Origin of the sequence: Methanothermobacter sp. (assembly GCA_030055615.1) — an archaeon.
Classification (GTDB): domain Archaea; phylum Methanobacteriota; class Methanobacteria; order Methanobacteriales; family DSM-23052; genus Methanothermobacter_A.
Window position 1 is genome coordinate 1 of record JASFYN010000003.1, and the last position, 115,343, is coordinate 115,343.

127 protein-coding genes and 1 tRNA gene (1 of these 128 running past the window's edge) are annotated in these 115,343 nt (G+C 39.2%); 50 read left to right on the forward strand and 78 right to left on the reverse strand.

The features are described from left to right. Positions 1-5: 5 nt before the first annotated feature. Entirely contained in the window at positions 6-167 is a 162-nt protein-coding gene (locus tag QFX38_05590) for an isocitrate/isopropylmalate family dehydrogenase (protein ID MDI9624339.1), read from the forward strand. 107 nt (positions 168-274) lie between these two features. Here the strand turns inward: QFX38_05590 and argB are convergent, their stop codons facing one another. The 9 genes from argB to QFX38_05635 form a co-directional block, all read right to left on the reverse strand. After that, positions 275-1,156 (reverse strand): acetylglutamate kinase, encoded by an 882-nt coding sequence (gene argB, locus QFX38_05595; protein MDI9624340.1) that lies wholly within the window; start codon positions 1,154-1,156, stop codon positions 275-277. Between the two features lie 15 nt (positions 1,157-1,171). Beyond that, positions 1,172-2,365: a bifunctional ornithine acetyltransferase/N-acetylglutamate synthase gene (gene argJ, locus QFX38_05600; GenBank protein ID MDI9624341.1), complete on the reverse strand. Its 1,194-nt coding sequence runs from the start codon at positions 2,363-2,365 to the stop codon at positions 1,172-1,174. Positions 2,366-2,405: 40 nt separating this feature from the next. After that, on the reverse strand, positions 2,406-2,636 hold the full coding sequence (locus QFX38_05605; protein MDI9624342.1) for a hypothetical protein: 231 nt from the start codon (positions 2,634-2,636) through the stop codon (positions 2,406-2,408). A gap of 79 nt (positions 2,637-2,715) precedes the next feature. Then, entirely contained in the window at positions 2,716-3,921 is a 1,206-nt protein-coding gene (locus QFX38_05610) for a hypothetical protein (protein MDI9624343.1), read from the reverse strand. Between the two features lies 1 nt (position 3,922). Beyond that, positions 3,923-4,948, reverse strand: coding sequence for a Zc3h12a-like ribonuclease (locus QFX38_05615; protein ID MDI9624344.1), 1,026 nt, complete (start codon positions 4,946-4,948; stop codon positions 3,923-3,925). A 15-nt stretch (positions 4,949-4,963) separates the two neighbouring features. Next, positions 4,964-5,707: a metallophosphoesterase gene (locus tag QFX38_05620; protein ID MDI9624345.1), complete on the reverse strand. Its 744-nt coding sequence runs from the start codon at positions 5,705-5,707 to the stop codon at positions 4,964-4,966. A gap of 1 nt (position 5,708) precedes the next feature. Then, the gene (locus tag QFX38_05625) at positions 5,709-6,056 is read right to left on the reverse strand and encodes a nascent polypeptide-associated complex protein (protein MDI9624346.1); all 348 of its coding nucleotides are present in this window, start codon (positions 6,054-6,056) and stop codon (positions 5,709-5,711) included. After that, positions 6,053-7,999 carry a tRNA guanosine(15) transglycosylase TgtA gene (gene tgtA / locus QFX38_05630; GenBank protein ID MDI9624347.1) on the reverse strand — a complete coding sequence of 649 codons (1,947 nt, stop codon included), beginning with the start codon at positions 7,997-7,999 and terminating at the stop codon, positions 6,053-6,055. Before tgtA ends, QFX38_05625 begins: the two co-directional genes overlap by 4 nt. Then, positions 7,987-9,156, reverse strand: coding sequence for an MnmC family methyltransferase (locus QFX38_05635; protein MDI9624348.1), 1,170 nt, complete (start codon positions 9,154-9,156; stop codon positions 7,987-7,989). Before QFX38_05635 ends, tgtA begins: the two co-directional genes overlap by 13 nt. Before the next feature lie 186 nt (positions 9,157-9,342). On the opposite strand from QFX38_05635, the gene heR reads away from it, so the two are divergent. Together heR and QFX38_05645 are read left to right on the forward strand one after the other, a co-directional pair. After that, on the forward strand, positions 9,343-10,167 hold the full coding sequence (gene heR / locus QFX38_05640; protein MDI9624349.1) for a heliorhodopsin HeR: 825 nt from the start codon (positions 9,343-9,345) through the stop codon (positions 10,165-10,167). Between the two features lie 230 nt (positions 10,168-10,397). Further along, entirely contained in the window at positions 10,398-11,534 is a 1,137-nt protein-coding gene (locus tag QFX38_05645) for a glycosyltransferase (protein ID MDI9624350.1), read from the forward strand. 55 nt (positions 11,535-11,589) lie between these two features. On the opposite strand, the gene QFX38_05650 is transcribed toward QFX38_05645, so the two are convergent. From QFX38_05650 to QFX38_05665, 4 genes are all read right to left on the reverse strand, one after another. After that, entirely contained in the window at positions 11,590-12,579 is a 990-nt protein-coding gene (locus QFX38_05650; GenBank protein MDI9624351.1) for a glycosyltransferase family 4 protein, read from the reverse strand. 347 nt (positions 12,580-12,926) lie between these two features. After that, on the reverse strand, positions 12,927-13,874 hold the full coding sequence (locus tag QFX38_05655; protein ID MDI9624352.1) for a glycosyltransferase family 2 protein: 948 nt from the start codon (positions 13,872-13,874) through the stop codon (positions 12,927-12,929). Further along, a complete protein-coding gene (gene glf / locus QFX38_05660; protein ID MDI9624353.1) occupies positions 13,871-15,013 on the reverse strand; it encodes a UDP-galactopyranose mutase in 1,143 nt (380 codons plus the stop codon). Before glf ends, QFX38_05655 begins: the two co-directional genes overlap by 4 nt. Positions 15,014-15,021: 8 nt before the next feature. Further along, entirely contained in the window at positions 15,022-16,194 is a 1,173-nt protein-coding gene (locus tag QFX38_05665) for a flippase (protein ID MDI9624354.1), read from the reverse strand. On the opposite strand from QFX38_05665, the gene QFX38_05670 reads away from it, so the two are divergent. Further along, positions 16,109-16,297, forward strand: coding sequence for a hypothetical protein (locus QFX38_05670; GenBank protein ID MDI9624355.1), 189 nt, complete (start codon positions 16,109-16,111; stop codon positions 16,295-16,297). The genes QFX38_05665 and QFX38_05670 overlap by 86 nt on opposite strands. A gap of 885 nt (positions 16,298-17,182) precedes the next feature. Here the strand turns inward: QFX38_05670 and QFX38_05675 are convergent. The 8 genes from QFX38_05675 to QFX38_05710 are packed head-to-tail and all read right to left on the reverse strand — an operon-like array spanning position 17,183 to position 22,831. Further along, positions 17,183-17,992: a winged helix-turn-helix transcriptional regulator gene (locus tag QFX38_05675; protein MDI9624356.1), complete on the reverse strand. Its 810-nt coding sequence runs from the start codon at positions 17,990-17,992 to the stop codon at positions 17,183-17,185. Positions 17,993-17,997: 5 nt separating this feature from the next. Then, the gene (gene recJ, locus QFX38_05680; protein MDI9624357.1) at positions 17,998-19,383 is read right to left on the reverse strand and encodes a single-stranded-DNA-specific exonuclease RecJ; all 1,386 of its coding nucleotides are present in this window, start codon (positions 19,381-19,383) and stop codon (positions 17,998-18,000) included. Position 19,384: 1 nt separating this feature from the next. After that, positions 19,385-19,669, reverse strand: a complete 285-nt coding sequence (locus QFX38_05685) for a signal recognition particle subunit SRP19/SEC65 family protein (GenBank protein ID MDI9624358.1) — start codon at positions 19,667-19,669, stop codon at positions 19,385-19,387. A gap of 6 nt (positions 19,670-19,675) precedes the next feature. After that, entirely contained in the window at positions 19,676-20,449 is a 774-nt protein-coding gene (locus tag QFX38_05690) for a uroporphyrinogen-III synthase (protein ID MDI9624359.1), read from the reverse strand. Next, positions 20,449-21,165, reverse strand: coding sequence for a uroporphyrinogen-III C-methyltransferase (gene cobA / locus QFX38_05695; protein MDI9624360.1), 717 nt, complete (start codon positions 21,163-21,165; stop codon positions 20,449-20,451). Before cobA ends, QFX38_05690 begins: the two co-directional genes overlap by 1 nt. Before the next feature lie 3 nt (positions 21,166-21,168). Beyond that, positions 21,169-21,828: a phosphoribosylformylglycinamidine synthase subunit PurQ gene (purQ, locus tag QFX38_05700; protein ID MDI9624361.1), complete on the reverse strand. Its 660-nt coding sequence runs from the start codon at positions 21,826-21,828 to the stop codon at positions 21,169-21,171. A gap of 2 nt (positions 21,829-21,830) precedes the next feature. Next, positions 21,831-22,082, reverse strand: a complete 252-nt coding sequence (gene purS, locus QFX38_05705) for a phosphoribosylformylglycinamidine synthase subunit PurS (GenBank protein MDI9624362.1) — start codon at positions 22,080-22,082, stop codon at positions 21,831-21,833. Next, complete coding sequence (locus tag QFX38_05710) at positions 22,079-22,831, reverse strand: phosphoribosylaminoimidazolesuccinocarboxamide synthase (GenBank protein MDI9624363.1); 753 nt, start codon at positions 22,829-22,831, stop codon at positions 22,079-22,081. The genes purS and QFX38_05710 overlap by 4 nt, the downstream gene beginning before the upstream one ends. Before the next feature lie 144 nt (positions 22,832-22,975). On the opposite strand from QFX38_05710, the gene glmS reads away from it, so the two are divergent. Continuing rightward, positions 22,976-24,799, forward strand: coding sequence for a glutamine--fructose-6-phosphate transaminase (isomerizing) (gene glmS, locus QFX38_05715; protein ID MDI9624364.1), 1,824 nt, complete (start codon positions 22,976-22,978; stop codon positions 24,797-24,799). Positions 24,800-24,996: 197 nt separating this feature from the next. On the opposite strand, the gene QFX38_05720 is transcribed toward glmS, so the two are convergent. From QFX38_05720 to QFX38_05785, 14 genes are all read right to left on the reverse strand, one after another. Then, positions 24,997-25,428, reverse strand: coding sequence for an ACT domain-containing protein (locus QFX38_05720; GenBank protein ID MDI9624365.1), 432 nt, complete (start codon positions 25,426-25,428; stop codon positions 24,997-24,999). A 10-nt stretch (positions 25,429-25,438) separates the two neighbouring features. Beyond that, positions 25,439-26,734, reverse strand: a complete 1,296-nt coding sequence (locus QFX38_05725; GenBank protein MDI9624366.1) for a phenylacetate--CoA ligase — start codon at positions 26,732-26,734, stop codon at positions 25,439-25,441. A 113-nt stretch (positions 26,735-26,847) separates the two neighbouring features. Next, complete coding sequence (locus QFX38_05730) at positions 26,848-27,453, reverse strand: superoxide dismutase (protein ID MDI9624367.1); 606 nt, start codon at positions 27,451-27,453, stop codon at positions 26,848-26,850. Between the two features lie 14 nt (positions 27,454-27,467). Further along, complete coding sequence (locus QFX38_05735; GenBank protein MDI9624368.1) at positions 27,468-28,115, reverse strand: peroxiredoxin; 648 nt, start codon at positions 28,113-28,115, stop codon at positions 27,468-27,470. Between the two features lie 5 nt (positions 28,116-28,120). Beyond that, the gene (locus QFX38_05740; GenBank protein MDI9624369.1) at positions 28,121-28,639 is read right to left on the reverse strand and encodes a ferritin; all 519 of its coding nucleotides are present in this window, start codon (positions 28,637-28,639) and stop codon (positions 28,121-28,123) included. A 7-nt stretch (positions 28,640-28,646) separates the two neighbouring features. Then, positions 28,647-29,807 carry an FprA family A-type flavoprotein gene (locus QFX38_05745; protein MDI9624370.1) on the reverse strand — a complete coding sequence of 387 codons (1,161 nt, stop codon included), beginning with the start codon at positions 29,805-29,807 and terminating at the stop codon, positions 28,647-28,649. Position 29,808: 1 nt separating this feature from the next. Next, complete coding sequence (locus QFX38_05750) at positions 29,809-29,970, reverse strand: rubredoxin (protein MDI9624371.1); 162 nt, start codon at positions 29,968-29,970, stop codon at positions 29,809-29,811. A gap of 26 nt (positions 29,971-29,996) precedes the next feature. Continuing rightward, positions 29,997-30,158: a rubredoxin gene (locus QFX38_05755; GenBank protein MDI9624372.1), complete on the reverse strand. Its 162-nt coding sequence runs from the start codon at positions 30,156-30,158 to the stop codon at positions 29,997-29,999. 322 nt (positions 30,159-30,480) lie between these two features. After that, entirely contained in the window at positions 30,481-30,609 is a 129-nt protein-coding gene (locus tag QFX38_05760; protein ID MDI9624373.1) for a hypothetical protein, read from the reverse strand. A gap of 743 nt (positions 30,610-31,352) precedes the next feature. Beyond that, positions 31,353-31,841 (reverse strand): hypothetical protein, encoded by a 489-nt coding sequence (locus tag QFX38_05765; GenBank protein MDI9624374.1) that lies wholly within the window; start codon positions 31,839-31,841, stop codon positions 31,353-31,355. A gap of 121 nt (positions 31,842-31,962) precedes the next feature. Continuing rightward, a complete protein-coding gene (locus QFX38_05770; GenBank protein MDI9624375.1) occupies positions 31,963-32,340 on the reverse strand; it encodes a desulfoferrodoxin in 378 nt (125 codons plus the stop codon). An 11-nt stretch (positions 32,341-32,351) separates the two neighbouring features. Next, complete coding sequence (locus QFX38_05775; GenBank protein ID MDI9624376.1) at positions 32,352-32,924, reverse strand: rubrerythrin family protein; 573 nt, start codon at positions 32,922-32,924, stop codon at positions 32,352-32,354. A gap of 5 nt (positions 32,925-32,929) precedes the next feature. Then, complete coding sequence (locus tag QFX38_05780) at positions 32,930-34,765, reverse strand: cation-translocating P-type ATPase (GenBank protein ID MDI9624377.1); 1,836 nt, start codon at positions 34,763-34,765, stop codon at positions 32,930-32,932. Positions 34,766-34,787: 22 nt separating this feature from the next. After that, on the reverse strand, positions 34,788-36,830 hold the full coding sequence (locus QFX38_05785) for a thioredoxin domain-containing protein (protein ID MDI9624378.1): 2,043 nt from the start codon (positions 36,828-36,830) through the stop codon (positions 34,788-34,790). Between the two features lie 133 nt (positions 36,831-36,963). Between QFX38_05785 and QFX38_05790 the strand changes: the two genes are divergently transcribed. From QFX38_05790 to QFX38_05800, 3 genes are all read left to right on the forward strand, one after another. Beyond that, entirely contained in the window at positions 36,964-37,887 is a 924-nt protein-coding gene (locus QFX38_05790) for a DUF2121 domain-containing protein (GenBank protein MDI9624379.1), read from the forward strand. Positions 37,888-37,925: 38 nt separating this feature from the next. After that, complete coding sequence (locus QFX38_05795; GenBank protein ID MDI9624380.1) at positions 37,926-38,723, forward strand: MBL fold metallo-hydrolase; 798 nt, start codon at positions 37,926-37,928, stop codon at positions 38,721-38,723. After that, positions 38,714-38,787: transfer RNA gene (locus QFX38_05800), tRNA-Thr, on the forward strand. Before QFX38_05795 ends, QFX38_05800 begins: the two co-directional genes overlap by 10 nt. Positions 38,788-38,795: 8 nt before the next feature. On the opposite strand, the gene QFX38_05805 is transcribed toward QFX38_05800, so the two are convergent. Continuing rightward, positions 38,796-38,927, reverse strand: a complete 132-nt coding sequence (locus QFX38_05805) for a hypothetical protein (protein MDI9624381.1) — start codon at positions 38,925-38,927, stop codon at positions 38,796-38,798. A 747-nt stretch (positions 38,928-39,674) separates the two neighbouring features. Here QFX38_05805 and QFX38_05810 point away from each other — a divergent pair. The 3 genes from QFX38_05810 to rfbX are packed head-to-tail and all read left to right on the forward strand — an operon-like array spanning position 39,675 to position 42,557. Beyond that, complete coding sequence (locus tag QFX38_05810; GenBank protein ID MDI9624382.1) at positions 39,675-40,367, forward strand: phosphocholine cytidylyltransferase family protein; 693 nt, start codon at positions 39,675-39,677, stop codon at positions 40,365-40,367. Continuing rightward, positions 40,364-41,326, forward strand: a complete 963-nt coding sequence (locus QFX38_05815) for an NAD(P)-binding domain-containing protein (protein ID MDI9624383.1) — start codon at positions 40,364-40,366, stop codon at positions 41,324-41,326. Before QFX38_05810 ends, QFX38_05815 begins: the two co-directional genes overlap by 4 nt. Then, entirely contained in the window at positions 41,313-42,557 is a 1,245-nt protein-coding gene (gene rfbX, locus QFX38_05820) for an oligosaccharide flippase family protein (protein ID MDI9624384.1), read from the forward strand. Before QFX38_05815 ends, rfbX begins: the two co-directional genes overlap by 14 nt. Before the next feature lie 2 nt (positions 42,558-42,559). Here the strand turns inward: rfbX and QFX38_05825 are convergent, their stop codons facing one another. The 3 genes from QFX38_05825 to QFX38_05835 all read right to left on the reverse strand — a co-directional run bounded on the left by QFX38_05825 (position 42,560) and on the right by QFX38_05835 (position 46,091). Then, on the reverse strand, positions 42,560-43,732 hold the full coding sequence (locus QFX38_05825) for a CDP-glycerol glycerophosphotransferase family protein (GenBank protein MDI9624385.1): 1,173 nt from the start codon (positions 43,730-43,732) through the stop codon (positions 42,560-42,562). A gap of 583 nt (positions 43,733-44,315) precedes the next feature. Next, positions 44,316-45,413: a chorismate synthase gene (aroC, locus tag QFX38_05830; GenBank protein MDI9624386.1), complete on the reverse strand. Its 1,098-nt coding sequence runs from the start codon at positions 45,411-45,413 to the stop codon at positions 44,316-44,318. 12 nt (positions 45,414-45,425) lie between these two features. After that, positions 45,426-46,091 (reverse strand): TIGR00266 family protein, encoded by a 666-nt coding sequence (locus QFX38_05835; GenBank protein ID MDI9624387.1) that lies wholly within the window; start codon positions 46,089-46,091, stop codon positions 45,426-45,428. Between the two features lie 55 nt (positions 46,092-46,146). Here QFX38_05835 and QFX38_05840 point away from each other — a divergent pair, with 55 nt between their 5' ends. From QFX38_05840 to QFX38_05865, 6 genes are read left to right on the forward strand one after another with little or no spacing between them, the layout of a single operon-like run. Next, a complete protein-coding gene (locus tag QFX38_05840; GenBank protein ID MDI9624388.1) occupies positions 46,147-46,803 on the forward strand; it encodes an endonuclease III domain-containing protein in 657 nt (218 codons plus the stop codon). A gap of 12 nt (positions 46,804-46,815) precedes the next feature. After that, the gene (locus QFX38_05845; GenBank protein ID MDI9624389.1) at positions 46,816-47,040 is read left to right on the forward strand and encodes a hypothetical protein; all 225 of its coding nucleotides are present in this window, start codon (positions 46,816-46,818) and stop codon (positions 47,038-47,040) included. Further along, positions 47,037-47,636: a 4Fe-4S ferredoxin gene (locus QFX38_05850; GenBank protein MDI9624390.1), complete on the forward strand. Its 600-nt coding sequence runs from the start codon at positions 47,037-47,039 to the stop codon at positions 47,634-47,636. The genes QFX38_05845 and QFX38_05850 overlap by 4 nt, the downstream gene beginning before the upstream one ends. Positions 47,637-47,648: 12 nt before the next feature. Then, entirely contained in the window at positions 47,649-48,620 is a 972-nt protein-coding gene (gene hemB, locus QFX38_05855; protein MDI9624391.1) for a porphobilinogen synthase, read from the forward strand. After that, positions 48,620-49,540, forward strand: coding sequence for a triphosphoribosyl-dephospho-CoA synthase (locus QFX38_05860; GenBank protein MDI9624392.1), 921 nt, complete (start codon positions 48,620-48,622; stop codon positions 49,538-49,540). The genes hemB and QFX38_05860 overlap by 1 nt, the downstream gene beginning before the upstream one ends. A gap of 12 nt (positions 49,541-49,552) precedes the next feature. Further along, positions 49,553-51,106 (forward strand): phenylalanine--tRNA ligase subunit alpha, encoded by a 1,554-nt coding sequence (locus QFX38_05865; protein ID MDI9624393.1) that lies wholly within the window; start codon positions 49,553-49,555, stop codon positions 51,104-51,106. On the opposite strand, the gene QFX38_05870 is transcribed toward QFX38_05865, so the two are convergent. Both QFX38_05870 and QFX38_05875 read right to left on the reverse strand, forming a co-directional pair. Beyond that, positions 51,085-51,552: a hypothetical protein gene (locus tag QFX38_05870; GenBank protein ID MDI9624394.1), complete on the reverse strand. Its 468-nt coding sequence runs from the start codon at positions 51,550-51,552 to the stop codon at positions 51,085-51,087. The genes QFX38_05865 and QFX38_05870 overlap by 22 nt on opposite strands. A gap of 17 nt (positions 51,553-51,569) precedes the next feature. Further along, positions 51,570-51,959 (reverse strand): CBS domain-containing protein, encoded by a 390-nt coding sequence (locus QFX38_05875; protein MDI9624395.1) that lies wholly within the window; start codon positions 51,957-51,959, stop codon positions 51,570-51,572. Between the two features lie 275 nt (positions 51,960-52,234). Between QFX38_05875 and nikR the strand changes: the two genes are divergently transcribed. Genes nikR through QFX38_05920 form a run of 9 tightly spaced genes read left to right on the forward strand, consistent with a single transcriptional unit; the run spans position 52,235 to position 59,555 of the window. Beyond that, a complete protein-coding gene (gene nikR, locus QFX38_05880; protein MDI9624396.1) occupies positions 52,235-52,657 on the forward strand; it encodes a nickel-responsive transcriptional regulator NikR in 423 nt (140 codons plus the stop codon). Next, positions 52,654-53,427, forward strand: coding sequence for a methyltransferase domain-containing protein (locus tag QFX38_05885; GenBank protein ID MDI9624397.1), 774 nt, complete (start codon positions 52,654-52,656; stop codon positions 53,425-53,427). The genes nikR and QFX38_05885 overlap by 4 nt, the downstream gene beginning before the upstream one ends. Beyond that, entirely contained in the window at positions 53,424-53,894 is a 471-nt protein-coding gene (hycI, locus tag QFX38_05890) for a hydrogenase maturation peptidase HycI (GenBank protein ID MDI9624398.1), read from the forward strand. Before QFX38_05885 ends, hycI begins: the two co-directional genes overlap by 4 nt. A 5-nt stretch (positions 53,895-53,899) precedes the next feature. Then, positions 53,900-54,994, forward strand: a complete 1,095-nt coding sequence (locus QFX38_05895; GenBank protein ID MDI9624399.1) for an ATP-grasp domain-containing protein — start codon at positions 53,900-53,902, stop codon at positions 54,992-54,994. Beyond that, a complete protein-coding gene (locus tag QFX38_05900) occupies positions 54,991-56,064 on the forward strand; it encodes a glycosyltransferase family 4 protein (GenBank protein ID MDI9624400.1) in 1,074 nt (357 codons plus the stop codon). The genes QFX38_05895 and QFX38_05900 overlap by 4 nt, the downstream gene beginning before the upstream one ends. A gap of 11 nt (positions 56,065-56,075) precedes the next feature. Continuing rightward, positions 56,076-57,515: a Mur ligase family protein gene (locus QFX38_05905; protein ID MDI9624401.1), complete on the forward strand. Its 1,440-nt coding sequence runs from the start codon at positions 56,076-56,078 to the stop codon at positions 57,513-57,515. Further along, on the forward strand, positions 57,509-57,931 hold the full coding sequence (locus QFX38_05910; GenBank protein ID MDI9624402.1) for a hypothetical protein: 423 nt from the start codon (positions 57,509-57,511) through the stop codon (positions 57,929-57,931). The genes QFX38_05905 and QFX38_05910 overlap by 7 nt, the downstream gene beginning before the upstream one ends. Then, complete coding sequence (locus QFX38_05915) at positions 57,928-59,184, forward strand: hypothetical protein (protein ID MDI9624403.1); 1,257 nt, start codon at positions 57,928-57,930, stop codon at positions 59,182-59,184. Before QFX38_05910 ends, QFX38_05915 begins: the two co-directional genes overlap by 4 nt. Before the next feature lie 14 nt (positions 59,185-59,198). Next, on the forward strand, positions 59,199-59,555 hold the full coding sequence (locus QFX38_05920) for a DUF356 domain-containing protein (GenBank protein MDI9624404.1): 357 nt from the start codon (positions 59,199-59,201) through the stop codon (positions 59,553-59,555). Here the strand turns inward: QFX38_05920 and QFX38_05925 are convergent. Further along, a complete protein-coding gene (locus tag QFX38_05925; protein MDI9624405.1) occupies positions 59,552-60,007 on the reverse strand; it encodes a multiprotein bridging factor aMBF1 in 456 nt (151 codons plus the stop codon). The genes QFX38_05920 and QFX38_05925 overlap by 4 nt on opposite strands. Positions 60,008-60,344: 337 nt before the next feature. Here QFX38_05925 and QFX38_05930 point away from each other — a divergent pair, with 337 nt between their 5' ends. Continuing rightward, a complete protein-coding gene (locus QFX38_05930; GenBank protein MDI9624406.1) occupies positions 60,345-61,577 on the forward strand; it encodes a proteasome-activating nucleotidase in 1,233 nt (410 codons plus the stop codon). Positions 61,578-61,646: 69 nt separating this feature from the next. Here the strand turns inward: QFX38_05930 and QFX38_05935 are convergent, their stop codons facing one another. After that, positions 61,647-62,369, reverse strand: coding sequence for a UPF0280 family protein (locus tag QFX38_05935; GenBank protein MDI9624407.1), 723 nt, complete (start codon positions 62,367-62,369; stop codon positions 61,647-61,649). A 47-nt stretch (positions 62,370-62,416) separates the two neighbouring features. Here QFX38_05935 and QFX38_05940 point away from each other — a divergent pair, with 47 nt between their 5' ends. From QFX38_05940 to cgi121, 5 genes are read left to right on the forward strand one after another with little or no spacing between them, the layout of a single operon-like run. Further along, positions 62,417-63,010 carry a PH domain-containing protein gene (locus QFX38_05940; protein ID MDI9624408.1) on the forward strand — a complete coding sequence of 198 codons (594 nt, stop codon included), beginning with the start codon at positions 62,417-62,419 and terminating at the stop codon, positions 63,008-63,010. A 31-nt stretch (positions 63,011-63,041) separates the two neighbouring features. Further along, positions 63,042-64,178 (forward strand): geranylgeranyl reductase family protein, encoded by a 1,137-nt coding sequence (locus tag QFX38_05945; protein MDI9624409.1) that lies wholly within the window; start codon positions 63,042-63,044, stop codon positions 64,176-64,178. Continuing rightward, complete coding sequence (locus QFX38_05950) at positions 64,169-65,203, forward strand: TIGR01177 family methyltransferase (protein MDI9624410.1); 1,035 nt, start codon at positions 64,169-64,171, stop codon at positions 65,201-65,203. Before QFX38_05945 ends, QFX38_05950 begins: the two co-directional genes overlap by 10 nt. Beyond that, positions 65,194-66,678, forward strand: a complete 1,485-nt coding sequence (locus QFX38_05955) for a 2-isopropylmalate synthase (protein MDI9624411.1) — start codon at positions 65,194-65,196, stop codon at positions 66,676-66,678. Before QFX38_05950 ends, QFX38_05955 begins: the two co-directional genes overlap by 10 nt. Next, positions 66,675-67,142 (forward strand): KEOPS complex subunit Cgi121, encoded by a 468-nt coding sequence (gene cgi121, locus QFX38_05960; protein MDI9624412.1) that lies wholly within the window; start codon positions 66,675-66,677, stop codon positions 67,140-67,142. The genes QFX38_05955 and cgi121 overlap by 4 nt, the downstream gene beginning before the upstream one ends. On the opposite strand, the gene QFX38_05965 is transcribed toward cgi121, so the two are convergent. After that, positions 67,126-68,091 (reverse strand): DegT/DnrJ/EryC1/StrS family aminotransferase, encoded by a 966-nt coding sequence (locus QFX38_05965; protein MDI9624413.1) that lies wholly within the window; start codon positions 68,089-68,091, stop codon positions 67,126-67,128. The two genes, cgi121 and QFX38_05965, sit on opposite strands and share 17 nt — an antisense overlap. Continuing rightward, a complete protein-coding gene (locus tag QFX38_05970; GenBank protein ID MDI9624414.1) occupies positions 68,075-69,277 on the reverse strand; it encodes an Nre family DNA repair protein in 1,203 nt (400 codons plus the stop codon). Before QFX38_05970 ends, QFX38_05965 begins: the two co-directional genes overlap by 17 nt. 42 nt (positions 69,278-69,319) lie before the next feature. On the opposite strand from QFX38_05970, the gene QFX38_05975 reads away from it, so the two are divergent. Further along, complete coding sequence (locus QFX38_05975; GenBank protein MDI9624415.1) at positions 69,320-69,757, forward strand: GAF domain-containing protein; 438 nt, start codon at positions 69,320-69,322, stop codon at positions 69,755-69,757. 10 nt (positions 69,758-69,767) lie between these two features. Here QFX38_05975 and QFX38_05980 read toward each other — a convergent pair whose 3' ends face one another. The 4 genes from QFX38_05980 to QFX38_05995 form a co-directional block, all read right to left on the reverse strand. Beyond that, complete coding sequence (locus QFX38_05980; GenBank protein ID MDI9624416.1) at positions 69,768-70,136, reverse strand: DUF5402 family protein; 369 nt, start codon at positions 70,134-70,136, stop codon at positions 69,768-69,770. Next, positions 70,136-71,131, reverse strand: coding sequence for a peptidase U32 family protein (locus tag QFX38_05985; GenBank protein MDI9624417.1), 996 nt, complete (start codon positions 71,129-71,131; stop codon positions 70,136-70,138). Before QFX38_05985 ends, QFX38_05980 begins: the two co-directional genes overlap by 1 nt. A gap of 63 nt (positions 71,132-71,194) precedes the next feature. Next, entirely contained in the window at positions 71,195-72,121 is a 927-nt protein-coding gene (gene guaA / locus QFX38_05990) for a glutamine-hydrolyzing GMP synthase (GenBank protein MDI9624418.1), read from the reverse strand. Next, positions 72,121-72,681, reverse strand: coding sequence for a GMP synthase subunit A (locus tag QFX38_05995; GenBank protein MDI9624419.1), 561 nt, complete (start codon positions 72,679-72,681; stop codon positions 72,121-72,123). Before QFX38_05995 ends, guaA begins: the two co-directional genes overlap by 1 nt. A 204-nt stretch (positions 72,682-72,885) precedes the next feature. Here QFX38_05995 and trm14 point away from each other — a divergent pair, with 204 nt between their 5' ends. Genes trm14 through QFX38_06010 form a run of 3 tightly spaced genes read left to right on the forward strand, consistent with a single transcriptional unit; the run spans position 72,886 to position 75,927 of the window. Then, complete coding sequence (trm14, locus tag QFX38_06000; protein ID MDI9624420.1) at positions 72,886-73,971, forward strand: tRNA (guanine(6)-N2)-methyltransferase; 1,086 nt, start codon at positions 72,886-72,888, stop codon at positions 73,969-73,971. Then, positions 73,962-75,209 carry a methanogen output domain 1-containing protein gene (locus QFX38_06005; protein MDI9624421.1) on the forward strand — a complete coding sequence of 416 codons (1,248 nt, stop codon included), beginning with the start codon at positions 73,962-73,964 and terminating at the stop codon, positions 75,207-75,209. Before trm14 ends, QFX38_06005 begins: the two co-directional genes overlap by 10 nt. Before the next feature lies 1 nt (position 75,210). Next, complete coding sequence (locus QFX38_06010) at positions 75,211-75,927, forward strand: ATPase domain-containing protein (GenBank protein ID MDI9624422.1); 717 nt, start codon at positions 75,211-75,213, stop codon at positions 75,925-75,927. A 2-nt stretch (positions 75,928-75,929) separates the two neighbouring features. Here the strand turns inward: QFX38_06010 and QFX38_06015 are convergent, their stop codons facing one another. Continuing rightward, positions 75,930-76,958: a M42 family metallopeptidase gene (locus tag QFX38_06015; protein ID MDI9624423.1), complete on the reverse strand. Its 1,029-nt coding sequence runs from the start codon at positions 76,956-76,958 to the stop codon at positions 75,930-75,932. Between the two features lie 6 nt (positions 76,959-76,964). Continuing rightward, complete coding sequence (locus tag QFX38_06020; GenBank protein ID MDI9624424.1) at positions 76,965-77,162, reverse strand: hypothetical protein; 198 nt, start codon at positions 77,160-77,162, stop codon at positions 76,965-76,967. Positions 77,163-77,260: 98 nt separating this feature from the next. Between QFX38_06020 and QFX38_06025 the strand changes: the two genes are divergently transcribed. The 3 genes from QFX38_06025 to QFX38_06035 are packed head-to-tail and all read left to right on the forward strand — an operon-like array spanning position 77,261 to position 78,964. Next, positions 77,261-78,010, forward strand: coding sequence for a 4-phosphopantoate--beta-alanine ligase (locus QFX38_06025; GenBank protein ID MDI9624425.1), 750 nt, complete (start codon positions 77,261-77,263; stop codon positions 78,008-78,010). Between the two features lie 12 nt (positions 78,011-78,022). After that, a complete protein-coding gene (locus tag QFX38_06030) occupies positions 78,023-78,556 on the forward strand; it encodes an AAA family ATPase (protein MDI9624426.1) in 534 nt (177 codons plus the stop codon). Positions 78,557-78,571: 15 nt separating this feature from the next. After that, positions 78,572-78,964 (forward strand): RNA-binding domain-containing protein, encoded by a 393-nt coding sequence (locus tag QFX38_06035; protein ID MDI9624427.1) that lies wholly within the window; start codon positions 78,572-78,574, stop codon positions 78,962-78,964. Here QFX38_06035 and QFX38_06040 read toward each other — a convergent pair. The 7 genes from QFX38_06040 to QFX38_06070 are packed head-to-tail and all read right to left on the reverse strand — an operon-like array spanning position 78,961 to position 85,331. Further along, the gene (locus tag QFX38_06040; GenBank protein MDI9624428.1) at positions 78,961-79,641 is read right to left on the reverse strand and encodes a TIGR00289 family protein; all 681 of its coding nucleotides are present in this window, start codon (positions 79,639-79,641) and stop codon (positions 78,961-78,963) included. The genes QFX38_06035 and QFX38_06040 overlap by 4 nt on opposite strands. A 3-nt stretch (positions 79,642-79,644) precedes the next feature. Continuing rightward, on the reverse strand, positions 79,645-80,436 hold the full coding sequence (locus QFX38_06045) for a hypothetical protein (GenBank protein MDI9624429.1): 792 nt from the start codon (positions 80,434-80,436) through the stop codon (positions 79,645-79,647). 50 nt (positions 80,437-80,486) lie between these two features. Continuing rightward, positions 80,487-80,834 (reverse strand): peptidase, encoded by a 348-nt coding sequence (locus QFX38_06050; GenBank protein ID MDI9624430.1) that lies wholly within the window; start codon positions 80,832-80,834, stop codon positions 80,487-80,489. A gap of 55 nt (positions 80,835-80,889) precedes the next feature. Continuing rightward, positions 80,890-81,282 carry a hypothetical protein gene (locus QFX38_06055; protein MDI9624431.1) on the reverse strand — a complete coding sequence of 131 codons (393 nt, stop codon included), beginning with the start codon at positions 81,280-81,282 and terminating at the stop codon, positions 80,890-80,892. Positions 81,283-81,291: 9 nt separating this feature from the next. Then, entirely contained in the window at positions 81,292-82,350 is a 1,059-nt protein-coding gene (locus QFX38_06060) for a hypothetical protein (GenBank protein MDI9624432.1), read from the reverse strand. 2 nt (positions 82,351-82,352) lie between these two features. Then, positions 82,353-84,443, reverse strand: a complete 2,091-nt coding sequence (locus QFX38_06065; protein MDI9624433.1) for a hypothetical protein — start codon at positions 84,441-84,443, stop codon at positions 82,353-82,355. 6 nt (positions 84,444-84,449) lie between these two features. Continuing rightward, positions 84,450-85,331: a hypothetical protein gene (locus QFX38_06070; GenBank protein MDI9624434.1), complete on the reverse strand. Its 882-nt coding sequence runs from the start codon at positions 85,329-85,331 to the stop codon at positions 84,450-84,452. A gap of 72 nt (positions 85,332-85,403) precedes the next feature. On the opposite strand from QFX38_06070, the gene QFX38_06075 reads away from it, so the two are divergent. Next, the gene (locus QFX38_06075; GenBank protein MDI9624435.1) at positions 85,404-85,790 is read left to right on the forward strand and encodes a hypothetical protein; all 387 of its coding nucleotides are present in this window, start codon (positions 85,404-85,406) and stop codon (positions 85,788-85,790) included. On the opposite strand, the gene QFX38_06080 is transcribed toward QFX38_06075, so the two are convergent. From QFX38_06080 to ehaA, 15 genes are all read right to left on the reverse strand, one after another. Continuing rightward, positions 85,787-86,611, reverse strand: a complete 825-nt coding sequence (locus QFX38_06080; protein MDI9624436.1) for a DUF2101 family protein — start codon at positions 86,609-86,611, stop codon at positions 85,787-85,789. The two genes, QFX38_06075 and QFX38_06080, sit on opposite strands and share 4 nt — an antisense overlap. 70 nt (positions 86,612-86,681) lie before the next feature. Continuing rightward, complete coding sequence (locus tag QFX38_06085) at positions 86,682-87,110, reverse strand: class III signal peptide-containing protein (protein MDI9624437.1); 429 nt, start codon at positions 87,108-87,110, stop codon at positions 86,682-86,684. 38 nt (positions 87,111-87,148) lie between these two features. Further along, positions 87,149-88,294 carry an A24 family peptidase C-terminal domain-containing protein gene (locus QFX38_06090; GenBank protein ID MDI9624438.1) on the reverse strand — a complete coding sequence of 382 codons (1,146 nt, stop codon included), beginning with the start codon at positions 88,292-88,294 and terminating at the stop codon, positions 87,149-87,151. Between the two features lie 4 nt (positions 88,295-88,298). After that, complete coding sequence (gene pyrG, locus QFX38_06095) at positions 88,299-89,900, reverse strand: CTP synthase (glutamine hydrolyzing) (protein MDI9624439.1); 1,602 nt, start codon at positions 89,898-89,900, stop codon at positions 88,299-88,301. Continuing rightward, entirely contained in the window at positions 89,897-91,081 is a 1,185-nt protein-coding gene (locus tag QFX38_06100; GenBank protein ID MDI9624440.1) for a cofactor-independent phosphoglycerate mutase, read from the reverse strand. The genes pyrG and QFX38_06100 overlap by 4 nt, the downstream gene beginning before the upstream one ends. A gap of 5 nt (positions 91,082-91,086) precedes the next feature. Beyond that, positions 91,087-92,112: a homoserine dehydrogenase gene (locus QFX38_06105; GenBank protein ID MDI9624441.1), complete on the reverse strand. Its 1,026-nt coding sequence runs from the start codon at positions 92,110-92,112 to the stop codon at positions 91,087-91,089. A 20-nt stretch (positions 92,113-92,132) separates the two neighbouring features. Continuing rightward, positions 92,133-92,606, reverse strand: a complete 474-nt coding sequence (locus QFX38_06110; protein ID MDI9624442.1) for an allosteric regulator of homoserine dehydrogenase — start codon at positions 92,604-92,606, stop codon at positions 92,133-92,135. A 26-nt stretch (positions 92,607-92,632) separates the two neighbouring features. After that, a complete protein-coding gene (gene gatC, locus QFX38_06115; protein ID MDI9624443.1) occupies positions 92,633-92,848 on the reverse strand; it encodes an Asp-tRNA(Asn) amidotransferase subunit GatC in 216 nt (71 codons plus the stop codon). Continuing rightward, on the reverse strand, positions 92,845-94,257 hold the full coding sequence (locus QFX38_06120) for an asparagine synthetase B (protein MDI9624444.1): 1,413 nt from the start codon (positions 94,255-94,257) through the stop codon (positions 92,845-92,847). Before QFX38_06120 ends, gatC begins: the two co-directional genes overlap by 4 nt. Before the next feature lie 27 nt (positions 94,258-94,284). Further along, a complete protein-coding gene (locus QFX38_06125) occupies positions 94,285-94,677 on the reverse strand; it encodes a pyridoxamine 5'-phosphate oxidase family protein (protein MDI9624445.1) in 393 nt (130 codons plus the stop codon). Between the two features lie 27 nt (positions 94,678-94,704). After that, positions 94,705-96,426, reverse strand: coding sequence for a cation-translocating P-type ATPase (locus tag QFX38_06130; protein ID MDI9624446.1), 1,722 nt, complete (start codon positions 96,424-96,426; stop codon positions 94,705-94,707). 100 nt (positions 96,427-96,526) lie between these two features. Continuing rightward, a complete protein-coding gene (locus QFX38_06135) occupies positions 96,527-97,435 on the reverse strand; it encodes a carbohydrate kinase family protein (GenBank protein ID MDI9624447.1) in 909 nt (302 codons plus the stop codon). A 23-nt stretch (positions 97,436-97,458) separates the two neighbouring features. Further along, complete coding sequence (locus tag QFX38_06140) at positions 97,459-98,349, reverse strand: formylmethanofuran--tetrahydromethanopterin N-formyltransferase (protein MDI9624448.1); 891 nt, start codon at positions 98,347-98,349, stop codon at positions 97,459-97,461. Next, the gene (locus tag QFX38_06145) at positions 98,349-99,374 is read right to left on the reverse strand and encodes an energy-converting hydrogenase A, subunit R (GenBank protein MDI9624449.1); all 1,026 of its coding nucleotides are present in this window, start codon (positions 99,372-99,374) and stop codon (positions 98,349-98,351) included. Before QFX38_06145 ends, QFX38_06140 begins: the two co-directional genes overlap by 1 nt. Before the next feature lie 27 nt (positions 99,375-99,401). Continuing rightward, positions 99,402-99,689 carry an energy-converting NiFe hydrogenase A subunit EhaA gene (gene ehaA, locus QFX38_06150; protein MDI9624450.1) on the reverse strand — a complete coding sequence of 96 codons (288 nt, stop codon included), beginning with the start codon at positions 99,687-99,689 and terminating at the stop codon, positions 99,402-99,404. Between the two features lie 244 nt (positions 99,690-99,933). On the opposite strand from ehaA, the gene QFX38_06155 reads away from it, so the two are divergent. The 10 genes from QFX38_06155 (at position 99,934) to QFX38_06200 (ending at position 112,322) form a co-directional block, all read left to right on the forward strand. Next, a complete protein-coding gene (locus QFX38_06155) occupies positions 99,934-101,286 on the forward strand; it encodes a DUF1616 domain-containing protein (protein ID MDI9624451.1) in 1,353 nt (450 codons plus the stop codon). A 15-nt stretch (positions 101,287-101,301) separates the two neighbouring features. Beyond that, entirely contained in the window at positions 101,302-102,240 is a 939-nt protein-coding gene (locus QFX38_06160; GenBank protein ID MDI9624452.1) for an SDR family oxidoreductase, read from the forward strand. Between the two features lie 424 nt (positions 102,241-102,664). After that, positions 102,665-103,351 carry a glycosyltransferase family 2 protein gene (locus tag QFX38_06165; GenBank protein MDI9624453.1) on the forward strand — a complete coding sequence of 229 codons (687 nt, stop codon included), beginning with the start codon at positions 102,665-102,667 and terminating at the stop codon, positions 103,349-103,351. Positions 103,352-103,382: 31 nt separating this feature from the next. After that, positions 103,383-104,369, forward strand: coding sequence for a UPF0104 family protein (locus QFX38_06170; GenBank protein ID MDI9624454.1), 987 nt, complete (start codon positions 103,383-103,385; stop codon positions 104,367-104,369). A gap of 491 nt (positions 104,370-104,860) precedes the next feature. Continuing rightward, the gene (locus QFX38_06175; GenBank protein ID MDI9624455.1) at positions 104,861-106,513 is read left to right on the forward strand and encodes a pseudomurein-binding repeat-containing protein; all 1,653 of its coding nucleotides are present in this window, start codon (positions 104,861-104,863) and stop codon (positions 106,511-106,513) included. Positions 106,514-107,325: 812 nt separating this feature from the next. After that, positions 107,326-108,024, forward strand: coding sequence for a (Fe-S)-binding protein (locus QFX38_06180; protein ID MDI9624456.1), 699 nt, complete (start codon positions 107,326-107,328; stop codon positions 108,022-108,024). Next, positions 108,006-109,211: an LUD domain-containing protein gene (locus QFX38_06185; GenBank protein ID MDI9624457.1), complete on the forward strand. Its 1,206-nt coding sequence runs from the start codon at positions 108,006-108,008 to the stop codon at positions 109,209-109,211. Before QFX38_06180 ends, QFX38_06185 begins: the two co-directional genes overlap by 19 nt. 309 nt (positions 109,212-109,520) lie before the next feature. Next, entirely contained in the window at positions 109,521-110,234 is a 714-nt protein-coding gene (locus tag QFX38_06190; GenBank protein MDI9624458.1) for a (5-formylfuran-3-yl)methyl phosphate synthase, read from the forward strand. A gap of 9 nt (positions 110,235-110,243) precedes the next feature. Beyond that, positions 110,244-111,722 carry an IMP dehydrogenase gene (gene guaB, locus QFX38_06195; GenBank protein ID MDI9624459.1) on the forward strand — a complete coding sequence of 493 codons (1,479 nt, stop codon included), beginning with the start codon at positions 110,244-110,246 and terminating at the stop codon, positions 111,720-111,722. 30 nt (positions 111,723-111,752) lie between these two features. Next, positions 111,753-112,322 carry a molybdenum cofactor guanylyltransferase gene (locus tag QFX38_06200; GenBank protein MDI9624460.1) on the forward strand — a complete coding sequence of 190 codons (570 nt, stop codon included), beginning with the start codon at positions 111,753-111,755 and terminating at the stop codon, positions 112,320-112,322. Here the strand turns inward: QFX38_06200 and QFX38_06205 are convergent. The 5 genes from QFX38_06205 to QFX38_06225 form a co-directional block, all read right to left on the reverse strand. Beyond that, a complete protein-coding gene (locus QFX38_06205) occupies positions 112,312-112,515 on the reverse strand; it encodes a pseudomurein-binding repeat-containing protein (GenBank protein ID MDI9624461.1) in 204 nt (67 codons plus the stop codon). The two genes, QFX38_06200 and QFX38_06205, sit on opposite strands and share 11 nt — an antisense overlap. Positions 112,516-112,618: 103 nt before the next feature. Further along, positions 112,619-113,365, reverse strand: coding sequence for a hypothetical protein (locus QFX38_06210; protein MDI9624462.1), 747 nt, complete (start codon positions 113,363-113,365; stop codon positions 112,619-112,621). After that, entirely contained in the window at positions 113,355-113,924 is a 570-nt protein-coding gene (gene cbiT / locus QFX38_06215; GenBank protein MDI9624463.1) for a precorrin-6Y C5,15-methyltransferase (decarboxylating) subunit CbiT, read from the reverse strand. Before cbiT ends, QFX38_06210 begins: the two co-directional genes overlap by 11 nt. Beyond that, on the reverse strand, positions 113,911-114,471 hold the full coding sequence (locus QFX38_06220) for a UbiX family flavin prenyltransferase (protein MDI9624464.1): 561 nt from the start codon (positions 114,469-114,471) through the stop codon (positions 113,911-113,913). The genes cbiT and QFX38_06220 overlap by 14 nt, the downstream gene beginning before the upstream one ends. 13 nt (positions 114,472-114,484) lie before the next feature. Beyond that, a protein-coding gene (locus QFX38_06225; GenBank protein MDI9624465.1) for an HD domain-containing protein crosses the window boundary here: on the reverse strand, positions 114,485-115,343 show its 3' portion. It continues 347 nt past the right edge of the window; the window shows 859 of its 1,206 coding nt (coding positions 348-1,206); its start codon lies beyond the right edge, outside the window; the stop codon is at positions 114,485-114,487.

Genomic DNA, 115,343 nt, shown 5'->3' on the forward strand with positions numbered 1-115,343 from the left:
CACTAATGCTAAAACACCTAAACAAGAAAAAAGAAGCCACACTAATAGAAAAAGCCCTCACAAAAACACTAAAAAAAGGAATAAAAACACCAGACCTCAAAGGAAAACACACAACAACACAAGTAGCAGAAGCAATAAGAAATGAACTATTGAAAATGAATCTTTAAAAGCCCCCCAAAATAATATCAAGGACTAAAAGTTTTTATATTTTTGTATTAGGGCTAGAATATTGGAATGGAGATTATATACACAATAAATTACCTATTTAGGGGGTTTATTTTGTTATCATGGTCCCTATACCCTTTTTTGTGAAGATTTCTAATAATAAGGAATGTTCGATTCGTCCATCGATGATATGCGCTGATGAAACACCATCCTTTATTGCCTGGATACATGTGAGAGCTTTAGGGAGCATTCCACCTTTTATGACGCCCTCTTTGATAAGATCGTCCAGTTCACTTATACTAATCTTCTCTATTAAAGTTTCAGGGTTTTTGGGGTCTTCTAAAATTCCTGGGACATCTGTGAGTATTATAAGTTTCTCGGCGCCGATTTCAGCGGCTACTTCACCGGCAACGGTATCAGCATTCAAATTTAAAGTTTCAGCGTTCTTGTCGATTCCAATAGGCGAAATTATAGGTATGTAACCATTACTCGTTAATATCTCCAATATTTCAGGGTTTACAGATTCTATCTCACCGACTAGTCCAAGGTCTATTTCCTGTTCTTCTCCTGTTTCCTCATCCTTGATTATGTGGGGTGCTTTTTTCCTGGCAAGCAAAAGTTGGCTGTCCTTGCCGGATAATCCTATACCCTTACCTCCATGGAAGCATATCTTTGATACTATGCTCGTGTTTATTTTACCGACGAGAACCATTTTAACTATATCCATTGTTTCTTCATCTGTAACTCTTAAACCCTCGATGAATTTAGGCTTTTTACCCATCTTGTTCATAGCACGGGATATCTCAGGTCCTCCGCCATGAACTACAATTGGTTCCATCCCAACATATTTCAGGAGTACGGTGTCTCTTGCTGTTGAGTCCATGGCCTCTTCTTGTATCATGGCGTGTCCACCATATTTTATGAGGATTTTTTTACCATGAAATCTTTTAATGTATGGTAGAGCTTCCACAAGGATCTTTACAGTTTCCATCCATATCTCGACTCCTTATGTTGTATATTCTGCATTTATCTTCACATAATCATAGGTTAGGTCGCAACCATAAGCTTTTGCAGTCTCTTTGCCAATGCCCAAGTCTATGACTATCCTTATCTTATCTTCTTTCATGAGATCTCTTGCAATTTTAAGTTCTCTGCTCTCTTCGGATGCTATGATCTCACCTTCTTTTATAAGGTTAATCTTTCTATTTTCACCCTCCAAGATAATGGACATTTTTTCTTTTTCTATAACGGCTCCTGAGTATCCTATCGCTGCTATGATCCTCCCCCAGTTCGGATCCGCCCCAAATAGTGCTGTTTTAACGAGCGAAGACCCGGCAACAGCCCTAGCAACCCTTTTAGCATCCTTTAGAGACTTGGCATTTAAGATTTCCACTTCCATATACTTGGTGGCCCCTTCACCATCCCTTGCTATCATCTTTGCAAGTTCCCTGCATGTTAAATTTAAAGCTTCTTGGAAATTATCATCTATTTTTCCTGATTTTCCAGTTGCTACTAATATGACCATATCATTGGTGCTTTCATCCCCATCGACTATTACCATGTTAAAGGTTTCATCCACCGCTGTTCTGAGAGCCTCTTTTAACTGTAATGGTGATGCCTTCACGTCCGTGGTTATAAATGAGAGCATTGTAGCCATGTTAGGGGCTATCATACCAGATCCCTTGGCCACGCCCCCTATCCTAGCCTTGTTACCATCCTCAAGTTCGAATTCAACTGCAAACTCCTTTGGGAACGTGTCAGTAGTCATTATCGCCTCTGCGAATCTTCTAGACCCCCTAGGTGAATTTTCAAGGCCTCTTAGAACCTTTTGAGTGAGTGGTTCTATTATGTTCATGGGCATTTTTCTGCCTATGACACCTGTGGAAGCCACAGCAACCATGTCCTCAGGGATTGAAAGACCCTCTGCTACGATTTTGACCATTCTATGAGCATCTTCCATGCCTTTCGGGCCTGTAAAGCAATTTGCATTACCACTGTTGGCTATGATGGCTGATAGTTTACCATCTTCTAAGTGTTTCATGGTTAATTTTATGGGTTCGGCTTTTATCTTATTAGAAGTGAAGACGGCTGCGGCGGTGCTTTTACCAGCATATAATATGCCAAGACCATATTTTCCCTTCCTGGACCCCCAGGCGAGTATGTTATCTACTGCACATACTCCACCTTCTATCAATTTCACGAGCGATCCTCCCGCTATTCACGGATGATTAGCCACACTCTTATGGATTGTATTCGTGAGAACTTGTCATGTTATTTGTAATCGTCTCGTTGACCTGTGGGGCGTATTCGATCGGATTTGGGATCTCTAAGCTTGTATTCTTATAGGCAGGTTTTTGTGTAATGTTTCCGGGTGATATTGCTAATATTATCCCTAGACAAGAACCGCAACCAAATGCTATCAACGATATTAAAAGTGCAACCATTATTTTAGCTTCAGTTTCGGGCCTCATTGTAAAACTCCCCAGATTATAATTAGAGATAATCCTTTAAATAGTTTAAGATCATATTAGAGGATATGGTTGGGATTTCCTAAGTAGTGGCCCCATACAATACTGCGAGTATTATTGCAAGTAGTCCTAGTTGCCAGTATCCAAGGTTCCAGCCTAGGAATGTTGCCATGAAAACGAAGATGAATATTATGATGAGTCTTGCCTTTTTATTGAATAAGTAATCTATGACAGCCCTAGTAAATGGGTTGGGGATGAAATAGCCATAGAGTCCATCTGCAACATCGAATATTATGACAGTGGCTGGGTTCCACAATTTTATGTCATCTGCAAGTTGTGCTCTTTCAGCTGCTTCTCTTCTGGTTTTACCTATGCCAGCTCTTATCTTTGCACCATTTGCAAGTGCGTGCCATGCAGCATCTATTGTGGCCCTTAGTGCAATGTCTTTGCTTGGTAGGTTGGCGATTAGATCATCACCACCTTCTTTGTAACCTTCAATTTTCCCTTTACATTCCTTTTCAATGTAATTTTTGATGTCGTTCATTATCTCGACTAGGGCTCCTTTACCATGTTCTTCGATAAAACTTGTGGAATTGATAACATCAATGAAAAGGTAATTGTCATGGGGTGATGGTTCACCCTCCTGTGGGGTGAATGGTGTTGGGAATATGAGGGCGAATTCGCCGCCAAGTTTTGTGAAGCCCACTCCTGGGATTTCACCAACTTCTTCGTTTAATTTTATGGACCTTTCTATTGCAGCGGCTCCTGTCATCCCCACAGCAGCCCTGAGGTTAATCTTCTTTGCACTAGCCAATCCTATAAGTTTTATAGCGGCCCTTATAGCATCATTCTTTGAAGGGAGTCTCGCGATGACTTCTGTGGGACTTTTTTCAATAATCTCTCCCTTTTCTTTTCTTAAAAGTTCTATGAAATCTTTGATTATCCTAGCCTTGTTAAAAACTTCTATGTAAAGGTAACGATCACTACCTATTATGATGTTGCTGAAAAGGGCGTACTCGTCTACTTTTTCCAATGGTGGTTTTAATTCGATGAATCTTCTATTAGGGGGGATGTTCTCAGAACCGACCTCTCTTATAAGATTGTTAAAAATATTCTGGCTGTTTATATCCGCCTTTTTTATTTCTATGAGCATAGTCTTTGTATAATTTATCATGTCAACGTATTCCCGTTCCCTGGCATTGTTTGGGGAATACTTGGTGCCTATACCCAAAACCTTCTTTTTTAATAATAAACCTAACAGTACCTGGAGGATGTACTCTGTCAGCATTTTAACTGCTTCCTCCCTTCTCCAAGACCACTTCAAATTCTCCAGGTTTTTCCATTAGCATACTAGGCTTCACAGAAACTATAGGGAATCTCCAGGATCCTATGCGAGCAGCTACGGTACTTGCAATGTTCCTCGAATTCTTCTTTACAAAATTATAGTCATGGTCATTGATGATTATGTTAATATCATAAGGCGCTTCCTCCATAACCTCATCAGAATAGAATATATTAACCTCAAAACGGCCCTTTTTGATGAAAACATCATTTCTAACAGCGACGAGGGGGGCGTGATCCAATTTTAAACGTTCAAAGACTGTTACCGCGATGTTACCCGCATATTTAACAACTTCCCTGTAATCTTGGGGATTTACAAGTACGAATATTATGAAGTCTCCTGTTTTTTCAGCTTCCTCAACGAGTTCCATGAACTTGTCAAAAAGGGGTAATTTCTTGAACATACCTTCAAGTTTTGGTTCAAGACCCTCCTCTTCCACTTTTTCTATCCTATCAATGGCTTCTTTCGCAATTGCTATACCACTCAATTTCTTACCCCTTTTAACCTTATAATAGTCGAAGCCCTTCCTCTCGAATTCTGCTAATATCTCTGCACAGATCTTCTGAAGGATATTTTTAACCCTCTTAGGTTTTGATGGTCGGCCGATAACTATCTTATCCTCTTTAAAATTGTAAGGTATCCTCCTACTACTTATATCCTGAAACTCATCAGAATATTCTTTGAAGGCATCATTTGATAATATCTTAGCATCTTCCTCCTCTGCTAATTTCAAGATGAAATGATCCGCATTAGTGCCAGAGGGCACCTGCTTAAACTCGCCCTTTTCAAGATACTTCTTAAATTTTTCTTTATCATCAATTTCATGCTTTAATGATGCATCAGCGATTATGACAGGCTCATATCCAAGTTTACGGAGTTCTTCAGCGGCCTTTAATATGTTCTCTAACCTGGGCTTGTCGTCATCCCCCTTCCTAGAATGAGCTACATTAGATGCATCTATAATAACCCTCAATTGATCACCCTTCCATTATTTAGAACAGAGTTTATATGATCCCATCAAATAGCTTTTCCTTTGCACTTGGTTTAATCTTATCTCTATTATATCATCCTCGATATAATATGTGTTATATGAATTAATATCTTTACCTCGGAGCTTGAGTGATGCTACTGTACCAGCTGTTACAAAGAAAATGTCCTCAACTCTCCATACGTGTGGAACATGCTTATGGCCACAGATAACCAAATTGGCCCTACCTTTGACAATGGAGCATAAAACATCACCTGCATCGACTAGAACATTCCTTTCACGTCCAGTTTTTGGTACTGGTATGATATGATGATGTAATGCTATCACACTATACAAGTCGGCCTCAGCGGCTTTTTTAAGCTCTTTTTCCATCCATAATTGCTGAGACCTCCCTACTTTCCCCTCATCCAGGTCTGGTTCGCTACTATCCAATCCTATCACTCGTAATTCATCATTAATAGTTAAAGTGCCCCTTTTTTCTTTCAGAACCTCTTCGAATGTCTCATTACCTACATGTCTTGCATCATGGTTACCTGGGACAACCAGCAGGGGACTTTCTATATTACTAAGATAACTTGCCACTTGCAAAAATTCTAAATAGTAGCCATTATCTGTTAAATCACCTGTAGCAACGACAACATCAGGTTCCATGTCATTTATCTGCCTTATAGCCTCTAATAGTATATCCTCTTTAAAGTTTTCCGCGCCTACATGAAGATCTGATATGTGGGCGATGAGCACCATTTTAACTTAACCTCAAAATAGCCTCTGCAAGATCCCCATTGGTCTCCTTTAGCGCATCCTCCGCTTCTTTTCTAGTAGCGCCTGTTTGGCTCATAACAAGCTCAATATCCTCCTCAGGTATCTCAGGCCCCCTTGTTTTTTCCTTGGCTTTACCAGTTACTTGATAGGTTCTCTGGCCCATGAAATCCATGATAGTAACCTTAGGATTCCCTATGATAATATCTTTATCCTTTAACCTTATTATAACTTCTTTAACGCCTTTGAGGTCCTTCATCTCCATTCCCATCTGTTTCATTGCTCTTTGCATCTGCTTTAACTGTTTTGGGTTCATTCCCATGCCGGGTATCATCTTCCTCCTCTCCTTGTCTTTATAGCCTGGCCATAATCGAAGTCTAGGATCTCCTCACTACAGAGGAGCGACTTGCCAGTGGCTAGTAATTCATCATCCTCGTTAACTATTAAAACCTCATCATTTGCACGTATATTTTTATCACATTCTATAACAAACTTTGCAAATATATTTTTCCCCTCCCTAGCAAAGGGTTCTGATTCTTTATCCACAACAACTCTACACCTAGGATAATCTAGGTTTGAATGTAGGAGTAACGCACCCCTCCATGATGGGATTATAAAACCATCAGATGTCCTTATACTCGCGATGAGCTCATCGTCCACATAAACATAGCGTATTCTCCCAGTCTTTTTACTCTTTATTATCTGCAAATCCCCTTTGAAGAGTGCTTCGCCAGCCCCTTCCCCAAACTGATAATCCGCCACGGCAACTAAACGATCCCTATCAGAAACCCTAACAGGTGGAGGGTCAACCCTAAACTTGAATCCAAGGTTAAATCTTTCATTAATATCTTCACTGACTATTATACTCTCATATTCTTCCTCAAGTTTTTTTATAATTGAACGGATGGAATTCACTGATTCAACATCTAATATAGATGGAGATTCATTCTGGGAGAAAGGATAGAATTCGTCCAATTCCAATGGTATTATCCCGAAGGGTATGTCAACTACCATGAACTGCCACTCATCAACCGCAACCGGGACTGGAGAAAAAAACTCTCCAAGATACGCTGGGATATGCCTAGAATAAGGTTTACTAGAAATTGATAAAAGCGCCACTCCCCTCTTTTTGGGGAGTCGATTCAACCGCCTATGGTAACGGTAAACCTCAACCCTTCTAAGAGACTCCGGGCCAGTATAAAAAAAAGCAGACCTCTTAGACACCGGATCATATCTTTCAATTAATTCTTGATAATCAAGCAATTTCCTGTATGCGTCCAATAATCGTGGGTGGGCTCTGCATCTCTGATCGACAAGCTCCATCAGACTACCCTCACTTATAGCCTGCCTAACCCTTCTAATCTCGGCAAAGCTCACATAAAGATTATGGGCTGCTATAAGCTTTCTTCTCTCATTTTCATCCATGTTCCGCAATTCTTGTGGAGTATACTCAACACACACATTACAAGAACATGGCATCTCACTAAGATCTTCTAACCTGTATGTTCCAGATGGATCTAGTAGCCTGTCATCATTAGCATATAGGATATAGGCTGCTGAGTCGAATAGGTCGCAGCCCATAGAAACTGCAAGTGCAAATAGCATAGGATGCCCAGCACCCATAAGATGTCTGGGCCTAGAAGGTGGAAGACATTCTACAGATGCCATCACAACCTCAACAAGACTCTTATAATCATAGGATTCAAGTAGGGGTACAACAGCACCAATCGGGTGAACATCAAAATCCATCCTTGAAAGTTCCACTGCACATTTTCTCCTAAGATCCGTATATGTAGAACCTTGGACAACAGAATTCAACATCATATCCTCTCGAAGGGATAGTGCCTCTCTGGCCCTTTCTAAGGTTACTTTAAGATCTTCTTTGGCCTTGTTATATGGGGCATATGGGGGTGTTGGAATATCAAGTGATGTTCCAATATCGGCCCCTATTTCTTTTTGGAATTCTATGATTTCTTTGTTAGTGACGTCAATGTCACCATACTCTGCCAATTGAAAGGAACCAGAATCTGTTACAATAGGACCATCAAATCCTATGAGCTTATGAACACCTTTTTTAAGGGCTATATCTTTTAGTCTTTCATTTTTGTAGATTATGTAGGCGTTTGTTATCACTATTTCGGCGCCAAAGGATTTAACATCAAACACGATCTTACTGGGGTGTATTACCGGCATGAGAGCTGGTGTTTTAACCTTATAATCGCCTATAGTGAATATTCCCGTCCTTGCAAGGTTATCCTTAGCTTTTATTTCGAACAAAATATACACTCCCCATTATCCACTTTTTCTAGCCTGTTCCTCATTTCAAGTATTCTTTCCCTGGAAGATGAAAGTCTCAAGCTCTTACATCCGCATATACATTCTGGGTATTGTGGACAGATAATATAGAGAGCTTCTTTTGAAAAAGTATCAGGTATGCCCATCCTTTTAAGGTTTTTCAGTATCCTCATAGCATGCTTTTCTGGGAGTTCCCTTCCAAGGTATATAGGTGTTCTATATGATGATGGTAACCTAGTCGCATTTCTAACTAGCATTCTTTCATTTTCCCGCCTTTCTATTATCTTTTCACGATTATCTTCCAAGTTAGGGTCCCTGTAGGGTATCCCAACATCGGTTAAGGCTATCATCCTCTCATCATCCCATGAAAGACCCTCCCTCATGGGCTTTAAGGATGCTATGGTGCCGCCCCTTTTCCTGCCGAACCTTGGACCTTCACATATATGGAAACCAGCCTCTATCATGGCCGATCTCACAGGGGCAGCCGAGGTATAAGTTGTGAGGATACCATCATCCTTTATAACCCTTGCAAGTTCCAAAATAAACTCCAAACTGTAAAGTTCCGGACTTCTATATGGGCTAAACGCATCCAAGAATATCGCATCATAGTATCCTTGTGGGAGTGAAGGTAGTATTTTTCTCGCATCTTCGCAGAAAACTTTGATGGAGATGTTATCTGGGATCTTGGTTGATACCATTTGAAAACGGGCCCATCCATTCCTAATGAGCCATTCCTCATATGCCCTTTTTATGATTTCATGGGATGGTATGGGACTTGGAACAAGAACACCAGCACCTATAACCTCTGGTGATGCTTCTATCATGTGTATAATGATATTACCGACTTTTATATGGTCTATTAGGGCTGCCGAATTGTATCCAAGGCCTGAGCATATATCAAGGACCTTGATGTTCCTTTTATCTTCTAGTTGTGATGGTTTGACAAACTTTTCATAGGCTTCGGTTATGGCACCATGGATCGTGTGCATTGTTTCACTTTCTCCCGAAATCTTCTGAGAAGGGAGAGTATATGAACCATCGTATGTCCTAATTAGATATTTTCTAAGTTTTCTCGAGGCCTCGTCCCTCACATTTTTTCCAAGACATTCCCTATCTAAATATTCCTTTATTAGTATCATAATTTCTTCATTTATTGTTAGAGGCTTGTACATTATTCACACCAAAAAAACTGAGTTTATGCACTGATTCTAGAAACTGTAAAATTGTATCCAAATCCCCCTTTTTTGTTTCTAAAATAAAGTTTTAGATCTTATTTATCTATCATTTTAAATATTATTAGATATAATATTCTTATTGTGGTTTAAATGGATAATATTGAAAGGCTTAAGGCGATCGAAAAATCTCCTATAACTTTTGATGGGCTTAGAAGGTTGAACATAGCCGCTGGATCATTACATTTTATCCAAGGAGTCTTAATGGTTGTTTTGGGTTTTCTTTTAACATGGGAACGTGATATATACACATTCTATTTGAAGTTTAAAATAATTTCACTGAATCCACCATCATTTCAAGTTATACCTGAGCCACAAGTCGTATTCACTATAGGTTATCTTGGTGTTATATTAGCATCATTCCTCCTTATCTCGGCAGTTGCACATTTCATCATAGGATTCCTTAAAACAAAGGATTATGAAAATTACTTGAAGAAAGGTATGAATCCCTATCGTTGGTACGAGTATGCTCTTTCAAGTTCTATCATGATAGTGATACTCGCCACATTTGTTGGAATCTGGGAACTTTGGTCACTTGTAATGATCTTCGTTTTAAATGCCTCTATGATAATGTTCGGTTATCTAATGGAGAAACTGAATCAATATACCGAAAAGATTGACTGGTCACCATATATATGTGGGTGCATAGCAGGTTTCACACCATGGATTGTCATAGCAGCTTATTTCATCGCGGCCCTAGGATCAACAGAGACTAATCCACCAGCATTCGTTTACCTTGCACTACTCATATACTTTATAATGTTTAACACATTTTCTGTGAACATGCTGTTACAATACAAGGGCATTGGTAAATGGAAAGATTATTTATACGGGGAAAGGGTTTATATTATCCTCAGTCTCACAGCTAAAACAATACTCGCTTGGCTGGTCTTCATCGGAATCTTCGCACCCTTCTAAATTTATCAAAAAATTTGAACATGCATGCATTTTTGCATGGAAAGAATGTAAAGCTGTGCGATCTTTAAAATTCAGCGCAGAATAAAGCACTATAAGATTAAGAGTGACAATACCACCAATCAAAGAAATTTCAAATTTTGGTCACTCTATTGAATATGTTTTCTTCGAAATATTTAAAATACTATTTCCTATCAAAACTCAGTTTAAATGAAGTTATTGGTGATCGTAAAATGAATATTTTAATAATACCTCATTCAATATGGACCGGAGTTCCTGGAAGAACCGACTATTTTATAAAACATTTAAAAAAAAGGAATGAAGTTCATATTTTGTCATGGGACATGCCATATCCTCTTAAGCTTAAAAATATTATTAAAAAAATTAAAAAATCCCGTGAAAGGTTCACAGAGGAAATTGAAAAAAATCTTATCTTACATCATGTTTCAAGACCATATATTATCCCTCCATTTAACAAGGGCGCTGTTAATAAACAAATCTCTGAAATTGTGGATGAATATGAAATCGATATAATATTTTCAGAAGCTTTTTATTGGGATTTAGTGCCACCATTTGAAAAAATCCCAGTGATTTATGATGTTGTAGACGATCACCTCTCCTTTTTTAAAGATGGCCCTTTACTGAGGAAGTTTATTGGGAAGTTCAGTAGAGTAGAAAGATCTTTCATAAAACAATTAAATGAAGCTAAAAAGACAGTATTTGTTTCATCTGTTCTCAATGAAAAATATGGGATACATACTAAAAGTTCTTCTGTAATATCCAATGGGGTTGATCTTCAAAGTTTTAAAAATGACAAGGATAGAAAATATGTTGATAAATTTGGCCTATACCAATATGAGCATGTAATTGGGTATGTAGGATACTTTGGTGAATGGTCAAACTTATACTTCACAGCTCTTCATTTGAAAAAGTTCTTGGATGAATCCAATAGCGTTCTTGTGGTTGCAGGAATTGGTCCTGAAATTAAGAAAGTAAAAAGAAAGATAGATTCTGAAAGGATAATCTTCACGGGGATGATACCTCCCAAGGAGATACCATCAATCATGAAAACATTTGACGTGGGACTCTTAACCTTTAAAAAATCTTCATATACAGATTCTGCAAGTCCAATAAAATATTTTGAGTATGCTGCTGCGGGTATTAAAGTACTATCCTCTCCTTTGGAAGAAGTGAAAAGGATAAATTTCAATAACACGGTTTTTTGCAATAAGATGGATGAACTCCCTTATTCATTGGAAAAGGCCCTATCACTAGATTTTGACAAGAAAAAACTCAAAAGTTCTCTTGAAAATTATGATTGGAAAGTATTGAGCAAAAACTTGCTGAAGATTTTTAAAGTCTACAAATAAAGGACTATTTATAAAAAACTTCTCTTAATTTAGATCTAAATTGTGCAATATAGCTTTAGCCTTTAAAACTATTTCTATAAATTTTTTGAAGTGCATGTTTGAAGGCTTTCTTAAACTTTTTCACTTGTTTTTCCTTCGAAAAAATGCTACTTATGTGTTTTAATTCTAAAGAAATTTTTTCTTTTTCACGTAAAGGCATATTATAAATTTCACGTATTTTTTTGGCTATTGTTAAAGGTTCATTATCTTCAATTATTAAAAAATCGAGATTATATTCCCTTAAAATGGTAGATTGGCCTGTATATTCTGTTATAATAGGTATCATACCCACTGACATGGCTTCAAAAACCGAAACTGGACATGGATCAAAATCTGCTGGGTGGACATAAATTGAGCATTTACTGAAATATTCTTCAAGGTGCTGTGTGTAACCAATTTTGTGAAGCCATTCATAGTTTTCATTTATAACATCTGCACATGACCCAATAAGATAGAGCTGAAAACCTCTATTATCACGATTTAAAATTTTCAAGGCTTCAACCAGATTGTCAAATCTCTTATCCGAAACTCTACGGTCGCCTATAAACATTAAATTGCTTGTATCAAGTGGACAGCTTATATTAAAATTTACATTGACGCCAAATGGATTTACTACACTTATATTTTGAATGTTGAAATACTCCGATGCAAACCTTTTGTTCATTTCAGAAACTGCTATGATGTAATCAACAAATGATAAGAAAAATTTCATCAAAGCTTTTTTAAATGGATTAGTCCTTGAAATTAAATAAAAGAATTTATCTGCATTAAGCAGGATTATCTTTGTCCGTGGATTTTTAATTTTTTTAAGTACGGCCAATGGAAGTCCAGATCCTCCTTCAGAAAGAATCACATCAAACTTCTTGTTATCAAAAATAATTGACTTTAAAAATATCTTAATTATAGATCTACGATCATTCCCATAATATTGCCATTCATTAGTTACGCCACTTGCAAAGGCTCCATGAACCTTGTGAGGTCCTTGATGGATGAAAAGTATCTTCATTTCATCACCCCCCACTATTATATTGTGAAACAAATTGTTTTCCCCAACCCCGTCTAAAGGAAACCTTAGCTTCACCATTTTGAATGTCTCATTTTTTTATTATAAATTTTCTAATGTTTAATACAATATGTGTCTAATTCTATTATTTGGAACCAATTCAACGTGACTGAAGTATTATTAACTTATCTGTAGAACTTCGAAGTTGATTTCATGTATTCCAACAAAGCCAAGTGAATTTTGATATTATAATATTGAACACAGACTAAATTGCTCAAAACCCACCCTAAAACCGATAGATCATCCCATTAGTTGCTTCGAAATTTTTTTGGTATCTATTAGGAAGAACATTAAAATTCACCTGGAAAAACTGTCATCCCTCTTTTTAATTGGTACCCATCCTTAAATGCTCTTAAAATATATTTCAAGTTTTTAGGGTTCTTTATAGAAAAATAAGCACCATATTTTAAAAATGTAATAAATGGTCTTAAATATCTTACAAGGATATTTTCACCGTATTTTCTGTTTAAATAAACTATATTTCTAAGGTAGTAGTATGTTTTCCAATCAAATTTTAATTCTTTAGTTACTCCAATTTTTTTATTTATTATCGCATTTGATACCATGTAGATAGGCCCATATTCCAATAATCTTATGGCATATTCTGTGTCATCTGCTATGATAAAAAAATCTTTATCTGGAAATCCTACTTTATCAACGGCCTTTGTATTGATGAGAGGACCTTCAAAGGATATGGTGGTAATCTTAAAATATTCCATCTTTAAATCATCTTCTGTCACACTATCATATATATAACCTTTTAAGAAATTTTTAAAATCTAATTTCTTTGTTTCTTGGATAAATGGCAATCCATTATAATATCTTACTGGAACTAAAGCAGATACTTTTTTAATCTTTCCATACATGTGGAGCAATTTTTCTAAAGTATCAGTAAGAGGTTCCACGTCATCGTCCATCAGCCATAACCAATCATAGCCGTCATTGTATGCCCTTTTTACACCCTCATGGAAACCGCCAGCTCCGCCAGTATTCTTATGCATCCTCACATATACCACTTTTATTGGTTTCCCATCATAAAGATTCTTAATAGTTGAAGTTCCATTATTCAAACTCCGAATGTAACCTTTTTCAAATAGTAATTCACTGGTTCCATCAGTTGAGGCATTATCAATGATATAGATAGCATTAAGTGGCCTCGTCTGCCTCCTTAAAGCTTCTAAACATTCGATTAGTAGTTTTTTGCGGTTGTAGGTCACGACTACTGCAGCTATTCTCATTTTATCTCTTTTTTGAATGTTGTGAGGGCCTTTTTCACGATCTCATCCATGTTATAATAGCGGTATTCTGCAAGTCTTCCGAGGAGTATAAGGTTTCCGTAACTTTCTGCGAGTTTTTTATACTTTTTATAGGTTTTCTGGTTTTCTAATGTGGGGATGGGATAGCAAGGTTCGTTTTTTCCTTCTATATGCTCTTCGGGGTATTCTTTGAGTATGATCGTCTTTTTGGTGCTAGTTGGGTGTATATGTTTGAATTCTGTTATTCTCGTGAAGTCATAATCATTTGGATAGTTTACTGTCGCCACTTTTTGGTACCATTCTTGGTTCAGTACCTCAAATTCGAAGTTTAGTGAACGGTATGGTAATCTACCATAACGGTAATTGAATAGTTCGTCGATTTTGCCAGTGAATATCAATTTACCCTTATATTCTCTGTCCATAAAAAGTATCCTGTCATTTTTTATTTTTAGTATCTCATGGTGGCCTGTGTTTAGCATTATTTTTATGTTTTCGTGGTCTAGGATATTTTGTATCATCTTGGTGTATCCTTCCTTGGGCACGGCCTGGTAACGATCTTGGAAGTATCTATCGTCCTTGGAAAGTAATATGGGCACGCGTCCTGTAACATTTTCATCTATTTCCTCTGGCTTTAATCCCCATTGCTTTTTTGTATAATTAAGAAATACTTTCTCGTAAATGTAATCGGCTAGGAATTTTAAGTCTTGGTCATCCTCTTCTAAAAGTTTGAGTATTGGTATGCGTTCTCCGTAGTCGTATTTTTGTAGTAGTTTTTTTTCAAGAGGCTTGGCAAGGGCCTCTGGTAGTAATTTGTGGAGTGTGTTAAGGTTGAACGGTAATGGTACAAATTTTCCATCAATAAACCCTAGAACATAGTGTTGGTATTTTTTCCATTTGGTAAACTGTGAAAGATACTTGAAAACATCATGATAATTTGTGTGGAAAATGTGTGGACCATATTTATGGACAATTATACCTGTATTGTCTATTTCATCATAACAGTTGCCTCCGATATGGTTTCGGCGTTCAACAACTAGTACCTTTTCATCTAGGATGTTGGCTATTCTTTCTGCTATTACAGCGCCCGCGAGGCCGGCGCCCACGATAATATAATTGAACACGTTCTCACCTAAATTATTTTGAGTTTTTTGAGCGCATTATACATCAGTATACATACTATGAATTCTGTTATGACAACTGCTATGGCAGCTCCTGTTGCAGATAATATCAGCGTTAAAATGATGAGCGTTATAAGGTGTATTATACCAGCTGTTATAAGTATCCTCGTGAACTTTTCCTTGTAACCAAAGGATACGAGACCTTGGATACCAAGGACGTTACTTATCCCCACGAGAAAAATTATAAATACTAATATTTGAAGAAGGGGTATGCTTTTTTGATAGGAGGATCCTGCAAGTATCCTTACTATGAATGGCGAGGCAAACACCAATACAAGATAAAAAATGAAGGTTAATGCACTTATTAGGATGAGTATCTTCTTCAACTCTGTCTTTGCACGTTCACGATCCTCCTTCTGCATCCTAGAAAAATAAGGGTATAGTGCTTGGCCAATGGGAGATATAAGACCCTGCAGGGCCCTTGTTATGTCCTCTGCCACTGCATAATATCCAAGTGTTGCATTATCAACAAGTAAACCAAGTATGAAACGGTTTGATGTTGTATAAAGGCTTATAGCTAACGTAGATATGAAGAGGTGCCAGCCTTCAACAAGCCGCCCTCTCACATCTTCCATGGTGGGTAACAAAAACTTCACCTTAAACTCTTTCATTACTATATGTTGACTATAAACTCCCACAATTATAAAACCTACAGAATTTATAAAGGGCACGAGGAGATAATCCCCAGGGCCTCTTACAGTAATGAATATAAGTGCAGTGTAAATAATCGAACCTAGAATCCGCAAGATACTAATGTATCTCATCTTTTCAATGCCTTGAAAAAACCAAACCGGAAAAAGGAGATTACCTATGACTAAGCCAAAAGTGAAAATGTATAGCAGATAATCACCACGAAACCTCTCAAAAAAAGATATGACAACCAGCATCACAAGGAAAGATAAGAACATCAATATTGTTTTTGCAACCATCACCGAACTATAAATACGTGAAATACGCCCCCTATCGTCACGGTTTATCGATATTTCCCTCGTAGCTGACAAATTAAAACCATAATCGGTCAAAATTTGAAAATAGCCAATGAAAGCAAGTGCAAATGCAACACGTCCAAAATTGGCCGGGCCCAAAACCCTTGTAAGATATGGGAAAGTTACAAGCGGAAGCAAATATTGCACCAATTGTATACTAGTAAGCGATAAAATATTATCAAATAGGCGCCGATATTCCTCGGTTGAAAGGATCAATTTCAATTTTGAGATCATGAAATAAACCTCATAGGTTTATTGGATTGGTTTCACATTTATTAAATGCTCTATCTAATATTTTTCTAAATTTGGACCTTTTATCTTCATAAACTTACGAATGGGAATGAAGTTATATTAGTGCCGTGTCCATAAAAAATTTTAAGTGTAGTGGAAAATTACATTAGTAGATTGAAGTTCAAGTTTAGGGTGGAATGTTGGATCTTAGTAGAATTTTTTTATAATATGACCCGCATCCTTTCTGTGGTAGATGAGCCAAAGCCGTAAATGCAGATTTTTATATTATGCCAAAACTAAAAAGAGATCAAATTTTTTGCTAAAAGGATTTATATGTCTCCCAAGAGATTATAGTGTTTATTTGCGTGAAGGCACTTATCTGATACCTGTTTTGGATGGGATGCTACGCTTGTTAAAATCAAGTGCAAAAATAATGAACATATCTGCAGTCCTCTTCTATATTACTTAAAGTAAAAAATGAAGTGAAAGGAAAGTGTTGATTTAAAAGTGCGATTCTTTCGTGACCGTGAGTAAAATGGAGAAGAACCCCCCTTAAGAGAATTTCCACCAATGTTTTGTTATTTATCCATCGGTAAAACTTCACGAAAAAAGGCTTTACTTTCAGAGAATGAAAGATCAAAATCATGTCTCCCAGAAAATATTCACCATAAGAAATTATGAAATCTTCTATAAAGGCGCTGATTTTGTGATTGATGCTTTTAAGGAGTAAAGAAAATTTTACAAGCGCTGAATTGTCTATAATGGGCTTATCTTGGCTGGATGTGACAAAAAAGGCTAACGCTAGCATCCAAAAATTTAAAGATTGGTTCTTCAGAGAATTAATATAGATTAGAGCCTAAACTTATGATGTGAATCATCTTCGCAATTTGGGAGATCAAGTCAAGCTTCTCCCACTTTTCTTAATAACATTTTCTATCTTGTATTCTATGTTCTCTTCTTCGAGCTTTCTTGCTATGCTTTTACTCATCCTACCAACAGCTAATACTAGGACGTTGAGGCCTCTTTTTGCCGCGGCTAAGGTTGCCTCTGGTGTTGCGAATTCAAAATCGACTTTCAAATTTAATTTGTTGGCCACAGCCCTTGCCACTGTCCCCATTATACCAACCTTGTCATGACCTTGAGCGTATATTTCTTTTATTTTTTTGAGGTTTGTGGCTCTGGATCCTCCTTCGTTTATCCTTGGGAGTACTATTATGGTTACTTTACCCTTTTTGAGGTTTATCAGTCCGCTAAGTTCTGTGAGAGCCACGTCTTCACCCTTCTTGGCGTCGTGTAGGACTTTTCCGTGGGCTTGGCCGTCTGTTCTCTTTTTTGCGTATAATATTCCGTCTTCCATGAAGAGTTCGACTTCTTCGCCCTTTTTGAGGTTTTCTTTTGCTATGGCTGGCCATGTTGACTTGTAAGTGCTCATTGTTTCTAACACGCTATCGGCATACTTTCTTAGTGTTATGGCTTCTCTTTTTAGTTTTTCTATTCCCCTTTTTGTTAGTTTGTAGTGTGATCTTCCGTCTCCTGCTTGTATGTACCCTTGGTCTGTTAGTGTTTTTATGTTTTCTGAGACGGCCTGTACTGTTATGCCTAGTTTTTCTGCGATGTCTCTTTGTCTTATGTGTGGTTGGTTTTCCGCTATCTCGGCGAGTATTTGGAATTTTGTCAGTTCTCCTTTCTTTTTGAATTCTTTCATTGTGTTCACCCTATTTTGCCTTCGAGTGAATTGTCCAATAATTCCAAGAATTTTTCCTCAGTTCCGGGTGGTATGTAGGCTCCGCATGCCATTGCATGTCCTCCTCCGCTGCCGCCGACTTTCTCTGCTATTTTCCTTATTATGGATCCGAAGTGTATACCATCTAATGCAAGGAGCCTCGAACAGCGTAAAGAAACCTTTGTGCCATGTTCTCTGATTCCTAGGCCTATTATGGGTTTTCTCCAGTCACCGTAGCCTATTATCATCCCTGCTATGGTGCCTATCACATTATCCTTTATTTCTGTAGTCTTGAAATATTGTAGGTTCTTTTTTTGTTTTAGGAGGTCTTCTGTTTCTATTAGTTCCACTTTTTCTGCTAGGTATCTTCTATGGGCTCTTGAAACACTTTCCAATTCATCTAGGGCCGATCCTCTTTCTCCTTTTAGTATTCTAAGGGCTAGTTCGATGTCGTTGTTCCGGCTGCAAGCGTTTATGGCCGTTGAAAATTCTGCCAAGTCCCGCAGTGGAGTGTATTTCTCCTCACCTGTAAGGTCGTAAGCTTCTGCAGATACTAGTTGGGGAATGTATTTCACGTACCTTGGGGGTACCTCCCTTGAGAGCATTTTAACAAGTTCCGAGAAAAGCTTGCTTTTTTCTTCCATGGTTAAATCGCATAAGCAACGGTATCTTTCCCCTTCCTTGTATGGTATCCCAAGCTTTTTCAATAACAATATAGATTCTGTCCTGTTATTAGTAATTGGGAGGTTAACATCACTGAAGTATGAAAGGGCCACAAATATGGGCTTTGTTTGCCTTCCATAGATTGATAGATCTTCTATGACATCTATTTGCCCCAGCCTTCTGCTGTCTTTTAGTATTTGATTGTTTAAGCCTGTTAGTTTGCCTGTTAACGAATTTTGCAAGTCTCCTACAGCTGATAATACGCCCATCCAGCTAGTCTCATATTGGTTGAATTTTTTTGAGAGGAGGTATGCCATTCCACCTCCTGATATTTGGGTTGAACCATCTATCCCATGCTTTATGGGGTTCAGTTCTAGCAGTTCTCCTTTCGGGTTCTTTCTTGGGAGTGGTGGATGGTGATCCAAGATTATGATCTTTGAATTGGATGTGGTGATCTCTTCTATGCGTTGGCCTGATCCCATGTCAGTGAAGATGGTAAGTTCATTTTCTATTTTGATGTCCTCGACTTGGTTTAAGTTTATGAAGTCGATTTCATGTTCTTTTCCTAGTCTTTCAAGGAGTATTGAAATAATAGCTCCGGCTGTTATACCATCACAGTCACGGTGGCTGTAAACTTTAATATCCTCTGAAGATTCTATGATATCCTTAGCTTTCAAAAAGCCTTTATCTAATCCTGGGGGTGTTTTCATATTATGCTCCCTTCTTTCGAGAAGCTTTTATCATTTTACTTATCTTGAGGAGTAATTCTCTCTTCTTTAGGTTGTTATGTTCTATTATGACCCTTCCACTGCGCTCCCACCATGATGGCGGATATGCTTTGTCTGCTTCTACCTTTGCCTTGAATTTTAACCTTTCAGCTGCTTTTCTGATCTCATTTAAGGTTGGAGATTCTACTGCATGCTTTCTTGGGATTTTCCTCCCTTCTTTTTTTGTTTTTTTAGAGTCGAGGTAGGCGGGCCATATGATTGTTTGCATCTGTTATCAGTCCCCTGAAAGTTCTTGGAACAGTCTCGTGAGCATGTCTTTTATCGTGTAATTTTCGGGGGTTATCGCGGTTATACCATATTCTTTGAGTTTTTTGGCGGTTATGGGGCCAATAGCGGCCACTATTATTCCACTATTGGATAATTTTTCTATTATATCCTCTTTTTTGTCTTTAGCCGCTTTTATGAGGTTTTCCACGGTTAATGGACTTGTGAATGTTATGGCATCTATCTCCTCTTTTAATATTTTTTCTATGAGTTTTTGGATTCTGTCGCCTTTGGGTCTTGTGGATTTGTATGCTTCTGCTATATAAACATTGGCACCCATTTTTTGGAGGCTTTCTGGTAATATGTTTCTGGCTGCGAGCGTCCTTGGTATTGCAACATTCTTGTTTCGCATATCATAAACTGATAATGCTTCGACTAACCCCTCTGCGGTGTAATCTGATGGGATTACATCTGCCTCTAATCTTAGTTCTTTGAGTGCCTCACGGGTTTTGGGGCCTATAACTGCGATTTTCGAACCTGGTTTTAGTTCTATTTTCTTGCAGTGTTTTTTTAGGGATTTTATGGCTGCTGGTGATGTGAAGATTATCCAATCGAACTCTTTGAGGTTTTCGCATAATCTTATTAGGGTTTTTGTTTTGGGGGTTTGGATTTGGAGTGTTGGTGCGACGAATGGTGTGCCACCCGCTTCTTTTATTAGTTTTATGGCTTCTTCGCATCTTTCCTCTGGTCTTGTTATGGCTATTACTTTGCCCTTCAAGTCCATTATGGGTCCTCTTTTATTATTTTCTTGTATAGGTTTACTATGTGTCCTATGATGATTATTGCAGGTGGTTTTATATTCTTTGTGTGTATGTCTTCTAGTGTTGCGAATGTTATTTTTTCTTTTTCTGTTGTGCCATTTTCTATTGCGCAGACTGGTGTGTCAGCTGGACGATATCTCATGATCTCTTTTGTGTTCTTTTCGAGGTTGCCCACACCCATTAATATGATAATGGTGTCTGCTTTGTAATCCCAATGTACCTGTTTTTTTTCCTTTGTAGGGTCTTCATGGCCTGTTACGACAGTGAATGAAGTTGCAAGGCCTCTGTGGGTTATGGGCAAGCCGGCTGCCGTGGGCACTCCTATGGCGGAGGCTATACCTGGTATTGTCTTTGTTTTTATTCCATGGGATTTTAGTGCTAGGAGTTCTTCACCTCCGCGGCCGAATACGAATGGGTCGCCCCCCTTTAATCTGACCACTATATTGTTTTTTTTAGCTTCTTCGACTATTATCCTGTTTATCTCTTCTTGTGTCTTGGAGTGTTTGCCGGGTTTTTTACCGACGTATATGAGTTTAGCATCCTCTGGGGCATATTCTAGGATTTTATTGTTGATTAGACGATCATATATTATGACATTAGCCTTTTTTATGATTTTTAGCGCTTTTAGTGTGATGAGTTCTGGGTCTCCTGGTCCCGCGCCGATAAGATATACTACCATACTTTACACCTTAATGTATTCTATTATACCCTTGAAAAATTTTATACCATCCGCGGATCCTAAAATGGCCTCTGAAGCCCTTTCTGGGTGGGGCATTACTGCACATACGAGCCCTGACTCGTCACAGACTCCTGTTATACCCTCCAATGACCCGTTGGGATTTTCTGAATAAAATTGTAAAACTACCTGATCATTATCCCAAAGCTCCTCTAGGTTCTCAGTGTAGTATCTTCCTTCTGCATGGGCGATTGGCATCCTAATAATCTCATCCTTCCTATAAAGTGAAGTGAATGGTGTTCTGGTAGTTTTAACTTTTAGTTTTGTCCATTTGCAATTGAATTTTGGGTATTCATTAACTGTGAAAACCCCGGGTACTAGGCCGACTTCCGCAAGTATCTGAGCTCCATTACATATTCCCAGTACTGGTTTTTCTTCTTCTACAAGCTCTTTTACACCATCCATAACTGGTGTTATGGCTGCTATCGCCCCTGCCCTGAGATAATCCCCATATGAGAACCCCCCAGGTATTATAACCGCGTCTAAATGTCCTAAGTCTTCTTGATCCCACCATATGTATTCTGGTTTGGCCCCCACCAATTTTAGGACGTGGTAGACGTCTCTGTCACAATTTGATCCTGGGAATCTTATAATTCCAATCCTCATATTTAATCCTCAGGTTTTATATTAATTTGATAGTCGTGTATTACCGGATTGCAGAGGAGGCGCTGGCACATGTCCTCAACTTCTTCTTTAACCTTCCTCTCGTCATCTTCTTCCATCGTAAAAGTTATAATATCCATTGTATTGGTATTTTCAACCTCGTATCCTAGCAGTGCCAAGGCTCTTTGTATTGTGGCTGCTTCAGGGTTTAGCATGCCCCTTTTTAATTTTATCCTAACTTCAACATTGAATTTCATAATAGATCATCCTTTAGTTTCCATCTTTTTTTATCCTCCTCATCCAGGATTAGTGAGGCAACTTTCCTATAAGCTTCTATTATGTTGCCTTCACCTCTCCTAAAAAGGTCCTTGTCTAGAGTTTTTCTGGTTTTGATGTCCCATAATCGGCAAGTGTCTGGGCTTATCTCATCACCCACTAGTAATCTACCATTGTATCGTCCAAATTCTAATTTAAAATCTGGTAGTAGTAGGCCTTTATCCTTTAGGAACCCTTTTAAGGTGCTGTTAACCTTTAATGTTATATTCCTTATTTTGTCTAGTTCTTCCATGGTTGTGATGCCAAGGGCCGTGGCTATGTCATCATTGAGCATAGGATCCCCATATTCATCACTTTTGTAGTCTATTTGTATTATGGGCTCCTTGAATTCTTGTCCCTCCTTAAACGGGTACCTTCTTGTGAGACTTCCTGTTGCTATGTTCCTCGCTATAACTTCTATGGGTATCATCTCAAGTTTCCTAGCAAGGATGTATCCTGGTTTTACCAATCTTATATAATGTGTTCCTATATTAGCGGCTTCAAGAACCTCAAAGAACTTGGCAGATATTATAGAGTTGTAGTATCCTTTCATAGGGATCTTGTCACGTTTTTCACCATCACCTGCGGTTATATCATCCCGGAACCTGATCATGATCTCATCTGGATGCTCTGTATCATATATGTCCTTCGCCTTGCCAGTGTAGAGTAATTTTCCAACTTTCATGGTTATCACATCTTCCTAGGGGAGAACTTATATAAGTGTTGGGACCATTATTTTGATATATTATCGACAAAGTTTAAGTATACATCTGTTCATGATTATACACTATAATCCCAGAGTATAAAGATCATGAAGCTTCTCCAGGTGAAAATAATGTGTGGTATAGCTGCTTGCATGCTAAAAAATGGTAAAGCCGCCCCAATATTACTAGGATGTGTTAAAAGGTTGGAATATAGGGGTTATGATTCCGTTGGTATCGCAACACTCAATTCAAGCATAATAGTCGAAAAAGACGAGGGTAAAATAAAAGATTTTGAAAAATCTCTAGATCTTTCTAAATTAGCAGGTAGGATAGGCATTGGCCACGTTCGCTGGGCAACACACGGCCCTCCAACAAAGGAAAATGCACATCCACACCTAGATTGCGAAGGAAAGATAGCAGTAGTCCACAATGGGATAATTGCAAATTATGAGGAACTAAAAGATGAACTTAAAAGTGAGGGGCACAAGTTCGCATCAGAGACAGATACTGAAGTCATAGCACACTTAATAGAAAAATATAAAAATAATGGACACAACCTCGAAGAGGCTGTTAAAAGAGCTCTTAAACGTTTAAAGGGCTCTTATGCGATAGCTGTGATTTCATCAGACGAACCTGATAAGATTATAGGCGCCAGGAAGGAAAATCCATTAATAGTGGCGAAGGGTAATTCAGGATATTTTCTGGCCTCAGACACCCCAGCCATATTAGAACATGCAAGAAATGTCATATTCTTAGAGGATAATGAAATGGTCATAATAGATGATACAGGACACCAAATAAAAGACTTAGAAGGTAAAATTAAAAAGAAAGAGTTCGAATACATTGAATGGACCCCCGAAATGGCTGAAAAAGGCGGCTACGAGCACTACATGTTAAAGGAAATATACGAGCAACCACAAGTTCTAAGAGACACTCTCAGGGAATTCAAAACAGTCCAAAAAGTTGTGGATGAAATAGGGGAAATAAAAAGGATATGCTTCGTGGCATGTGGAACCTCATACCATGCAGCCCTCGTCGGCAAATACCTTTTTGAAAGCATCCTCCACATACCGACAGATGCCATAATAGCAAGCGAATTCCAATACACTGCCAACACGCTCGACGAGGAAACCCTTGCAATATTCATAACACAATCAGGTGAAACCGCAGACACACTCAACGCATTAAAAGCCGCTAACAAAAAGTCAAAAACATTAGCAATAGTAAATGTCCTCGGGAGCACAGCCACAAGGGAAGCAGACCACGTAATATACACTCGAGCGGGTCCGGAGATGGCTGTCGCGGCAACAAAAACCTATATATGCCAATTAGCTTGCATATACATGTTAGCAGCCATCATAGGCCAGAAACCCGAGCTCATAGAAGACTTGAAAAAACTCCCCAAAGAAATAGAGAAAATACTAGGAAAAGAGGAGTTCATAAAAGAGATCGCAGAAACCTACAAAGACAAGCCTGATTTCCTGTTCATTGGACGCGGATTCTCATATCCAACAGCACTTGAAGGAGCCCTAAAACTCAAAGAAATAACATATATTCACGCTGAAGGTTACGCTTCCGGAGAACTAAAACACGGCCCCATAGCATTAATAGAAGAAGGGGTGCCAGTAGTGGCCATAGCACCCCCACCACTCCCATTAAAAACAAAGAAAATAGAAGATAAGGATGAATTCCACAATTCACATAGTTTAACCTTAAGCAATGTTGAAGAGGTTAAATCAAGGGGTGCGGAAGTCATAGGTCTTGGAGCAGAAGATGATGAAGAATTTAAAAAGAATACAAGTGTCTACATATCATTTAATCCAAATATAAGAGAAGAAATATCACCAATCCTCTATATCATACCATTACAGCTCTTAGCCTATCATATCAGTGTAATGAAAGGCGAAGACCCTGATCACCCAAGAAACCTTGCAAAGTGCGTAACAGTAGACTAAAAATTTCAGAGAGTCCACTGAAAAAACTTTAGGGTTAACCAAGCTCCTTGGAGGAAGGCGACCCCCCCAGCGAGGTCTTTTCATTCCATAAAACTAAATAAGTTAATATTGGGGGGATCCAAAAAAACCAACCACCTTCATGTGTGTGGGTCTTCCACACACAATTTTTAATGGTTTCTTTGAAATCCTTCCTAGACTCAGAGTTCGTAAACTTCTTCAGGTGTTAATATTGTCGCCCCACCATCTTGCAATGCTTTTATTGTCCTGTCTATGTCGTCAGCTTTTAAAAATAGTATAGCTTTGTCTTCTTTTTCATGTACAAAAGCGTATATGTATTCTAGGTTTATCTGAGAATCTTTAAGTATTTTTAAGATGGATGCAAGGCCTCCTGGTCTGTCTTCTAATTCTACTGCTATTACTTCATTCGTTTTAACTGCGAAATCGTTTTTTTCAAGAATCTTCTTCGCTTTCTCCGGTTCCGGGACTATGAGCCTCAGTATACCGAATTCTGAAGTATCCGCTAAGTATAATGCTCTAATGTTTATATCCGCATCCTTTAATGTGTTGAGGGCTTTCCAAAGTCTTCCTTTCTTGTTTTCTAGGAATATTGAGATTTGTTTGACCTTCATATTATGAACCTCAAAATTTTCTTTTATCTATAACTCTAACCGCCTTTCCTTCACTCCTTGGCAAGGTTTTGGGTTCTACAAGGGTTACTTTAACCCTTAATCCTATCTCATCCCTTATATATTCTTCAATTTTCTTTTGTAGCTTCATCATTTCCCCTATATCATCTGAGAAAACCTCTGGTGAAGTTTCAACTTTAACTTCCATTTCATCCATAAGATGTGGCCGGGTTACGATTATCTGGTAATGAGGTTGGAGTCCGTCAATTTTAAGCAAAGCCTTTTCTATCTGTGAAGGGAATACTGAAACACCTCTTACCTTTAGCATGTCATCGGCACGCCCTGTTATCCTTGAAATCCTTGCTAAGGTTCTCCCACAACCGCATTCAGTATAGTTTATTGAAGTGATGTCCTTTGTGCGGAATCTGATAATTGGCATCCCAACTCTCGTAAGGGTCGTTATGACGAGTTCACCCCGTTTTCCAGGTGGTAATGGTTCTCCTTTACTATTTATAATTTCAGGAAAAAAATGATCTTCGAAAATGTGTAAACCGTTCTTTTCTGAGCATTCCATAGCGACTCCTGGGCCGATGATTTCTGTGAGCCCATAAATATTGAAAGCGGGTGCATTGAAACGTTTTTCAAGTTCTCTTCGCATCTCTTCGGTCCACATTTCGGCTCCGAATCCTATAGCTTTTAGTTGGAATTCCCGTGGATTGTAGCCTTCTTCTTCCGCAACCTCTGAAAGGTATAACCCATAAGATGGTGTGAATATTATGACTGTTGTCCCAAAGTCCTTCATTATCTCGATTTGTCTTCTTGTCTGGCCAGTTGAAATGGGGATTACTGTTGCACCTATTTTCTGCGCTCCATAGTGTACTCCGAATCCTCCTGTGAATAGACCGTAACCGTGCGTATTTTGTATGATATCATCTTCTGTAACCCCCATCATTGTAAGGCCCCTCGCCATCACTTCACTCCATATTTTTATGTCCTCTTTTGTGTAACCTGAAACCACGGGTTTTCCTGTGGTCCCTGAGGATGTGTGCACTTCTATTATCTCCCTTTTGGGGGTTGCGAACATCCCAAAAGGATAAGCTTTCCTGAGATCATCTTTTGTCGTATAGGGTAATTTTTTTATATCATCAAGAGTTTCAATATCCTCAGGGTAAATATTATTCTCATCGAATTTCTTCTGGTAGTATGGTACCTTCTCATATACCCTCTTTAGGGTATCCTGCAATCTTTTAAGTTGTAATTCCTCTAGATCATCCCTTGTAATGCATTCCATTTCTTCATCCCAGATCATCTAAACCAGCCCTCTTTTTTTAACTAAAAAAATATTGAAAGTTTTTTGATAAAAAAATAGTTTTTGCCTAGGGTAGGATTATTCGCGAAAAAAATAAGAAAAAAAGGAGAATTTTAGAGTGATTCTATCCTATTGTTTACTTCATCCCAGTTTATGATGTTCCAGAATGCTTCAACATAGTCTGGGCGCAAGTTCTTATAATCAAGGTAGTAGGCGTGTTCCCACACATCTAAAACAAGGAGAACCTTACATTGTGGTATTAGGTTAACATTGTGCTTCTCAACTTGGACTATGAGTAGACGATCCGTGAGTGGACAATATGTTAGCATGGCCCACCCAGAACCCTCAGTGCTTAGAGCAGTCTGTGAAAATTCCTCCTTGAACCTTTCGAATGTTCCGAAGTCATTTTCTATATGATCTTTGATTTTGCCGTGGGGTTCTCCCCCGTTCTCGTCTGCAGGGCCCATGTTCTCCCAGAAGAACCTGTGTAATAAGAAGCCTCCAACATGGAATGATAATTCCTTTGCAATGGCTTTATAGTCTATGCTTGCATTTGATTCGCGGGCTTCATCCAATTTTTTAATTAGGTTGTTGGCACCGTCCACATAGGCTTGATGGTGCTTCTGGTGGTGTATTCGCAGTTGTTCCTCTGAAATATAGGGTTCAAGTTCATCATACCCATAGGGCAATTCTGGTAATTCATAAAATTTCTTTTCCATGATATCATCCTATTTTATAATTTTTTGTAGCAGAGCCACCAGTCAAAGCAGTTTTCTTTGCCTTTTCTCTTCTTGGCGGTTTCAATGTCTGTTGGTGGCGGTATAATAACCCCCTCGCCAATTATCTCATTTTCAGGCCAATTGGCTGGCAGTGCAACGCCCTCTTCGTCGATTGTCTTGAAACCTTTTATCATACGGAGTATTTCATCCATGTTACGTCCAAGCTCCTGTGGATAATAGAGTATGGCTCTTATTATACTCTGTGGGTCTATGATGAAAACTGCCCTTACTGTGTTGGTTGGTCTTGCAGGGTGTATTAACCCGAGTGTATCAGCTACTTTCCCTGTGTCTGCAATTATGGGAAATTCTATTTCTACTTCCATGTTCTCTTTTATCCATTCGGTCCATTTTAGGTGTGAGAATACTTGGTCTACGCTTAATCCTATTAGTTCACAGTTTAGTTCCTTGAATTGGGGGTATCTTTTTTGGAATGCTATGAATTCTGTTGTGCAGACTGGTGTGAAATCTGCTGGGTGGCTGAATAGTATGAACCATTTTCCCTTGTATTCTGTTGGGAGTTTCATCATCCCATGTGTTGTCTGGACTTCCATTTCTGGGAACTTGTCCCCTATAAGGGGCATTCCCTCCTTTTTATCTTCCATTATTTTTATCCCTCCTTTTCATCTGTTGGTGGGTTGAATACTCTCCCAGCGAGCTCGTTATCTACCATTAGGATGCCCGCCGGTGATTCAGATGCAAGTTTAACCTTCCTGAGGAGTTCCTTTGCTGACTCCTCCTCTTCAACCTGTTCCGCCACGAACCATTGGAGGAAATTATAAGTGGCATGATCCTTCTCCTCCAGGGCCAAATCCACAAGATCATTTATTAGACCTGTGACTTTCCTTTCATGCTCTAGTACATGTTTACTAACATCTAATGGGGATTCCCACTCTTCGGGTGGTTTTTCGATCGTTTCAAGGGTTACTCGCCCATCTCTTTGGACTATGTAATCGAAGAATTTCATGGCATGGGTTAGTTCCTCTTGTGCCTGGACTCGCATCCAATTAGCAAATCCTGGCAGGTCAGAGGCCTCATAATATGCGGCCATTGAAAGATACAAATAGGCTGAATATAATTCCGCATTCAATTGTTGGTTCAAGGCTTCTTCCATCCTTTTACTTAACATTTTTTCATCATCTCCTCAATTTTTTCTTTAATCTCATTGCAAGTTTGTCTAACCTTTCAAAATCTTCTTTGCGAGGTTTGCCCTTTATGAGCACGGGCTCTAAAAATTCGACATTTATGGTCTCAAGTAGTTTTTTGGTTTCTTTTTCGATGAGGGTGCCCCAACCATATGATCCTATTAATGCAATGTATTTTATTGGTGGTTTGAGCATGTTAACAAGGTATAGTGTGGAGGCTACACGTGGATGCGGCCTAGTTAATACTGTGGGGGATGCTATGATCATGGCCATTGAATCGACGAGTTCCATTAAGAGCTCCCCCGTATTAGTATTTGCAAGGTTTAATACTCTGGTTTCAACATTCAAGTCCATGAGTGTTCTTGTGATGTGTTTGACCATGAGTTCCGTGCTTCCATGCATTGAAATATAGGCTATGACCACCTTTTTTGATCTCTGTGATAACCATTTTTCATAAAGGCCTAGTATGATTTCTGGTTTTTTTATGAGGGGGCCGTGTGATGGTGCTATCATTTTTATTTCAAGGTTTTTGAGCTTTTCGAGGTTTCCTTGTACCATTTGGGAAAATGGCATCATTATATGGGCATAGTATCTTTTGGCCTCCTCGTGGATGTCCTCTAACTTCGATATTGTCTTAGTTGTTGCAAAGTGTGATGCAAAAAAGTCGCAAGAAAATAGTATAGCTTCTGGTAGGAGATATGTTACCATGGTGTCTGGCCAGTGAACCCAGGGGGTTACTATGAAATTTAGTTGGTGGTGGCCGGCCGATAATATTTGTCCATCTTCTATACTCTGGATTTTATCAGCTGGGATTCCTAATAGATTTTCTAGGAGTTCTTTGCATGCTCTTGTCCCTAGGATCTTAGCATTGGGATATTCCCTTAGCAGGGTGGGTATTGCACCCGAGTGATCTTGTTCTGCATGTTGTGATATTATATAATCTATTTGAACATTTAAGGATTCAAGATCCTCTAATAGTTCCCCCGCCATTGAGGGTTCTGTGGAATCTATTAGGATGTTCTTCTCGTCTTTTATCAAAAAAGAATTGTATGTTGTACCCTTTGGAGTTTCTAATATGCTGTCGAAGGTTCTTCTATCCCAGTCGAAGTTTTGGAGAGCGTAAACGTCCTCTGCTATTTTTTTAATTACCATTCTAATCAATCTTCTTGAATTGGTCCTTTCCCACTCCACAGATGGGACAAGTCCAATCATCTGGCAAGTCCTCGAAGGGTGTTCCAGGTTTTATACCATGGTTTGGGTCACCCTCCTCTGGATCATAAATATATCCGCACATCTGGCACTGGTATTTATCCATTTTAACCCCCAACCCATACACCCCCTTTAATCTAATGGTTTAAACATCCTCTTAGGAGCCCCACAGGAAGGGCACCTCCACAAGTCGGGTAGATCTTCAAAAGGCGTTCCTGGGGGCGTGTCCCTACGCGGTTCGCCCTTCTCTGGGTCATAGATGTATCCACAAACCTTGCACTTATACTTCTTCAAAGATGACACCATACAAAATTTTAAACACTCAATAGTATTTAAAATTATCGAACAAATTATAATACATCTTGTATGCCACCATAGGCGTCGTACAAAAATATAAGCCATCTATTGCTAATATAAAATCCACTGCTTGTTTAAATGCGTGTTCTGGAATTTTATAGGTGCATGTTAAACTATTGCTGGCATGCCCCTTCCAACTAGTCATATTTGAAAGCTCATATTTAATAACTTGATCCTATCATCCATTATATTTTAGCAGTTAGATGTGGGATAAAAAGGAGCATTCTCCCCCCTATAATGGCCCATATTAGAGTGAATATCAACCATAATTTATTGAGATCCTCTCTATGTCATGGATAACATATTCTCTGGCTAATTGTCTGTTCAACATCCTTTCCTCATCCTTGGGACTTTTTTGTAAAATTAACCCTCCATTATGTAATATCATTTCTTCAGAGATTTGTTTTCTCTTCTTATAGCTTTGATGATGGCCTCATGGGTCCGAAACTCTGGAGGGCACATCTCGCCTATACTATTCTATCAGGAAAGTTAGGGTCTCTGATGATGCTTCCCCATACTCGTTTTCGCATATAATAATTTCACTCGCTCTTCCTACTTAGATAAAAAAAAGTATGGAAAAGCCGCAATGAATGTTAAAATATCCAAATCTTCCATGATATTCTAAACTTTAAAGTTTATAATTTTGGTAGACCGGCATAGCATCGTAATAACATTTACATATAAAACATAAAGTTGGGGGGTGTCTGGTGACAAATTTGGGACGCTCGTTGTTAATCGTCTATACAGCCATGTTTGACTCTGAAGATTATTTTATTGGCCATATCAACATTCTATTTCGTGAGCAAACCAATGTAGCAAAAGGATTCCCATAAGCCTTCCAGCACCCCACTTATATATTCTTCAGTTCATATATGGGCATTGATATCTCAAAATTTTTAACTGAAATTTGTACTCTGATTTTCAAATAATAGCTTGAAAACTTTTATAATGGAATCTGCCCCCAATATCCGTTGAGATTCCAATCAGAGATACTCCCCCCAAAGGAATCCGCCACAACCGCAAATAGAAATATTAGTCATTTTGCCTTCACTATATTGTGACTATCCATATTAGACAATATTCTGCATCACTAATGTTCTTTTTAACGAAAAGCACGATATTGCCAGTATTTTAGATGTTGAACTTTTGGGGATTTTTATTTACTAATTCGTCTCGTTGCCTTTCATAATCCTTAGCCTCGTACATGAACTTATTCGCAAGTTCTAGACTGTCATTGGCCGATTCTATCTCATCTATTCTGAGGAGTTGTATTGCATTTTTAAGTTCTGAGGTGGCGTTCAATTTTGCATCTATTTCCGCTAATACAAGTTTCAAATATTCTACGAATACCTCATCCCCTGCCTCTTCTGCATATGCCATGGCCTCGGATGTTAAAAGTCGGGCCGCATTATATTCAGATGATGCTGATTCACATTTTTCAAGAGCACTCTCCAGCCTATGACTGTTCACATCCTCTGCAGCCCCATTGTAATATTCATCACCCTTTTTAAGGTGTTGGTTGATATCCCCTGATAACCTGTTTATTTCATTTATATTAGAAATGCACCCACTGCAAGAAACGATTATAATTATAATGACTAATACAAGTCTTCTTTTCATGTTTCTTACTCCTTCGGGGAGAGAACACACCATGTATGTGGTGTCTCCCAGAATTCCCTGGAGAGACCCCCCAACATTAACATGCTTTAATCTGTAGACCATAGGGGGCTCGACGCTCTTTTTAATCATGCCATAGTCCATGTATGTTACAATATGATCTTACCATGATTTTCTTGGTTGGTTTTTCTCTGAATGTTGCCTCTGGCTTGTCACCTGCTTTGAGGGTTTTCCTTAACACTTTATCATCTATTATGAGTTCTATCCATTGGATGTGGTGGCCTTCCTCCATTGGATGTGCTGTTTCACCAACTTTCACTTTTAGGCCTTCTTCTGTCTCCTCTACTATGGGGATGTGTTTCTCCGGGCCTACGTCTGTGTGCCTTGCTAAGAGTAGCTCCATTGGCTGGTCGCAGCATACTAAGCGCCCTTCACCGGGGTTGAGAATTTCGACTATGTTACCACATATGTTGCATCTGAATATTTGGTTTATACTCGTCAATTTTCCCCTCCTTAATATTTTTCACATTTTACTTGGAAGTATCTGCTCGGATGGTCGCATGATGGACATTTTTCAGGCGGCTTTTTGCCTTTATGTGTGTAACCGCATTTTCTACAAGTCCATATGACTTCTTCATCTTTCTGGTAAACCCTATTGGACTCTACAAGTTCTAGGAGCTTTTTGTACCTTTCTTCGTGGTGTTTTTCAGCGACTGCTATGGCTCTTAGGCGTTTAGCTATATCATGGTACCCTTCTTCTTCCGCGATATCTGCAAATTCAGGGTACATTTCACTATACTCATAATTTTCCCCTTTTATAGCCGCTTTAAGATTCTCAGCAGTGTCTGATAATGTGAGTGGGGCTTCTGCCTCCACCGTTATAGGATCATCGGCTCCTTTTAGTTCTTGTATCATCCGGAATAACCATTTTGCATGTTCTCTTTCATTATCCGCTGTTAAATTAAATATCTCAGAAATTTGTTCAAATCCTTCCTTTTTAGCTATTTTAGCATAGAATGTGTATCTATTCCTTGCTTGGCTTTCACCAATAAAAGCCTTAATTAAATTCTTAAGGGTTTTGCTCATGCTTTTCACCTCCTCTTTTTAATGGTTTTGGAATTTAATATTGGAATTACAACGCTGAGAACCATCAGAGCAGCCCCCAAGGGTGGGTTTATTTGCTTGTATAGTATTCCTGTGGCGAGGGGTATAGCTACTATGTTGTAGATTGCAGCCCATGCAAGGTTTTCCTTTATCTTATTATGAGCTGCTATAGCAATTTCTAATATACTTGGAATATCCAATGGGGTCCCCCATGGGATTATGATATCAGCGCCTTCGATGTCCAATTTATGACCTGTTCCTATGGTTATCCCAAGATCTGCTTGCTTTAGGGCTGGTATGTCATCTGGTTGGCTTATCATCCCAACCCTCAGCCCATCTTCTTGCATTTTCTTGATTTTTTTGGCCTTTTCTTCTTTTGTGAGTTCTGCGTGGTATTCATCTAATCCTAGTTCCATGGCGATGGGTTCGGCGACTTTCTTATGGTCTCCTGTTAACATTATACATTTTATTCCCTTGTCTTTGAGGGTCTTTATTGTCTTTTTCGCCCCTTTTTTTATTTTGTCTGAGAGTCCGATGCACCCTTTAAGTTCATCGTTGATGATTATAAATGCGAGTGTTTTTCCTTGATCTATCATTTCTAGGATTTTTGGGTTTTCTATTTGGAATCCTAGATCTTTAATGTGTTTGTAACTTGTGATTTGGATCTTCGTATCTCCTACGTATCCTTTGATTCCTTTTCCTGGGATTGTTTTAGATTTTTTCACTGGTATGGGCTCCTTGGCTACTTCTCTTATACCCTTTGCTATGGGGTGTTGGCTTTTGGATTCTATGGCAGCGGCATAGTTGATTATGTCACCTTCATCTATTTCATCATCTAAGGATATGATATCTGTTACTTTGAATTGGCCCGTTGTGAGGGTTCCTGTCTTGTTGAATACCATGGTGTCTAGTTGGCGTGCGGTTTCATATGATTTTTTGTTTTTTATGATTATACCATTCTTTGCAGATATTATCGTGGCTGCTAAAATTGCAGTGGGTGCTGCTAATCTGATGGCATGTGGTGATGCTGCTAAAAGTACTGTTATCGCATGTTCTAGTGCTGGTGTCATGCTTTCCCAGTAGAAGAATGTGAGTATTGCTAATGCGATCACTATTATTATGAGGGTGGATGCAATTTTGTCTGCTGATTCTTGTATTGTGGTTTTATCTTTTCTTCTTAAAAATTCTATTATTTGGGGGATGAATGATCCTTTGCTGGTTGCTATTGCTTCTATTAGGATAGGTTTTTTGATGTTTATTGCTGCTGCTGTCACTGTTTCTCCTGGAGTCTTCTCTATATTGTTTTTAATGATTGGGTGTATCACGGTTGAACCTTTTATTATTATACCATCTGTTGGTATCACTTCCCCGTTTTTTACTAGTATGAGGTTTCCCGGCCTTATATTATCTGTGGGGGCGTTCTTGACCTTTCCGTTCTCTATAATATGTACATTCTCCGGTATGCTGCGCATAGGCTCTTCTAATGGTTCCTTAATTTTTTCTGTTAATTTTTTTCCGAGCCAACGCCCAAATAATATTATCATGATGATTATTGCCAATTCTATGGGGATAATCCCTGCTGAAGGTGTTGATATGACGTAGAGGTAGGCCGTCGTAATTGCGATAATCGCTAAAATCGTGGATCCTAGTTTTTTCTCTTTCAATTCTCTAAAAGCGTCTCTAAAGAATGGATAGCCTCCATAGAAAAAAATCATAGAGGATAGTAATATTGTGCCCCAGTATCCTAGGCTGGATCCTACTATGGCGATTATGGCTATTGTTAGCAGGGTGCAGATTATGAGCCTTTTTTTGAAAGTTTCCATGGGGGATAGCACCCCGATCCCATTATTTGGTTAGGATATCTATTATAGCTTCTGGGTCTTTTATGGGTGGATGGCAGGTTTTATCCTTGCATAAGTAATAGGTGCACTCATTGAGTAGTTTCTTATTTCTTAATGTTTCCGGTGCGAATGACCAGTCACTGTCTTCCAGTTTAAGAGTCACTGTAAAGTATGGTATAAATGTACTTTTTAGTTTATGGGGTATGCATGATCTTGTCCGAGCTGCTATAACTAAACTACTGCCACCTGTTTGGTGCCAGTGAGCCCCCACCAAAAGTAAGGTATAAGCTAGAGGTATTCGTTTAATCTTGGCTACGAATGACTTTATGATGTGTTCTGCAATTTTGATCATAGCTTCATCTTCTAGTATGCTACCCATTCTTAACAAGTTTAGTGCATGAACAGAATTACCTGATGGTGTTGCACTATCAGAACCCTCTTTTTTCCTTATTAAAAGACTATCAGAATAATCAGCCGTGAAAAAGAATCCCCCATTCTCATCATCTCTGAAATGTTCGTTTAATTCCTCTGATAATCCTAGGGCGAGTTTTATGTATTTTTCATTGAAGGTTGCGTCATATAATTCTAGTATCCCCCAGATGAAGAAAGCGTAATCATCAAGATTGCCCCAAATTGCACTTTCACCATCCCTGTAACGATGCATCAACCTCCCATTCTTATAAAGTTTGTCCATGATAAATTCCAGCGCATCCTCGGCTACATTCAAATACCTCTTGTCTCCCAGTACCTTATAGCCCCTTGCAAAGGCTGCTATCATAAGCCCATTCCAGTCTGTAAGTATCTTATCATCCTTATTGGGTGGTGTCCTCCTCGACCTATAATTGAAGAGTTTTCTTCTACCATCCTCCACTTCCTCTAGGAATTCAGTGGGGTCTATTCCTTTCTCTTCTGCGAATTTTTCTGGCATGGTCTTCATATAAAGGACGTTTTTGCCTGAGGGTTTTCCGGTCTCATCTAGTAGGTTGCCCTCTTCTTTGACATTGAAGAATTCACAGAGCAAATCAGAATCTAAAATTTCTCTTAATTCTTTCATTGTCCAGAGATAAAACTTGCCTTCTTCTCCTTCACTTTCCGCATCCTCTGCCGAATAGAACCCACCCTTGGGGGATCTCATCTCCCTTATAACGTATTCAAATATTTCTTTTACTGTTTTCTTGTAGAGTTCCTTTCCCAATACTTGATAGGCTTCAAGGTATGCTATGGCCATTAAAGCTTGGTCATAAAGCATTTTCTCGAAATGGGGTATCCTCCATGTAGGGTCAACAGTGTAACGATGAAAACCATACCCTACATGGTCGTAGATACCCCCAAAGCGCATTTTATCAAGGGTTAATTCAACCATACCCAAGGCTTTTTTATCTTTTAGAAGACCATACCTTAACAAGAAGTAAAGATGATTTGGTAGTGGGAATTTCTGTGAAGACCCGAACCCCCCATTTTCATGGTCAAAGGCCTTCTTCAATTCCTCGAATCCTGCATCTATTATCTTCTCCTGGATTTCATGTGGTTTTGTGGGTGCGTTCATCCTCTTGATGGCCATAGTGATCTCGGTGGCTGCATTATCTATGTCTTCTGGCTTTTTTTCCCAAAGTTCCCCAGTTTTTAATATGATCTCTTTTAATCCGGCCACGCCATGGCTTGTCTCCTTTGGGAAGTATGTGCCTGCGAAGAACGGTCTACCATCAGGTGTTAGGAATATAGTGAGTGGCCAGCCCCCTGTACCTGTGAGGAGTTGGCAAGCGTTCATATAAATATTGTCAATGTCTGGTCTTTCCTCTCTGTCAACTTTAACTGGTATGAATGTTTCATTTATGAGTTTAGCGATTACCGGGTCATTAAATGATTCTCTGGCCATCACATGGCACCAGTGACATGTGGAATAGCCTATTGACAAGAATATGGGCTTGTTATACTTTTTTGCTGTCTTAAATGCTTCTTCACCCCATGGAAGCCAATCTACGAGGTCATGGGCATGCTGTAAAAGATATGGACTCTTCTCTTTTATAAGGGCGTTTTCATGTTCCATCCAAAATTCTCCTAGTAAATTATTCGGTACAATATTTATAAATCCTCTGATAAAATACTTCCCAAAAAAGGGAAAACTTCAACATCCTCACGGAATAATTTTCCAAATTCAAATGTAGATGGGTGACCCCTAGATGAGCCTAATAATAACTTATACTAGTAGCAAGGGTTGCGTAATAATAGGTGACAAGAGAAAAATAGCCTACCTTGGGAGCCCCCAGAAGAGAAAAGAACTCGAAAAAGAATTATACGATGGTAATATCAAAACCGAGGAAGAATTGAGGGCCAAGGCCGAGGAACTTGGTATAAGATTAAATATAAGAGATGATGCAAGGAAGGTTCGAAGCATCGGAGACGTTGTAGTGGGCGAAGTAAGTCTTAAAACGCCCTTCGAGGCTAAAAGGAGGAGAATATATGCCACTACAGGAGCCTATCAGATCATAGAACTTATAGGATCCAATATAACTAAATTTGAAAAGGGTGAAAGCTCCATTGTAATATTTGGGAATACGATAACCAAAAAACTTGCCAGTAGACTATTAAAGAAACATTGGAAGAAAAAAACAAGCCTAAAAGAAGTTTCAAAACTCCTAGCGAAAATACTAGAAGAAGTCGCTGCCAGAACACCAACTATAAGCCCAGAATATGACATGTACATAAAAACTCCAAGACTAGATAAAAGGAAAGCCCATAGACTACTCAGAGAAACCATTCTAAGGGATGTGAAAACACTTCAAAAATGGAGGGCCAAACTACAAAAAGAATTACTAAAAAAGAGCGAACAGATAAAAATGGCATCAAAGATAATAACAGAAGGAGAAATTGGAAGGGTCATAAACGTAGACAATGATAAAATCGAAGTAAAATTAGCCCCTAATGTACAAGCCTTCAACATAAAATGGAAAAAGGTTGCAAAACCCGGAGAAAACGTCCTAATGCTAAAAGAAAAACCGGGAGAAGTCAAAGTGGGCGATCTTGTCATTATTGAAAATGAAAACCTACAAATAAAAGACAAAAAAATCCCACTACAATGCAATGTTATACTTTGCAAAATATGAAGGGGTGTGATCAATCATGAAACTAACATTCCTAGGAAGTGGGGGTGGACGATTTCGCCACCATCACACAAAAAAGGATGACCGGCGGTTTAAGGATAGACAACCTAGAAGGTAAAAACATCCACATAGACCCCGGACCAGGAGCATTGATAAGATCATACCAATTCGGCCTAAACCCCCGCAGACTAGACGCCATACTAGTATCACATTCACACACTGACCATTACACAGACGCCGAAGTCCTCATCGAAGCTATGACAAGGGGGATGACCAGGAACAAAGGGACGGTAATAGGGAGTCTCAGCGTCATAAAAGGTTACAAAGACTGGGGTCCTTGCATATCCAAGTATCATCTAAGCAAAACAGAAAACATAATACTAGAAGAGGGTGAGACAACAAAACTAGACAATATAAAAATCACAGCCACAAAAACAATACATGGAGACCCTACATGTATAGGTTTCAAGTTCCAAACTCCTAAGATAACAATATCCTATACATCAGATACAGCCTATTTCAATGAACTCGGCTCATATCATCATGGTGCTGATGTTTTAATAGCGAGTGTTATAAGACCAGATAATGAACATATAAGGGGGCATATGTGCTCAGATGATTTCAAAATCCTCATAGAAGAGGTGAAACCCAAACTTGCAATAATGACCCACCTTGGCATGAAGATGATATTCAATGACCCAGATGGCGAAGCCCTCAGAGTACAAGAAGAGACAGATACAAGGGTTATAGCTGCAAGAGACGGGATGTGCATAGACTTGGAACATTTAACAGACCATCAATTAACCTTAGACGATTATGGTTACGATGGGCCTCGGTAGCTTAGTCTGGTAGAGCGCGGGACTCGTAATCCCGTGGTCGCGGGTTCAATTCCCGCCCGGGGCTTAAAACAGTTAAAATTTTAAATACTTTTTTTCGAATTTGTCAGTTATAGTCTTCCGATCATTAAATTCAACAAAACTCCTGCCATTCATCCCCTCGGCATGAAGGTCGCCAATTGCAAGTTTATTAGCTGCCTTGAGCACATCCTCTGGTTTTTCTATGTAATGTATTCAATTGCCCTTCGCTAAATTCCCATTCATTATATGGAATCGTGTGGCTATAACAAGCTGGCCCGGTATTCATAGATTATGATATCTTGCATTATTTTTTTTCCGCGGCTGGTAGTATACAGATGTCTGTCATTGCCAAAAGCATTGGTTTCATAGGGTTGACTCCACCCCAAATATAGGCGGCTTTCACCCACTATTATGGTTCTTTCTGGTCATTTCAAAAAGCTAATTCTTCCAAACCTGAAATAAATGACCCATGAGCAGTAATAATATTTCATTATTTATCCCATGCCTTCTTCTTATCTTATACCCGTTGAGGTTGGGGTTAAACTTCTCAAGGTTATACTGGTTTCTATGACGATTTCGCGCCCCATTTATATCAGTGATACTAGGGTAAAAGAATGCTAAAATTTGATGTTAAATACATTGAAAGGTCCTTGATAATAATAATTTTTATACCATCAATATCCACTATAATATTCTCCAGGGCTTTAAAACTTCTCTTTGGGCCCATCGGTTGTATAAAACAGTCACATCATGCCTATTGCAACCTGTGGAAGTGCAAGTTCATATACGAAAATCTGTGAGGGGCCTCCATCCTCTATGAAGCTTAAAGTATGGAGAGACATGAAGTAGGAGTATCACCTACCTATCACTTCATACTGAAGGTTAAAGGTAAATAGTAGCATTATTTAGATTGTAGCTTAAAATGAATAATGGGTGGTTTCTATTAAAGTTGTCATCCTAGCCGCGGGTGTGGGCAGTAGACTAGGACATGGTTTACCCAAGGCACTTGTAAAGTTATGTGATGAGAAGACAATACTCGACCATCAACTAGAAAACCTTAAGAGTGCAGGGCTGGAAAATATAAGGATCGTGATAGGATACAAGGGTGATCTGATAAAAGAAAGACACCCAGACCTTGAATATGTTATAAATAGACGATACTATGCTACTAACACCTCAAAGAGTCTTCTAATTGGGATAAAGGATTTGGACGGGGATGTTATATGGTTAAATGGTGATGTGGTTTTCGATCCAAAAATACTTCAACTTATCATGGAAAAGAGAAGAGAAAACCTCATCTGTGTAAATAGCAAGAAAGTAGGCGACGAAGAAGTTAAATACAACATTACAAGTGATGGTTACATTAAAAAACTCTCAAAGTCCATCCCAGATGGTCTAGGTGAAGCAGTTGGCATAAACTATGTTAAAAAGGAGACACTACCAATCCTGAGGGAATCACTCATGGAATGTCAAGACCAAGACTATTTCGAGAAAGCCATAGAGAAATCAATAGAAAAAGGTGAAAAGTTTAAGGCCCTTAACATCAAGGATAATTTCTGTATAGAAGTTGATTTCCCAGAGGATCTGGAAAAGGCTAGAAAATATTGCAAGGAGAATTTAGGATGAAAGTCTCGATAATAGGTGCTGGGAGTTTCGGAACAGCAATAGCCCAAATATTAGCAAAGAATATCGATAATGTTTATCTTCTCGCAAGAGATGAAAAAGTAATTGAATCTATAAACAGACAACATGAGAACAGCCGGTATCATCCTGGGATAAAATTAGATGAGAAGATCAAAGCAGCCAACATCAAATCCTCCCATATAATAGATTCAGATTATATTTTCCTGGCCGTCCCATCTGGGAGTCTCAGGAGTATCATAAGATCCCTTGATAGTCGCCTTGAAGATAAAAAGATCATATCATGTATAAAAGGTATTGAATATCCTTCACTCAAAACTATGACAACAGTCATCCAAGAAGAGACAGACTCCAAGACAGTATTTTGCATTTCCGGTCCAAATTTTGCAGATGAACTTATAAGGGGCGTTACTTCAGGTGTTACAATAGGAGCCCCAAAAGAATACCAGACTGATATAGCCAGTCTCCTTGAATCCCAGAATATAATACTTGATTATTCAGAGAATATTAAAGGAGTTGAATTCTGCGGTATACTTAAGAATGTTTACGCAGTAGCCATGGGAATACTAGACGGACAAATAACCGGTGAAAACCATAAATACACACTATTAACATTATGCTTCAGAGAGATGGTAAAGATATTAGATGAAATGGGATATAGGGAATTATTTGATAAATTTTGCGGATTCGGGGACTTCATTTTGACCGCGCTAACTGATAAGAGCCGTAATAGGACATTAGGTTTAATGCTTGGCAAGAAAATGCAACTCAGCAAAAAATCCACCATCACAGTAGAAAGCTTGCGCTCCATAAAAGCCATAAAAGCACTGACAAGTAAAATGAACTTACCCGTATTAGAACTTGTCTATGAAACCCTCAAGGATCCTAAAAATGTCAACCTCCATATAGAACATTTCCAGGGAACCTTACATGAAACTGCTTAAACTACTAAAATCTGAAGAATACAAGATTATAGCCGAGAACTTCTTCTCACTGTCTTTACTTCAAATATTAGTGTATGTGATGCCACTTATAACATTACCATACCTTACAAGGACACTTGGAGTTGCCAAATATGGTCTTGTAAACTTTGCCATAGCATTTAACACCTACTTCCAAATTTTAACAGATTATGGTTTCGCACTTTCAGCTGTTAGGGAAATATCAATAAACCGTGAAGATAAAAAGAAAGTCACAAACATATTCAGTTCAGTGATGATAATAAAAGGAGCGCTTACCATTATAAGCTTTCTGATACTTGTATTGATTGTCTTCTCGTTCCCGAAATTTGCCCAAAATTGGCTTTTATATATTTTCGCCTTTGGCCTTGTAATAGGCAATACCCTTTCACCAACCTGGTTCTATCAAGGCATGGAGCGCATGAAATACATAACAATCTTAAATGTCTTGACGAACCTCATATTCCTTGTGACAATTTTCATATTCATAAAAAGACCATCAGATTACATCTATGTGCCACTTCTACAATCTCTTGGCCTTATAACAGCAGGGATAATATCACTTTATATAATAAGGACAAAATTTGATGTGAGATTCCACATCCCCCCATTCAAGGATATTAAAGAAACATTCAAGGACAGCACCCAATTTTTCTTATCAAGAGCTTCTGTATCCATATATACAAGCAGTAATTCTTTCTTTTTAGGATTATTCGCTGGTAACACTGCAGTAGGCTATTATTCAGCTGCGGAAAAATTATACATAGCAGCACAAGGCCTTTACAGTCCACTAGTCCAGGTCACATACCCTTACATGGCGAAAACAAAAAACAAGAAATTCCACAAGAAAATTTTAAAATATACCATCATATTAAACACAATACTCTGTACAATGATTATTATCTTAGCTCCCGTCATAGTAAAGATAATATTCGGGGCTGCATACATGCCAAGCGCGTGTGTGCTCCGCATATTAGCCATAGCACTCATAATCGTAATACCCTCTATACTAATAGGCTATCCCTACCTTGCAGTGCTTGGCCAGCAAAAATATGCTAACGGAAGCGTCATACTCGGCTCCCTAGTACACCTTGCAATGCTAATCATGGTTTCACCGTTCATAAACATATACATAGTAGCAACCCTTGTTGCCATAACTGAAAGCATAGTATTAGCATTAAGAGTTTATGGAATAAAAAAACACAAACTCTGGTAAAATCACCTCTGGAATATGAGTTTGTATAATCTTTCAGATGATTTATCATCCTTGTAGTAATTTACGAGATCGTTTATGGTTTTTCTTTCTTTTCTGTAATAGTTTGGGTTTTCTATGCATTTTTTTAATTCTTCAAGGAATTCTTTGAAGTTTTGAACCTTGGGTCCTGGTGTCCAGAATTCGAAAGGTTCGAGAACGAACCCCCTTCGCCTTTTGTATTCTTCAACATCTGAAACTATGAATATTATAGGCCTGTCAAGTAAAAGGAAATCAAAATATACCGAGGAATAATCCGTTACAAGGATGTCAACACATGGCAATACATCATACAGGTCTATAAGGTTTTCTTGTAATGTTTCTGTTTTTATGAGTTTAACATTTTCCATACCTCTGAAATATTTTATGGCCACCTTTTCCTCCAATGGATGGAACTTCACAAGGAATAAAATCTTATGTTCTTTGAGGAAATTTCTGAATTTAATCTTGTTAAAGTCTGGAAGATTGAATTTATATGATATGATCTTGCCATCATCAATAGCACCAACTTTCCGGAATGTGGGTGCAAATAAAACGATTTTTTCATAGACACTGGGGTCAATGCCTAGTATTTTAAAAATTTTTTTATCACAACCTTTGAAAAGTTTATCGTTTCGTGGCTGGCCAGTGATATATATTCTCCTAGGATCTTGGTTGAAACAAGCAGATAGAGCATTCCTCATAATCGTAGAAGTTGCTATAAGAAAATAATTCTCATCATCAAAACTGAATGGGGGGGTATCCTTATTTCCAGTATGGCCAATGGCTTTAAGTGGCATTCCATGCCATAAGTTGACAAAAACTTGAGAGGGGACACGTACACGTCTCAGGTTACCATGGGTTGATACGATACACCCTGCCCTTAAAATCTTTAAAATGCCTTTAATATCGTAACGCGTATACTGTTTAACTTTAGTATTATCCTGTGGTTCGTTAACGATCCATGAGAGTTCCAAGTTTTCATCTATTGAGTTCATAAATTTGAACAAGGCTAAACTATTATCTGAGAAATCGGGGATACTAGTGAAGATTATAAGATCATCTCTTTTGGGTATTATCCTACTTATCATGCGCAGTATACCCCTAAGACCCAAATTAAGTTTCATGATAATATCGTTGATAATGGTAGACTGTTTCAATATTAATACCCCCTTAGGATAGATAAGATTAAAGCTAATAAAAGTATAAAGTTTTTAAAACATTTTTCAGTTTAAGCGTTTCTCATTATCCTATTTTTGGGGGGAGGTTCAACAATTATGAACTATTTTTTTTGGATTTAATAGGGGGCATTCATGGTGAATAAATCGTGATTGGATAATTTTCAAACCCCTCGGTAAGTTTGCAAGCATTTTGGATGTTCTAACTACCACCTTTTCAGAAAATTGGTCATATTAGGATTTTGGGATTTGATAAACTTCAACCACATCTTCTGGATCCTATCCCTATTAATAGTCGTTAATTCTTTCCCGCGACTTTCTGGAATAATATTATAATTCATATGGAACTTTTCCATCAGTTTAAACCATTTTTATTCCACGATTGTCAATTCACTGCTTTTCCCACATTTTCATCGAAAATTGATAATATGATCCCGTATTCTGCGAATTCCATCTCTTTGGTCTCATAATTGAAATGGCCACATGCCAATCCATGAATTCAAAAGAAAATAAACGTGTTTCTCTCCAAACCCAGTATTTTGAATAGGATTTCTTGGGGGTGTGATTAACTGTCTATTTTACATGGGTGTATGAAACCTGCCCTTATCATATGGTCTGCTATTATTATCGCGACACTTGCCTCGGCCACTGGCACTATCCTCGGGCATATACAAGGATCGTGTCGTCCTTTTATTCTTATGGTGGTTTCTCTCATGGATTTGAGGTCTACTGTCCTTTGTGGCAAAGAAATTGATGGTGTTGGTTTGACAGCTATCCTGGTGACTATTGGCATCCCATTAGATATCCCACCTATTATGCCACCTGAATTGTTGGTTAATGTTTGTATTCCACCCTCTTTAATGTAATATTCATCGTTTATTTCGCTTGCTTTATGCTTAGCGACTTCAAAACCTAGACCTATCTCAACACCCTTCACGGCACCTATGCCCATCAGTGCATGGGCGATATCGGCGTCTAATTTCGAAAAAACTGGTTCTCCAAGGCCTGCTGGTACCCCTAATGCTATGACCTCGACTATGCCACCAATAGAATCTCCTCTCTTTTTAGTGTCTAATATGAGCTTCTCCATTTCTTCTGCAGCATTTTCATCAGCACACCTTACAAGATTCTCTAAATTATACTCTTCTATTTTGTTGGGATCTATCCTCTTTGCCTTGATATGGCCTATCTGTGTCACATGGCCTATTATCCTAATATTGAAGTTTTCTAGGAGTTTTTTTGCTATGGCCCCTCCTATGACGTGGCCTATTGTTACTCTTCCACTGCCTCGCCCGCCTCCACGATAATCATAATGTCCGTAACGGCTTATCCACCCGTAGTCTCCGTGTCCGGGTCTTGGCTTATATTTAATGGCTTCGTAGGCTGATGAATCCACGTCCTTGTTATATACTATGGCTGCTATAGGAGTGCCATCAGTTTTGCCCTGGAATATCCCTGATAATATTTCTACCTTGTCCTCTTCCCTTCGGGGAGTTGTTATTTCACTTGTACCTGGACGGCGCTTGTTAAGTTCTATTTGTATATCTTGGGCATTTAATGGCAAGCCTGCGGGGCATCCGTCGACTACTGCCCCAATGGCCTGGCCATGGCTGGAACCGAATGTTGTAACTTGGAAGATTTTACCTAACCTGTTACCTCCCATAATATATCACTTTTAATCGTTTCCTTTTGGAAGATAAGGCCTTAGCCAATTAATAAAACTGTCAACACTCCGTGTCTGTATATAAACGGTCCCATTACCTTCAAATTCGGCTACTAGTCCTTCACCACCAAATATGGTGCTTTTGAGTCCGCCTATTTTCCTAACATTGAAGTCCAGGCCCTCTGTGAATGCTACAATATGTCCAGTGTCTATGATGAATTTCCCGTTTTCCACTTTCCTTTTATATATACCACCAAAACTTGAAAGGAAAAGGGGACCGTAACCCGTTAATTTTAAAAGGAATAACCCTTCCCTTGCAAAGAAGGTTTTAAAGCCTCCGAATTTTGTTTCAATTTCAATATCGGCTGTTGATGCGAGGAACGCCCCACTCTGGGCATATATTGTACCCTCTAGTTCAAAGGCTTCAATGTCACCAGTATAGGGTGGTGCGAGTTCAATGGTCCCTGGACCACCATCAGCATAAAACGTATTCATGAACAAGCTTTCACCACCCACAACTCTACTAAGAGCCTTGAAAACACCCCCAGTCTCTGTCTCCACTCGAATATTATCACTCATAGAAACCATAGCCCCGGGCTCTGCTTTTATACGTTCACCAGCATCCAATCCAACCTCAACTAAACTAAAACTTGGCCTATGAATTATATTATATTCCATAATATCACAAAAGAAACTATGTGCACCCACACATATATTAATATGGTAAAAGAACATGAAAAAAATCAGAACCATATATGAAAAACTATTTTCGGCCTATGGAGAACAAGGATGGTGGCCATTACTCGATGAAAATGCTAGATTATCATATCATCCTGGAGATTATTCACCACCCCACAGCGAAGCAGAAGTATTCCAAATTTGGGTGGGTTCTATACTATCACAGAACACCAGATGGAAGCTGGCATCAAGAGCCCTTATAAAACTTGCTAAAATAGGATCACTCAACCCATATCATATAATTGAAATGAACCCCAGGCAACTTGTTGAAGTGATAAAATGTGCAGGTTTCCCAAACCAGAAAGCATACTATTTAAAAGAAATCTCAAAATTTTTCACAAAACTTGAAGATATTCCTGGAAGAGATGAGCTGCTTTCAATCAAAGGAGTAGGTGATGAAACAGCAGATAAAATACTACTATATGCATATAAAATACCAGAGTTTATCGTTGATACCTATACTCGCAGGATACTCAAAAAGCTTAACCTAATAAAAGGTGACGAGGACTATATAGAAATCAAGAAATTATTCGAGGACAACCTAGCATCAGATTATCGAGTATTCCAAGAATATCATGCCCTATTAGTGAAACATGGTAAAAAATATTATACAATAAGCAAATCTACAGATCCCTTGTTATCAGAACTTTAGGGTGGACTCTTCATGTTCACTGATATAAGTATCCGGGTTATCAAATTAACATTCAAGAGAAGATTTAAACTAGCTAGGTTAGCTAAAAGATCGAAAATTTTTAGGAAGATTGTTCACAAGTTATTCTTCGAAGGAGATGACATTCAAGTACTTCCAAGGAATGAAACCATAACATTAAATGCTAAAATTGACCCGCCAAACACTTCTGTTTTACCCAGCCAAGTCCTTAGGAGATGATATCCAAATCAAGGTACATATTCAAAATGGATTTCTGTATATGCAGGGTTTCATCCAATTGCAAAGACTACCCCCACGAACTAGGATGCTTATTCCTTGGAAAAGGCGCTAAAAGGATATCAAAGAAGGTTGGAAAACTAATATCAAAAGAAGAAGCTATAAAACACCTAAAAAAGTGTGAAGAGGCTGGTCTAATTCATATAATTGGCAGGAACAAAATAGACACAGTATGGTTGAATACTGGCCCAAAGGAAGAGCTTCTGTCAATATGTAATTGTTGTCCATGCTGCTGCCTTTGGAAGATGATACCAGAACTCCCAGAAGAACTCGCCAATAGTATAACCCCAATGAGTGGTGTTAAACTTGAATTCATCAAAGAAAATTGCACTGGTTGTGGAGAATGTCTCAAAAAATGTTTTATTAAAGCGATCAAGATTAAAAATGGGAAAGCACAAATAGATAATAAACTTTGTAGATGTTGTGGCAGATGTGCCATGGAATGTGAAAATAATGCAATAAGGATCCTAGCAGATCCTGATGCTATTGAACAAGCCCTAGGACGTGTAGAGCCCCTAGTGGATGTTAAAGCAAAATAAAATGTGATTAACATGAAATTCCCCACAAAAAGGATGAGAAGGCTCAGAAAAACGGATAAGATGAGGGAAATCGTCAAAGAGACCAGAATATCCCCTAGCAGCCTAATATACCCAGTATTTGTAAAAGAAGATCTTAAAAGAGGATCCAAGGAGCCTATAGAGACCATGCCTGGACAATACAGGTACTCTCCAGAAGCCGCTGCTGAAGAGCTTAAAAAACTCGAAAAAAAAGGATTAAACACTATCATACTCTTTGGAATACCGTCAAAAAAAGACAACATAGGATCATCTGCGTTCGATGACAAAGGAATAGTCCAAGAGACAATAAGACTGCTCAAAGATGAAACAGAACTTATTATCATAACAGATGTGTGCCTTTGCCAATACACAAGCCATGGACACTGTGGAATAACCAAAGGACAACAAATACTCAATGATGAAACACTAGAATACCTTGGGAAGATCGCAGTATCACATGCAAGAGCAGGAGCCGATATAGTAGCACCATCCGATATGATGGATGGAAGAGTCGCCGCCATAAGAAAAAGCCTAGATGAAAATGGCTTCCAGGACATTCCCATAATGTCATATGCAGTTAAATACGCCTCATCATTTTACGCACCATTCAGAGAGGCAGTATCATCAAAACCCTCATTCGGTGATAGAAAAACCTACCAGATGGACCCCGCTAATGCAAGAGAGGCCATAATCGAGGCAGAACTTGATATAGAAGAAGGTGCCGATATCTTAATGGTGAAACCAGCCTTACCATACCTTGACATTATAAAATCCCTCAGGGAAGAGTTTAAAACACCCCTCGCTGCATACAATGTGAGCGGAGAATATTCAATGCTAACCGCAGCCATCCAAAAAGGTTACTTAACAGAAGAAGCCATATACGAATCTATATTATCTATTAAAAGGGCGGGAGCCGACCTTATAATATCCCACTTCACGCCAAAATTATTAGATGGAGGCTTGTGATGAAGCCATCATTAGTCGCGAAAATAGCTCAAATGGCAGCTGCCCTGGAAGTTAGCGGCTACCCAAAACCTGGGAATGTCCACAGAACCCAAAACTTCCATGATATGAGTTTCGAGGACTTTATAATAAGTGCTATTGTCATAGGTGACACTATGCACGAAGCAGCTGAAAGAGGCGCTAGATTGAAAGATGAATTGGACTTTTCCCCAATAAAAATCGGAAATCTCATATTAAACGCGATAAAAGAAACACGAAAATGGGTTTCTACAAATACCAACTTGGGCATTGTAATGTTACTAACACCGTTAGCCTCTGCCGCGGGTATGATAACAGGAAAAGATTTGCAAGGCCTCAGAGAAGCAGTTAACAGGATAATGTTACAGACAACACCCCAAGATGCCGTGGACCTCTATGAAGCCATTTCGATAGCCCAACCAGGAGGGATGGGAAAACAGGCTCAATTCGACGTTAATGATGAAAAATCCAAGGATAGAATCCTAGAAGAGAAGGTTACATTATTTGATGTTCTCAAACTTTCATCCTCATGGGATCTCATAGCAAGAGAACTTACAAGTTCCATGCCAATAACATTCAACATAGGATTCCCAACATTCAAAGAAACCCGCAAAACAGCTGATATGAATGCAGCCATCGTTCAGACATTTCTAACAATCCTATCAAATTTCCCAGACACACTCATACAAAGGCAACACGGCAAAGAAACAGCCGAGAAAGTGACGAAGGAAGCTAGGGAAATACTTGACAAGGGAGGAATATTAACAGAGCAAGGACTAAAGGCCCTTAAAAGCCTTGATAGGAAACTGCAGAAACGGGATATAAATCCTGGCACAACCGCAGATTTAACAGCTTCCTCTATAATGGTAGGGCTCATAGACTACTATTGGGATAAAATAGAATAAAAGGTGCTCAAAATGGATATTGAACGCATAATCGACGAACTCCACTTATACGAAAAGAAAGTTCTGAAGGCCCTAGAAAAGCTTGAACCACCAATAAATCCCAAGGATATCGTGGAATCCCAGAAAATGGATATAAAAGCTGTTATGAGCGCTCTGGGATCACTAGAGTCTAAAGGACTTGTAAGCATCCATAAGAGCGTGGACAAAATACTCAAACCCACCCAGGCTAGTAAAAAATATGCAATAAAAGGTCTGCCAGAAAGACAAATACTCCAGCTACTATCAAAAGAAGGCCCATTAAAAATATCTGAGATCATGAAAAAAAGCAACCTAGACAAGACAGAGAACAAAGTCGCCATAGGCTGGCTAATGAGGAAAAAATGGGCCAAGATCGAAGATAACGTCCTCAGAATAACATCAGAAGGTGAAAAATCACTAGAAAGACTAGGATCGGATGAAATACTATTACAGAAACTCGCAGAAAAAGGCCAGATAAGACTATCATCCCTATCAGATAAGCTCAAAAAAGCATTTAAATTACTCAGCCAGAGAAAAGGCCTTTTAGAGGTAAAAAAGGTTAAAGAACATGAGATACACTTAACAGATAAAGGGAAGACAATCCTAGAAAGAGGATTAGAGATACGGGAAGAAGCCACACAACTAACCCATGAAGATCTCAAAACAGGAAGATGGAAAAAATTATACTACAGAGGATATGATGTCCACGCAGAATATCCAATAATATTCCCGGGTAAGATGCACCCACTCAAGCGTATAATAGAAGAGATCAGGGACATATTCCTTAAAATGGGTTTCACAGAAGCAAGGGGCCCCATAATAGAATCCGCATTCTGGAACTTTGATTGTCTCTTCCAGCCACAGGATCATGCTGCCAGGGAAATGCAGGACACATTCTATGTTAAAAATCCTTCTGAGACTAAATTGCCAAGTAAAAGTTTGGTCGAGAAGGTTAGGATGGTACATGAGGACGGTGGATCAACTGGCTCAGAGGGCTGGCAATACAGATGGGATGTTGAAATTGCGAAAAAAAGCGTGCTTAGAACCCATACAACATGTGTATCTGCACGTTTCCTCCTTGAGAACAAACCACCCCTTAAAATGTTCTCTATTGGAAGAGTTTTCAGAAGGGAGACCATAACATATAAGCATCTTCCAGAATTTCACCAGGTTGAGGGTATAGTTGCAGCTGAGGATGTTACATTCAAGAACCTGCTTGGGATCCTTAAGGAATTCTATACAAGGCTAGGATTCAAGGTCAGATTCAGACCAGCATACTTCCCTTACACTTACCTTTCAACTGAGTGTGAAATTTATCTACCTGAAAAGGAAACATGGATAGAACTTGGGGGAGCTGGGATGTTCAGGCCAGAAGTCTTGGAACCTTTACAAGTTGAAACTCCGGTAGCAGCCTTTGGCCTTGGCATAGAAAGGTTGGCGATGATAAGGTTAGGTATAGAAGACATAAGGATGTTGTATCAGAGCAATCTTGGATGGCTTAGAAGTTTACCAGTATGCTCTCCCCATTATGAGGATAGAAGCTTGTAGTATTCGCCGTCCTCTTTCTGGACTTTTTTTAAGATTTTTTTATTTTCTAATGATAATAGTATCCTGTACATTTGGAGGTTGTCTAGTTTCAACTTGCCATAGAGTAGGTTCCCCTCGAGGGTGTACCTTGGGACCGGACCATTTTCTGTCAAACTTTTGATGATTTTAATGGTTTCCTTTTCTAGTTGGTTTAATTCCTCGACCTTAACTTCCTTTTTGTTTTCGACTACTTTGATTTTGTCCTTGACATCCTGGGGTTTTATCTTACCATTTTCGCGTATTATAAGATTTTTTGATTGTAGATTGTTGAGTATCTCATGGTAATCGTGCTCTGATATATCCATTCTCACTTTTATTATACTCTCAGGTATCCCATCTGTGAATTCTGGTTTAAGATCCATTATCTCCTCATATATGATATTTTCCTTTCTCGTTATTATTATCATAATGTTCCACCATGATCCTATATGGGGACTAGGATACCGGCGGCTACTAATCTGCAAATATCTGTCTTTGTTATAACACCAACAGCCTTCTCATCTTCCACTACGAGCAAACCCGAAACATCGGCCCTTAGCATGAGATTCGCCGCGTCTTCAATGTCGTCCTTGGCAGATATTGTGATAACGTCCTTGACCATGATATCCTCTACTTTTAATTTCTTTTTGAGCTTTTTGGATCCTAGTACTCCAACAAGATCTGTGTATGATACCACACCTATCGGTTTTCCCTCATCATCTAATACGAAAAGTCTCCTGATACCATGCTTATACATTTTCTCAAAGGCTTTAATTGGTTCCGTATCAGGACTTATTGTAATAACTTCTGGGTTCATGGCCTCTTTAACTTTCATTTTAACCTACCTACTAATGGACAAAACCCTAATGGTGGTGGGGTCTCCCGGGATCCCCATACCATGGGATGATCGTGGGGGGATTTTACCTAGATCTACTAGCTTGTTATCCCCTCCTAATGTGAGAACCCCATAATCTGATCCTAAATATTAGCCAGTAGTTAATCAATTATTTTATGGGATTGATAAATTTTGTGTGTCAATCAAAGCTTTAAATATTATGTTAGATTATTAATATAATATCTTAATATGAATTGGAGGAGGGGGTAATAGCTATGATGCGTATAAGCATGTCATTGCCCAAAGATTTGCTTAATGAGTTTGATGAGGTATTACGTGATAGGGGCTACCAATCAAGGTCTAAAGGTATAAGGGATGCTATAAAAGATTATATAGTCCGTTATCAGTGGATGAAAGAGATGGAAGGAGAGAGGGTGGGTGTAATCGCGGTAATTTATGACCACCACTATACTGGTGTCATGGAGGATCTTGCAGACATACAACATGCTTACCGTGAATATATAAGTGCTGTTATGCATGTGCACATGACAGAAAGACACTGCCTTGAAGTTATAGTAGTCAAGGGAGATGTTGAAAAAATCCGTGAACTCACAGAGAAGATGATGAGGCTTAAGGGCGTTGAACATGTGAGACTCATAAGCACATCCACTGGCAAGGATATAGAACACGAAAAATGAGATTCTTTGTAACAGCGTACCACCACAATCTCCTAAAAGATTATGAAAGACTTTCAATTTTTTATGAGGCTATAAGAGAACATGCTTGTGGTATAGTCTATGATATAGGTGCCGGGAGCGGGATCTTATCCTACTTCGCGGCACCATATTCTAAAACTGTTTTTGCAATAGAAAAAGATGAAAAAATAGCATCATATGCCTCTAGGAACCTTAAGGGCATCCCTAACGTGAAAGTAGTTAATGAGGATGCCTTCTCATACGATTTCCCCCACCAAGCCGATACAATAATCTGCGAAATGCTAGACACAGCCCTCATAGACGAAGAACAAGTACCCATAGTAAACAAGTGCCTGAAACACTTGAAAAAAGATGGGCGAATAATACCCTACGGCGTCATCAACGGGGCCGAAGCGATAGAAATGGACTCAGAGATTATCAGATACGACGAAAACTACAAATACAAGACCAAGGGGGGGCTAACAATCTATGATATCATAAAATTCAACAAAAGAATAAACGAAAAATTTAAAAAAACATTCAAAATCCCAGCAAATGGCAGAACCAACGGATTAAAAATAACCACATTCACACTATTGGCAGAAAACATCATCGCAGGCCCAACCCAGATGATGAACCCACCACTACTTATACCCATAGAAGAAATCAAAGAAGAAAATTACATGATAAAAGTCACCTTATCCTATAAAATGGGAGGAGGACTCAACACAATAAAAGCCAAAATCAAAGACATAGAGGACAGGAAAACATGACACTAAAAAAAGAACTTGAAAAATTCCTCAAAGACCATGAGAAAATCCTCATCCTCACCGTTGGAAACGAACTAAGGGGAGATGATGGACTAGGACCCGCCATCGCAAAAAAACTTTCAAAAAATAAAAATCTTATAATCATAGATGGTGGCACAGTACCCGAAAACTTCACAGGGAAAATCAAAAAAGAAGATCCAAGCCATATCATAATCATAGATGCGGTAGAAATGGGAGCCCAACCAGGCACTATAAAAATTATAGAAAAGGATAAAATAGCCAATTACAATATATCAACCCATACCATGCCATTATCATTCCTCATAGAATACCTCCAAACCCATAAGGATTACAAGATCACCCTAATCGGGATACAACCCAAAAAATTAGACTTCTCCACCAAAATATCAGAGCCCGTAAAAGAATCCATGGAAAAACTCATCTCAATCCTCGAAGAAACAATCCAGTGATAATAATGAAAATACTCTTTATTGGCGCGCGCCTATTCAATGACGTGGCAGATTATGCAAAAAAGATGGGAATAACTACAATACTCACAGAATCCAACCCAAAAGCCCCAAACTTGAACCTAGCAGACAAATTCTACATAGTACCCAGGGGCATGGAAACACCCACAAAAATAGCCATACAAGAAGACGTAGACGCGATAGTACCCCTCATAGGTGTGGATCCACCACTAATCGAAGTCGCGAAAATGAAAGAAAAACTAGAAAAAGAATATAACATACCAGTAATAGCATCAAACACAAAAACCACCATAATATCCACCAATAAGATCAAAACAAAAGAATTCTTCAAAAAAAACAATATAAAAACCCCAAAATATCACATAATAAAGGATAAAATCCCAGAAACAAGCTACCCCACAGTCCTCAAACAAGAAAAAGGACAAGGCGGCCAAAATCTGCTAATAGCAAAGGATAAAGAAAGTGTAAAATCTTACCTCAAAATCTATAAAAAAGCCATAATGGAAGAATATATCAACGGCCATGAAATCTCAGTAGAAGTCCTAAGATGGGATGACAAATCATTCCCCATTGTAGTAGTGGACAAAGGCAAAACCACAACAAAAGGAATACACCCACTCCAAAAAGTGAAAAAAGCCCCAGCAAAAATCCCAGGATTAGACAATAAAAAAGTGCTAAGATTAGCCCAGAAGATAACAGAGAAACTCCAAGCAGAAGGGAACACAGACATCGACATGATATTCCAACCAGAAACCCAAGAAATATATACGATCGAAGTTAACACAAGGCCAAGCGGTACAAGATATTTATCAGCCGCCTCAACAGGAATCCACCCCCTAGAACAGCTTGTTAACATGGCAATGGGCGAATGGAAACCAAAAAAGCTCACCCGCAAAAAATTTCACGCACTAGAAATACCAGTAGGAAAACTTGAATATGATAACCCCCCAAAAGCCTTCAAAGGTGAAAATTCATGGATAATTCACGGCCCAAAAGGTCATAAGAGGATAACCATAAGATCCACCAATGAAAAGAAAACCAGAGAAATCCTCAAAAAATTAAATATAAGGTTGATAAAATGAGCCCAAAACTCATGGAAACCTTCATCAGCACAATAATACTTTCGATAATATTCACATTTTTTGTGAAGAAAACATTAAAGGAAGCCCAGATCACCGACAAGCCAATTGTCACAGAACATAAACATAAAACAGGAACGCCCACCATGGGCGGATTAGGGATACTACTAGCCATAATATCCATAACAATCCCATTAAAAAATAACCTAAACCTCATCATAACAACCCTCATAATAATGGTATCAGCCATCATAGGCTTACTTGATGACTTACTCGGCCTAAGAACCAAAGAAGTCCAAAAGATCATAAAGAACATTTCTAATAGGCCAGTAGAGATAGGTCGACTCATACTAAAACCTGGTGAAGAAGCTAGAGTCGCAACACCAAAAGCAAAAGCCGACTTTAAAAGACTCCAAGGGAAGAACCTTATATCAGTGGTAGGGGAAGCTCCCATCAAATATGAGATCAGAGAAAGAGATAAAATAATCGTACAATCTCTACCAGGGATTTTGCTTGTGCTTTCAGGTGCTGTAACCAGCCTTGGAGGATTCCACCTTGGAATATTCTTGATACCCATCGTAGTCTTTGGTATGATAGGGGCTATAAATGCTGTTAATCTTATAGATGGGATGGATGGTATGGCAGCCGGTATAATGGCCATAGCATCCACTTCTTGTGCAATATTCCTATATTTAGATTCAAGGCCCATGGAAGCGATGCCATTTATTGTACTTGCAGGTTCAAGTTTGGGCTTTTTAGTATTCAACAGGTACCCTGCATCCATATTTATGGGTGATACAGGATCATTCGCCCTTGGAGGAGGATATGCGGCTGCCGTAATCTTAACAGACATAGTATACTTTGGTGTTTTGGCTTTAACGGTTCCTATTGTATCTGTTATAATAAGTTTGCTTCATAGGGCCCATATAATAAGGCTACCAGTGGAACCATTACATCACACACTCCATTATAAAGGCTTATCCGAGAAAAATATAGTACTATTATATTGGCTTGTAACATTGATCATATGTGCCATTGGCTTATATTTCAGGGGGATGTTCCCAACAGGTTAAGAGCGGATAATATGGTGCTCTCCCTTAAGCTGATAGCAGATAAAATCCAAGGAGAACTTAAAGGCCCCAATAGGAGATTTGATGGTATCTTCACCACATTAGGCAATGCCAGTGAAGGCGACATTGTCATAAGACATTGGATCGATGATAACGGTGTAAGAATAGGCTTAGAAAAGGATGTTTGTGCTATCATAACAACAGATCCTCGTAGAGGGGCTCTTAAATATGCCAAGGATTCTGGGATTCCCATAATTTTAGTTAATAGGATAGAATTGGCCAATGCATTCGCTCTCAGTTGGACTATTAAAAAGTTCGCCCCAGATACGAGAAGGATTGTAGTCACGGGAACTAATGGTAAATCTACAACTACACATATGATATACCACATACTAAAAAGTTCAGGGAGGGAAGCTTATACTAATACTGATTCAAAATCGGAATTTAACACTCTCATAGACCCTGTTGTCCCAGCCCAGATAGCCAAAGAAGCCAAGAAGAGAGAACTCGAATATTTAGTAATAGAAGTTTCAGAGGTTCAAGGATGGCTTGATAGGGTAATGAAGGATCATGCATATCTTATGACACGTGCAATAGACCCTGAGGTTGTTGTGATCACGAATGTGGCCCTCGATCATATAGGATTGGTGAATTCTATAGAAGAAGCCTATTGGGAGGTTTCAGGGGCTGTGAGGGCTATGAATAAGGGTATAGCAGTTCTAAATTATGAGGATGAACGTGTGAGGTTAATGGCCGATTTGAATAAAAAAGTTGAAAGTTTTTTTTATGGTACCGGGTCATCATTGTCCTATAGAGAAGATGGTATTTATATTGATGATAGACTATTACTTTTAAAAGATCATATGCCCTTCAGGAGCAGCCATTTTATACAGAACACCCTCGCAGCTATAGCGGCGTGTATTTCACTTAAATTACCAATAGAGGATATAAAAGCTGGAGTATCATCATACAAGCCCTTAGATAGGAGGTTTTCGATTATACATGAGGATCCTCTTATCATTGATGATTTCGCCCATAACCCTGATGGGATAAAAGCAACAATAGAAAGTGCAGCTGCTATTGATGGGAGATTATGGATAGTATGCGCCATAAGAGGCTCCCGTGGAAAAGAGATTAACATTGCAAATGCAAGGGCCCTTGCAAAAACAATAAAAAATATAGACTATAAGCTCATAGTTACTGATAGTTGTGACGTGGTAGACGATCTCAACATAGTAAAAGATCATGAAAGACAAGCCTTCCTTAGAGTCCTCAAGGAACACGGGATAAAATACACACATCAAAAAAAACTTGAAGATGCACTTAAGGAAGTGTTAAATAAAGCTTCGAAGGATGATATAATATTACTGATAGGCGCCCAGGGCATGGACCCAGCATCAACATTACTTAAAAGAATCTTGAAAAAAAGGGTGGGAGTGACAAATCAATGCTAATACAGGTCAGAAGGGATACTCTGCTCATATTACTAGTAGCATATATCCTTATCGTTTCAGGCAGATTAATGACATACATTTCATATGCATCATCAACAGCCGAACCAGAAGGCGTGCCTATTTCAGGAATCATAGTCAAAGGAAATGACATAGTACCCATAGAATCCATAAGGACGAATGTTGCAGCTGCTGGTTTCAGACAAGGAAGTTATATTAAAGGTGATATTCTAGTAACATCCAAAAGGAGCATACCATTAAACGAGGCCATATCAAATGCAGAGGAATTCGCTAAATTATCAACAATTCCAGGGACTAGCCTCACCCCTATTGTAGCCGCGGATGTTAAAGTAGATAAAAAGACGGGTATAGTAACCGTGAATGTTATCGAAGACTTTTCAGTGGTGAAAGTAAGATGAAGGGAAGAATTCTCAAATTCCTTGGGATATTCCTAATCTTTAATATCCTAATGGGGAGTTCAGCCGCAACACTAAATGTTATAGTAGTCACAGACCCCATTGGAAAGGATCCTAACGGATTTGCAGGGGGTAGTATGTCCTTTGCACAGAACATGTTCCAATCAACCTTCATATTATCCAAGGAAAATCATTTCACAGTCCTTTCCGGTGGTGAAGGCGAGGCCATTCCCCGTCTCATGGCAATCGTAGACGCTATAAATATCCTTAAGAATGGTGGAACCGCTGAAGAGGCCGCTTCGGCCGCGAGCAATTACCCTGGTATAAGGATAATGTGTGGAGGTCCTGGTAGAGGGGCGGCTGTTGGAGGATCCTTCGACGCTTATGTTGTCGTTGTAGAAGATGATGGTACCGTCACAGTAACCCCACATTCTGGTGGGTTAGCTGTCCTGCCACCAGGAAAAAAGGGTGCTATAATCCACCTTAGGAACACCCATGGTAATCCAAAGTATGGTACGGCCGCGGCTGTCAGGAAAGATGTGGCGATAAAAATTGGTAAGATGATACGTGACGGGTATCCTGCTACAGTGATAGTCTCTGAAGTTTTTAAGGATGTTGCAATTAATGCTGGTGAAAAGTATGGTGGTGGTGCTGTTAATGTGGCATCTGGAGTGTCTACAGGTGATATGTTCACACCAGCTAATTTGAATGAAACAGGTTATCCAATGGATCAACCCTATGCAAAGGTTTGTCCGCATTGTGGTTGGAGCGCAGGTTATCCTACTGCAGAGAATTATCAGATTTGTCCATTGGATGGAACACCCCTTAAAACAATATATGCCTATGATGCCCTACGGGATGCTATAACGGTCACCGAGAGTACCGTTTCTGTTTCGGTATATGGTAGTGATGAAGCTGGGGTTATACAGACGACCCAGGAGATAGTTAAGGCTACAGTTAAAGAGAAAGGTTATAGTGAAGAGGCCATAGCTAAGGCCATAAATGATGCTATAAATAGTGGTCTTATCATAGGCGTTAATTATGTGGAACCAAAGGATATAAATGTGAAGCCTGGTTCAAAGGCCGTGGGAGTCTATTACACTCCCCTACCAGATCAGAGGACATCACCGCCAATGGATCTCCCACTAAGTTCTGGCTTCTTTGAAATATTGGGGGATATACAAACGGCACTTGGATGCGTTCTTTTAATCCTCTTATTATTCAGGAGCACCCTCATAAGCTCATTTAGAAGATAGGGAAAGTTGATGAGATGGCTTTAATACTCTTAAGGGCTGATAGTAGAAAAAAGTTGCTTAATGCATTAGCAGATCTTGAAAGGCACGCCAATTTGAAAATAAAAGGTAACCCACGCCTAGTAGATAATAAAATGGCGGATGAGATAGTATCATCAATCCTTGGGGGGAAAGTGAGAAGGAAGTCTTCTGTTGCTGTGGCAGTTAATGTTGAGGAGGATGACACAACCTCCATACTGAGGACAAAGGAGATACACCCACCAGCCCATGTGATAATTGTAAGCAAGGAATACCCTGAGAATAGACTTTTAAGGGAGCTTATAAGAGAAGCCCCCATATTTAAGGGATACTATTCCCACAAAAGAAAAGTTTAACGTTTCTTTATCCTAGCTATATCACCGATGGTAGCCCCCCTGAATGATCCTCTCCTAGCTTCTGGAATCTCTTCCTCCTCGAATTTTTCTAATATCCGAATATTAAGGGTTTTCTCAAACTTTTTCGCAAGTTTTATATCTGGTTCCATCCTACCAGCTTCTATCCGATGAATCACAGACACTTTCTCATTCATCTTCTTGGCAAGATCCTCCCTTGACCAGCCTCTCCTCTCCCTTGCATCCCTTATAATCTTATTATAATCCTCAAGAACCTCATATACCGGTTCCATGGGCCTGGTGATCTTCTTTCTAAGAATCCTCTTGGGCTTTTTTGGTTGTCTTTGCACCTTGCCAAACTTTGAACAATCAATGCACACATCCATTACCGAACCTTCAATTTTCACCCTAATGGGCCTGCCTGGAATCTTCCTACCGCAAATCTCACATCTCATAGAAGATCTCCTCAATTATAATATTAGATCAGAATATTTAATTATTTTATATTGGATCTCTCTTTTTTTATATAGGAAAAAAGTTTATATACTTTTTATAAAAATAATTATAATCAGATAAAAAGGAAAATTGTGGAAGGAGGCTGTAATAACTGCTTGCAGGATAATTTTCCATCAAAGATAGAAGTGTGAGATTTGCGAGGGTCCTAAAGGCCCTATGGAAAGATAAACCCACACGGGTGAGAATACTATAATTCTCAACTAGGAAATCCCCCACACAATATGGGGGAAATCTAATTGATGTTAAAAAAAATTTGGATAGGAGTGTTCTAGAATCATGGAAAATAATCCACTCTACCTTTTTAAAAAAATTGAAGAATTAAAAAAGGAGATAAGAACCCTTAAAGAGGAAAATGCCAAGATAAAGAGAAAGTTAACATGGAAGATTAAAAAACTCGAAAAGGATAAACTCCTAATCGAAAATGAAAAACTAAGATTAGACAGGGAGGTTAAATCTCTCAGAGGAGAGATAGAAAGGTTCAGAACACCACCACTAGTTATAGCCACGGTCACCGAGGTTCTAGACGATCACAGAGTGGCCGTGAAGAGTAGTACTGGCCCCCATTTCGTTATAACCTACTCAAAGTTCATAGACAAAAAATTATTAGAACCAGGGGCAAGAGTAGCCCTAAACCAGCAAACATTCAGCATAGTTGATGTGTTACCATCCGAGAAAGACCCAATAGTCACAGGCATGGAAGTTGAAGAAAGACCAGACGTAACATACGAACAGATAGGAGGCCTAGCAGAACAAATAAGAGAAGTCAGAGAAACAGTAGAATTACCATTGAGCAAACCAGAACTCTTCGAAAAGATAGGTATTGAACCACCAAAGGGTGTTCTACTCTACGGTCCCCCAGGAACTGGTAAAACCCTACTTGCAAAGGCTGTTGCCCATGAAACACATGCAACATTCATAAAGATAGTTGCATCAGAATTCGTCCGAAAATACATCGGCGAAGGTGCAAGGATAGTCAGGGGAGTATTCGAATTAGCCAAGGAGAAATCCCCAAGTATAATATTCATCGACGAAATCGATGCTGTCGCAGCGAAAAGACTTAAAAGTTCAACAAGTGGGGACAGGGAAGTTCAAAGAACCTTAATGCAACTATTAGCAGAACTCGATGGTTTCGAATCAAGAGGTGATGTGGGTATAGTCGCTGCAACAAACAGGCCAGACATCCTAGACCCCGCCTTGCTAAGGCCTGGAAGATTCGACAGGTTCATAGAGGTGCCATTACCAAACGAGGAAGGACGCAAGGAAATCCTCAAGATTCATACTGCTAACATGTCATTAGCAGATGATGTTGACATAAACCTCATCGCAAGGATGACAGATGGAGCTTCAGGCGCCGATTTAAAGGCAATATGCACAGAAGCTGGTATGTTCGCAATCAGGGAAGAAAGAGAAGAAGTTACAATGAACGACTTCTTAAATGCCGTGGATAAGATAACTGGAATCGAAAAAGAGGAAGACTTCAGAAGAGAAGCCGGGGTAATGTTCGGCTAAAAGCAGATGTTTAGCCTATGATGAACCCTATGAGCTCTGAAGAGATGATGAATGATGGGCGATCTGAGGCTAAACATCCCATAACTCTCCTATTGTCACTTTCTTATCCGTTTTCACCAACTTTGGTATTCTCCCTATCATACCAGCATTTTCCCCGACAACCACTAGAACCCCCTGGAAATAATCCCTGAAATCTTCAGCTTTCTCCAAAGCATTTTCCACAGCCTCATAGTCCTTATTGCCATTAGCTGCGTTGGCGATTGACGTTGCAAGCGCATCAGCTACACTAGCCTTAGGAGCGAATACCGTCACTGCATCAGCCCGGCCAAAACTTATAGAATGTCCGATGGTACCTGAGGATGTGCAAACGCCCCTGGGTTTTCGATTAGCCCTCAACTGAAATCCTATTTCCCCAGAAAGGGGCGAATCACCAGCATATAATCCAATGTTAACCTTCCTATCATTTATAATGGCTATATCCCCGCCATTATCGATTATACTATACCTCGAACCTTTATCCATAAGATAGTAAAGTGATAATTCAGAGATGGTCCCTGCAACCGCAGCCATAGGACCCACACCCCCAATTAGGCCTGCTTTCAACATCATCTTAACTATAAGGGGTCCTTCATCAATAGATAATGGTTCAAGGGATGTGAGAAAATAAGGTCTACGCCTTATATAATCTTCAAGGAGAAACCTCTCCTTTAATATGAAACCCGGGAGGCCATGATCCTCTATGTCAGTGATTAATTTTATCCTTGTCTCCTTAATCCTTATATTCTCCTTCATCGAAAATACTATAATAGTTTCTAATTATTTATAATTTGGTGATTATTATGAAACCTGGTGAAAAGATAATTTATAGTACTCACCCTCGCCTATTCCTTTATTCAAGTTCCATAATCTTAAACCTTATAGTAGTTGTGATATTATTCTATATTCTGCCATTTGCCATGGAGGCCACTGCAAGACTTGAATATTCTATAGCATCTGCTGTTAGGTTGCCACTTGTCCAAATAGTAACATGGATATTCCTAATCATTATATTAGCACTGATCATAAAGTCGATAATAGATCTCATATCCTGGAGGTTTACAAAGTACATTTTAACTGACCAGCGAGTAATCATAGAAAAGGGCCTAATACACAAGGAAATGTCCTACATATACTATGATAAGATAGTGGATGTAGTATTCTCCCAGAGTCTATTAGAACGTTTAGTATCCGCTGGGGATATTCAAATATTCGGAGGCCATGAACACACTCCTATAATTTTGAAAAATGTTCCTAACCCAGGGAGGATAGATAAGTTAATAAACCAGTTAATTTCAGGAGATTATGAAATATCCAAGGTTGCGAGAGATGATAAGCCTCCAGGTGAGGGGTCAGTGATCAAAAGGCATTCAAATAAATTCAAAAGATTAAGATAATTTTTTTCTATTGAGCCAGTGGAGGATATAAATGTGGGATTATGATGTCCTCGTGCTAGGAGCCGGTCCAATCGGATCCACCCTCGCAAGACTTTTAGCAGAAAAGGACCTTAAAGTCGGATTGGTTGATAAGAAGAAGATAATAGGCTTACCACTTCAATGTGCAGGTTTAGTGTCTTGGAAGATAAAAAAAGTTAACATACTACCAGATGAGTTTATAATAAACAAGATAAAAGGCGCCATTATACATTCACCATCAAATCATATTCTGAAAATCTCCAAGGATGATGTGGAAGCATATGTAATTGACAGAATATCCTATGACCAGTACCTAGCAGAAGAAGCTGTCTCCAGTGGGGTTGAACTTTTAACAAACAGTAAAGTGACAGAAGTCGACTATAATCAAGGCAAAGTAACAATAAACGGGCGTGATATCCTTTCGGCTCCCATAATCGCCGATGCAATGGGATTCAAACCCGGCCAGAAAGGATTCCGTGCAAAACAATACCTCATAGAATTCCAAGATACTATAATGGATCCAGAATTCCTCGATTTGAAGATTGACGCAGATATTAGTCCAGGTTTCCTCTGGAGGATACCCCTATCAGAGACAAGGGCGAGAATAGGCTTCTTTTCAGAATCTGGAAAACCTTGGGATTTCCTAGTTAAGTTCATAAAAAGTTTTTCACACCACTTCAATATACTTGAAAGATACTCTGGTAACATACCAGCACCAGACCCCAATAAAAGATTATACAAGGGTAGATGCATCCTTATAGGGGATTCAGCAGCCCAAGTAAAACCAACCACTGGTGGGGGCTTACTATTAGGCTTCAAAGCGGCTGAAATAGCAGCTGAGACCATAGAAGAGGCCATAAACCATGAAGATCATAATATACTCAGAAAATACCATGAGAGATACCATAAAATTTATGACAAAGAAATCAGAAATCAGCTCAGAATACAGAAAACCTTCAAACTCTTAGAAAACGATGAAATAGACAATATAATCCTAAAAATAAAAGAAAAAAACCTCAAGGACATCATAATAGAATATGGTGACATGGACTATCAAACACCGTTAATACAAGAATTCCTAAAAAGAGGCCTCCTCACCTCACTGATACCCTCCTTCATCTGGAAGAAGGTGACAAGAATATGGAAATAGCCATGATACTATCAGGAGAACACAAAACACTACCTCCAAGTGAAGTCAAGAGCTTACTAGAAGCAGAAAATACAAAATACAAGATAAAATATCACAGAGACAAATTAATGATCCTCGAAATCCAAGCAGATAAAATCCCCAACCTATCTAGGCTAGCCTATACCCATGAAATATCCCAAGTCATATCTAAGACCACACTCACCAAATTTGAGAACACGATAAGATCCATACAATGGGAGAAACTGATAGAGGACAACTTCGCAGTCAGAGCAAAGAAAATAGAAAAGGCACCCATAGATTCACCAATAATAGAAAAAAAGACAGGCACAATTATAAAAAAGGGCTTCCCACACCTACAAGTAAACCTAGAAAACCCAAAAACACTAATCCGCCTGATCATAGAAAAGGATAAAATATTTATCACAAAAAGACTCTATAAAATCGACAAGAAACACTTCAACATTGCAAAGCCCCATAAAAGACCATTCTTTTATCCTGGCTCCATGAGCCCAAAACTTGCCAGGTGCATGGTCAACCTTTCAGGTGTCCGAAAAGGGGAAAGACTACTTGACCCCTTCTGCGGGACAGGGGGCATACTCATAGAAGCAGGCATAGTAGGTGCAAAGGTTATAGGTGCCGATATAGACCCCAAAATGATTAAAGGGACTGAAAAAAACCTCAAATATTATGGTATAAGAGACTATGAGCTTATAATGGCCGATGCCAGAAGTCTTAAACTTGAAAAACCAGTGAAGGCCATTGTAACAGACCCACCCTATGGAATATCCGCATCCACCCGTGGAGAAAAACAAGAAAGACTTTATAAGGAATTCCTCAAAACAGCAAAATACAACCTACAAGAAGATGGTAGAATATGCATAGCAACACCACATTACCTCCAACTAGAAAATATAACAGATGAATTCAAAATAAAAGAAAAACATGCTGTAAGAATGCATAAAAGCCTCACTAGGATAATATATACACTAGAAAAAGATTCTGGGGGTTCATATCATTGCAAGTGAAAATATTAGATACAACACTCAGAGACGGTGAACAGACACCAGGAGTTTCATTAACACCAGAAGAGAAACTTAGAATAGCATTAAGATTAGACGATCTCGGTGTTGACATAATCGAAGCAGGATCAGCCATAACATCCGAAGGCGAAAGGAAAGCCATTAAAAAGATCGTAAAAGAAGGATTAAACGCTGAGATATGTAGCTTTGCACGTGCCGTAAAATTGGATATTGATAAGGCACTAGAATGTGATGTTGACAGCATACACCTAGTAGTCCCAACATCCAAATTACACATTAAAAATAAACTCCAAAAACCCCCAAGCCAAGTAAAAGAAAACGCAATAGAATCTGTAGAATATGCTAAAGATCATGGATTAATTGTAGAATTCTCAGCTGAGGACGCCACGAGAAGTAACATGCAATTCCTAAAAGAAATATTAGAAGAGAGTATAAGTGCAGGGGCTGATAGAATCTGTGCATGCGACACTGTAGGAATCCTAACACCCGAAAGAGCCTACGAATTCTATGGCGAACTTTCAAAACTCAAAGCACCATTAAGCGTGCACTGTCACAACGATTTCGGACTTGCAGTCGCAAATTCACTTATGGGCCTAAAGGCTGGTGCAAGTGAAGTGCACGCAACCATAAATGGTATAGGTGAAAGAGCAGGTAACGCAGCCCTCGAAGAAATTGTAGTAGCCCTCTATTCACTTTATGACGTTAAAACCAACATTAATACAAAAATGTTATATGAAACCTCCAAGATGGTTGCCAGACTCACAGGAGTATACATCCAACCTAACAAGGCTATTGTCGGCGAAAATGCATTCGCCCACGAATCAGGCATACACGTCGATGGCATCCTCAAAAAAGCCGAAACATATGAACCCATAACACCCGAACTTGTGGGTCGTAAGAGAAGATTTGTAATGGGCAAACATATTGGAACCAGTGCATTAAAAGAAAAGTTAGAAGAATTCGATTTTAAAGTTGATGAAAAGCAGTTCAAACAAATATTTAAGAGAGTTAAAAGCCTAGGTGACATGGGGAAATGTGTAACAGATGTGGACCTCCAGGCAATAGCAGAAGACGTGCTAGGCATAGTTGAAGATAAAATGGTGAACCTTGAAGAGCTTACAGTAGTATCAGGTAACAAAGTGACGCCAACAGCATCAGTAAAACTAAGGATAAATGAAAAAGAGATCCTAGAGGCTGGTATAGGTGTGGGACCTGTTGACGCTGCCATAGTGGCCATAAAGAAGAGTTTAGAGGACTTCGCGGATATAAAATTGGAGGAATACCACGTAGATGCTATAACAGGGGGTACCGACGCTCTAATCGACGTGATAATAAAGCTCAGATACAAGGACAAGATAATAAGTGCAAGAAGCACACAACCAGATATTATAATGGCCAGTGTAGAAGCATTCATAAGTGGAGTTAACCGATTACTAGCAAACGAAAAAAAGGAGACATGAAAATAAAAATCCTAGGATTTAAGGGCGAAATAAGGGATATAAATGAAACCCTAACTATTTTAGAAGACGATGGTATCATACAATTAATGGATGCCAGGGCAGTAGCTGGTAAAGAGCATGTTTTACACGCCACAGCACATGCAATCAAGGCATTTAAGAGGGGAGAGAACATAGCAAATGACATAGGCTTGGAAATATGCTTAAGGACGGCAGCCACAAGACAAATAAACAAAGCCCTCGAAATGGTGGGCCTCAAAGAGGGGCCAATGGAAATATGCGCAGTCCTCATAGATTCTGATAAGTTAGATATATTATCAAAGATGTTCAAGCGAGACGACAGCGTCCTCGAACCAGATAAAGAGTACCTTAAAAAACTTTATAATCTTACAGAGAATGAAATAGAACTTGTAGGTGTTACAGGTGCTCTTATGGAGCGCACAACCCTCCTCATCCTCGAATCATAGATTCTATACAACCTATCAGATCATTAAGGTTATCTTTTGTGATTGATTCAACTTCTAAATTTTTTATTTCTACTGCCACGGCCTTCTTCTTCAACCGATCGTAACTAGGGCAGACAGTTAAAATATTTCCACCATCCACTTTTATAATTTTACGGAGTTTTCTAGCATACCCAACAGGATCCTCTGTAGGTATTATTACATTCACTCCCCTTCTTTTTGGATGATATACTCTTTCTAGCCTATTTTTAAGATATTCAGTGGCTTCAAGGAGTTTTTTAAGCGTTTGAGGTGCCTTTTTAAGTTCTTCGTTTATTGCTGCCGGTAGATAAGGGTCAACTTTCAAAATCCTTAAGATTAGACTATCCTTGAATATTTTCCAGTTAGAGGTTGCTATGAAGCCCCCACCACCAGCATTCACTATCTTAGGAGATCCTGTTGATGCTATTATAACATCATTATGCTCACTATTACATAGACGGCCAAGAGGGTCACCTATGCTCCCTGAAGCGTCTTCTACGAGAATCACACCATTCTCAGAGCATACATCATAAATTTCTTTAACCGGCTGTTCAGCTGTATAACCGGCGAAACTCGTTAAAAAGAGTGCTGCAGGCCTATTTTCCTTGATTGCGTTTTCGAGTTCTCCGGGTTCTATGATGCCCAATCGAGTTTTTAACGTTATTGTTTTTTTACCGAGGAACTTGGGGATTTGTTTGAAGCCTCTCCAACCACCTTCATCTGGTATGAGAAAAGGTGGTGGTAGATTGCTCATAACGGCTAATAAAGCGGCGTTCCCACTGTTCACGATCTTAACAATATTATGTCCGGTCAATTCAGATATTCTATTTTCAACTTCTTTTAAGACCCTGTTTGCTTTGGATGGTTCCATCGCGGCTCTGCAGAGAGCTCTTCTCGCAGCCTTTGATGGTCTTCTAAATTTGAGGTTCAAAGTCTTTTTTTCCTCCTTTATTTTTTTGAGTGAACTCTTCTAGGCTTGTCTGCCTGTCAGTTTCCTTGAGGAGATGGCTTTCCCTTATATACTCTCCCAGTTCGAGTCTTAAACGCCATCCAACATACTTTAACACGCCCTTAAGGGTGTTAAATTCTATTGGGGGTTGCTTCATGGCATTTTTCACATTCTCGCGTACATTGAACACTCCCAATGGGACGTACCCTTTGTATGCTTCCCTTAATACTATTGCACCAGCTTGTCTTTCTTCACGGTTAAGAGCGTCAAGCACAGCCATCTTCGAACTGTAATAACAGCCCCCAACCCTAGAATATTCCTTTTTCGAATCTCCAATTTCATGATCAGAGAACATAAGCTTTTCCGATCCTAGGACACCTAAGAAAACTTCTATCCACTCATATTGCCATCTTGTAGGTGTTAATATTATAATATACCTATTTTTAAAACTTTCAAATTCATAAACCCGGTAGGAATCGATAATCTCATAATTTTGGATTCTCCTGAGGAGTCTGTCTGCTATTATGCTGTCACAAGCTGTTATGGACCAACGGGTGGGTACAAGCTTGCGCCTCCTTTCAATACCAAAAGCCCCAACTGATAATCCCTTCTGTATGGAAGAGAATGGCACTCCCATCTTATATAACTCGTAGATTGCATCAGATGCTTTAAGGTCAGTATCATAATAGGCCTTTTCAAGATGACGATCCCATCTCACATTATCGGCCTGGAAGTATTCTATTGGTGCGCTAGGCCCATGTGGTGGATTTTCATCACCGAAAAATTGCACTCCACGTGGTTTATGTGAAAATAGCACTTCACTGTCAACAGGGGATTTGGCGAGTGTTATCTCTTGAAGTTTTTCCACCAATCTGTCATCAAAGTCTTTCACATGGACTCTTTGCTTTCCCCTTACAAGGTTGAGACGATATCCTATGATATCCTGGATACTTTTACCCTTTGGTATCCACTCCTCTGGCAGATCCATAAGATGAACATCATCACCATTGGAGGTTACAAGAGGTCCTGCATAAACTTTTGGATAATTATAACTTCCAATAAAAACTGATGGGGGTGTGGATCCCTCCATTTCCTTCTCAAAATTTGATGACCTCAATTTAATGTTCTTTGTAAGCTTTTCAAGGTATAAGTACTTTGATTTTATCATTAGAAAAATTTTATAGAAACCTTGTCCTAATATAATCATCGTATGAAGTCCACTAAAGAGACTATAATAGAGAAGGTGCGGGAGAAACTTAAACCTGCTTTATCCATTGAAGAGATACTAGAATTACTTTCAAATATACCATACTTTGATTGGGTTGGGATATACATTCTAGAGGGCGATGAACTCATATTAGGCCCATATAAGGGTCCCGCCACGCCACATCTCAAGATACCATTAGATATGGGGGTTTGTGGGAGAGTTGCGAGGACTGGTAGGACATCTATTGTTGATGATGTCCTTTCGGATGATGATTATCTTCAATGTAATGAAAATGTTAAATCTGAGATAGCTGTACCTATAAAAAAGGATGATAGGATCCTTGGAGTTCTTGATGTTGACAGTAACAAGCCGGCTGCCTTTGATGAACTTGATAGGAACTTGCTTGAAGAGGTTGCATTAATAGTCTCAAGGCTCCTCTAATTTGGAGGTTTTAACCTTTGAGGACTATTATGTCTGGGCGTGAGACTATACTTCCAAGTTCTCTTTTGCATCTTCCACAGAATCTTCTGGCGGTTATGCCAACTACCATATAACTTCCTGGGAAGTTCCTCGCATATATCATGTCCACTTTAAGGCCCAACTTTCCGAGGACATCCTTTAAGGTTTTTGTTATTTTCTTGTGGAATACTTCTGCTTCTTCTGTTTCAAGGCCTCTGAGGTCTGCGAGCAATCCTCTGCAACCACATGCCATGTTAAATATTTTAACCTCGGGGACAAATATTGCCCTCCCACTCAAATCCTGGAGTGTGTCTTCAATTCTATCTCGCGCATAGGACAGCTCCTTCAAAGTTTTGTTCATTATAAATCCCTTCTCTTAAGGATTAATTCCTCTGCGAGGTTTTCACAAAAATTACATTTATGGCATAATTTTTTGCAAGTTTTCCATTGTCTTATGGCACCCTCAAGTTTCTCATTTGGTATGTAGAAGTGATCCCTTAATTCGTTTGGACAATCCAACAATTCTAAGAGGTTGCCATTGTGATGTCCTTGGATGTAACTTTTCATGGTATCTATTATCCATTGTGTGGTGTTTGCTCTTCCCGAAATTTTTATCATGTCGATGCCTATCTTCTCATATTCAGGGATATCTTCTGGTCTTATCCAAGGTGACCTTATTATGAGGGTAGGTTCTCTGACCCGCAGTGAAATACACTTTTCAAAATAATAGTCTCCCATGATGGCAATTTGGGGTGAAGCAGTAATATGTGAGAATAAGTTGAAGTGTGAGTAACGGAATGGGCACTTGTAGAGGCATGCTTCATTGGCTATGAGTTTGAGTTTACAATCTGTAGCTTCTCTTATAGCCTCTAATAAGTTGAAGTGTCTGTTTATGTTCGTGTCAACTGTTATCTCATCAGCTCCTAAATCTTCGAAGAATTTGGCCCTTTGGGGTGAATCTACGTGGGCTATGCATGATACCCCAACTTTTAGACCTTGTAAGTCCTTTGATATCATCTCCACCAAGTAAGGGTCTGAGACTATGACCATGTCCACGTTTATTGTCTCTAATTCTTCTAAGTACTTTCTGAATATGTTATAACCATTGGAAGTTAAATGTTGTCCTGATAGGCAGGAAGAGTTTAATATAAGTTTGAATTTGATGTTGTGTCGATGCGCATAGGATACTTGCCTTCCAATATCTTCTAGTAAAGGTGAATGTAGTGTTGCCCGGCCACTGCCCATGTACTCAGATGGGCCTGCCATGTAAACCTCGTCTATGCTTCCTTTCAATTCTTTTATGATCTGTTTGAGGGATTCTGTGTCTCCTGGTAGTGGGGTGCTAAACTCCATCATTGATTATCATATGTTACCATCATAAATATAATAATTATGATAATAAAAAAAGGAGAGTTATTATTATGCGAATTCTATGGTGCTTGGTGGCTTATCACTCACTGAGAGGGCTACATGTGTCACTTCGGGTATCTCAGAAGTTATGCGCTTGGATATCCTTCTTATAAGATCCCATGGTAATTCGGGCACCCTTGCTGTCATGGCATCTATTGACTCCACCATCCTTAAAACTACAAGATAGCCAAAATCTCTCATATCACCTTTCACGCCTGTGGCCATTGTATCAGTGAGTACCGCGAAGTATTGCCATAACCTTTCATCTAATCCCGCGCCTATTATTTCCTCCTCTACTATAGCATTAGCCTTTCTACATATCCTAATCTTCTCGGGGGTTATCTCACCTATTATCCTAACCGCAAGACCAGGACCGGGGAATGGCTGTCTCTTGACTATCTTATCAGGCAGTCCAAGTTCTTTGGCGAGGATGCGGACTTCATCCTTGTAAAGTTCCCTTAAAGGTTCGACTATCTTCAGGACTAGTCCATGTGGTAGGGTCACGTTATGATGCGATTTGATCTTCCCCTCACTTTCAATCCAATCAGGAGCTATGGTCCCCTGTACAAGGTACTCCGCGCCTACTTCTTCAGCAACCTCTTCAAAAACTTCTATGAACACTCTCCCAATTATCCTGCGCTTTTCTTCCGGGTCGGTAACTCCTCTGAGCTCTTCTAAGAATCTTTCTGATGCGTCGATGAAACGTAAATTAAGGCGACTACTAAAGGTTTCCTTAACATAATCTACTTCACCCTCTCTTAGGAGGCCATGATCAACAAATACTGCTACTAGCCTATCCCCTATAGCTTTACTGGCGAGTACTGATGCAACTGAACTGTCAACACCCCCAGATAATGCTATTATAGCCTTACCATCACCTACACGTTCTCTTATACCCTTTACTGCTTTTTTTATGAAATCTGATGGTTCGAACATTATTCCACACCCTTGCATACCTTATAGAAGTTCTCGAATATCCTAGGACCCTCTGGTGTGTGATAGACCTCAGGATGAAACTGCACACCATAAAGTGGCCTTCTAACATGTTTCATGGCTTCTATCTCACATATACTCGATCTTGCAAGGACCTTAAAGTCCTCGGGTAAAACCTTAACTTCATCCTTGTGCGAAGCCCATACACTCATATATGGTCCAAGGCCCTTGAATATATCATCCTCGTCTAATATTTCTATTTCTATCTGGGCATATTCCTCGGCTTCTGCACTACCAACACTACCATTAAATGCCAAAGCCATCAGCTGATGTCCAAGGCATATGCCAAGTATTGGCACCCTAATCTTCAATATATATTCTATGGAATTGCCAGCCTCCTCTACTGAGGGTCCCCCACCTATTATAATCCCTGTGGGTTCACACTCTAGGAGGACGTCAACTGGGATAGTATTGGGTATCATCTTAGCAGGTATATTAAGGTATCGTAGCGTCCTATGGATCCTATGATTATACTGTCCATGGTTATTCACAATGAATATCATACTCCCACCTTTGGGGAAACTATTAAATTATATAAACCCTCACATAACTATTATGGGAATACGAGATATTATATATTTGATAGTGGCAATAATACTTGCAATTATAGCCTTCTATGTCCTTATATGGTTGCTGCCAGTTATAGTGATCCTCATAATAGCATATATTATCTACATATTCCTCAAGGCAGGAGACTAAAAAAGAAGATGGAAGTATACGCCACAACACACAAAGGATTGGAAAAAATAACAGCAAAAGAAATCCAAGAACTCGGGGGTAAAATAAAAAAATATGGTAATGGCAGAGTCTATTTTAAATGCGATGAAAAGTTAATCAACAAGTTAAATTACCATGCAAGAACTTGTGAAAGGATCATACTACTACTCAAATCCGCAAAAGTCACAAAACTTGAAGATATCCACAAAGAAGTTAAAGACATTGATTTCTCATTTATAAAGCCAAATGAAAGTTTCGCTGTAAGATCCAAGAGGGTGGGCGTCCACGATTTCAACTCCATGGACATTGCAAGGGTAGCCGGTGACGCTATCATAAAAAGCTACCAATCTTCCAGGAAAAAACGCCTCAGAGTAAACCTAGATTCCCCAGATAACATAATCAGGGTTGAACTAATCCATGACCTTCTACTAGTAGGCATTGACACCACTGGGGACAAGGGCCTTCACAGGAGAGGCTACAGGGTATACCAACACCCAGCACCACTCAACCCAACAATAGCAGCCGCACTCCTCAGAATCTCCCATTGGAAGCCGAAGAAAATACTAGTAGATCCCATGTGCGGTAGTGGGACGATACTAGTCGAAGCAGCCCTCATGGGAAGCAACATCCCCCCAGGTCGCATCAAAGAGGGTGGAAAACTCCCATTCAACCATAAACTTAAAATCATAGGCATTGAAAAATTCAAGAAACACGTTAAAGGCTGCCAAAAGACACTATCAGAACTTGGGATAGACTTCATCAAAGTCATACAAGGTGACGCAGAACACTTAGACAAGTATGTTCAAGAAGCCGATTTTATCGTGACAAATCCACCATACGGTATCAGAGTCGGGAGAAAATCTATTATCAAAAAACTCTACCATAACTTCCTCAGAACCGCGAAGAACATACTCACAGAAAATGGGAGTATAACACTCCTAACACCGCAAGAAAAAATCCTGAAAAATACAGCTACAAAACTAGACTACAAATGGATTGAAATCCCAATAGTCTATGGTAATCTCCCAGTGAAAATATTCAAATTAACCCGCTTGGAGGGGAGGACTTGGCCATAAAATTGTTAGTGGTCGAGGATGAAAGTATAGTAGCCCTTGACATTAAACATAGAGCAGAATTATTAGGCTATAAGGTTGTGGGTATAGCAAGTTCAGGGGAAGAAGCCTTGAAACTTACAAAGGAAAAGAAACCAGACCTTGTACTCATGGATATAGTGCTAAAAGGAGAGATGGATGGTATAGAAGCTGCGGAGATAATAAAAAGGGACTATGATATTCCCGTAGTGTATCTCACAGCTCACTCTGATAAAGAGACCCTTGAAAGGGCAAAACTGACAGAACCATTCGGTTACCTTATAAAGCCCTTTGAAGACCGGGAACTCCACAGTGTAATCGAAGTGGCCATTTACAAGCATATGATGGATTCAAAACTTAGGATGAGCGAGAAGAGATACCGTAAATTGGCAGAATCTTCACCAGATCTGATCATGCTCTTGGACAGGAATGAAAGGATAGTGTTCCTCAATAATGCCTTTGAAAGGGTTACAGGGTTCCCCAAGAAAGAATGTTATAAGAGACATGTCAAGATCCTTGAAGAAATAGGTATTATCACCAAGGGGGAATTCGAGAAGCTCACAAATGAACTTATAAAGCCATTCAAAGACCGTCTAGATAATCCAGTACAAGTAAAAATAAAAGACAATGATGGGAAAGAACATTACCTTGAATTATATGCTTCCACAATAAAAAATGGGGAAAATTTTATACAAATCATAGGACATGATATAACAGCAAAAATGGAAGCAGATAAAAGAAGATTAAAGTTGATTAGGGAAAAAACAAGACGAGAATTATACGGGTTTCTTTTATCAGCCATCCCAATATTCGCATCAACAATCCCCCCACAGCTTAGGAATACCATAATAAAAAGTTTCGGGGATAAATTCGAAAAAAACCTCAAACCTTCATTCAATGAACACATGAAAAGAAAGGGCCTATTATCCCAGATCAAAACAGGGAAAATAGAAGACGCCAAGAAAATCTTCGAAGCCTATATATCATGGTTAGAATCATTCCTCAAAAACCTTGGAATAAAAACAAGAATAAGAAAGGAAAACCAATACAAATTCGAGTTTGTAACATTCCCATGGGATGATCATATAAATCCTATATTTTCTCTCATGTTCAGAACAATAATCATGAGAAGTTTCACATGGACAAAACTCGAGGGTAATGTAATACAAACATCCAGGAAGAAAAAACTTGAATTTGAATTCCACATAGAAGGAGGCGCTTGAATTGGAAAAACTCCAAAGAATAAGTACAGGTATAAAAGACCTAGATGAAATATTAGGAGGATTCCCAGTAGGCCGCAGCATACTCATAACAGGGGATGCTGGTTCTGGCAAAACAATAATGGCTTTACAATTCGCCATAAAAAGTGCAAATGATGGTCTCAGGACAGTCTATATTACAACAGAAGAGGATGAAACCGATCTCAATTTCCAGTGTAACTCCTTTGGCTGGAACATAGCACCATTAATTGAAGATGGTAAATTAAAGATAATGAGTCTCGCCGCTACAAGGGCCATGGTTACAGAAGCCGAGATGAAAATCGGGATCGAATCAATTAATGAAGACATTGGAAGACTCCTAGAAGAGGTTCCGCCAGATACTAAAGTGCTTATCATAGACAATCTCGGAAGCCACACTGGCAAGTTAACACCTTATGAGTTCAGGAATAGGTTCGATTTCTTCGTATATGAATTGAAAAAAAAGAATATAACAAGTCTAATAATACTTGATAGTGCAACAGCCAGAGAATTTAATGAGATAGCATTATTCTCAGTTTATGGTGCTATAAACCTCATAAAGAGGGAGAACCCCTACACTGGTAGAAGAGAAAGGGTCATGGACATTGTCAAAATGCGTAGTACAAAAACCCCAATCGACTTCGTACCCTACAGGATAGGTGAAAACGGGATTGAAATAATAGAAAAAGTAAAATATGAATAGGCCTATAGGCGTTCAAGGGCCTTTAAGATGAGCTTAACACAATTTTTAATATCATCCATGCTCGCAACACCAACGGGCGTGTGAATATACCTTGTAGGTACCGAGACAACACCAGCCGGTATACCTGCACGAGTTAAATGTATTGCTGTTGCATCTGTCGTGCCACCCTCACTCACCTCCAACTGCACAGGTATATTCTCCTCCCTTGCAGTTGAAATAAGCCAATCCCTGATCTTCTTATGGGTTATTATACCCTTACCACTCGCATCAGTTAAAATTATTGCCGGTCCCTTACCGAGCTTGGCCGGCGCATCCTCTTCCTCCATGCCAGGATGATCCCCTGCTATTGTAACATCAACTGCCAAGGCCATGTCAGGATTCAATTTAAATGCTGATGTCCTGGCACCTTTGAGGCCCACTTCCTCCTGGACCGTGCCAACACCATATATTGTTGCCCGAGTTTCAACCCCCTTTAACACTTCTATTAGTATGAGGCAGCCTATTCTATTGTCGAGGGCTTTACCAGTGAATAGTCTGTTTGGGAGTTCGTTGAATGGTGCCTTAAAGGTTACAGGATCTCCTACCCCTACGAGTTTTTCTGCATCTTCTCTCGAGGTCGCCCCTATGTCTATGAACATTTTCTCATAACTTGTAACCTTCTTTCTTTCCTTTGGTTTCATCCTATGGGGTGGCTTTGAACCTATAACCCCCATGACTGGGCCCTTTTTTCCATGGATCTCTACCTGCTGGTTGAGGAGCATCTGATCGTTTATACCACCAATCTTTGAAAATTTTATGAAACCCTTCTTGTCGATGTAGCGTACCATGAGGCCTATCTCATCCATGTGAGCTGCTAACATTATACTAGGGGCTTCAGGATCTCCTTCCCGGACCATTATAAGGTTTCCGAGGTTGTCCTCTTCTATATTATCCACGTGCTCTTCTAGTTCATCTTTCATGATTTTTCTTATCTCATCTTCAAAACCTGATATGCCATTGGCTTCTGATAAACGCTTCATCAAATCAAACATTCTAATCTACCCCACTGATTTAACTAGTATGAGTATCCCAATGACTATCAAAAGGATCTGTGGCCAAAAGCGCAAGTAAACTACTGGTACTATACCCAAGGCGACAAGGAGCCATATAGCACCGATAATTATGAGCATTCCTCCGAAGTAGACTCCCCATTTATGCTTGGGTTTCTTCTTTTTAATTTCGATTTCCTCTGCCAATAATATCACCTCTGATAATGATCTGGTTTCATCCCCTTAGTACTATATTATGGGGGGGTAATTATTTTATAGTAAAGGGTTGAAAATCTATCTTTTATATGGTTGAGAAGGGGCATCCACGTTACAAATCATTAAAGTTGCGGGAAAAGATACTAGAAGCCTACCATAAAGGAGTGCTCGCAGATGCTGGTATCATAGCCCATGGCAGAGGAGAAGCCTTCGACTACCTTATAGGTGAAAGAACAAGAAAACCAGCAACCCAAGCCATTAAAGCAGCCGCAGCACTATTATTACTGGCCAAGAATCCTGTACTGTCAGTAAATGGTAATACAGCTGCTCTAGTCCCAGAGGAGATAGTTGAACTTGCAAGACTATTAAATGCAAAAATAGAGATAAACCTCTTCCACAGAACACCTAAGAGGGTTAAACTTATAGAAAAGATACTTAAAGAAGCCGGTGCAAAAGAAGTTTTCGGAACAGAAGATGAAAAACTTAAATATCTCCAGGGTATAAAGAGTCCGAGGGCCACGGCAAGTCCAAAAGGCATATACATTGCAGATGTTGTCCTCGTGCCATTGGAGGATGGGGATCGGGCTGAAATGCTTAAAAAGGCTGGTAAGACCATCATAACTGTGGATCTCAACCCTCTATCAAGAACATCCCAGAATGCTGATATAAGCATTACAGATAACATAGTGAGGGCTATCCCCCTCCTCATAAGATACGTGAAAAAATTAAAAGATTATAACAAGGATGAACTAAAAAAGATCCTAGAAGGATTCAACAATAAAAAGAACCTGGAGCATATGCTCCGTTTAATAGACCTCCAAAGGATGCGAAAACTTTAAAGGAGAGACCAGATGAAGATCATAGGATTAGCTGGGATGCCAGGATCCGGTAAAGGAGTAGTTTCAAGTATTGCAGAGGAGATGGACTACCATATAATAAGGATGGGTGACATCATAAGAGAAGAGGCGAAGAAAACAGGTGAGGACCCAGGCAAGACAGCAGTACGCCTAAGAAAAGAACATGGAGAATATATAATAGCTGAAAGATGCATCCCCAAAATAGAAAATATCAAAAATGGGAAAATCCTAATAGAGGGTATAAGAAGCCCCCATGAAGTTGAAATATTCAAAAAACATTATAAAGGATTCAAGGTAATATCAATATTCTCCACCCAAAGGACAAGATTCAAACGCCTCCGAAAAAGGGGTAGAAAAGATGATACAAAAGACTACAAGAAATTTGTAAAAAGAGACCAGAGAGAACTAGGATTCGGCCTCGGAGACGTTATAGCAACATCAGATTATATAATCATAAATGAGGGCTCCCTACATAAATTCAAAGAAAACACAAAAAAATTATTAAAAAAGATTACAAAAGACTGTTAAGGTGGAACACTCCCCATGGAATGTGAAGTTAAAGTTGAAACTCGGATAAACGCAACAGAAAACCCCAGAAAGGTACTAGAAAGTGTGCTTAACATATTCCCCAAGATAGAAATCAAAGAAACAGACAATTCAATCCAGGGCGAAGGTGGGATAGAAGTCCTAGAAGAACTCAGAGAATCACTAGAGAAGAGAAGAATACGTTCAACAGCAAGAAAAATATTATATGAGAACCTTAAAGGTTATAGGACAACATTCTACCTTAACAAGCAGGCTGCATTCATAGGAAAAGTTAACATATTAGAAGAGGAAATCTCACCACTTGGTGATATAAAAGTAGAGATCATATCAGAGAACTTAAAAGAGATTATTGATTGGCTAGCTCCCAAAATCGAAGAAGAATATAACTAACCTTTATCCAGGAGTATAGCATCCATTATCTCTAAAATACCACTATCCTTGAACCACTTCTTCTCAGCCTTTAAGATCTTGATCCTCTTTTTGAATATTGGCCCGTCAAGGACGAATGTTTCGGCTTCACCACCTTCAAATGCCAAGTGGACACCATATCTCTCATTTAAATCCTTTAATTCTTTGAGCATTTCATAGTCTATTTCACGTCCAAGCCATGAACTGTCAAGACCCTCAGCTGCAACTGCAGTCACTATAACCTTAAACCCCAAATCCAAGATTTCCATCATATACTCCCACGGGTTAACATGCCAGAGTGGCGTTTTTGAAATGAGTCCAACCTCTTGACAAAGTTTGTCTATTCTCGACCGCTGGTAATCGGAAACAATGGCACCGGAATATAACACTTTGACCCCGCGTTCAACGAGCACTCTTAAAAGCTTCTTAAGATCTTTTAGCTCTTCCTCTTTTATTCCGCTCGTCGGACCCTCGATTAAGGGTATGCCAATAGCCTTAGAGGATAAACGTGTCCACTTTATATTAGGCACATGGAACATGTACGAATGTGGGTTATCTGAGACCATGGACACTAGATACTTTACATTGTCCTGTTCCATAGCCTTGTAAAGTGCCATTGTACTATCTTTACCACCGGAATAGAGTACAGCAGCATCCAAAGCTTATCTCCCCAATTTTCTCCTAATTGCGGCTAAAACGGCCATGATACTGTCTATGAATATGCCAGCAAGGCCGGCTAACATGCCAATGAAACCACAAGAGACCACAACAGCAGACTTAGGCGGCATGGAAGCCTTGAAACTTTCAATTTTCTCCTCCACAGAACCTTCAATGGAGGCTATTGCAATGCCTTTGGATGAGAGATACTCCCGTAAATTTTCGATCTTATTTGCATGAGTGTCAATGGACACTCGTACTATACTATACTTTGTATAAATTTCACTGGTTAAAATGAGCCAATCAGATATTCGGTTGATAGTAGCCTGCGGATCTCCACTTTTAATCCTACATATGATAGTCCCACGGGGATCCGCTTTGCAATATGTTACATTAGAATCGATAACTGGAACACCCTTTTCTATTAATTCTCCGCGTTCACTAGTAAAATTATCAGTTTTTAAGAGAATATATCCTACCTTAACATTCTCAACACCTTCAACGCCTTTCACGCCCTCGATGAATTCTCCAATATCAACATCATGTGACAAATCAACATAGACAGTTTCAGGGCTACTATATATGCTCTCATAGAAGCCCCTAGCAATCCCTGGTATATCATCATAGACTGGTAAGATGAAAAATGTGCCACCGATAACACCAACCATGAAACCTATGAATATCACAAAGAATATGTTCCTTTTACCCACAACAGGTGTCATAAGACCCACAGAAAATACAAAGACTAACAGTATTATGAATAATATGAGCATTATTAGGGTTACTATGACATCCATGGATTTCCTCCTTGTAAAAAAATTTGAAGCTTAGGCTTGGTGATTTTTTTCTAAAATTTTTCCGTTGCAACTATTTTACCATCTGTTTTACTTATATATACTCTTTCTACGAGTTTATGGTCTTTGTAGAGTGGGACTATCCATACTTCAATATCCTTTTCTTGAATCTTAATAGAACCGGATGTTGGATCCTTAGTAGTATATCCTGGCTTTGATGCTATCTCCTCAGCCTTTTCAGCGCTTATTTCAAAATCTCCTGTTGAATTATTATTGTTTGATGAGTTATTGGGTTTTGGGACTACGATGGGTGCGGGTTGAGGCTCTGCTGGTGGAGGGGTTGGTTGCTTTGGTGGGGATTTCTCCTTAGAAAAGAACGGGTTATATGCATAAAATATCAATGAAAATGTTATGATAATTATCCCAATAAGTGCTTTATACTCCCATTTCATCCTATCACGTGATCCTTGTTATTTTTATAGTGCCGTTATCATTTTTCAGATTATATGAAGATCCGGCACTAAGATTTGCTGGTATAATATCAGTTTTAGGTACAATGTTTAAGCTTACCACATAGCTTCCATGATAAATTTTAATCGTTCCGTTCGTGACATTTATTGTATAGGTGCCATTAGGCAATGTTAAATTCACTTCATATCCAGGACCATTGATATATACTGTATTAACTGCCTCAGCTACTCTTTCACCTACCATGCGTGCTTTTCCAAATTCTCCTGTTTGGGTCTTTGAAAGTTCACTATCTACAAGACTTACCATACTCGCTATTATAATAATGACCATGAGCGTGGCGAATAACAAGTCAGCGCTTAAAACACCTCTTTCATCCATATATACACCTCAACTATAATTATTTGCGGCAAGTCCAAGAAGTATCTTATAAGGGTCTGATAGACAGAATGGAGCTCCAAGAGGATCATACATTGGATGACCTCTAACTTTTATCGTTGAACCGGCTACACCTGCAAAATATTCTCGGTCGATCTTGGAAATGTATGGATTACCATTATGGTCTTCGAGGAGCGGATCGCCTATTATGAATGTACTCATTCCTGCCACGGAGTTGGTTCCACTTGAACGATTTTCTAGACGGTCAAAAAATGAAAGCCCAGAAGGGTCAACTATATAATATGGGCGTGGTGTTATAGTGCTCGGGTTATCAGTACCATTCAGACAATACCAAAGATGCTGGAGATGATCATCGTCATCGACCGTCTCGTTTAACCGATAATCATAGTATGTACCATTAGTGGCATAATACGGATACTTATAAATCACGTTACTTTGACGGTGCTTAGTTCTTATCCAAATGTAAGGGTCTTCAAGTCCCTCAATACTCACATAAGCCTTTATCTGGGGCGTTTTACCCTCAAAAGATTGTCCTTTTTGCACGACTTTGATGGGTATACCTGCCCTTATAATAACATAAAAACCAAATGGATCCTCTTGGGTTATGTTAACATCACTACTTGTTATTACTGTACTAGTATAGTTATTGACTGAAATATTGTTTATGTATATTTCACGTCCAGTCTCTCTCTCAAGGGTAAGAGTGGAGTTTATTATATAAACATTAAGGGCATCAACAACACGAGCTTGGATATAATTTTTGCTTTGACCAGGTTCAAAAAATGGGTTGGGATCCAAAGCAGTTGCATTATCAATAACCATCCTAGTGGCATTATAAGCCGCGTTACGACCAGCATCACTAGCAGCCTTTTCAAGATCAGAATAAAACGATGAAAAGACAGTTAATGTGACATCTCCACCAGTTGCAAGCGCGACTAACATGTTGGCCTCGTTCACAATATCTGCATATGCTATGGCCATGATAACAATAGGTATGAATAAGAGGACCATCATGGGCGTGAAAACATAACCTCTCTCATCATTATACACTTTTAGTCCCTCCATAAATCCAATCTAACAGGCAAGGCATTTGGGAGATTACCAGTATAAAGTGCCTCTGTCTTTATAAGATTCGGATCCACGGTGTAACCTGACTGTGCCAACATATCTATAAGGTTTTGACGCGCCATTGCCTGTGCAACATAAGCATCATCCGCATAAGCGCTGGCCCACATATTAGCAAGGAACTTTGGATAAATAACAGCCACTCGAGTACCTGAATAAATCTCAGCATTAGAATAACTCTGATAAGTGCTACCAGTGCCTCCGATATCCCCTGATTCCCATGATGCGCTTGAATTCACAGTTACTCTAATATAGTAGGTTCCTGGTTTAGTAGTGTAGTTTTGGGGGGTTCCACTCTTTGTGAATATTTTGCTCCCTGCAACATCTATTGATCCGATATCGATTGCAAACTGTGGAGAGCCACTATAAAGTTGCACCCAGCCACTCGTAGAATTTCTAACTTCCACTGAAATATTCCTAGTGTCAAGGCCCGTGCCGAGGAATAATATGACTCTCTGGGCATCCGGTCCTATTGTAAATGTATTCACTGGGGCTGTGGTATTTGTACTGTTCTGGTAACTTGGGAATGGGAAATTCTGCCATTGTATAGGAAGTGCACTATACGAAACCGTACTGTAACAATCTACAAGACCTACAAGGTCATAATCATTCCCAGGTACTTGGTCCCATATTGTAATGCGCACCTTATTGGTCGTGCCAGCCCTAAGATAATCTCGTATATAAATTATACCTGGTACATTACCATAACCATCACTTCTTACACTGTAATCGACACCACCATAATCAAATGAACAGAAGACGACATTCCATGCTGTTCCATTCCAGACCTCCACGAGGGCGTTGTCAACACCACCATAAGGGTTTATAACCGTATAAGCATCAAATATCCGAGAACCAGCAGGGATATCTATGTCTTGGACAACCGAAACAGCGCAGCCGTTTTCTCCATTAACACCGGTTATAACAAAAGGTTGACCATCAGAATAACTATGGTTTTCTCTCACCATACTGTTCCATGCTATTGTTCTAGAGTTATACAAGTTGCTAACGGTACCTGTTTGGAGGTTATAAATTCTACCATACTCATTTGCTTGTCCGTCTCCGTCTAGGTCTTGAGCAGTTGGAACCGCAAGGCCTGCCGCATCATTAAATGCGAAAGTCCTTGTTATCAAGCCCTTAGGGACTTTTATTGTTGTAGTATAATTCGCTAGGATAGAAAACCATGGCATGTCATAACTTTGGGTAGAGACCATTTCTCGAAAGTTCACATAGAAATTGTTTGAACCGCCCACAAGATTGGAAATATTCCCTTGGTAATTATACATAAGCTGTGGAGGAGAAGTCTGGGGTCTGCGATTCAGGAACGTGAAGCTTGAATTAGAAATATTGTATGGTTGGCCATTAATATAGACGGTTGCACCATATGATGATCCATTGTTTTTGTTGCATGAGCCTAGGAGAAATTTGCCCCATATGATATTATTTGAAGGGACTGTGAATGGAATGTTTCGTGGTGAGCTGCCACCACCCCAATAAGGGTAAGTACGTAAACCACCACTCCATGGTTGGAAATTGGTGAGCCAATTGTGGAAATTCCAGAGTGTTGTGGTGGAATTTACTGTCTGATCTTCCATCGTGATCTCTTCGACCTTATACCATGCACGTCCGAGCCATCCTTCCCTTGGCCCTGAGATTACAATGGCCCTCGATGCAACATCCTTTGGGACGCTTATCCCCCTGTCGTCCGTGACTGAAGGATATGGGCCTATCGTAAGTCTGTAACCTGTATCTGGAGGTATTAATGATTCTAGTTCTTCTTGAAGTATTGCTTGGGCTGCCGATTGGTTTCCGGCTGCGTATTTGACTGCAGCGGCTTGTAGTGTCCCGTCTTGTCTCATTAGTTCGAGTGTATCTGCTGCCATGGCTTCCAAGCGTTGGTGATCTGAACCCATATATGCTGGTAGAATATAATATGTTAGTATTGAGGTTGCTAAGATGAAGAATATGACTAATGCAAGGGTTGCATCTGTTGTGAATATGAATCCTCTTTCATCCAATTTTGATCACCTAACCCATATATAAAGGATTAATTTTGCCGGTCTAATTTTAATATTATCGAGGTTTATTTGTTCTGCAGGAGTGCCTTTAGGAGCTGCGATAACATATACGTCCATTGATGCTCCAGGATTACTCTGTGTCCTCACAGCTAATATATTATCTATGAAGGTCGTATTATTGTATAGATAGGTTTCGTTGATCTGCTTTTTAACCTCGGTTATGTGCTGATTTATCTCATTTGGTGGTATTACACGATTGCCGTTTACATCTACAAATGCTGAATCATAGCCACGATTTATGACGATCACCCAGTAATCATATATTTGTAGGTATACATTGTTGGTTGGGAAACTCGTAGTATAAGTTCTAGGTTGTCCAGCGTCCCGTATAAGTCCCTCAAGGGATGTTATACGTTCAAGTTTAGTTGTGAGAACAAATCTTTCAACCCTTACAATGTTCTGGGCACTTGCATTATAAGTGCCGAGAGTTTTTATTTTCAAGCCATCGGTTGATGTTATGTTGAGGTAGTATCCATATTGAGGTCCTATGAGTTCCCTTAAATGGGTATCATTTAATGCTGCCACTTTGATGGGGGCTAAATAATTTTTATTAGGAACTCCCTTTAACACATCATATCTTGCAAGGCCAACTGTGGATGGATTACCTGTCTGTTCCCAATTATATGGAACCCCTGGGGTTTCTACGAGCGCATCGGCCACATCAGAGGCGTGTCTTTCAAGGGAGCTCTGAAAAATGGTGTTCTGGGAAAGATACATTATATTATCCATACTCATTACTACCGTGCCAAGGAGTATTGTGAGCGGGATAAGGGCCAGTAAAAGGTCAAGTGAAAACACAAACCCTTCCCTCTCCTTTATAAACCTCAAAAAAGTTCCCCCTACAAACTTGTTATATATTGGAACATTATTTATATTTGATCTTAAATATAATTTATTATCATGATAGTCGATAAGCGAGGTCAGATTTCTGGAGAGTTTATTTTAATAATATCTTTTGTTGTTATCATAATATTGGTTTTCGCATCTTTCATAGGTCCTCAAATAGAGGAGAATAATATTATATCTGCCGCTCGGGAGGGGGCTTCTTCAGCTGTCACTGAAATTACATATTCTAATGTTTCAATGCAACCCATTCGGTTGGAAGGCATTATTGTAACAGGTGAAAAAGACAAAAGTATCATTTTAAATTTTGATAGGCCATTACCTGAAAATTATAAGGCATTCGTGATAAATAGGACTGTGGAGTCTATTCTTAGAGTTGGGGGTAGTCGAGTAGGTGATAATAAAATTAAAGTAAGTGATAGGATATATACCATCATGGTTTAGGATACTATTTCCAGTATTTTAGTTGGTCGATTGCCCCGGGCACTGAATAGCGAACCTTCAATTGCCAGTTTCACAATATTACCTTTTTTAGCTTTGAATCCATTATTTTCAACGATATAAATGTCTGGTTTCACATTTGATCTTATGTCATAGTCCACACGTACATATGATGTGTTCTCACCGACTTCTATAACTTCCCCAAATGTATAATTTCTGTAATATCTTATCCTAAATACTAAAAATACTATTATTACGGCTATTATTGCAAATAGTAGGATGCTGAGTGATGGGAAAAATGTGAAGAAGAATGATGTGGAAAAAGCAGGGTTATTAGCCACCACTACTATGAATAATCCTACCATTATATACATAATGAAGAAATCTCTATACGCATTGAAGTCCTCTGCATACATTACCCTAACTTGATAATAGAGTATATAGACTATCAGAAATACTAGTATAATCCCCACAGCGGCAAATATAATAAATGATACGAGATTAAAAGAGTATAATATTGAAACAATGAGAAATGCTGCAGCGGATACTTGGAGCTTTAGGACGGTGTTTTCTTTTTCTGAAGGATGAAAGCGGGCCCCTTTAACCATTATGTGCACTTCATCCTCTATTGGGGTTAAATCTTCGACTTTAGCTCCCTTCATCCTTTTAACCCCAAAATTATCATGTGCACCTATTTTGCCCAATAAAGCCATTCCTTTCCTGGATATAGTCTCTACTTTGATTTCTTTAATCTTCTCTTTAACTGCCCCTGATTTTATCTTTTTAGGCAATCTTATAAGTTCAATAACAAGAGTACCTAACAAGTAAAAAAAATTTATGATGATTTCACCTAGTGTGGAAAAAAACCCCATATAAATCCCCAGATTTCCTTTTTTAAACTATTGTGATCGTAAGTGATCTCGTGTTTAGTGGCCATGTGATGGTTGCAGTATGCCAGCCCTTTGTCAATTGTATGTTATTTGATGTTAGGTTATAATTATATTGTGTCGTGGCTGTTATGTTCCTCATAGTATTATTACTAAAGGTAATGGTAAAGTATATCATGTTGTTCCTGTAGCCTAGTATACCATTTTGGGGTATATAGAAACTCACCGTCCTTTTAGCCCCTGGTCCATTGGAATATACAACATCAGCCGCATTTGCAATCGATTCCACGGCGACTTTTGCATCTGATGCCCTTGAAACGTCATTACTAGCATCTATGGCTCTTCCTATAAGAGGAATGGTCACTCCACCTACTATTAAAATGATTACAAACACGAGCAAAAGATATTCAACTGAAAGCTGACCTTTATCATCCATCTTTATCACTATATTCTTTTTTATAATCTTAAGATATATTAGCGTATCCCTATGCTAAAGACTTTTAAGAGTAAAATTGCAAGATCACCTATAGATAAAGATAATAGTAGCCCTATGAATATTGCAGGAGCGAATGGAACACCCTTTTTTATCCTAACCTTCCCCGGGATCTTCCCAGTTTTTGAAAGTTCAACTAGAAGTTTTATATCTTCTCTTGTGAGGCCGGCGGCCATAGATGATAATACGATTTTCCCTGGGGATAGACTTTGAAGGTTGCCTGTCCTGGCAGCTTCTTTGATCTTTTCCCAGAAACTTTTTTCATCGAAATAGTATTTGTTATCCTTTTTGTAGAGTTTATAGGCTAGTATCATGCCCTCTTTGAGGTCTTCTACTTTTATTTCGTCTTGGAGAGCTTCCTTGGCCACTTTCCCTAGGAGTTTCCTTATAACCTGTAAGATGATTATAGAAGTCCATAGGATCAATATCCCAGTTATTGTCAATTTTGGATTCTGGTATATGGAGTATAATGTTACAGCGGATATTACTAGGATTTTTGGTTTCATGGGTAGTTTAGATATCATCATCGTAAGAATATAGATTATTATAAAGGCTAATATGATAATCTGCAATGATAAGATTGATGTTATCATTAATGTTAAGGTTATGGCTGATGTTATGATAAGAGCAAAAATTAGAGAACTTTTATAATCTTTTATAGGTTCTAGGAGCTCTTCTAATAAGTGTCTTTTATATTTGGATGCTATGTAAAATACAAAAATGATAAGGAATGGGAGTATACCCAGTATACTGTTGATTATCAATGTAAAAGGGAATGGATAAGATGCTATGATGGGAAATGACACTCCCATGATAGAATATCTTAACAGGGATGGTTGGAATGGTAAAAGCGCGGCAAGGCCCGTGAATAATTTAACATCGCCACCAGCCCAGGCACCCAACCTCCAAAAAATATAACAGACAATAAACGTCATACCAGTGAATATCAGTGCAAAAACAAAAAAGAGCGGATCTCCCATCTGATAGGAAAATATGGCGTCTAATACTATGCCAAGGCCTATAAGTGGGAATGTTAACCTATTAGGGATTACACCCCTCTTGAGGTCACTATATGCAGCGTATAGACTAGCTAACAATGCTACTAGGACCGGTAAAATTGAATACATGCGATCACGGCCTATTATTTGCAGCTGCTTCTAGGAATGATACGAAGAGTGGATGTGGCCTGTTAGGTCTTGATTTAAATTCTGGGTGGAACTGGCATCCGAGATACCATGGGTGATCCTTTAGCTCTATGATCTCTACTAGGAAATCGTCTGGTGTTGTCCCCGCTATTATAAGCCCCTTCTTTTCTAGTTTTTCCCTGTATTCGTTGTTGAGTTCATAACGGTGTCTGTGCCTTTCACTTATGAGATCCTTTTTGTATGCTTTGTGGGCGATTGTTCCAGGTCTTAGTTTGCATTTGTAAGCTCCTAGGCGCATTGTACCCCCCATTTTCTTTATCCTCTTTTGTTCTTCCATCATGTCAATTACTGGATATGGTGTTTCCTTGTCGAATTCTGTGCTATGGGCGCCCTCAAGGCCTATGTGGCGTGCGAATTCTATTACCATGCATTGCATTCCAAGGCATATTCCAAAGAGTGGGACTTTTTCTTCCCTGGCGTACTTTGCAGCGTATATTTTACTCTCGATACCCCTTCTTCCAAAACCTCCTGGTATGAGGATCGCGTCAAATCCTTTAAGCTTTTCTTTAGTTAGCTTTTCATTGGTGCTTATCCATCCTATTTCCACTCTTTTGCCAAGGTGTGCTGCGGCATGCCTCAAAGCCTCCCTTATACTCATATAGGAGTCTTCAAGTTCCACATATTTTCCCACTATACCAACTTTTATTATGGGTTCCTTTATTTTGAGGGATTCCACGATCTTAGCCCAATCTGAAAGGTCACCAATCCCTTTAACATCTAAGTTTATTCTATCTATGATATATTCTCCCACTTTTTGCTGGTTTAATACTAGTGGGACCTCATATATTGATTGGACGTCTGGGGCGTTTATGACAGCTTCTTTTTTAACGTCACAAAAGTGTGCTATTTTCTCTTTTATTGAGGAGGTTATTGGTGTCTCGCTCCTGCATATTATCATGTCAGGGGTTAGGCCTGTGCTTCGGAGTTCTTTTGTGCTGTGCTGTGTGGGTTTGGTTTTGAATTCTCCAGCAGCCTTGAGGTATGGTACATAAGTTACATGTATGAACATGACATTTTCGTATCCTTCCTCGTTTCTTAATTGTCTTAACGCTTCTAGGAATGGTTGACCTTCTATGTCACCTACTGTACCACCTACTTCTACTATCACAACTTCTGCCCGGCTTTTTGATGCTATTTTCCTGATCATGGATTTTATCTCATCTGTTATATGGGGTATGATTTGCACACAAGATCCTAGATATTTGCCCTTTCTTTCCTTTTCTATCACTGAAAGGTACACTTTCCCTGTGGTTATGTTAGATTCCCCTGGTAAGTTCACGTCTAGGAAACGTTCGTAGTGTCCAAGGTCTAGGTCTGTTTCCATTCCATCTTCTGTTACGAAGACTTCACCATGTTGGTATGGGTTTAGGGTTCCTGAGTCCCAGTTGAGATATGGGTCGATTTTTATAGCAGCGACCTTTAATCCATAAGATCTGAGTATTCTTCCGATTGATGCTGCTGTTATACCTTTACCAATGGAGCTTACAACCCCACCAGTTACGATTATATATTTTGCCAGGATAATCAACTCCCTATAAGCTTATCTAAGAGCTTCCAGGCCACTGATAGGCCTAGACCACCTTTTTTCGCGGATTCTTCATCATATGAGTTTATATTGTCCTTTTTCATGTTTTCGCCGCAGATGGCGTATGGTACTGGGTCCCGGGTGTGTGTACCCACTTTTATAGGTGTGGGATGATCTGCTAATAAAACTAAACGGAAACCGTCATATGATGGAAGCTCATCTAGTAGTGGGCCTAGTATCTTGGAGTCGATATTTTCAATGGCTTTTATTTTTTCTTTTATGTCTCCTGCGTGTCCTGCCTCATCAGGAGCCTCTACATGTATGAAGATTATGTCATGATCTTGGAGTGCCCTGATCGCATATCTGCCCTTTGCCTTATAATCAGTGTCTAGGTATCCGGTAGCCCCTGGAACATTAATATTATCTAATCCTAGGTAGACTCCTAGGCCTTTTATCAGATCCACGCCGGTTATTGTAGCACCCTTGAGACCATATTTTTCTTCTAGTGTTTCCATTGTGGGTTTTTGGCCTTGTCCCCATAACCATATCATATTCGCCGGGTGTTTACCCCTTTTAGATCTTTCTATGTTGGTGGGATGATCTTTGAGTATCCTTTGGGATTCTTTTATTATCTGTTTTATTTTTTCTGCTGTTTGTCCATTGGACGGTAGATGATCTTCTATGGGTTCTCCTATGATATCATGTGGTGGTTTGGTTTTGACTTTTAAGGCTTCTCTACTTGGGTAAATGTATAGGTTTCTGTAACTTACACCTGTATAGAATTTGCCTATTTTGAAATGTTCATTTAGGGTTTTTATCAGTTTTGAGGATTCTTTTGTACTTATATGATCGGCGTTGAAATCTATGATGCGACCATTATGGACTGTTATAAAGTTGCATCTGAATGCGACATCGTCTTTTTTGAGTTTTACTCCTATGCTCGCGGCTTCGAGGGGTCCTCGGCCTGTGTAATATTTCGTGGGATTGTAGCCCATTATGGCCAAGTTCGCAACATCTGATCCGGGTTCCATGTCATCGGGTATTGTTTTTAGGAGCCCGTTAGATCCTTTTTTGGCTACATGGTCCATGTGTGGCTTGTCAGCTACTTGTAAGGGTGTTTTTTCTCCGAGTTCTGGCAGGGGGTAGTCTGCCATCCCGTCTCCTATGAGTATCACGTATTTCATATTTTCTAAGATTGTTTGGATTTCCATATATTTATTATGTCTGTGAGTATTGCTGATGCTGTTTCGAGTGAGCCTGCGCCTTTGCCTATGACTGTTATTTCCCCTGCCAGGTCTGTGCGGAGAGTTGCCATGTTAAGAGTGCCATCAACAGCATATGGTGATGTTTCTTTCACAAGCCGTGGGCCTACCCTCAGTATATCATGTGATATTTCTGCTATGAGCTTTATATGGTATCCGTCTTCCTTTGCAAGTTCTATGGCCTCGGGTGTTATCTTTGTGATCCCTGTAACCTCAACATCATCTAGGGTGCATTCTCGCCCAAGCACAGCATTTGCTAATATTACTGATTTGCATGCAGCGTCTAACCCTTCAACGTCCTGTGTAGGGTCTGTCTCTGCTATTCCAAGCTCCTGGGCCTCTTTTAGTGTTTGTTCGTATGATGAGCCTTCAGCAGTCATCCTTGATAGGATGAAGTTGGTTGTACCATTGAGTATCCCTATTATAGATTCTATCCTAGAGGAGGGTAGTGTCTCTTGGGCGAAGTTTATTATAGGCATGGCACCCCCAACTGAGGCCTCGAATTTAAAATTTACATTATTTTCCTGGGCTAGGTCGATTAGTTCTTTGTAGAATAGTGATAAGTGGCCTTTATTGGATGTTACAACATCTTTTCCATCTTTCATGGCCTTTGTTATGAGTGATTTTCCAGGTTCTCCTGTTATGATGTTTGTGGGTGTGACCTCCACGAGGCAATCATATTCAACCTCATCAAGTACTTGGAGGCCATCCATGCTTTCATACCCATGATCTGGGTAATAGGCTACGCTTCCCTTTTCTGATTTGACTTTTATGAGTTTTTGGGGGTCTAGTCCATCTTCTCGTATAGCAGCTCCCTTAGAGTCTGCAGCAGCAACTATGTCAATTTTGAGGTTGTATTTTCTCTTTATTCTTTCTTGGGTTGACCTTATAGCCTTTGCAACTCCTTGGCCAACAGCACCAAACCCTATGATGGAAATTCTCATGAGAAAAATCCTCCCAGATTCTAGAACTTTTATGTTTCTGTGATGACGAGCAAACCTTCTTTTGCACCGATCTTGCGGATCTCGTCTTCTAATAACTTTAAACTTTGGTGTTCTGCTTCCATTGTGATCTTGATTGTTGATGTTGTGGTTGACATTTTAAGGGAGAGGTCGGCGACTTTAACACCTTCTAGAGTGTTTATATTATCCACTATACCCTTTAGTTCCTCTTCTGAGATTCTACCTACCAGTATGGCGTTTACTTTTTCTTTGATGGGTATGCCATCCTTTTCTATTATCCTTATACCCTTTTCTGTCAATTTTTTTATTGCAAGATTTAGTGTTTTTTCATCTCCTTCGATTGTTACTTGTACTGGTACAAATGCTCCTGTTTTAGCATCCCTTTCATGTATTATGGTTACGATATTCGCACCTACGCTAGCTATCGGTTCTAAAGCAGCTACTAATTGCCCAGGGATGTCTTGTAGTTCGAGAACTAGGCTCATCCGCAAATTTAACACCACACTCTATTTTATTGGGTCCATTCTCCCCTTTCTACGATTATGTTACCTTCTTCGTCTACTGGGGCGTTCCGTAGTATCCTTTTAGGGTCATGTTTCCGTTTTTTATCGGCTCTTGTCCTGTTAAGATTATCAACGATGTAGTGTGTTTCTTCAAGTTCGGGCACCTTCTCAAGGGCTTTGGAAAACTCTTCTAATATTTTTTCGGCTTCCTTTTCTATCATCATTGATACCCCTTATAAAATTCCATCCTCAGGTCTTTCATGTAGGATTCATGATCAAAACCCGGCAGTATGCTCTTCCTCAAAATCTTATCTATCCCTGACCCATATTGGGCTGCCTTTTTAGGTCTTCTCGCGATAAAAGCTGGTACTCCCATTTCTAATGCAAGGTCCCGGAGTATGTGCTTCCTTAGACTATCATCACTACCTTTTATCTTATAGTCTATTGGTATATTAAAGGCTATGTTTATAATTTCCCTGTCAAGGAATGGAACTCTTAATTCTGTACTTGTTGCCATTGCAGTGGCATCATCCCTTTCGAGGTTTACATGGTACATATTTTGTATATCAGCCTTGAAGGCTTCAACAAGTTTATCCTCGCCCTCTTTATATAATTGGAGGTAGCGATGGTATCCTCCGAAGAGTTCATCAGCTCCTTGACCCGCGAATATAACTCGAATTCCATCTGCATGGGCGGCTTTGGATGCGAAATATAATGGCATGGCCACACCTATCTTCATGATATTAAATTCTTCTATAGCGGCTAAGACTGGTCTGAGCGCGTCTTTGACCATCTCTGGGGTAACTTCTATTATTTTAGGTTCTATTCCAAGCTCTTGGGCTGCTCTCTCCGCGAATATGAGATCTTGTGATCCTCTGCTGCCAACAGTATATAATATGGGCTTGGTATATTTTTCTGCGAGTATGGTGAGTAAGGTGCTGTCAACCCCCCCAGAAAATAATATGCCAATCCTTTTAAGTTTTCTGATCCTTTCTTTAACAGCTTTTTTAAGCGCTTCTTTTAATTTTTCCTTGGCAGTATTATAGTCCCATTTTGCCTTGATTTTTTCTGGTAATCTTTTTAATCTTATAAGTTTGTTATTTATTAGGATTGTTCCAGGGGGTAGTCTCTTTGTATCTTGTATGCCTATACTCCAGAGGGCTTTGCGTTCAGATGCGAATGCTATGAAATCCTCTCCAAGCTTGTAATAGAGTGGCTTAACACCTAGGGGGTCCCTTGCAAGGACAATATTTTCATCATCGAAAAATGCGAATGAATAATCACCATCGAACTTGTCCATGATTATCTGGAGGGCTTCCATAAGCCCATATTTTTTTATAGAATCTAATATGAGCCTAGAGGCTGATTCTGTTTTTGGATTGTATATCCTACCGTCACAAACTATTATGCCATGGTCTCCTATATGGGGGATTTTTTCATCTGTTATGAGAATATTATGACCCATAGCCACGTCTCTTTTAAATCTAGGGCTTTCTGGGTCTTTTTTATTAGGGGCTTTTAATCTTTTGTAATATATTCTTGTGGCGTCAGGACCTCTATGTTCTAGGATTCTCAGCATCCTGAGGAGTTTTGGGAGGGCTCCTTCACCTATGAAACCTGCTATTGCGCACATGATTACTGAACCCCAAGGTTGGAGTCGCTATTTTATCCTCTTACCGGCGTCTGGGCCTGGTTTCACAGAATATATTTCTTCTATTGTCATGAGGATGGCTGATTTCGGCTCCACTTCACTCATAACATTTTGAGCCCACTCAACAGCCTCTTCGAAAAATTTACCTGATTTGAATATTTGTGCAACGCCCTTAAATTGGTATGGATGTTCTTTGGCGTTCTGGACTATAATTGACATTTTAGGGTTTTCTTCGAGGTTACTTAGGGTCTTTTTCATGAAAACATCTACTATTAGTATCCTTTTGTCGTCTATTGGCCTTGTGAATCCGATGGGCACGACATTGGGTGTGCCATCACTGCTTGCTGTCGCCACAAAAACAAGATTTTTTTCTATGGCCTCTTTCATCTCATCAGTTAACATCTTCCCTATCCTCCTAATATTCTTATCTTACTGGGGGGATAAAAGCTTTTGGTTATTGCGCAGTCCATTGAGGATTACTGCGAGTGAAAGTCCCATATCACCTATGCCCACAGCCATCCATAATGATACTAGTCCAAAGATTGAAAGAATGGCCAAGGACCCTTTAACTAATATTGAAAAGAATATGTTCTCTTTAACTATTCTCATTGTTCTTCTTCCGAGTTTTATTATTTGGTGGATTTTCATGAGGTCATCGTCGATTAGCACTATATCTGCGGTGTCAAGGGCTATGTCAGAGCCTCTGGTCCCCATAGCAATCCCGACATCTGCTGCTACAAGGGCTGGGGCGTCGTTTATACCGTCACCAACCATGGCAACTCTTCCCTTAGATCTTAGATCTTCTATGAAATCGAATTTGTCCTCTGGGAGCAGACCTCCAATGTATTTGTCAATTTTAAGTTCCTTTGCTAATTTCTCCGCGACTTTCGGATTATCCCCTGTTAAAATCATTGTCTTAATATTTTCCTGGGATAACCTTTCTATTAGGGCAGGGGCTGATGGTCTCATTTTATCTTCCAATGTTATTTCCCCAATGATTTCATCCCCACTTTCTAGGAAAATGGACATGTCTTCGCTTTTCTGCCGGGCGTTCTGGCCTAGGAAGTACAGTTTACCATCGATCCTACCAGAGATGCCATATCCCGGCTTGTATTCTAAATTTTCAGCTTTTAATGGTTCCAAACCTTTTTCTTCTGCTATTTTAGTTATTGCTTCTGCTATTGGATGTTTTAAACCTCTTTCTAGCGAAGCTGCGATCTTTAATATGTCAATGTTATTGTATGATTTTATTTCCTTTATTGTTAGCTTACCCTGCGTTAGCGTCCCTGTCTTGTCAAATACAACAGTTCTTACCTTTGACATTTCTTCAAGGTAATTTGAACCCTTGATTAGTATCCCTTCTCTTGTAGCTGCTGTTATCCCTGATATCATCGCAACTGGTACTGATATTACAAGGGCGCAGGGGCATGCGATCACCATCAATACGAGAGCCCGGTATATCCAAATTTCTGGGTTGCCTATGATAAAACTTGGGATAATACCCGTTAATATGCTTGCAATTATAATTGTTGGAGTGTAATATGATGCGAATTTGTCCATGAAAACTTCTCTGGATGATCTTTTCATTCTAGCCTTTTCTATCAATTCTATGACCCTTGCTATGATTGTCCTTTCAGAATTCCTTGTGACCTTGACTTCAAGGTAGCCTTCAAGGTTTATTGTGCCAGCGAATACTTCATCCCCAACAGTCTTATGAACTGGCTCGGATTCTCCTGTAATATTTGATTGGTCAACATAACTTGAACCATCTATTATCTCCCCATCCAAGGGTATCATGTCCCCTGGGCGTATGACCATTATCTCCCCTGGTTGCACTCTACTAGCATCCACCTTAACCTCTTTTTTTCCAATTTTTATAGTTGCTATTTCTGGTTTGAGTCGCATTAAGCTCTTTATAGACTCATGCGCCTGGCCGGTCGCATATTCTTCTAGATATTCTGCGATATAATATAGCAAAACTACGAGGGCTGCTTCAGGATAATCCCCAAGTGAGTATGCTCCTATCACCGCTAATGTAATGAGAAGATTTATAGTGAACTTGCCATGATAAAGTGTGATGATGGCACCTTTGAATGTCTCGAGACCTGACGCAAAAACAGTTGCTGTGAATAGTATGAAAGCAAGTAGCATATACCCATTATATTGTAAGTAGAGTCCCATGATAAACAAGATGACAGATATGATTATGACTTTTTTATCTTTTCCATTATTACAAGGCATAAGCGGGACCTCATTTTTTTAATATTCTTGTAGCTTCACTTGAAGGTAGTGTGGTAGTTGCACCATATCCTTGTATACAATGGGATGCTATATAATTTCCAAAGTAGCATGACATTTCAAGGTCATGGCCCGTAAGCCATGCGTATAGGAATCCCGCGTTGAATGCGTCACCCGCCCCAGTTGTGTCCACGCATTCAACTTTTAAGGCCGGTACTTCCACTTCCAGGTCTTTCATAAGCCCGTAAACCCCTAATGGGCCTCTTTTTATGATGATGACATCAACTTCATCTGCTAAGAGTTTCGCAGCCTCCTTGTAGGATCCATGGTAGCCTAGCATCATCTTAATTTCCATCTCATTTAATAATAGGATGTTAACGGCTTCTATGAGCTTTCTAAGAGCTTTTATCCCCCTTTTGGCGTACAAGTTTCCTGGGTCTAGGCTTATAAGAGGCCTAGAAGATAATCTATCAAGTAATGTTTCTTGGACATGTAGGCCTTCACCTGCAAATGATGTCAAGTGTAGTAATTTGCTATTCTCTACCAGTCTGATTTTTATCTCATCAATTTTTATGGTGTCATTTACACCAGGGTCTAAGTAGAGTGCTCTTTGTCCATGTTCATCCACAAAGCCTATTACTTTACCGCTTCTACCTTTTTTTGTGATGATTAAAAGATCCAAGTTGACCTTTTCCCTTTCAAGGTTTTCTTTAAGCTTGAGGCCTTCTCTGTCCATGGCTACCTTACCGATGTATGCTGTTTTAAGGCCTAATTTTGAAAGTCCTATGATGGTATTAGCCGCTGAACCGCCGCAACTTTCTTTAAAACCTCTGATTATGGTTTCTTCTTCTGGGCCTATGATTTTATCAACCATGTAGAGTTGGTCCATGTTAAGGGCTCCGAAACCCACCACATCAAACATTTAAAATCCCCAAAAAAATATTCCTAGAATAGTTCATGGAGGAATATCTTATCATCGCCTAGTTTACCATCGTAGTTGCCGGCTGAAACTCTTATCACACCATCAAATTCTGAAACGGCCTTCACACCCACCCTTAAGGCTTCTATGACATTTTTTTTGGAAAGTCCGTTTATTACTATTTCTGGTATGTATTTAACTCCATTTGGGACTTTGGATTCCTTGCCTAATTTTGTTTTTAGTGATGGGCAGTATGGATGGTTTGTTGTGGGGCCTATCCATGGGTACTTTGTTTCAGGCTTTGATGGGGCTGAACAGATATCAAATGGTGTTATGACCTTATCTATTCTACTTATGGCTTCTATGGCGCTTTCACCCGCTTCAAGTACTGATTTTTTATCCTTGCACATGTACCAGAAGTTGGCGCCCATTATACCTGTCTGGTATCCTAGCCGGGCTTCTATTTTGAAATCCGGCACTGCTATAGGTACTATTATCATCTCTCTTCCATGAATGGTTTCTATCCATTCGTATCCATCACCACAATGTCCAACGTGCTTCATCATGTCAATGTACCCTTCTGCTTCTAAACTTGCATCAAATAGGCTTGTGAACGGCTTCACTAGGATGTCCTGTCTTATCCTATAGGATAATTCTACCTCAAATTTTTCCATGTCATCAAGGGCAAAATAGAATTGTAGAATAGCACCATGTCTAGAATCTGGGGTCATGTCAGGACCCAAGAAAGATTCAACACCACTTTCTAATCTTCCTATGACCGCTGCTGGTGTGGAAGTAGCATCATATGCCGCTCTTTTAACTGTTTTTTTGTCGTGGGCAGTTACTATGGCCCTTACACATTTACCCTTGAAGATTTCGCAGAATGTGTCCTCTATGATGGTGCCGTTGATGTTCACTATCCTAGGCCTCCTATGGCCTCCCCCCTGACCCTTTTACGCATTTGGAGGCTCTCCTCTGCTATCTTTTCTATGTTATCATCTGGGATGAGTATTCTTGGGAAATCTTCCTTGAATGTTTCCATGAATTTTTCAAAGATATTATAGCTTATCCTAAAATTTTCCAAGGCCCTTTCAGGGTCCATTGTGTAAGCTTTCACGAATTCTATGATATAGTCTCTGCCGAAACGTGAATGTAGATCTGCTATTAGAGCTAATGGGAGGGCGTTCTCTGCTATAATGATTATATCAGCTTCCTTTACAGCGTAATGGTTTCCATTGAAGGATACAGCCAAGCCACGCCCCTTTGTGTACCTGAGGGGTTCCACGTCAGTTATACTATCCCCCACATATAATGTTGATTTTATGGGGAGTTTCTCCTTTTTGAGTATTTCTTTGAGGGCTAGGCGTTTTCCCTCCCCTCCTACTGTCTTAACATCCTCTATGAGTTTACCTATCCTCATCTGGGGTATTTCTTCGAAGAATATTTTGTCCATTGTCTCGAAATCAGCGCCTTCCACTATCATGTCTTTGAATTGGAATAGTTTCTCCCTTTCATCCTCAGGAAGTTCGTGTGAATCTATGTCAAGGCTTGTATAATATGTGTTCTCGAAGGGAAAATCGATTAGGTTACAGAGGGCTTCAATGTATTGCCTATAACTTGTGCTTATAATATAGGATGGCATGACTCTCTGGACTTTTTGGAGTAGTTCGCGGGCCCATGGGACTAGGCTGATATTTTCTTTGGAAAATTCCACTATCTTGTCATTGGTGACATTATAGGCTTTTAAGAATGGTGTAATGAGTTTAAGGGTGTCACCCGCATTATAACCTGGTCTTTTAATCTCATATGCTAGTATATCATCGTATCTGCTCACTGCAGCGAAGAATCTGTCACCATCCGGTATGAAATGGCTTGCAAGTTCGAACGCATTGTCATTAAGTGAAATGGGACCCTCACAGTCTGTTACAAATAATTTTTTCATTTTGGGATCACCCCCCGGGAACATTTCCTATCCAGGATGAAATGGGGGTTTGGGGAAGATGCTCTCTAGGATATATTTTACTAGGAGAGCTGATAATATTCCCATGATAAGGCCTAGATCCAAAGTATTATAGAATCCTTTAAATCCCAATCTTAGGGATGCTGCGAGTAAGCCTGCTGCGATTATGGGTGTTGGGAATATCACTGTCAAAGTCCATGAACGTCTCCATGGTCTTTCAGCTACGATTGGGAGTCCAAGGAGTGAAGCTGCAATAATAGCTGATATTATCGCAATCAAGTAACTAAAGAGGATCATATTAAAAAGATGAAAATTCAAAATATATAAAATTTTTCCAAAATCTGATATCTTAATCCGTGAAGTTTCATCCCCATTACAAAAAATAAAATCATTTGACTTATTAAAAGGGCATATATTTATCCCAGTTTATAATCTAATGATCAAAAAAAGGAGGATGTGCCAGAGTAGCTGATGTTCATGATAACAGTTATAAACTCTTATCATGTCACAAATCTTTGCTCTCTAGGAGGCGAATTATATCATGAAATCTAAAAAGCATGAAGAAATTTTAAGATTGCATCAATCCTCAAGGGATCTTATCGTTGTAGTTTTTTCAGCCTTCATACTCTTAATACTTCTACAATTCCCATATAAGTTTTGGATCTTCAGAAGCCTGATTATAGGATTTAATATTTTTTTAATACTGGGATATTCTATAATATCATCTTTTTCCCTCAAGTTTCAAGAGAAAAAATTATCCTTGAGGCTGATCCTAAGCATCCCCATAAGTCTGGCGATAATCATAGCATTTGACTATCTACCATTAGATAACCATGGGATCCTCAGATTATCAGCTATTATATCACTCATAGCAGGGATACTAGCATATGCTAGAAGACGTAGAAGACAAAGCATGATAAGAAGATCACTGAAAGAAGCTGGAATAGATGAAAAGAATATTATAAGCCCATCAGAGGCTGCTAGGATAGCTATAAAACGACATGAAAGGTTATCCAAAGGGGATGAGCTCGAAAGGGCATTCCCACCAGAGGAATATTTCAAAATCGAAGAAAAAAAAGAAAAGCCAAAAATAGGATCCTACGCAGACCTAATACTCATCCTCATATTCACAATAATAACAATAATATCACCAACCAAATGGCCACTTGGAATATTCATGATTATACTAATACCAGGTTATTTACTCATAGCAAGTCTAGTCCCAAAAAAGGAGACCATAAACCTTTATGAGAGACTATTCCTAAGTTTCACACTGAGTATGATCATAAGTGCCATCATCAGCCTAATCTTAAAAAAGCCTTTAAACCTCGCCCTCACAGAAACATCTTGCAGATTGTCCATTTTCTTAACAATAACATCCTTCATAATAAGATCGAAGACTAAACCCGCTGAAAGATTTTACTGGAGCCCCATCAAATCCATTAAAAGGATCAAAGACATGCACCTGAAAAAAAACCAAATGATATCACTCATAATATTCATCATCCTCATTTCAATGATAGGAGCCACCATTAACACCGTAATTTTAAATCCAGTCCCATCAGAAAAATTCACAGAATTTTACATCCTTGGACCCACAGGAAAAGCATACGATTACCCAACAAACCTAAAAATAGGCGAAACCGGAGAAGTAATTATAGGAGTTGTAAACCATGAATATCAGACCACAAAATATAGGATAATCGTTAAAATAGGCGAAGAAGTCATGGACAATACTACAATAACATTAAAAAACGGCGAAAAGTGGGAAAAACGCTTTAAATTCACCCAAACAGAAGCTGGGGACAACCAAAAACTCCAGTTCCTATTATACCGTCTGCCAGATGAAGAAAAAGTTTACAGATCACTCCACCTCTTCGTGAATGTGAAATAATAAAAGGTGAAAATCGTGAAAGATAAAAATGTTATAGTCACCGGCGGCCTTGGATTTATCGGTTCACACCTTACAGACAGACTACTAAAAGAAGGTAACAAAGTAACAGTTATAGATGACTGCTCCACAGGCTCAATCGACAATTTAACCATGAAAGACCATGAAAACCTCAAAATCATAAAAGGTAGTATAACAAAACTGGACCTTGAAAAAATCTTCAAAGGAAAAGATTACATATTCCACCAAGCAGCCCTCGCAAACGTGGAAGAAAGTATAAAAAATCCAATAAAATGCCATGAAATAAACGCCACAGGCACTCTCAAAATCCTCCAAGCCGCAAAAAAGTGTAACATTATAAAAGTATTACACGCATCAACCTCAGCAGTTTATGGGGACAATCCAAACGTACCACTAAATGAAAACGAAAATCCCAAACCACTTTCACCATACGCCGCATCAAAAGTTTCAGCAGAATCATATTGTCACGTTTACACCCAATGTTATGGGCTTAAAACCGTCTCACTAAGATACTTCAACGTATTCGGACCACGACAAAACCCAAAATCAGAATATGCCGCCGTAATACCAAAATTCATAAACGCCATACTCTCAGGAGAAAAACCAATAATCTATGGAAACGGCAACCAAACCCGAGACTTCATCTATGTAGAGGATATAGTGGAAGCCAACCTACTACTCGCAGAATCAAAATTCACAGGCCCAATCAACATAGCCACGGGTGAAAGCATCACAATAAACAAACTCCTAGAACTAATAGAGGATATACTCAACGTTGACATTAAACCAATCTACCATGATCCAAGACCAGGTGACATAAGAGAATCCATGGCAGACATAAAACTTCTAAAATCCCTTGGATTCAAAAAGGTCACAAAACTCAAAAATGGACTTGAAAAGACAATAGAATGGTACAAAAAAAAGATAGATTTTTAAAGGGAAGATATAATTAGAAGATTTAAAAAATATACCAATTAGTGGGGGGAGAATCGAGCGATAACAGTTATATAGGGAGCTTGTAAAACCCAAAGTTTATGTAGAGGAAAAAACCTCTACTATTATAATGGCCAAAATTGTCCCCCCCAAAAGGATGATTTTCATCAATAACCAGAGATTCCCCACAATAACAAAAGAGTTAGCTCATGGTCATTTTATGCGACCTCTTCCCCACATTAGAAGTAAAACTTTAAACACTTTAAAATTTAATGTGCTACTAATCATTTCCAAGAAAATGGAGAGTGAATCTACCAAATAGATAGCAGGCAATCCAGAAATTATATCAAAATTGTTTAAAGGAGCCAATAATCGTGCTTCAAGAGAATATAAGCTTTTCCTATCATCAACCTTTACTAGGGATAGCATGAATATAGTGATAATAATACCAGCATATAATGAAGAAGCAAACATAGAAGAAGTTGTGAAAGGAGCCCTTGCACATGGAGACGTTATAGTTGTAGATGATGGATCTACAGATAATACAAGTACAGTAGCCAAGAAAGCAGGGGCAAAGGTTATAAAACATGGAAAGAATAAAGGTAAGGGCGCGGCTATCAAAACGGGGATTAAGACAATAATCGACAAAGGATATGATGTCATAGTTTTAATGGATGGTGATGGGCAACACGATCCCCAGTATATAGGGTCTTTAACATCCCGGATTAATGGGGCCCAGATAGTTATAGGATCCCGTTTTATGGATGATATTAGTAAAATGCCTTTACATAGACGATTTTCTAACAAGATAACAACTTATTTTCTGGACTATTTGACAGGCTATCATTTAACCGACACCCAAAGTGGTTTCAAAGCTATTAATGCAGATTATGCACCATTGTTACTTAAAATACCATATGATGATTATATTTATGAATCAGAGCTTATACGCGTGGCCGCGGCCCATGGACTTATAATAGATGAAGTTCCAATAGCCTGTCATTATGCCATGGAAAAATCATACATAAAAATGGCAGACATCTTGAAATATATGGTCTTCATAACAAGACTATTATCTTACAAGATTATGAAGAGCATAAGAAGGTATCTGTAAGAGGATAAACTTTTTTGGAGAGGTTAGAATCATGAGAAAATTCTATGTTTTCATTTTCAGCCTTGCACTCCTCATGATCCTCATAGCATGGATAAAGCCCTCTAATATAATATACGCTTTTTTGAGAGTGCAATGGCCATTCATTATACTGGCTGTAATAGCCCATCTTATCATAGTATTTATAAGGTCTCTTAGGTGGGGTTTCATAATTGATAAAAGAGGATCCTATGTCGATAATTTTATCGTGAAAACCATAGGACTCTTCGCAGCTAATCTTAGTCCAATGAGAAGTGGTGGTGAAATTATCAGTGCCGTGGCTGGTAAGAAGATAAACAAGATCCCTCTTTCGCGTGGATTATCAGCTGGACTTACTGAAAGATTTTTCGACCTTGGAATAGTAGGAGGTCTCCTTATAATTTCGGCATTATTCATCCCCATGATGAGATTGATAACCTTAATTGGGGGTTCTATTTCGATCATTTTAATGGTTATCATATATTTAGTTAATTGGAGGGAAGGAATAGGTGTAAAATTATATGATAGGGTTCATAGGATTTTGGAAAAATTCCCAATAGCAAATAGAATCCTTGATAGCATCTATGATAAGATAACAAAGACTATAATTAATATTGTAGTGCATACTAAATCTTATTCAGGTACGAAGGATATCATTGTAATATTCTTGTTATCATTAGTTTCATGGTTGATGGAATGTATAAGGTTGTATCTGGTTTTTTTGTCTTTTGGGGTTCATAAGAGCTTTTTTGTGATTGTTATTATATTTCTCCTCGCAAATTTTGTAGGAGTGATTTCAATGCTTCCAGGGGGTCTTGGTTCAATTGAGATTTCATTAACAACACTTTTGATACTATTTCAAACACCGGTTTATTTAGCGGGTAGTATAGTCCTCATGGATCGTATCATATCATTTTGGATGGCTAACTTTCTTGGTCTGACATTCACAGCATACTATGCAGAGGAAATATTAAATGATATTAAATCAACCCTTGATATCTGAATTTAGAATTTGATAATTTACTTTTATCTATTTGTATCTCAACAGCGCAATCCCATTTATGGCGTGTAAAAAAGGCTAAAAGTAAACTTCAAAGTTCGAGAAAGTCGCAAAAAAATTATAAAGGAGTATAAGGGGCTTGTGAACTTCAAATTTTGCGTATGGGGAAACCTCTGTTAGTAATGGCCAACGTCTTTTTGATGGTGCGAGTAACAACCACACAACTAACCTATGATAACAAATTGGGTCGATATCTTCTATATTTTTGATATTGAACTTGAGGATGTTAAACTCTTGATAACTTGCTAGTATCTATCAAAGTCTATCAATGTCCACATCTTATTATGTTTTTTCTGTTCCTAAGCACCTCTTGAGGGGAAACCCCCATAAAAAGCTTTAAAAATAAGTGGTTCTTCTATTAACAGATAAAATATATCCTCTTTCCAAGAATTAAATAAAAATATTTATATAAAACTTTCAAGTGATATTTTTATTTGTCACAGGTTACATTTGCCTGTGATGTGGGAGGCGATAATATTTCGACTGGTATAACAGTACTATGCATGCTATGCATGGTACTAGCAACAGTAGGTACCAGTTATGCCCAAGAAAACACAACCACAAACTTTGAATTAAAGGATAACAGTGCACAATTAAGTGAAGAGAAAACCAACGAAACCCCCACCATAATGGGAAAAACCCCCAAAATTAATGAAACGAGCCAACAGGCAGCATATAACGATGAAAAAAATGTAAAGACCGTTAAACCCTCGGATATTGAGGATGCAGCGGTCAGGGTTAACAAGTTCATCCAAGAGAACGGAAAACTCCCCAGGTATGTGAGTATCAAAAATTCAGAGGTTAGCATGCCGGACTACTTATACCTCCTCACAGCATCCCTAACAGGTGGGGATACCATCCTAAAGAATGTGAAACCACCCAAAAGCTCCATTGGAAGCACATTGACCGGTTCAATAAAATTAAATGACTACCTTGAAGTTGCAGGTAGGGTGTACAATTTCATAAAATCGGAAGACACAGCACCCTCCTATGCAAACTACCAGGGCCTTAAAATCAGATTCGAATCCCTCATATGGCTATTCACAAAAGCCGTTAATTTCAAAGTAACAAATCAACAACTGCCCAATTACATAAACCTTGAAAAACTTAATAACATAGGCACATACACTGCATACAATAACAATCCAGGCAGCACTTCAGGAAGTGCTGCCAGCGACAATTCAATAGCTATCAAAGACATCTTAAATGCGGCAGTTTCACTTAAAAATTTCATAGAACAAAATCAGCGCCTACCCACATATGTGCAGGTGGCAAATCAAAAAATAAGCCCAAGCCAATTCTTATACCTAATGGCTAAAAGCATAATCAAAATAAATAACGGGAAAAACACACCCATCAGCCTAATAGAAGCTAATGAAGCGCCAAACCCATCAGGGAACGCTACAGGCATACTTGAACTCAAAGAATATCTTCAAAGCGCGGTGAATGTCGCAAGTTTCATTGAAACCAACAAAAGATCATCAAATTATGCCATAACAAGCATTGGGAAAGTATCCTATCCCGATATAATCTATGCCATGGCGAGGATACTTACATTCTACAAGGAAAATAACATATTACCTAAAATAGTAACAATAAAAAAGGTATACAAACAAAATCAGGATACAAACAATGAACTCACTCAGTACCTTATCGCCACGGCAAACTGTCAAGTGAACGATCCTAGTATACAATCATTAGCCACCCAGTTAACCCGTGGCCTTACCAGTACATGGGATAAGGCGAAGGCTGTCTTCAACTGGGTCAGGGATAACATAAATTATAGTTTCTATTATAATACAAGGTATGGTGCTGTTGGAACCCTTAAATACAGGACTGGTAACTGTTGCGATCATGCACATCTTGTAGTGGCACTTGCCAGAGCAGCCGGGTTACCAGCACGATACAAGCATGGAATCTGCACATTCTCCAGTGGAACCTATGGACATGTCTGGGCACAAATCTACATTGGGGGTACATGGTACGATGCAGATGCAACAAGCCTCAGAAACAGTCTAGGTGTAATAAACAATTGGAACACAGCAACTGGGACAATACTAGGAACCTACGCAAGCCTACCATTTTAAAAGCCACCATATTTTCCTGGGAGAGGTAAAAATTCCTCCCATTTTTTCTTTTTTAAGAAAAAAATGGTCCTGGAATGGATACAGTCTTATTGGGATGCTCTAGTATACTTAAACAAGAATATATCCATTGTTTATCTTCCGATTTTAAAATGAATCGGGAAGATCTCCCATCATACAATATAGGCCTTATAACCTATTTTAGGTCCATGTAACATGCGCAAAAAAGAGGGATATAAAATATGATAGAGTATACCACACCCAAACCATATGATTATGGAAAGTTGAAGAGATATGATTTGAAGAATAAGATTTTATCAACCCCATTATACCATCTAAAGCTGAAAGCCCGATTAGGGTTATACCCCTCAGAGAATTCGATTTTAAGATAATCTCCTCCATTGAAGAAGTCAAACCCCCCCCACACAATGAAAATATGTACAAAAATAGTAAAGGACAATATTAAATGGAATACAATTTAGAGGTTAATCTTGAAATATTTTAAAGGGGTTATCTTAAACCCTCCCATTCTCAAAATAACCGGGGTTAGAGTGGTGGTAAAAACTTTTCAAACAATATTAAAATTTAATGGTTCAAATAACAAGTGTGAAAAACATTCTTTAAGGAGAATTATTATATTCCGACTCGAAGGTGACAAGATGATACTAGATGCAATTTACATCCCATTATCCCAAGGGAACCACGGAAGGCTAAAAGGGTCGAGAAAGATCACTATGTAATCCAAAGTTTAAAGAAAGCACACTCCAAAACTTGGTGGCTTTTAATTTTTTGCATGAACATAGGAGGAATGAAGATTGGATCTTATATACTTTAGAGGTTGTATGGGCCGAGAAAGAGTCCCTGAGATAACTAAGGCCACAGAACAAATCTTGGATCATGTGGAGATCCCTTATAGGATTCTAGAAGATGAAAAGTGTTGCGGTTCAGTGCTGCTCCGCACAGGCTTCCTCGAAGATGCTAAAGAGAGGATAAGGGAAAATTTAACCCTATTATCTGGTTCCAGGTTGCTTGTATCATGCGCTGGCTGTTACAGGACATTTAAAATAGATTATCCCCGTCTATTCAATGTTAAAGTAGATGTTATCCATAGTTCCCAATTATTCCATCAATTATTAAAGGAGGGAAGAATCCAAATTAAAGGAAATTTAAAGGTTACATATCATGACCCTTGCCACCTCGCAAGGCATTGTGGAGAATATGATGCTCCAAGGAAGGTTTTAGAAGCTACCGGAACCCTTGTGGAGATGGAAGAACATCACGTGAATGCCCAATGTTGTGGTGCTGGTGGTGGTGTGAAGGCAGCATATCCCCACCTTGCAGAAAAAATAGCCCAAAAGAGGATAGAGCAAGCCCTTGATACCGGGGCGGAGATATTATGTACAACTTGTCCCTTCTGTAAATACAACTTAAAATCTCATGGAATGAAAGTAATGGACATTTCAGAGATTATAGTTAGCCTTATGGGGGTGCCAAAATCCGCAAAAATCAACTGAAAAACCTCAAGAAATCCTTCCAGATATTGGCTGAGAGAAGGGTGGGAATAATAGAAGACCCCCTGATAAAAGAATTAAAAGAAAAAGTGAAGAGTATAAGGGAAAATTCCATTAAAAACCTCGAAATATTATTAAAAAAGGTGGGAGAATCCTTTGAGGATAATGATATAGAATTTTATATTGCAAAAAATGGAAAGGAAGCAAATAAAATCATATATGATATCGTTAAAGAGGAGAATGTAATCGCAAAATCCAAATCCAATACACTTTCTGAAATAAACATGGCAAAATTTCTCGAAAAAAAAGGCTTAGAAGTTATAGAAACAGACTTAGGTGATAGGATAATCCAACTAACAGATGATAGGCCAATACACCCAACAGCCCCAGCCTTACACTTTAACATACAAGAAATAGCTGACATAATAACCAAGAAACTTAAAATAAAAATCAAGGCAAACCCAGAGGATATAATGGAGACAATAAAAGCAGATGTTCTCAATAAACTTGAAAATGTTAAAGTAGGGATTACAGGGGCTAATGCAGTGGCAGCATATGATGGTTCAATTGTAATGATCCATAATGAAGGTAACATAGGCTTGCTTTCACTCAAGGACACCCACATTATCGTATTCGGCATCGACAAACTAGTAAGCACATTAGAGGATGCCATATTAGTGGCTAAACTCGAAACAGCCTATGCTACCGGTTCAAGAGTCCCATCATATATAAATGTGGTTTCAGGTCCCTCTAAGACAGCAGACATCCAAAAGATACTCCTGAAAAACATGTATGGTGCCCATAGGGTTGTCGCAATAGCCCTTGATAACGGTAGAAGCAAAGCCCCACCTGAATGTTTATGGTGTATAGGCTGTGGAACTTGTATAACATCCTGTCCCATTTACAATATAGTAGGATATGATTTCGGCTACAAGGGTTACCTTGGTGGTAGAGGCGTAGCATTCACAAATTTCATAGAAGGTGAAAAGGCAAGTTTTGACGCTGGAATATATATGTGCACACTTTGCAGCCGATGCACCACAACATGTCCCCTTGAAATCCCCATACCAGATATAATAGAAAAGGTAAGATTTAAAGTACAAAGGGCGGGTTATAAATTAGATCCCCATGAGAACATAAGAAAAAACATCAAAGAAAATGGAACACCCTTCAGACATGGGAAAACATGAAAAGACAATAAAAGAGCTTCCAGCATTCACATAAGATCTCACGCTACACTATTCACAATTTTGAAAAGGATTTCACGACTCAACCACCCTCTTGGATCTATTAAGATGTAATATACCCTCAAATTCAAGTTTTGAAATCTCCATGTAAATAGACATCCCAGAAATATCTAAATATTGGCAATATTTAAATTTCCCGGCTCTTATCCCCCTCATTTTCGAAAGGGACTTTGCGCCGAAAAAGATAAAAAGGATGTTTTTCTGATAAAATAAAAAAATATTATCTTCATTCTCATGAGGGAGGTTCATGAATTGCTTCTACTAGTAAGTCCAATCAACCCAAAGGAGGCTATAGAGGCCATTAAAGGTGGCGCGGATATAATAGATGTGAAAAATCCCAGGGAAGGCTCCCTCGGAGCTAGCTTCCCCTGGGTTATAAAAGAGATAAGGAGAATAACACCTGATAACATGCTTGTGAGCGCCACATTAGGTGATGTCCCATATAAGCCGGGCACGATTTCATTAGCCGCATTAGGCGCCCTTACAGCCGGAGCAGATTACATAAAAGTTGGCCTTTATGGGACGAAAAATTCTAAAGAGGCAATTGACGTAATGGAAAATGTTGTAAAAACAATAAAAGACGAGGAAAAGAAAGCTTTCGTGGTCGCGGCAGGATATGCCGACGCCCACAGAGTAGGCTCCCTAGATCCGATGGAAATCCCCAATGTGGCCTATGAAGCTGGTGCCGATGTCGCAATGTTAGATACTGCTATAAAGGATGGTAAAACCTTATTCGATTTTCTGAGTGTTGAAAAACTCCAAGATTTTGTTAAAGAAGCGCATAACATAGGATTAAAAGCCGCACTGGCAGGTTCCATTAAAAAAGAACAATTAAGGCCACTAAATGAGATTGGATGTGACATAGTCGGTGTAAGGGGGGCTGCATGCGTTGGAGGAGACCGCAACACCGGTACAATACATAGAAGTGCAGTTACAGAACTTAAAAAGTTAATAGAAGCTATTTAGGTGTTTTTAATGTACTCTAGGAAGTTAAAGGAAGCCGAAACCGCCTACACGTTTGACGATTTCTTGTTAGTACCCCAAGCGTCACTAGTAGAACCCAAAGATGTTATTATAAAAAGTAAAGTATCAAGGAACCATGAGATAAACGTCCCCATCATAAGTTCTGCGATGGACACAGTCACAGAATATGAAATGGCAATAGCCATGGCCCAAGAAGGCGGCCTCGGCATAATACACAGGAATATGAGCATAAAGGACCAAGTAGAACAGGTGAAACGGGTTAAAAGGTCAGGAGACCTTACAATAAGAGATGTTATAACAATAAACCCAGAAGCATCACTAAGAGAAGCCCACGAAATAATGGAAAGAGAAAATATAAGCGGACTTCCAGTTGTAGACAATGGGAACATACTTGGCATCATAAGCAGAAGAGACATAGAACCCATAATCAATTCAGAAGCCGAGAAAAAAGTAGAAGAAGTAATGACAAAAGAAGTTGTAACCGTAGACGAATCAGTAACACCAGCCGAAGCCCTTGACATAGCCTATGAAAACAAAATAGAAAGACTACCAGTCGTAAAAGATGGTAAACTCGTAGGAATACTCACCATAAAAGACATACTCGAACGTAAAAGATACCCCAATGCTTCAAGAGACGAGAAAGGAAGATTCATCGTAGGAGCAGCCACAGGACCATTCGACCTTGAAAGGGCCAAGGCCCTCGACAATGCAGGTGCAGATATAATAGCCATCGACAGCGCACACGCACACAACCTCCACCTCGTAAAATACGCAAAGATCATGAAAAAGAATATCGACGCAGATTTAATCGTTGGCAACATAGCAACAGCAAAGGCCGCAGAAGACTTAATAGCCCAGGACGTGGATGGTATAAAAGTTGGCATAGGCCCAGGTTCAATGTGCACCACCAGAATAATCGCAGGTGTGGGGGTACCCCAACTCACCGCCATAGCAGAAGTTGCAGATGTTGCAAAGGAATACGACATCCCAGTAATAGCAGATGGTGGTATACGCTATTCAGGGGATATCGCAAAGGCCATAGCAGTAGGTGCAGATGCTGTGATGCTCGGAAACTTATTAGCCGGTACTTATGAGTCCCCGGGTGATGTTGTAATCATGAACGGGCGCAAATATAAACAATATCGTGGAATGGGATCGCTAGGAGCTATGACAGGTGGCATAGGCGCTGGGACGGACCGTTACTTCCAAGAACCACAAAGCCATATGAAACACACCAAGATAGTCCCAGAAGGAGTTGAAGGCGTCGTACCCTACAGAGGCACAGTAAGTGAAGTCATATTCCAATTAGTCGGAGGCCTTAAAGCATCTATGGGCTACTGTGGGGCTAAAACCATCAAAGACATGCAAAGGAAGTCCAAACTTGTTAAGATAACATCCAGTGGAATAAAAGAAAGCCACCCCCACGACCTCCTAATAACCAATGAAAGTCCAAATTATCCCACAATGTAACGGGGGTATAACAATATCATATCAGCCATAATACTCTGCGGAGGCCAGAGCAAACGCATGGGAACAGACAAGGGTCTAATCATTTTAGATGGAAAACCCTTCATATCCAGGATCATTGATAAAATCAAACCCTATTTTGACGAAATATTCATCATACTAAGGGACGAAAAACAAAAAAGAGAATACATAAAGTTACTTAAAGACGAAAATGTGAAAATCCTCACAGATATAATAAAAGGAAAAGGACCTCTTGGGGGCCTGCTAACAGGACTAAAGAATATAAAATCGGAAAAAGCCCTTGTTTTACCCTGCGATTCACCATTTATAACAAAAAAGTTTATAGAAAACTTTCTTAAAATAGATAAACTGGAAGAATATGATGCAATAATACCAATATGGGAGGACGGCAGACTAGAACCCCTACATGGGATATACAGTCAAAGGGTAGCTGAAATAATCCATAGACTACTTTTAAAAAATGAAAAGAAGGTCGGTACTCTAATAGAGACTATCAAATCTAGGCTAGTGTCTGTGGAGGAATTGGATCCGTCCCTAGAAAGCTTTAGGAATATTAATAGGCCAGAAGATCTTAGGATTTGATATCAACGGTCTGTGGATTACGCCCCATTTCAAGTATGAACTTGTTCACCCGTTCTATCATGTCAATATAATGTTCTTTTCTGATCTTTTTACCATCAACGATGGCGTATTCAGGGAGCATCCCAGTCTGATTTTTGAACTCTAATATCTCATTAACCATCTCTCGATATTGCTCTAGCGTCAAACGCTCCATCAATACCAACCATCAAACCTTTTTAATGTTATAATTCATTCCATCTCCTCATATATAAATGATACGATTTTATTTTACAAACCTTTAATAAGTGATCGGCGATTTATATTACATGTATATTCGCTTTTGGGTCGAATGGATTTGTCCGAATTGCAAGTGAAAAAAGGTAAGGGTAATTCTTCATTAAATGCTCCATGTACTTTAACCATTCAGAAACAACACCTTTATAAGCACGTTCCAAGTCGCCCTCAAGGTGCTCATAATCAGTCCTGGGCAAATCATCAAATGATACCCTCTTCTCAAGCTCCTCAGTAAAGTGGAAAATCGCCCAGAGCATGTCAGTGAAACTTTCATGCTCTAAAAGGTTTGGGTTCTCCAATAAGCGCAACATGAACCTCCGACGCTCACCCAAGAACATTCTCAAATCTTCTAGAAAAGGACTCTTACTCTCATCCAATGGTATTCTAGGATCATAGGCCTTTATTTTACCAATTATCCTCTTGAATTTGTATTCACTCCAATCTTGGCCTATTTTAAGATCTTCACGTATCCTTTCCGTGTTTATTTCGTGTTTTGAAACTTTTTCCAGAAATTCTGTTCCCACTTCGCTGAAAAACGCCCCTATTACCATGTTAAGTTTTTCTAGGAGCATGGATTTCTCCCTTGCGGTTATAGCTGCCTCTATTACTAGTACAACTATAAGCACTTCCAAGGGCAAAAATGCAAGATCAATCCCAATATAAAACAATTCATGCTTAGCATCCTTAAATATAAGATATACTAGAAGATAGAGTAGTACCGAGGATAGAATGAGCATGATGCCAAGTTTAACCCGCCAGTTAATCTTCATCTATGCCCCCCCATATAATTGATATCGGATTATTAGCTAGCATCATAGTACCCCTTTCAAGAGAACGTCCCCTCGCAATATTAACATCTATGATCCCATATTCAAACCCGAGCTTTTTGAACGCTTGGATGGCCTCTAACTTAGTCTCAAGTAATATGGAAGTTATTATGATCCTTCCATGGCCTTTAAGTTTCCTTGCACCTACTTCCATTATTTTTGATAATTTACCGCCGCTTCCCCCAATGATTATTATGTCAAGATCCCCTATCTCTTCGAGGGCCTTCTCAGCATAGCCATTGATCAATTCAACGTTTTCTCCAAGCCCATGCTTTATTAGGTTTTCCCTTGTAATTTTTATGGCATGAGGATCCTTGTCTATGGCATATACCTTATGGACTCTCTTCGCAAACTCTAATGTGAAACCTCCTGTGCCACAGCCAACATCGGCAACAGTCTCATCCCCTTTAGGGTCGGCCTTGCACAAAACCAGACATCTTATCTCCTCTTTGGTGGGCCCGGGCACTTTATCATCTTTTATGAAATCTTCATCGGGTATCATGGCCAGTCCACCGCCTGAAAAGGCTGTTTTCAACTCCTAGAATGTCTAGTGCCTTGCCTGCTATGAAATTAACCATGTCATCTATATTTTCCGGTCTATGGTAGAATCCTGGCATTGCAGGTAATATTATACCACCTTCCCTGCTCACCTTTAACATGTTTTCAAGGTGTGCATTCCTAAGTGGCGTTTCACGAGGTACTAATATTAGTTTGCGTCTTTCTTTGAGCGATACGTCAGCTGCCCGTGTAATAATGTTGTCAGCATATCCTTGGGCTATGGCCGCTAAAGTTTTCATGCTACAAGGTGCTATTATCATCGCCTCGAAATTAAAGGAACCACTGCTTATTGGAGCTTCTAAATCATGGACATCAAAATAGTGGTCTGCCAGGTCTTTTATCTCGTCTAGTTTCAAGCCGGTTTCATGCTCTAGGATCTTGGAGGCTGTATTGGTAACTAGGAGTGCTGTCTCTTTTTTTTCTGATAGGGCTTCTAGTATCCTTACACCATAGATTGTTCCACTGGCCCCTGTAATGGCTATTATGATCATCTTCTATCAACCCTTAGTTTGGGGTGGTGAGGCGTAATTGTTTTTCATGCCTTTTTATCTTTTTGGGGAGGTTGAGGTAATCATAGAAATTGAAGTTTTTGAATTTTTCTGATTCCTCTGCGAGTGTATAAATACAGAGGTCTGCATGGTTGAATCTCGCATCTCTTAATGCTCTGACTAGACTGGAGATGTCGCTAAGTTTTACTATGGAGTCTCCACTATCTACTTGGGTTTTCATCTCATCAAATGCAGGATACTCTGGCACGTCTATTATAAGATAATCAGGGTCTATGTTCATGTCCTCAGCTATTTCCGACTCTGCCTTCAATATCTCAGATTCTGTGAGCTTGAATATCCTCTCAGGGTCCTCTAGTTCATTTAATCGGATGGTGGCAGCCCTCTTCAAAAGATTCCTTGTATCTAATCTTTTTATCATGTCACCGACCAGTCCTGTTTCTTTTCGACACATTGTTATAATGTCCATATCATCGTAATGATAGATGCGCTTGGGGTCTATTTTATCTTCCATGATGAGCCTTTTAAGGCATCTTCTAAACATTGAATTCACTATCCTTGTAGTATGATGTTGGTAGACGCTTGGGTACATGAAATAACGTGCTAGGAGCATTGACTCTGCAGCTGGGACACCCTTCTTATCCAGTATCAGATCATCTTCGATTTTGATATTCTGGATTAACCTCTCAACGTCTATTATACCATAGGCCACCCCAGTATAGTGTGAATCCCTTAAAAGATAGTCCATCCTATCAACGTCTATTTCACCAGAGATTGCTTGTCCAAGAACGCCTTCACCCCTTAAGGTGGCCTCTATTTCATCTAGGTCAAATTCTTCTGTGAGTATATCTGAAATT

Excerpts from the sequence above, each read along its gene's own strand:
- QFX38_05590 (MDI9624339.1), top strand. The coding sequence starts at position 6 with ATGCTAAAACACCTAAACAAGAAAAAAGAAGCCACACTAATAGAAAAA.
- argB (MDI9624340.1), bottom strand. The coding sequence starts at position 1,156 with ATGGAAACTGTAAAGATCCTTGTGGAAGCTCTACCATACATTAAAAGA.
- QFX38_05605 (MDI9624342.1), bottom strand. The coding sequence starts at position 2,636 with ATGAGGCCCGAAACTGAAGCTAAAATAATGGTTGCACTTTTAATATCG.
- QFX38_05610 (MDI9624343.1), bottom strand. The coding sequence starts at position 3,921 with ATGCTGACAGAGTACATCCTCCAGGTACTGTTAGGTTTATTATTAAAA.
- QFX38_05620 (MDI9624345.1), bottom strand. The coding sequence starts at position 5,707 with ATGGTGCTCATCGCCCACATATCAGATCTTCATGTAGGCGCGGAAAAC.
- QFX38_05625 (MDI9624346.1), bottom strand. The coding sequence starts at position 6,056 with ATGATACCCGGCATGGGAATGAACCCAAAACAGTTAAAGCAGATGCAA.
- QFX38_05635 (MDI9624348.1), bottom strand. The coding sequence starts at position 9,156 with ATGATACTAATAAAGGAATATTTAGATAGGGAATGTCTTGGAAAAAAT.
- heR (MDI9624349.1), top strand. The coding sequence starts at position 9,343 with ATGGATAATATTGAAAGGCTTAAGGCGATCGAAAAATCTCCTATAACT.
- QFX38_05645 (MDI9624350.1), top strand. The coding sequence starts at position 10,398 with ATGAATATTTTAATAATACCTCATTCAATATGGACCGGAGTTCCTGGA.
- QFX38_05650 (MDI9624351.1), bottom strand. The coding sequence starts at position 12,579 with ATGAAGATACTTTTCATCCATCAAGGACCTCACAAGGTTCATGGAGCC.
- QFX38_05655 (MDI9624352.1), bottom strand. The coding sequence starts at position 13,874 with ATGAGAATAGCTGCAGTAGTCGTGACCTACAACCGCAAAAAACTACTA.
- QFX38_05670 (MDI9624355.1), top strand. The coding sequence starts at position 16,109 with ATGAAAGCAAGTGCAAATGCAACACGTCCAAAATTGGCCGGGCCCAAA.
- QFX38_05675 (MDI9624356.1), bottom strand. The coding sequence starts at position 17,992 with ATGAAAGAATTCAAAAAGAAAGGAGAACTGACAAAATTCCAAATACTC.
- recJ (MDI9624357.1), bottom strand. The coding sequence starts at position 19,383 with ATGAAAACACCCCCAGGATTAGATAAAGGCTTTTTGAAAGCTAAGGAT.
- QFX38_05685 (MDI9624358.1), bottom strand. The coding sequence starts at position 19,669 with ATGCAAACAATCATATGGCCCGCCTACCTCGACTCTAAAAAAACAAAA.
- QFX38_05690 (MDI9624359.1), bottom strand. The coding sequence starts at position 20,449 with ATGGACTTGAAGGGCAAAGTAATAGCCATAACAAGACCAGAGGAAAGA.
- cobA (MDI9624360.1), bottom strand. The coding sequence starts at position 21,165 with ATGGTAGTATATCTTATCGGCGCGGGACCAGGAGACCCAGAACTCATC.
- purQ (MDI9624361.1), bottom strand. The coding sequence starts at position 21,828 with ATGAGGATTGGAATTATAAGATTCCCAGGATCAAATTGTGACAGAGAC.
- purS (MDI9624362.1), bottom strand. The coding sequence starts at position 22,082 with ATGAAATTCAATGTTGAAGTTAGGATAAAATTAAAAAGGGGCATGCTA.
- glmS (MDI9624364.1), top strand. The coding sequence starts at position 22,976 with ATGTGTGGTATAGCTGCTTGCATGCTAAAAAATGGTAAAGCCGCCCCA.
- QFX38_05720 (MDI9624365.1), bottom strand. The coding sequence starts at position 25,428 with ATGAAGGTCAAACAAATCTCAATATTCCTAGAAAACAAGAAAGGAAGA.
- QFX38_05725 (MDI9624366.1), bottom strand. The coding sequence starts at position 26,734 with ATGATCTGGGATGAAGAAATGGAATGCATTACAAGGGATGATCTAGAG.
- QFX38_05730 (MDI9624367.1), bottom strand. The coding sequence starts at position 27,453 with ATGGAAAAGAAATTTTATGAATTACCAGAATTGCCCTATGGGTATGAT.
- QFX38_05735 (MDI9624368.1), bottom strand. The coding sequence starts at position 28,115 with ATGGAAGATAAAAAGGAGGGAATGCCCCTTATAGGGGACAAGTTCCCA.
- QFX38_05740 (MDI9624369.1), bottom strand. The coding sequence starts at position 28,639 with ATGTTAAGTAAAAGGATGGAAGAAGCCTTGAACCAACAATTGAATGCG.
- QFX38_05745 (MDI9624370.1), bottom strand. The coding sequence starts at position 29,807 with ATGGTAATTAAAAAAATAGCAGAGGACGTTTACGCTCTCCAAAACTTC.
- QFX38_05750 (MDI9624371.1), bottom strand. The coding sequence starts at position 29,970 with ATGGATAAATACCAGTGCCAGATGTGCGGATATATTTATGATCCAGAG.
- QFX38_05760 (MDI9624373.1), bottom strand. The coding sequence starts at position 30,609 with ATGATATTACATAATGGAGGGTTAATTTTACAAAAAAGTCCCAAGGAT.
- QFX38_05765 (MDI9624374.1), bottom strand. The coding sequence starts at position 31,841 with ATGAAAAGAAGACTTGTATTAGTCATTATAATTATAATCGTTTCTTGC.
- QFX38_05775 (MDI9624376.1), bottom strand. The coding sequence starts at position 32,924 with ATGAGCAAAACCCTTAAGAATTTAATTAAGGCTTTTATTGGTGAAAGC.
- QFX38_05780 (MDI9624377.1), bottom strand. The coding sequence starts at position 34,765 with ATGGAAACTTTCAAAAAAAGGCTCATAATCTGCACCCTGCTAACAATA.
- QFX38_05785 (MDI9624378.1), bottom strand. The coding sequence starts at position 36,830 with ATGGAACATGAAAACGCCCTTATAAAAGAGAAGAGTCCATATCTTTTA.
- QFX38_05790 (MDI9624379.1), top strand. The coding sequence starts at position 36,964 with ATGAGCCTAATAATAACTTATACTAGTAGCAAGGGTTGCGTAATAATA.
- QFX38_05815 (MDI9624383.1), top strand. The coding sequence starts at position 40,364 with ATGAAAGTCTCGATAATAGGTGCTGGGAGTTTCGGAACAGCAATAGCC.
- rfbX (MDI9624384.1), top strand. The coding sequence starts at position 41,313 with ATGAAACTGCTTAAACTACTAAAATCTGAAGAATACAAGATTATAGCC.
- aroC (MDI9624386.1), bottom strand. The coding sequence starts at position 45,413 with ATGGGAGGTAACAGGTTAGGTAAAATCTTCCAAGTTACAACATTCGGT.
- QFX38_05835 (MDI9624387.1), bottom strand. The coding sequence starts at position 46,091 with ATGGAATATAATATAATTCATAGGCCAAGTTTTAGTTTAGTTGAGGTT.
- QFX38_05840 (MDI9624388.1), top strand. The coding sequence starts at position 46,147 with ATGAAAAAAATCAGAACCATATATGAAAAACTATTTTCGGCCTATGGA.
- QFX38_05845 (MDI9624389.1), top strand. The coding sequence starts at position 46,816 with ATGTTCACTGATATAAGTATCCGGGTTATCAAATTAACATTCAAGAGA.
- QFX38_05850 (MDI9624390.1), top strand. The coding sequence starts at position 47,037 with ATGATATCCAAATCAAGGTACATATTCAAAATGGATTTCTGTATATGC.
- hemB (MDI9624391.1), top strand. The coding sequence starts at position 47,649 with ATGAAATTCCCCACAAAAAGGATGAGAAGGCTCAGAAAAACGGATAAG.
- QFX38_05860 (MDI9624392.1), top strand. The coding sequence starts at position 48,620 with ATGAAGCCATCATTAGTCGCGAAAATAGCTCAAATGGCAGCTGCCCTG.
- QFX38_05865 (MDI9624393.1), top strand. The coding sequence starts at position 49,553 with ATGGATATTGAACGCATAATCGACGAACTCCACTTATACGAAAAGAAA.
- QFX38_05870 (MDI9624394.1), bottom strand. The coding sequence starts at position 51,552 with ATGATAATAATAACGAGAAAGGAAAATATCATATATGAGGAGATAATG.
- QFX38_05875 (MDI9624395.1), bottom strand. The coding sequence starts at position 51,959 with ATGAAAGTTAAAGAGGCCATGAACCCAGAAGTTATTACAATAAGTCCT.
- nikR (MDI9624396.1), top strand. The coding sequence starts at position 52,235 with ATGATGCGTATAAGCATGTCATTGCCCAAAGATTTGCTTAATGAGTTT.
- QFX38_05885 (MDI9624397.1), top strand. The coding sequence starts at position 52,654 with ATGAGATTCTTTGTAACAGCGTACCACCACAATCTCCTAAAAGATTAT.
- hycI (MDI9624398.1), top strand. The coding sequence starts at position 53,424 with ATGACACTAAAAAAAGAACTTGAAAAATTCCTCAAAGACCATGAGAAA.
- QFX38_05895 (MDI9624399.1), top strand. The coding sequence starts at position 53,900 with ATGAAAATACTCTTTATTGGCGCGCGCCTATTCAATGACGTGGCAGAT.
- QFX38_05900 (MDI9624400.1), top strand. The coding sequence starts at position 54,991 with ATGAGCCCAAAACTCATGGAAACCTTCATCAGCACAATAATACTTTCG.
- QFX38_05905 (MDI9624401.1), top strand. The coding sequence starts at position 56,076 with ATGGTGCTCTCCCTTAAGCTGATAGCAGATAAAATCCAAGGAGAACTT.
- QFX38_05910 (MDI9624402.1), top strand. The coding sequence starts at position 57,509 with ATGCTAATACAGGTCAGAAGGGATACTCTGCTCATATTACTAGTAGCA.
- QFX38_05915 (MDI9624403.1), top strand. The coding sequence starts at position 57,928 with ATGAAGGGAAGAATTCTCAAATTCCTTGGGATATTCCTAATCTTTAAT.
- QFX38_05920 (MDI9624404.1), top strand. The coding sequence starts at position 59,199 with ATGGCTTTAATACTCTTAAGGGCTGATAGTAGAAAAAAGTTGCTTAAT.
- QFX38_05925 (MDI9624405.1), bottom strand. The coding sequence starts at position 60,007 with ATGAGATGTGAGATTTGCGGTAGGAAGATTCCAGGCAGGCCCATTAGG.
- QFX38_05930 (MDI9624406.1), top strand. The coding sequence starts at position 60,345 with ATGGAAAATAATCCACTCTACCTTTTTAAAAAAATTGAAGAATTAAAA.
- QFX38_05935 (MDI9624407.1), bottom strand. The coding sequence starts at position 62,369 with ATGAAGGAGAATATAAGGATTAAGGAGACAAGGATAAAATTAATCACT.
- QFX38_05940 (MDI9624408.1), top strand. The coding sequence starts at position 62,417 with ATGAAACCTGGTGAAAAGATAATTTATAGTACTCACCCTCGCCTATTC.
- QFX38_05945 (MDI9624409.1), top strand. The coding sequence starts at position 63,042 with ATGTGGGATTATGATGTCCTCGTGCTAGGAGCCGGTCCAATCGGATCC.
- QFX38_05950 (MDI9624410.1), top strand. The coding sequence starts at position 64,169 with ATGGAAATAGCCATGATACTATCAGGAGAACACAAAACACTACCTCCA.
- cgi121 (MDI9624412.1), top strand. The coding sequence starts at position 66,675 with ATGAAAATAAAAATCCTAGGATTTAAGGGCGAAATAAGGGATATAAAT.
- QFX38_05970 (MDI9624414.1), bottom strand. The coding sequence starts at position 69,277 with ATGATAAAATCAAAGTACTTATACCTTGAAAAGCTTACAAAGAACATT.
- QFX38_05975 (MDI9624415.1), top strand. The coding sequence starts at position 69,320 with ATGAAGTCCACTAAAGAGACTATAATAGAGAAGGTGCGGGAGAAACTT.
- QFX38_05980 (MDI9624416.1), bottom strand. The coding sequence starts at position 70,136 with ATGAACAAAACTTTGAAGGAGCTGTCCTATGCGCGAGATAGAATTGAA.
- QFX38_05985 (MDI9624417.1), bottom strand. The coding sequence starts at position 71,131 with ATGATGGAGTTTAGCACCCCACTACCAGGAGACACAGAATCCCTCAAA.
- guaA (MDI9624418.1), bottom strand. The coding sequence starts at position 72,121 with ATGTTCGAACCATCAGATTTCATAAAAAAAGCAGTAAAGGGTATAAGA.
- QFX38_05995 (MDI9624419.1), bottom strand. The coding sequence starts at position 72,681 with ATGATATTCATTGTGAATAACCATGGACAGTATAATCATAGGATCCAT.
- trm14 (MDI9624420.1), top strand. The coding sequence starts at position 72,886 with ATGGAAGTATACGCCACAACACACAAAGGATTGGAAAAAATAACAGCA.
- QFX38_06015 (MDI9624423.1), bottom strand. The coding sequence starts at position 76,958 with ATGTTTGATTTGATGAAGCGTTTATCAGAAGCCAATGGCATATCAGGT.
- QFX38_06025 (MDI9624425.1), top strand. The coding sequence starts at position 77,261 with ATGGTTGAGAAGGGGCATCCACGTTACAAATCATTAAAGTTGCGGGAA.
- QFX38_06030 (MDI9624426.1), top strand. The coding sequence starts at position 78,023 with ATGAAGATCATAGGATTAGCTGGGATGCCAGGATCCGGTAAAGGAGTA.
- QFX38_06035 (MDI9624427.1), top strand. The coding sequence starts at position 78,572 with ATGGAATGTGAAGTTAAAGTTGAAACTCGGATAAACGCAACAGAAAAC.
- QFX38_06045 (MDI9624429.1), bottom strand. The coding sequence starts at position 80,436 with ATGGATGTCATAGTAACCCTAATAATGCTCATATTATTCATAATACTG.
- QFX38_06055 (MDI9624431.1), bottom strand. The coding sequence starts at position 81,282 with ATGGATGAAAGAGGTGTTTTAAGCGCTGACTTGTTATTCGCCACGCTC.
- QFX38_06075 (MDI9624435.1), top strand. The coding sequence starts at position 85,404 with ATGATAGTCGATAAGCGAGGTCAGATTTCTGGAGAGTTTATTTTAATA.
- QFX38_06085 (MDI9624437.1), bottom strand. The coding sequence starts at position 87,110 with ATGGATGATAAAGGTCAGCTTTCAGTTGAATATCTTTTGCTCGTGTTT.
- QFX38_06090 (MDI9624438.1), bottom strand. The coding sequence starts at position 88,294 with ATGTATTCAATTTTACCGGTCCTAGTAGCATTGTTAGCTAGTCTATAC.
- QFX38_06100 (MDI9624440.1), bottom strand. The coding sequence starts at position 91,081 with ATGAAATACGTGATACTCATAGGAGACGGGATGGCAGACTACCCCCTG.
- QFX38_06110 (MDI9624442.1), bottom strand. The coding sequence starts at position 92,606 with ATGAGCCTAGTTCTCGAACTACAAGACATCCCTGGGCAATTAGTAGCT.
- gatC (MDI9624443.1), bottom strand. The coding sequence starts at position 92,848 with ATGATGATAGAAAAGGAAGCCGAAAAAATATTAGAAGAGTTTTCCAAA.
- QFX38_06120 (MDI9624444.1), bottom strand. The coding sequence starts at position 94,257 with ATGTGCGCAATAGCAGGTTTCATAGGTGAAGGAGCCCTCCCAAAACTC.
- QFX38_06125 (MDI9624445.1), bottom strand. The coding sequence starts at position 94,677 with ATGTTAACTGATGAGATGAAAGAGGCCATAGAAAAAAATCTTGTTTTT.
- QFX38_06130 (MDI9624446.1), bottom strand. The coding sequence starts at position 96,426 with ATGCTACTTGCTTTCATACTATTCACAGCAACTGTTTTTGCGTCAGGT.
- QFX38_06135 (MDI9624447.1), bottom strand. The coding sequence starts at position 97,435 with ATGTTTGATGTGGTGGGTTTCGGAGCCCTTAACATGGACCAACTCTAC.
- QFX38_06145 (MDI9624449.1), bottom strand. The coding sequence starts at position 99,374 with ATGAAAAAATTATTTGTAACAGACTGTGAGGGTCCCATTTCACTTAAT.
- ehaA (MDI9624450.1), bottom strand. The coding sequence starts at position 99,689 with ATGATCCTCTTTAGTTACTTGATTGCGATAATATCAGCTATTATTGCA.
- QFX38_06155 (MDI9624451.1), top strand. The coding sequence starts at position 99,934 with ATGAAATCTAAAAAGCATGAAGAAATTTTAAGATTGCATCAATCCTCA.
- QFX38_06165 (MDI9624453.1), top strand. The coding sequence starts at position 102,665 with ATGAATATAGTGATAATAATACCAGCATATAATGAAGAAGCAAACATA.
- QFX38_06170 (MDI9624454.1), top strand. The coding sequence starts at position 103,383 with ATGAGAAAATTCTATGTTTTCATTTTCAGCCTTGCACTCCTCATGATC.
- guaB (MDI9624459.1), top strand. The coding sequence starts at position 110,244 with ATGTACTCTAGGAAGTTAAAGGAAGCCGAAACCGCCTACACGTTTGAC.
- QFX38_06205 (MDI9624461.1), bottom strand. The coding sequence starts at position 112,515 with ATGGAGCGTTTGACGCTAGAGCAATATCGAGAGATGGTTAATGAGATA.
- QFX38_06210 (MDI9624462.1), bottom strand. The coding sequence starts at position 113,365 with ATGAAGATTAACTGGCGGGTTAAACTTGGCATCATGCTCATTCTATCC.
- cbiT (MDI9624463.1), bottom strand. The coding sequence starts at position 113,924 with ATGATACCCGATGAAGATTTCATAAAAGATGATAAAGTGCCCGGGCCC.
- QFX38_06220 (MDI9624464.1), bottom strand. The coding sequence starts at position 114,471 with ATGATCATAATAGCCATTACAGGGGCCAGTGGAACAATCTATGGTGTA.